At 59.6% G+C, this 95,683-nt stretch carries 89 protein-coding genes and 1 pseudogene (1 of these 90 cut by a window edge); 49 read left to right on the forward strand and 41 right to left on the reverse strand.

Annotated features, from left to right (window positions below; all coding sequences use genetic code 11):
* Positions 1-875, forward strand: partial view of a hypothetical protein gene (locus tag ACN0SY_RS16795; protein ID WP_417689157.1) — the 3' portion only. Its footprint begins 292 nt before the window's first position; 875 of the gene's 1,167 nt are visible here — the last part of the coding sequence; its start codon lies off the left edge, out of view; the stop codon is at positions 873-875.
* A 167-nt stretch (positions 876-1,042) separates the two neighbouring features.
* Here the strand turns inward: ACN0SY_RS16795 and ACN0SY_RS16800 are convergent, their stop codons facing one another.
* Positions 1,043-2,110, reverse strand: a complete 1,068-nt coding sequence (locus ACN0SY_RS16800) for a LacI family DNA-binding transcriptional regulator (protein WP_417689159.1) — start codon at positions 2,108-2,110, stop codon at positions 1,043-1,045.
* Positions 2,111-2,333: 223 nt separating this feature from the next.
* On the opposite strand from ACN0SY_RS16800, the gene ACN0SY_RS16805 reads away from it, so the two are divergent.
* The 7 genes from ACN0SY_RS16805 to ACN0SY_RS16835 all read left to right on the forward strand — a co-directional run bounded on the left by ACN0SY_RS16805 (position 2,334) and on the right by ACN0SY_RS16835 (position 11,148).
* Positions 2,334-4,136 (forward strand): IlvD/Edd family dehydratase, encoded by a 1,803-nt coding sequence (locus ACN0SY_RS16805; RefSeq protein ID WP_417689161.1) that lies wholly within the window; start codon positions 2,334-2,336, stop codon positions 4,134-4,136.
* Positions 4,137-4,202: 66 nt separating this feature from the next.
* Complete coding sequence (locus tag ACN0SY_RS16810; protein ID WP_417689163.1) at positions 4,203-5,348, forward strand: fumarylacetoacetate hydrolase family protein; 1,146 nt, start codon at positions 4,203-4,205, stop codon at positions 5,346-5,348.
* 120 nt (positions 5,349-5,468) lie between these two features.
* A complete protein-coding gene (locus tag ACN0SY_RS16815; RefSeq protein ID WP_417689165.1) occupies positions 5,469-6,602 on the forward strand; it encodes a sugar ABC transporter substrate-binding protein in 1,134 nt (377 codons plus the stop codon).
* A 72-nt stretch (positions 6,603-6,674) separates the two neighbouring features.
* A complete protein-coding gene (locus tag ACN0SY_RS16820) occupies positions 6,675-8,216 on the forward strand; it encodes a sugar ABC transporter ATP-binding protein (RefSeq protein ID WP_417689167.1) in 1,542 nt (513 codons plus the stop codon).
* On the forward strand, positions 8,213-9,262 hold the full coding sequence (locus tag ACN0SY_RS16825; RefSeq protein ID WP_417689169.1) for an ABC transporter permease: 1,050 nt from the start codon (positions 8,213-8,215) through the stop codon (positions 9,260-9,262). The genes ACN0SY_RS16820 and ACN0SY_RS16825 overlap by 4 nt, the downstream gene beginning before the upstream one ends.
* 10 nt (positions 9,263-9,272) lie before the next feature.
* Positions 9,273-10,232 carry an ABC transporter permease gene (locus ACN0SY_RS16830; RefSeq protein ID WP_417689171.1) on the forward strand — a complete coding sequence of 320 codons (960 nt, stop codon included), beginning with the start codon at positions 9,273-9,275 and terminating at the stop codon, positions 10,230-10,232.
* On the forward strand, positions 10,213-11,148 hold the full coding sequence (locus tag ACN0SY_RS16835; protein ID WP_417689173.1) for an SMP-30/gluconolactonase/LRE family protein: 936 nt from the start codon (positions 10,213-10,215) through the stop codon (positions 11,146-11,148). The genes ACN0SY_RS16830 and ACN0SY_RS16835 overlap by 20 nt, the downstream gene beginning before the upstream one ends.
* A 169-nt stretch (positions 11,149-11,317) precedes the next feature.
* Here ACN0SY_RS16835 and ACN0SY_RS16840 read toward each other — a convergent pair whose 3' ends face one another.
* Complete coding sequence (locus tag ACN0SY_RS16840) at positions 11,318-12,226, reverse strand: ABC transporter substrate-binding protein (RefSeq protein WP_417689175.1); 909 nt, start codon at positions 12,224-12,226, stop codon at positions 11,318-11,320.
* Positions 12,227-12,317: 91 nt separating this feature from the next.
* Between ACN0SY_RS16840 and ACN0SY_RS16845 the strand changes: the two genes are divergently transcribed.
* The 3 genes from ACN0SY_RS16845 to ACN0SY_RS16855 are packed head-to-tail and all read left to right on the forward strand — an operon-like array spanning position 12,318 to position 15,118.
* Complete coding sequence (locus tag ACN0SY_RS16845; protein ID WP_417689177.1) at positions 12,318-13,307, forward strand: FecCD family ABC transporter permease; 990 nt, start codon at positions 12,318-12,320, stop codon at positions 13,305-13,307.
* Positions 13,308-13,317: 10 nt separating this feature from the next.
* Positions 13,318-14,340 (forward strand): FecCD family ABC transporter permease, encoded by a 1,023-nt coding sequence (locus ACN0SY_RS16850; RefSeq protein WP_417689179.1) that lies wholly within the window; start codon positions 13,318-13,320, stop codon positions 14,338-14,340.
* Entirely contained in the window at positions 14,333-15,118 is a 786-nt protein-coding gene (locus tag ACN0SY_RS16855; protein ID WP_417689181.1) for an ABC transporter ATP-binding protein, read from the forward strand. Before ACN0SY_RS16850 ends, ACN0SY_RS16855 begins: the two co-directional genes overlap by 8 nt.
* 70 nt (positions 15,119-15,188) lie before the next feature.
* Here the strand turns inward: ACN0SY_RS16855 and ACN0SY_RS16860 are convergent, their stop codons facing one another.
* Complete coding sequence (locus ACN0SY_RS16860; protein WP_417689333.1) at positions 15,189-15,395, reverse strand: hypothetical protein; 207 nt, start codon at positions 15,393-15,395, stop codon at positions 15,189-15,191.
* 349 nt (positions 15,396-15,744) lie between these two features.
* Between ACN0SY_RS16860 and ACN0SY_RS16865 the strand changes: the two genes are divergently transcribed.
* On the forward strand, positions 15,745-17,094 hold the full coding sequence (locus tag ACN0SY_RS16865) for a glutamine synthetase family protein (protein ID WP_417689183.1): 1,350 nt from the start codon (positions 15,745-15,747) through the stop codon (positions 17,092-17,094).
* Complete coding sequence (locus ACN0SY_RS16870) at positions 17,094-18,392, forward strand: NAD(P)/FAD-dependent oxidoreductase (protein ID WP_417689185.1); 1,299 nt, start codon at positions 17,094-17,096, stop codon at positions 18,390-18,392. The genes ACN0SY_RS16865 and ACN0SY_RS16870 overlap by 1 nt, the downstream gene beginning before the upstream one ends.
* 97 nt (positions 18,393-18,489) lie before the next feature.
* Here ACN0SY_RS16870 and ACN0SY_RS16875 read toward each other — a convergent pair whose 3' ends face one another.
* Positions 18,490-20,775 (reverse strand): Orn/Lys/Arg decarboxylase N-terminal domain-containing protein, encoded by a 2,286-nt coding sequence (locus ACN0SY_RS16875; RefSeq protein WP_417689187.1) that lies wholly within the window; start codon positions 20,773-20,775, stop codon positions 18,490-18,492.
* A 382-nt stretch (positions 20,776-21,157) separates the two neighbouring features.
* Here ACN0SY_RS16875 and ACN0SY_RS16880 point away from each other — a divergent pair, with 382 nt between their 5' ends.
* The 4 genes from ACN0SY_RS16880 to ACN0SY_RS16895 all read left to right on the forward strand — a co-directional run bounded on the left by ACN0SY_RS16880 (position 21,158) and on the right by ACN0SY_RS16895 (position 25,018).
* Positions 21,158-21,505 (forward strand): cupin domain-containing protein, encoded by a 348-nt coding sequence (locus tag ACN0SY_RS16880; RefSeq protein WP_417689335.1) that lies wholly within the window; start codon positions 21,158-21,160, stop codon positions 21,503-21,505.
* Between the two features lie 171 nt (positions 21,506-21,676).
* On the forward strand, positions 21,677-21,805 hold the full coding sequence (locus ACN0SY_RS16885) for a hypothetical protein (RefSeq protein WP_417689189.1): 129 nt from the start codon (positions 21,677-21,679) through the stop codon (positions 21,803-21,805).
* Positions 21,806-21,897: 92 nt separating this feature from the next.
* A complete protein-coding gene (locus tag ACN0SY_RS16890) occupies positions 21,898-24,249 on the forward strand; it encodes a Lon protease family protein (RefSeq protein WP_417689191.1) in 2,352 nt (783 codons plus the stop codon).
* Positions 24,250-24,253: 4 nt separating this feature from the next.
* Positions 24,254-25,018 (forward strand): hypothetical protein, encoded by a 765-nt coding sequence (locus ACN0SY_RS16895; protein ID WP_417689193.1) that lies wholly within the window; start codon positions 24,254-24,256, stop codon positions 25,016-25,018.
* Positions 25,019-25,053: 35 nt separating this feature from the next.
* Here ACN0SY_RS16895 and ACN0SY_RS16900 read toward each other — a convergent pair whose 3' ends face one another.
* The 7 genes from ACN0SY_RS16900 to ACN0SY_RS16930 all read right to left on the reverse strand — a co-directional run bounded on the left by ACN0SY_RS16900 (position 25,054) and on the right by ACN0SY_RS16930 (position 32,277).
* Positions 25,054-26,439, reverse strand: a complete 1,386-nt coding sequence (locus tag ACN0SY_RS16900; protein WP_417689195.1) for an FGGY-family carbohydrate kinase — start codon at positions 26,437-26,439, stop codon at positions 25,054-25,056.
* A gap of 5 nt (positions 26,440-26,444) precedes the next feature.
* The gene (gene rhaM, locus ACN0SY_RS16905) at positions 26,445-26,759 is read right to left on the reverse strand and encodes an L-rhamnose mutarotase (protein WP_417689197.1); all 315 of its coding nucleotides are present in this window, start codon (positions 26,757-26,759) and stop codon (positions 26,445-26,447) included.
* Positions 26,760-26,763: 4 nt separating this feature from the next.
* Positions 26,764-27,783 (reverse strand): ABC transporter permease, encoded by a 1,020-nt coding sequence (locus ACN0SY_RS16910; RefSeq protein ID WP_417689199.1) that lies wholly within the window; start codon positions 27,781-27,783, stop codon positions 26,764-26,766.
* Positions 27,780-28,763, reverse strand: coding sequence for an ABC transporter permease (locus ACN0SY_RS16915; protein ID WP_417689201.1), 984 nt, complete (start codon positions 28,761-28,763; stop codon positions 27,780-27,782). The genes ACN0SY_RS16910 and ACN0SY_RS16915 overlap by 4 nt, the downstream gene beginning before the upstream one ends.
* Positions 28,760-30,313 carry a sugar ABC transporter ATP-binding protein gene (locus tag ACN0SY_RS16920; protein ID WP_417689203.1) on the reverse strand — a complete coding sequence of 518 codons (1,554 nt, stop codon included), beginning with the start codon at positions 30,311-30,313 and terminating at the stop codon, positions 28,760-28,762. The genes ACN0SY_RS16915 and ACN0SY_RS16920 overlap by 4 nt, the downstream gene beginning before the upstream one ends.
* A gap of 108 nt (positions 30,314-30,421) precedes the next feature.
* Entirely contained in the window at positions 30,422-31,414 is a 993-nt protein-coding gene (gene rhaS, locus ACN0SY_RS16925) for a rhamnose ABC transporter substrate-binding protein (protein ID WP_417689205.1), read from the reverse strand.
* A 56-nt stretch (positions 31,415-31,470) separates the two neighbouring features.
* Positions 31,471-32,277, reverse strand: coding sequence for a DeoR/GlpR family DNA-binding transcription regulator (locus ACN0SY_RS16930; protein ID WP_417689207.1), 807 nt, complete (start codon positions 32,275-32,277; stop codon positions 31,471-31,473).
* 185 nt (positions 32,278-32,462) lie between these two features.
* Between ACN0SY_RS16930 and ACN0SY_RS16935 the strand changes: the two genes are divergently transcribed.
* The 3 genes from ACN0SY_RS16935 (at position 32,463) to ACN0SY_RS16945 (ending at position 37,650) form a co-directional block, all read left to right on the forward strand.
* The gene (locus ACN0SY_RS16935; protein WP_417689209.1) at positions 32,463-34,565 is read left to right on the forward strand and encodes a bifunctional rhamnulose-1-phosphate aldolase/short-chain dehydrogenase; all 2,103 of its coding nucleotides are present in this window, start codon (positions 32,463-32,465) and stop codon (positions 34,563-34,565) included.
* A gap of 11 nt (positions 34,566-34,576) precedes the next feature.
* Positions 34,577-35,863 carry an L-rhamnose catabolism isomerase gene (rhaI, locus tag ACN0SY_RS16940; protein WP_417689211.1) on the forward strand — a complete coding sequence of 429 codons (1,287 nt, stop codon included), beginning with the start codon at positions 34,577-34,579 and terminating at the stop codon, positions 35,861-35,863.
* 164 nt (positions 35,864-36,027) lie between these two features.
* The gene (locus tag ACN0SY_RS16945; RefSeq protein ID WP_417689213.1) at positions 36,028-37,650 is read left to right on the forward strand and encodes an AMP-binding protein; all 1,623 of its coding nucleotides are present in this window, start codon (positions 36,028-36,030) and stop codon (positions 37,648-37,650) included.
* Between the two features lie 141 nt (positions 37,651-37,791).
* On the opposite strand, the gene ACN0SY_RS16950 is transcribed toward ACN0SY_RS16945, so the two are convergent.
* From ACN0SY_RS16950 to soxX, 7 genes are all read right to left on the reverse strand, one after another.
* Positions 37,792-38,904 (reverse strand): c-type cytochrome, encoded by a 1,113-nt coding sequence (locus ACN0SY_RS16950; RefSeq protein WP_417689215.1) that lies wholly within the window; start codon positions 38,902-38,904, stop codon positions 37,792-37,794.
* Complete coding sequence (soxC, locus tag ACN0SY_RS16955; RefSeq protein WP_417689217.1) at positions 38,888-40,192, reverse strand: sulfite dehydrogenase; 1,305 nt, start codon at positions 40,190-40,192, stop codon at positions 38,888-38,890. The genes ACN0SY_RS16950 and soxC overlap by 17 nt, the downstream gene beginning before the upstream one ends.
* Before the next feature lie 62 nt (positions 40,193-40,254).
* Positions 40,255-41,949 (reverse strand): thiosulfohydrolase SoxB, encoded by a 1,695-nt coding sequence (soxB, locus tag ACN0SY_RS16960; protein ID WP_417689219.1) that lies wholly within the window; start codon positions 41,947-41,949, stop codon positions 40,255-40,257.
* A 182-nt stretch (positions 41,950-42,131) separates the two neighbouring features.
* Positions 42,132-42,986, reverse strand: a complete 855-nt coding sequence (gene soxA, locus ACN0SY_RS16965) for a sulfur oxidation c-type cytochrome SoxA (protein ID WP_417689337.1) — start codon at positions 42,984-42,986, stop codon at positions 42,132-42,134.
* 57 nt (positions 42,987-43,043) lie between these two features.
* A complete protein-coding gene (gene soxZ, locus ACN0SY_RS16970) occupies positions 43,044-43,370 on the reverse strand; it encodes a thiosulfate oxidation carrier complex protein SoxZ (protein ID WP_417689221.1) in 327 nt (108 codons plus the stop codon).
* A gap of 23 nt (positions 43,371-43,393) precedes the next feature.
* On the reverse strand, positions 43,394-43,843 hold the full coding sequence (soxY, locus tag ACN0SY_RS16975) for a thiosulfate oxidation carrier protein SoxY (protein ID WP_417689223.1): 450 nt from the start codon (positions 43,841-43,843) through the stop codon (positions 43,394-43,396).
* A 24-nt stretch (positions 43,844-43,867) separates the two neighbouring features.
* Complete coding sequence (gene soxX, locus ACN0SY_RS16980) at positions 43,868-44,329, reverse strand: sulfur oxidation c-type cytochrome SoxX (RefSeq protein WP_417689225.1); 462 nt, start codon at positions 44,327-44,329, stop codon at positions 43,868-43,870.
* Between the two features lie 429 nt (positions 44,330-44,758).
* Between soxX and ACN0SY_RS16985 the strand changes: the two genes are divergently transcribed.
* The 3 genes from ACN0SY_RS16985 to ACN0SY_RS16995 all read left to right on the forward strand — a co-directional run bounded on the left by ACN0SY_RS16985 (position 44,759) and on the right by ACN0SY_RS16995 (position 46,818).
* Positions 44,759-45,124: a transcriptional regulator gene (locus tag ACN0SY_RS16985; RefSeq protein WP_417689227.1), complete on the forward strand. Its 366-nt coding sequence runs from the start codon at positions 44,759-44,761 to the stop codon at positions 45,122-45,124.
* 115 nt (positions 45,125-45,239) lie between these two features.
* The gene (locus ACN0SY_RS16990) at positions 45,240-45,590 is read left to right on the forward strand and encodes an ArsR/SmtB family transcription factor (RefSeq protein ID WP_417689229.1); all 351 of its coding nucleotides are present in this window, start codon (positions 45,240-45,242) and stop codon (positions 45,588-45,590) included.
* Positions 45,591-45,711: 121 nt separating this feature from the next.
* Entirely contained in the window at positions 45,712-46,818 is a 1,107-nt protein-coding gene (locus tag ACN0SY_RS16995; RefSeq protein ID WP_417689231.1) for a YeeE/YedE family protein, read from the forward strand.
* A gap of 25 nt (positions 46,819-46,843) precedes the next feature.
* Here the strand turns inward: ACN0SY_RS16995 and ACN0SY_RS17000 are convergent, their stop codons facing one another.
* Positions 46,844-47,815: an MBL fold metallo-hydrolase gene (locus ACN0SY_RS17000; RefSeq protein ID WP_417689233.1), complete on the reverse strand. Its 972-nt coding sequence runs from the start codon at positions 47,813-47,815 to the stop codon at positions 46,844-46,846.
* Positions 47,816-47,961: 146 nt separating this feature from the next.
* Here ACN0SY_RS17000 and ACN0SY_RS17005 point away from each other — a divergent pair, with 146 nt between their 5' ends.
* The gene (locus ACN0SY_RS17005; RefSeq protein ID WP_417689235.1) at positions 47,962-49,002 is read left to right on the forward strand and encodes a YeeE/YedE family protein; all 1,041 of its coding nucleotides are present in this window, start codon (positions 47,962-47,964) and stop codon (positions 49,000-49,002) included.
* Positions 49,003-49,033: 31 nt separating this feature from the next.
* On the opposite strand, the gene ACN0SY_RS17010 is transcribed toward ACN0SY_RS17005, so the two are convergent.
* Positions 49,034-49,495 (reverse strand): Lrp/AsnC family transcriptional regulator, encoded by a 462-nt coding sequence (locus ACN0SY_RS17010; RefSeq protein ID WP_417689237.1) that lies wholly within the window; start codon positions 49,493-49,495, stop codon positions 49,034-49,036.
* Between the two features lie 109 nt (positions 49,496-49,604).
* On the opposite strand from ACN0SY_RS17010, the gene ACN0SY_RS17015 reads away from it, so the two are divergent.
* Both ACN0SY_RS17015 and ACN0SY_RS17020 read left to right on the forward strand, forming a co-directional pair.
* Positions 49,605-51,074 carry an aminotransferase class V-fold PLP-dependent enzyme gene (locus ACN0SY_RS17015; RefSeq protein WP_417689239.1) on the forward strand — a complete coding sequence of 490 codons (1,470 nt, stop codon included), beginning with the start codon at positions 49,605-49,607 and terminating at the stop codon, positions 51,072-51,074.
* Positions 51,074-51,856, forward strand: coding sequence for a class II glutamine amidotransferase (locus tag ACN0SY_RS17020; protein WP_417689241.1), 783 nt, complete (start codon positions 51,074-51,076; stop codon positions 51,854-51,856). The genes ACN0SY_RS17015 and ACN0SY_RS17020 overlap by 1 nt, the downstream gene beginning before the upstream one ends.
* A gap of 10 nt (positions 51,857-51,866) precedes the next feature.
* On the opposite strand, the gene ACN0SY_RS17025 is transcribed toward ACN0SY_RS17020, so the two are convergent.
* Entirely contained in the window at positions 51,867-52,790 is a 924-nt protein-coding gene (locus tag ACN0SY_RS17025) for an AraC family transcriptional regulator (protein WP_417689243.1), read from the reverse strand.
* A gap of 213 nt (positions 52,791-53,003) precedes the next feature.
* On the opposite strand from ACN0SY_RS17025, the gene ACN0SY_RS17030 reads away from it, so the two are divergent.
* From ACN0SY_RS17030 to ACN0SY_RS17055, 6 genes are all read left to right on the forward strand, one after another.
* Entirely contained in the window at positions 53,004-53,930 is a 927-nt protein-coding gene (locus ACN0SY_RS17030; RefSeq protein ID WP_417689245.1) for a carbohydrate ABC transporter permease, read from the forward strand.
* A 3-nt stretch (positions 53,931-53,933) separates the two neighbouring features.
* On the forward strand, positions 53,934-54,863 hold the full coding sequence (locus tag ACN0SY_RS17035) for a carbohydrate ABC transporter permease (protein ID WP_417689247.1): 930 nt from the start codon (positions 53,934-53,936) through the stop codon (positions 54,861-54,863).
* A gap of 2 nt (positions 54,864-54,865) precedes the next feature.
* On the forward strand, positions 54,866-55,996 hold the full coding sequence (locus tag ACN0SY_RS17040) for an ABC transporter ATP-binding protein (protein ID WP_417689249.1): 1,131 nt from the start codon (positions 54,866-54,868) through the stop codon (positions 55,994-55,996).
* A 33-nt stretch (positions 55,997-56,029) separates the two neighbouring features.
* A complete protein-coding gene (locus ACN0SY_RS17045) occupies positions 56,030-57,295 on the forward strand; it encodes an ABC transporter substrate-binding protein (RefSeq protein WP_417689250.1) in 1,266 nt (421 codons plus the stop codon).
* A gap of 75 nt (positions 57,296-57,370) precedes the next feature.
* Positions 57,371-58,897, forward strand: coding sequence for a glycoside hydrolase family 28 protein (locus ACN0SY_RS17050; protein WP_417689252.1), 1,527 nt, complete (start codon positions 57,371-57,373; stop codon positions 58,895-58,897).
* The gene (locus ACN0SY_RS17055) at positions 58,894-60,018 is read left to right on the forward strand and encodes a glycoside hydrolase family 88/105 protein (protein WP_417689254.1); all 1,125 of its coding nucleotides are present in this window, start codon (positions 58,894-58,896) and stop codon (positions 60,016-60,018) included. The genes ACN0SY_RS17050 and ACN0SY_RS17055 overlap by 4 nt, the downstream gene beginning before the upstream one ends.
* Positions 60,019-60,076: 58 nt before the next feature.
* Here the strand turns inward: ACN0SY_RS17055 and ACN0SY_RS17060 are convergent, their stop codons facing one another.
* The 5 genes from ACN0SY_RS17060 to phhA all read right to left on the reverse strand — a co-directional run bounded on the left by ACN0SY_RS17060 (position 60,077) and on the right by phhA (position 64,241).
* Positions 60,077-61,360: an O-acetylhomoserine aminocarboxypropyltransferase gene (locus ACN0SY_RS17060; RefSeq protein ID WP_417689256.1), complete on the reverse strand. Its 1,284-nt coding sequence runs from the start codon at positions 61,358-61,360 to the stop codon at positions 60,077-60,079.
* 195 nt (positions 61,361-61,555) lie between these two features.
* The gene (locus ACN0SY_RS17065; RefSeq protein ID WP_417689258.1) at positions 61,556-62,086 is read right to left on the reverse strand and encodes a CoA-binding protein; all 531 of its coding nucleotides are present in this window, start codon (positions 62,084-62,086) and stop codon (positions 61,556-61,558) included.
* A 10-nt stretch (positions 62,087-62,096) separates the two neighbouring features.
* Positions 62,097-62,918 carry an enoyl-CoA hydratase gene (locus tag ACN0SY_RS17070; RefSeq protein ID WP_417689260.1) on the reverse strand — a complete coding sequence of 274 codons (822 nt, stop codon included), beginning with the start codon at positions 62,916-62,918 and terminating at the stop codon, positions 62,097-62,099.
* Between the two features lie 182 nt (positions 62,919-63,100).
* Entirely contained in the window at positions 63,101-63,445 is a 345-nt protein-coding gene (locus tag ACN0SY_RS17075; protein WP_417689262.1) for a 4a-hydroxytetrahydrobiopterin dehydratase, read from the reverse strand.
* Position 63,446: 1 nt separating this feature from the next.
* Positions 63,447-64,241 (reverse strand): phenylalanine 4-monooxygenase, encoded by a 795-nt coding sequence (phhA, locus tag ACN0SY_RS17080; RefSeq protein WP_417689264.1) that lies wholly within the window; start codon positions 64,239-64,241, stop codon positions 63,447-63,449.
* A gap of 126 nt (positions 64,242-64,367) precedes the next feature.
* Here phhA and ACN0SY_RS17085 point away from each other — a divergent pair, with 126 nt between their 5' ends.
* The gene (locus ACN0SY_RS17085) at positions 64,368-64,829 is read left to right on the forward strand and encodes an Lrp/AsnC family transcriptional regulator (RefSeq protein ID WP_417689266.1); all 462 of its coding nucleotides are present in this window, start codon (positions 64,368-64,370) and stop codon (positions 64,827-64,829) included.
* A 125-nt stretch (positions 64,830-64,954) separates the two neighbouring features.
* Complete coding sequence (locus ACN0SY_RS17090; RefSeq protein ID WP_417689268.1) at positions 64,955-65,386, forward strand: PaaI family thioesterase; 432 nt, start codon at positions 64,955-64,957, stop codon at positions 65,384-65,386.
* Between the two features lie 53 nt (positions 65,387-65,439).
* Here ACN0SY_RS17090 and ACN0SY_RS17095 read toward each other — a convergent pair whose 3' ends face one another.
* A complete protein-coding gene (locus ACN0SY_RS17095; RefSeq protein ID WP_417689270.1) occupies positions 65,440-65,775 on the reverse strand; it encodes a hypothetical protein in 336 nt (111 codons plus the stop codon).
* 549 nt (positions 65,776-66,324) lie between these two features.
* Between ACN0SY_RS17095 and rplM the strand changes: the two genes are divergently transcribed.
* The 3 genes from rplM to ACN0SY_RS17110 all read left to right on the forward strand — a co-directional run bounded on the left by rplM (position 66,325) and on the right by ACN0SY_RS17110 (position 68,008).
* Entirely contained in the window at positions 66,325-66,792 is a 468-nt protein-coding gene (rplM, locus tag ACN0SY_RS17100) for a 50S ribosomal protein L13 (protein ID WP_417689272.1), read from the forward strand.
* A 2-nt stretch (positions 66,793-66,794) separates the two neighbouring features.
* On the forward strand, positions 66,795-67,271 hold the full coding sequence (gene rpsI / locus ACN0SY_RS17105) for a 30S ribosomal protein S9 (RefSeq protein WP_417689274.1): 477 nt from the start codon (positions 66,795-66,797) through the stop codon (positions 67,269-67,271).
* A 113-nt stretch (positions 67,272-67,384) separates the two neighbouring features.
* Positions 67,385-68,008, forward strand: coding sequence for an FMN-binding negative transcriptional regulator (locus tag ACN0SY_RS17110; RefSeq protein WP_417689276.1), 624 nt, complete (start codon positions 67,385-67,387; stop codon positions 68,006-68,008).
* A 46-nt stretch (positions 68,009-68,054) separates the two neighbouring features.
* Here ACN0SY_RS17110 and guaD read toward each other — a convergent pair whose 3' ends face one another.
* Entirely contained in the window at positions 68,055-69,374 is a 1,320-nt protein-coding gene (guaD, locus tag ACN0SY_RS17115; RefSeq protein WP_417689278.1) for a guanine deaminase, read from the reverse strand.
* 168 nt (positions 69,375-69,542) lie between these two features.
* On the opposite strand from guaD, the gene speB reads away from it, so the two are divergent.
* On the forward strand, positions 69,543-70,499 hold the full coding sequence (gene speB, locus ACN0SY_RS17120; RefSeq protein ID WP_417689280.1) for an agmatinase: 957 nt from the start codon (positions 69,543-69,545) through the stop codon (positions 70,497-70,499).
* A gap of 120 nt (positions 70,500-70,619) precedes the next feature.
* Positions 70,620-72,332 carry a sulfatase-like hydrolase/transferase gene (locus ACN0SY_RS17125; protein ID WP_417689282.1) on the forward strand — a complete coding sequence of 571 codons (1,713 nt, stop codon included), beginning with the start codon at positions 70,620-70,622 and terminating at the stop codon, positions 72,330-72,332.
* A gap of 28 nt (positions 72,333-72,360) precedes the next feature.
* Here ACN0SY_RS17125 and ACN0SY_RS17130 read toward each other — a convergent pair whose 3' ends face one another.
* Together ACN0SY_RS17130 and ACN0SY_RS17135 are read right to left on the reverse strand one after the other, a co-directional pair.
* Positions 72,361-72,873 carry a DUF6653 family protein gene (locus ACN0SY_RS17130; protein ID WP_417689284.1) on the reverse strand — a complete coding sequence of 171 codons (513 nt, stop codon included), beginning with the start codon at positions 72,871-72,873 and terminating at the stop codon, positions 72,361-72,363.
* Positions 72,874-73,053: 180 nt separating this feature from the next.
* Positions 73,054-74,859, reverse strand: a complete 1,806-nt coding sequence (locus ACN0SY_RS17135) for a PHA/PHB synthase family protein (RefSeq protein WP_417689286.1) — start codon at positions 74,857-74,859, stop codon at positions 73,054-73,056.
* 351 nt (positions 74,860-75,210) lie between these two features.
* Between ACN0SY_RS17135 and ACN0SY_RS17140 the strand changes: the two genes are divergently transcribed.
* The 9 genes from ACN0SY_RS17140 (at position 75,211) to ACN0SY_RS17180 (ending at position 84,775) form a co-directional block, all read left to right on the forward strand.
* On the forward strand, positions 75,211-75,624 hold the full coding sequence (locus ACN0SY_RS17140) for a hypothetical protein (RefSeq protein ID WP_417689288.1): 414 nt from the start codon (positions 75,211-75,213) through the stop codon (positions 75,622-75,624).
* A 125-nt stretch (positions 75,625-75,749) separates the two neighbouring features.
* Positions 75,750-76,967 (forward strand): LL-diaminopimelate aminotransferase, encoded by a 1,218-nt coding sequence (locus tag ACN0SY_RS17145; protein WP_417689290.1) that lies wholly within the window; start codon positions 75,750-75,752, stop codon positions 76,965-76,967.
* A 26-nt stretch (positions 76,968-76,993) separates the two neighbouring features.
* Positions 76,994-78,319, forward strand: coding sequence for a homoserine dehydrogenase (locus ACN0SY_RS17150; RefSeq protein ID WP_417689292.1), 1,326 nt, complete (start codon positions 76,994-76,996; stop codon positions 78,317-78,319).
* Positions 78,320-78,394: 75 nt separating this feature from the next.
* Positions 78,395-79,390, forward strand: coding sequence for a class II fructose-bisphosphatase (gene glpX / locus ACN0SY_RS17155; protein ID WP_417689294.1), 996 nt, complete (start codon positions 78,395-78,397; stop codon positions 79,388-79,390).
* Between the two features lie 52 nt (positions 79,391-79,442).
* Positions 79,443-81,263 carry a single-stranded-DNA-specific exonuclease RecJ gene (gene recJ, locus ACN0SY_RS17160; protein ID WP_417689296.1) on the forward strand — a complete coding sequence of 607 codons (1,821 nt, stop codon included), beginning with the start codon at positions 79,443-79,445 and terminating at the stop codon, positions 81,261-81,263.
* 91 nt (positions 81,264-81,354) lie between these two features.
* On the forward strand, positions 81,355-81,555 hold the full coding sequence (locus tag ACN0SY_RS17165; protein ID WP_417689297.1) for a hypothetical protein: 201 nt from the start codon (positions 81,355-81,357) through the stop codon (positions 81,553-81,555).
* A 121-nt stretch (positions 81,556-81,676) separates the two neighbouring features.
* Positions 81,677-82,564 carry a nitrilase-related carbon-nitrogen hydrolase gene (locus ACN0SY_RS17170; protein WP_417689299.1) on the forward strand — a complete coding sequence of 296 codons (888 nt, stop codon included), beginning with the start codon at positions 81,677-81,679 and terminating at the stop codon, positions 82,562-82,564.
* Between the two features lie 165 nt (positions 82,565-82,729).
* Positions 82,730-83,158, forward strand: a complete 429-nt coding sequence (locus ACN0SY_RS17175; RefSeq protein ID WP_417689301.1) for an NUDIX hydrolase — start codon at positions 82,730-82,732, stop codon at positions 83,156-83,158.
* Between the two features lie 123 nt (positions 83,159-83,281).
* Entirely contained in the window at positions 83,282-84,775 is a 1,494-nt protein-coding gene (locus ACN0SY_RS17180; RefSeq protein ID WP_417689303.1) for an inorganic phosphate transporter, read from the forward strand.
* Between the two features lie 81 nt (positions 84,776-84,856).
* On the opposite strand, the gene ACN0SY_RS17185 is transcribed toward ACN0SY_RS17180, so the two are convergent.
* From ACN0SY_RS17185 to ACN0SY_RS17235, 11 genes are all read right to left on the reverse strand, one after another.
* Positions 84,857-85,699 carry a substrate-binding domain-containing protein gene (locus ACN0SY_RS17185; protein ID WP_417689305.1) on the reverse strand — a complete coding sequence of 281 codons (843 nt, stop codon included), beginning with the start codon at positions 85,697-85,699 and terminating at the stop codon, positions 84,857-84,859.
* A gap of 32 nt (positions 85,700-85,731) precedes the next feature.
* Positions 85,732-86,496, reverse strand: coding sequence for an ATP-binding cassette domain-containing protein (locus tag ACN0SY_RS17190; RefSeq protein ID WP_417689307.1), 765 nt, complete (start codon positions 86,494-86,496; stop codon positions 85,732-85,734).
* Complete coding sequence (locus ACN0SY_RS17195; protein WP_417689309.1) at positions 86,489-87,196, reverse strand: ABC transporter permease; 708 nt, start codon at positions 87,194-87,196, stop codon at positions 86,489-86,491. Before ACN0SY_RS17195 ends, ACN0SY_RS17190 begins: the two co-directional genes overlap by 8 nt.
* 240 nt (positions 87,197-87,436) lie before the next feature.
* Positions 87,437-88,144: an endonuclease/exonuclease/phosphatase family protein gene (locus ACN0SY_RS17200; RefSeq protein ID WP_417689311.1), complete on the reverse strand. Its 708-nt coding sequence runs from the start codon at positions 88,142-88,144 to the stop codon at positions 87,437-87,439.
* A 120-nt stretch (positions 88,145-88,264) separates the two neighbouring features.
* Complete coding sequence (locus tag ACN0SY_RS17205; protein WP_417689313.1) at positions 88,265-89,629, reverse strand: HD-GYP domain-containing protein; 1,365 nt, start codon at positions 89,627-89,629, stop codon at positions 88,265-88,267.
* A gap of 88 nt (positions 89,630-89,717) precedes the next feature.
* Positions 89,718-90,293, reverse strand: coding sequence for a sarcosine oxidase subunit gamma (locus ACN0SY_RS17210; protein WP_417689315.1), 576 nt, complete (start codon positions 90,291-90,293; stop codon positions 89,718-89,720).
* Entirely contained in the window at positions 90,286-93,288 is a 3,003-nt protein-coding gene (locus ACN0SY_RS17215) for a sarcosine oxidase subunit alpha family protein (protein ID WP_417689317.1), read from the reverse strand. Before ACN0SY_RS17215 ends, ACN0SY_RS17210 begins: the two co-directional genes overlap by 8 nt.
* Entirely contained in the window at positions 93,285-93,590 is a 306-nt protein-coding gene (locus tag ACN0SY_RS17220; RefSeq protein WP_417689319.1) for a sarcosine oxidase subunit delta, read from the reverse strand. The genes ACN0SY_RS17215 and ACN0SY_RS17220 overlap by 4 nt, the downstream gene beginning before the upstream one ends.
* A gap of 8 nt (positions 93,591-93,598) precedes the next feature.
* Positions 93,599-93,955 carry a cupin domain-containing protein gene (locus ACN0SY_RS17225; RefSeq protein ID WP_417689321.1) on the reverse strand — a complete coding sequence of 119 codons (357 nt, stop codon included), beginning with the start codon at positions 93,953-93,955 and terminating at the stop codon, positions 93,599-93,601.
* A 7-nt stretch (positions 93,956-93,962) separates the two neighbouring features.
* Complete coding sequence (locus ACN0SY_RS17230) at positions 93,963-95,216, reverse strand: sarcosine oxidase subunit beta family protein (RefSeq protein ID WP_417689323.1); 1,254 nt, start codon at positions 95,214-95,216, stop codon at positions 93,963-93,965.
* 30 nt (positions 95,217-95,246) lie between these two features.
* Positions 95,247-95,423 (reverse strand): hypothetical protein, encoded by a 177-nt coding sequence (locus tag ACN0SY_RS17235; RefSeq protein WP_417689325.1) that lies wholly within the window; start codon positions 95,421-95,423, stop codon positions 95,247-95,249.
* Positions 95,424-95,542: 119 nt separating this feature from the next.
* Between ACN0SY_RS17235 and ACN0SY_RS17240 the strand changes: the two are divergent.
* Positions 95,543-95,683: pseudogene (locus ACN0SY_RS17240) on the forward strand (S-(hydroxymethyl)glutathione dehydrogenase); the annotation flags it as partial.

Raw genomic sequence — 95,683 nt, forward strand, 5'->3', positions numbered from 1 at the left:
TCACCATCGGGCCCGTTACGCACCGCCTCACGCTTGTCAGTGCAAGTGGGGGACGCGAGGTTCTTGATGTGCAGGCCGATCCGGTGACCATACAGGCTGCGCCGTTTCCGGCGATCACCGCCCCTCTGGCCGCGCGAGTGTTGACGGTGGAAGATCACCTGTCGGCGTCGCCAGGGAATTTGCGCGACGGCGAAACCCTAGTCCGGACGGTCACCCTGCGGGCTGATGACACCCTCGCTCATCTTTTGCCTGCACGTCCCGCAATCCGGCAGCCCTGGCTGATTACCTTCACGGCGCCGGAGGTGCGTGAAACCAAGCCTACGCCCTCCGGCCCGGAGACAACTGTCATCTGGGAATGGCATTTGCGCCCGAAAACCGGAGAGCCCGGTGTACTGCCACCGATCACGATACCCTGGTTCGATACAGTCTCCCGCGAGATGAGAACAGCCGAAATTCCGGCAATACCCTTCGGCTATGCGAGTTTTTCTGCAAACCGATCAGGGGTTGATGGGCCGCCAATGTCACTGGTTCATGGACTGATCGCGGCTTTCGCTGCCGGACTGTTGACGGGGCTATTGGTGGTTTTCTCTGCTCTCACAAGGCGTAAGGGGAGGGACATCATTCAGGTCGTGAAACGGCTCTCACCGTTTGATCCCACCCGTCGCGCCTTGAGAAGATCCGTGAGACAAACCGATCTGTTCGTGCTTCGCTCTGCTGCGCAAGACTATCTTTCAAGACGTCAAGCTCTGGGCCTTAAGGTTCCCGAAGGGGCGACGACCGAGCTGGATCGTGCGATCTACGCAAAATCGTCCGGGTCGCAATCATTCGATCCGGAGCGGTTTCTGAGAGATCTTCTCGACCGGAGACGAAGATGATTTAAGCCGAGGAGGATAGGTCCTGTTGCCTCGGTCGATCTGTAACAAATGTATAGCGGAAATACCTTAGTTAAGTCAAAGCGTTGGTCGTGACGAGCAATACAGGTTTCTGACCTGCTGGATGGCAAACGACGCTAGGTGAGGGTGGACCGAGGAGGGCGCTTTGGTCAGCCCTCCAGAGCGCCAAGGTCGACAATAGGTTCAAACACGATGCATTGCGACGGCAGGGGAGCCGGGGCGGTAATTCGTTCCAGCAGAAGCGATGCCGCAGTCGATCCAATTGCTACCCTGTCCGTGATGGAGGTTGCGATTTTCCCCGGGAAGCTCCGAGCGATATCCATGCCGTTGAAGCCGACCAGCGCCAGTCTGTCCGGAACGGCGATATTCGCATCGATGCAATGGCAAAGGGCTCCTGCCGCGATGTCATCATTGGAGAAGTAGATGCAATCGAGGTCAGGCGCTGTCTCGAGGGCCTGGGCAGCAAGTGTGCGTCCAATTGAGACCGAAGATACCTCATTGTCCAGGAACTCGCATTTCAACGGGAGGCCGGCTTCTGCGAGCGCCCGAAGAAACCCGGCGTGGCGCTTTGCCGCCCTGAAATCGCGCTCCAGGTTACAGCCGATGAACCCGAAGCTCTTTCGGCCCTTGGCAATCAGCGTCCTGGTCATGTCGTAGCTGGCTTTCTCGTGAGAAAAGCCAACTGCAGAATCGATGAACTCCCCATCCGTATCCATGATCTGAACGAGCGGTATTTCTGCTTGTTTCAAGATAAGTCTGGTGTGATCCGGGAAATTGGTGCCGGTGACAATCATACCGGCGGGGCGCCAGGAGAGGATGTTCTTGACGACCTCGTGTTCCTTTTCCGGGTCATAGTCAGTGACGCCGAACACTGGCTGGAAGCCTTTCCCCTCAAGAGCTTGGGTGATCCCGCTCATGACGTGGGCGAAGACGACGTTGGTCAAATTAGGAATAACGACGCCAATGAGATTTGATCGCGGCTTGGTCAGCGACGCAGCCAGATGGTTTCCGACGTAGCCTATTTCCCGTGCGGCTTGCCTGACCTTCTGAATGTTGGCTTCAGATACGTCACTCGCGCCGCGCAGTCCCCGCGACGCGGTCATGGTGCTCACTCCGGCGGCCGTGGCAACGTCTTTCAATGTAACTCTTTTTTTCAATGCAATTCGCCTTGTCGCTGCACGGGCTCGACTCAGGGTCGGCTGCGGTTCCGCAGACACTAGTGGAGAGTGACCGGGATTTCAAAGCAGTCTCCCCAGTTGACCATTGCATCATGATTCAGTAAAGGTATCGATACCGGTATCGATACCAGTCTTGGTAATGATTGCGATGCTGAGCAGACGAAGGACCGTCTGCAGCATGCAGACAGGACCAGGACTCCAAGGACCGGCAGCCGATTGTGGTGCTTGCTGTTTACTTGCGTGACGTTTGGGGGAGGGAAGTTTGACCAAGGTCCGAAAAAATCCGGATCATTTGAGGTCGCGTCAGTGGTTTGACAATCCTGACGACCCGGAAATGACAGCTCTTTATCTGGAAAAATACATCAATTTCGGTCTGACCTGGGAAGAGCTTCGCTCCAAGAAGCCGATTATCGGCATTGCTCAAACCGGGAGCGATTTGAGCCCCTGCAATCGCCATCATCTGGAGCTCACGAAGCGGGTACGGGACGGCATTACCGCAGCTGGCGGCACGCCGCTTGAAATACCGGTTCACCCGATCCAGGAAACCGGAAAAAGACCGACGGCAATGCTCGACCGAAACCTGACGTATCTGGGTTTGGTGGAGGCGCTCTACGGTTATCCAATCGATGCCGTCGTATTGAATATTGGCTGCGACAAGACAACACCTGCACTTTTGATGGCCGCTGCAACCGTCGACATCCCGGCCATTGCACTGTCCGTCGGCCCGATGTTGAACGGCTGGCTCAATGGCCAGCGGACCGGGTCCGGCACCATCGTCTGGAAAGCGCGGCAGTTGCTGGCTGCCGGCGAGATCAACGAGGACCAGTTTCTGGAGATGGCGGCGGCGTCGGTACCCTCTGTCGGCTATTGCAACACGATGGGAACGGCGAGCACGATGAATTCGCTCGCAGAAGCCCTTGGGATGCAGCTTCCCGGATCCGCGGCAATCCCGGCGCCGTTGCGCGAACGGGGTCAGATTTCCTACCAGACTGGCCGGCGCATCGTCGAGATGGTCTGGGAGGATCTCAAGCCGTCCGACATCATGACGAAGGGGGCATTCCTCAATGCGATTGCCGTGTGTTCAGCGCTCGGGGGCTCTACAAACGCGCCGATCCATTTGAATGCAATCGCGCGTCACATTGGCGTCGACCTGACAAATGATGACTGGCAGGCAAACGGGTATGAGATTCCCTTGCTGGTCAATCTCCAGCCGGCAGGCGAGTACCTGTCCGAAGACTTCTTCCGCGCAGGCGGTGTTCCGGCGGTGGCCGGAAGCCTCCTTGATGCGGGGCTGGTTCCGGATCCCATGGCTGTTGGCTGCAACGGCAACAGTTTCGATGCCAATTACCGCGGTACATCCAGCAAGAACGAAGACGTTATCCGCCCGGTCACGAGACCGCTGAAGGCAAAGGCCGGATTTCTCAACCTCAAGGGCAATCTGTTCAACAGCGCGATCATGAAGACCAGCGTTGTGACCAGTGATTTTCACAAGACCTATTTCGAGAACCCGGAAGATCCCGAGGCCTTTGAGGGAGACGTACTGGTGTTTGATGGGCCGGAAGACTTCCATAAGCGCATCGACGACCCGGAACTCAAGGCTTCCGTCAATACAATTCTCGTGATGCGGGGCGCCGGACCCATTGGTTACCCCGGCGGGGCAGAAGTCGTGAACATGCGCCCACCGGCCTATCTGATCCGTCAGGGCATCAATGCGCTGCCCTGTATCGGCGACGGCCGTCAATCCGGCACATCCGGTTCGCCGTCCATCCTGAATGCCTCGCCAGAAGCTGCGGCCGGCGGCGGCCTGGCGATTCTTCAGGATGGCGATCGCATCAGGATCGATCTGAAGAATGGCACGGTGAACGTGCTGCTCGGCGACGAAGAGCTGCAAAGACGCCATGAAAGTTTGCGGCAGGCAGGCGGCTACAAGCGTCCTGAAAACGGAACGCCCTGGCAAAAGATCTTCCGTGAAAACGTGTCCCAGTTCGAAGACGGGATGGTCCTGGAAGGTGCCACTGAGTTCAGGGCGGTCGGCTGTGGGCCGGTTCCCAGAAACAACCACTGATCCGCAGCTTGCACGATCGATGCGGTGAACAAGACGCAGCGAACAAACGATTCAAAAGGAAGTGAAGTGACTGATTTGGGTCTGGAAGCCAACGGATTGTACATCGGGCGCGTTTGGAACGCAGCCGTGCAGGGGCCTTCGGTCGTTACTGTTCGCGATGGCCAGTTCGTTGACATCACATCGAAAAGCGCGCCGACAGTGAGAGATGTCCTGGAGCGAGACGATGCTGCCGAATATGTACGTGGTGCCGCCGGGACAGCAATCGGGACGCATGAAGAGATTGCCGGTGCTCCTGCCGCGGACCTTGGGCGCACGCATTTGCTGGCGCCATGCGATCTACAGGCGATCAAAGCCTGCGGGGTGACCTTCGCGCGCTCCATGGTCGAGCGCGTCATCGAGGAGAAGGCAGCGGGGGATCCGGATCGCGCCCAGTCAATCCGGGAACGGGTAGGTGCGGCGATCGGAGATAGCCTGCGCAATATCAAGGCAGGGTCCCCGGAAGCGCAGAAAGTGAAGGAAACGCTGATCGCGGAAGGCTTGTGGAGCCAGTATCTGGAAGTCGGTATCGGCCCGGACGCGGAGGTTTTCTCCAAGGCCCAGACCCTGTCGTCGGTCGGAAGTGGTGCGGCAGTCGGACTGCACCCGATCTCTAGCTGGAACAACCCGGAACCTGAAGTCGTGCTGGCGGTCAGCTCCACGGGCAAGATCAAGGGGGCAACCCTCGGCAACGACGTTAACCTGCGGGACGTGGAGGGGCGGTCTGCGCTTCTGCTTTCCAAGGCCAAGGACAACAATGGGTCCTGTGCGATCGGGCCGATGATCCGCCTCTTCGATGACAGCTACTCCCTGGATGACGTTCGCTCGGCGGAGCTGACGCTCGTTGTCGAGGGCGGGGATGGATTTGTGCTGCGAGGCGGCAGCTCGATGAAGGAGATCAGTCGCGATCCTGCAGATCTGGTGGGCCAGGTGATCGGGAGGCACCACCAATATCCGGACGGTTTCATGCTGTTCCTCGGCACGCTTTTCGCGCCGACCGAGGACCGCGATGAGCCGGGGCAGGGGTTTACGCACAAGCTCGGCGACAAGGTGACGATCTCATCGGACAGGCTTGGCGTCCTGACCAATGAGGTCCGGCTTTCGACAGAGTGTCCGGAATGGACATTCGGTGTGTCTCACCTGATGCGGAATTTGGCAGCCCGACAGCTCATTTGAGCTTGGGACAACAGCCGGATGCGAGCTGGAAGAGGACATTACTTTGGGGAGCAGGGAGGAGCTGCCCCCGGAAAGATCGCAGGAAAGCGATCAACAAACGGGAGACCGTAGGAGGAGACTATGATTAGAAAATCAGTACTGACCATGTCTGCAGCTGCCTTGGCGCTGAGCTGTTCGCTGGCGATTGCAGGACCCAATGTCGTTGAAGGTCCTGGAGCCGATCCATCGTGCTTCGCACCATGGTCTCAAGACACCAAGTTCATGCAGTGGGAGGGCCGGGAAGGTCCGTTCCGGATCGCTGTCGTGAATGGCTTCGTTGGCAACGGCTGGCGCATTCAAATGATCAAGACCGCCAAGGCGTTTGCCGAAGATCCAGCGATCAAGGACAAGATTTCCGAACTCAAGGTGATCTCGACCGGAACGGATGCTGCCGTGCAGCTCGGCGCGATCGAAGACTTCATCAACCAGGGCTACGATGCGATCGTGACCATCGCGGTTTCGCCAGATGGCTTTGATCGCGTGATCCGTCTTGCCGACCGAAATGACGTGGTGCTCGTGCCGTTCGATAACGTCCTCGATACGGACAAGGTCATGCAGGTCAACGAAGACCAGATCGCAATGGGCCGCATGTACGCCTCTCACGTGCTTAGCGAATTGAAGAAGGACGGCAAGACGTCCGGAAAGCTTCTCGAAGTCCGTGGTCTGGCCGGCAACTCGGTTGACCGTGACCGCTCCATCGGCATCCACCAGGTTCTGGATGAGTCCGGCGGCGAGTGGGAAGTTGTCTCGGTCGTCGGCAACTGGGATGACGGCACGGCACAGAAAGTCGTTTCCGACGCGATCGCGGTTCACGGCCAGTTCGATGGTGTTGTCGCTCAAGGCGGCACCAATGGTGTGGTACAGGCCCTGATCGACACCGAGCATGCGATGGTGCCGATTTCCGGTGAATCCGAAAACGGATACCGCAAGGCGCTGGCGAAATACTCCGATGCCGGGCTTAGAGGCATTTCCATCGGTCAGTCCCCGGGGCTCGTCGCGATCTCAATGAAAGCCGCGGTCTCCGCGCTCGAAGGCAACGTCATGCCGCAGCTCATCTCTGTGCCGCTGCCGGTCGCGACCTATGATGAGCTCGAAGATGGGGTGAACTACTGGAGCGATCTTCCGGACAATTTCTTCACCGTGAACGAGTTCCCGCCCTGCGGCGTCAACATCTCCGGTCCGTCGATCATGGCGCAGACCGAAGCTGACAACTGATCGCAGCGGATCACCAACACCATTGCTGTCCCACCACCCTGTGTGGTGGGACAGTTCTTGCGGGAATTTGAAATGGCAGAAGAAACGCCAATCATAAGACTGTCAGGCGTCTCCAAGAATTTTGGCGAGACAAAAGCGCTTCAGAATGTCGACTTTTCGTGCCGTGCGGGCTCGATCCATGCGGTGCTGGGGGAAAACGGCGCAGGGAAATCGACCCTCATCAAGATCATGTCAGGGGTGTTGCCGGCGACGCGCGGTGAGATTCACGTTGCGGGCAAGAAGGTTCATTTTTCCAGCCCGACCGAAGCATCCGATGCCGGCATCGTCTGCATCTTTCAGGAACTGTCCCTGGTTCCGGATTTGAGCGTCGCCGACAATATTTCCATCGCGTCGCCCCCCAGGAGGTGGGGCATGATCGACAGAAAAAGGCAGCGTCAGCGCGCCGAGGAACTGCTCGCGCGAATTCAATGCGAAGACGTCGATCCTTATGCGCTCGTCCGCGATCTTTCGCTGTCCAGAAGACAAATGGTCGAGATCGCAAAGGCACTCGGAAAAAACCCGAAAGTTCTGATCCTGGATGAAGCGACGTCGGCTCTGACCAGTCACGATGTGGAAACGATCTACGGGCTTCTCGGCGATCTGAAATCGGACGGTGTCGCCAGTATCTTTATTTCCCACCGCATGCATGAGGTCGATCGCCTGTGCGACACCCTGTCGGTGTTCCGCAATGGCCAGCATATCGAGACCTTTGCCAAGGGGGAGCGGTCGGATCCGGAAATTGTCCGCCTGATGATCGGCCGGGATGTTACCTCGCAGTATCCTGAAAAGCGGCCGCCACAGGCGCGGAATGAGCAACTCAGCGTCGAAAACCTGAGCTGGGAAAACCGGCTGAAGAAGGTCAACCTGAAACTCGGAAAAGGCGAGATCCTCGGTCTCGGCGGCCTGGACGGGCAGGGGCAAAAGGAACTTCTGCTGGCGCTTTTCGGTGTCCTTCGCGGGGTCGAGGGCGAAATCAGATGCAAGGGCGAGGAGCGAATTCCGGTTTCGCCTCATCAGGCAAAATCATCTCCCATGAACATTGCATTGGTGCCGGAGGACCGGAAGACGGAAGGTTTGATGCTGCCAATGTCGATCGCGGACAATCTTCTGATTGCCAGTTTGCAGAATGTCCAGATTGGGCCGTTCCTGTCGCCTGCAAAGGAGAAGTCGGTCGTTGAGGCCGGAATCCGGGACCTTCAAATCAAGGTCGGGTCTGCGGATGATGCGGTATCCACCTTGTCTGGCGGGAACCAGCAAAAGGTCGTGATCGCAAAATGGCTGATGACCGATCCGGACATCATTCTGCTCAACGATCCGACCCGAGGAATTGATGTCGGCACTAAGCAGGAAATCTACCGTCTGCTTCAGGACCTGGCCGAGCAGGGCAAGGCAATCCTCCTGTATTCGACCGACTACGCCGAACTCATCGGTTGCTGCGACAGGGTGGCGGTCATGTACGACGGCCAGATAGTCGCCGAGCTCGAAGGCGACCGGATCACCGAAGAGGCAATCGTCAGTGCATCCCTCAACATCAACACGGGTGCTGAAATCCATTCACAGGGTGCGCAGGCATGACTTTCGATAAATCGCGGCTCGGGATGTTTGTACGGCAGAATACCGCCCTGATCGCCGCTGTTACCATTCTGGCCCTTCTGTGGTGCATCTACAATTTGCTGCACCCCAAGGGGTTCTCGTCTGCGGTGCTGATTCAGAACTCGAACGAGAGCGTTGCCATCGTTTTCGTTGCCATGGCGCAGACGATTCCGGTGCTCCTGGGGGGACTTGATCTGTCCGTCGGTGCGGTCATGACACTCGCAAACTGTATTGCGTCCGAGCTTCTTTTCGGGTCGCCATTGCAGATCGCGTTTGGCGTCGTCCTGACCTTGGTTATTGGCGCCGGATTCGGGCTCATGAACGGGATGATTATCGTCTACGGCCGGCTTCAACCGATCATAGCAACCCTGGCGACCGGGTCGGTTGCCATAGGTCTGGCGTTGTTCATTCGACCGCTCCCGGGAGGGGAAGTGGACGACGACCTGAGCTGGGCGCTGACGAATGATCTTTATGAGCTGGTTGCCACCTATGGCTGGTGGAACCCGGATGCCGCCTGGTTTGCTCCATTCGCTCCGGTGCCTGTGCCGCTTCTGATCATGGTCATCATTGCCTTTGGCGTCTGGATTCCCTTCAAGCGCACGGTCCTTGGCCGGACGGTTTACGCAATCGGGTCTGCTGAAGGTGCCGCATTCATGTCAGGGCTACCGATCGACCGCGCGAAGCTTGCAGCCTTTACTCTGGCGGGTTTCTTCGCGGCTTGCGGCGGGCTTTACCTTGCCATTCAGACGTCTTCGGGCAATGCCGATATTACGCAGGCCGGTTCCTACACGCTGAACTCGATCGCGGCGGTTGTCCTGGGCGGAACGTCGTTGCTGGGTGGAATTGGCGGAGCCATCGGATCGCTCGTAGGCGCTCTGTTACTGCGCATGATGGCGTTCTACTTCCGGATCCTGTCGATCGATCCGCTGCTTCAACCACTCATTGAAGGCATGGTTTTGCTGGGGGCTGTCAGCCTGAGTGCACTGAGAACCATCTCCGTCAAGAACCGTCTCTCGCTCTTCCGGTAGGTGCTGCATCATGTTCTCGTTCATTTCGAACCTTAAAACCGAAGACAAGCCCATCCTGATTGCGGCGTCCTTCATCCTTGTCATATTGGCGGTGGGCACGGGCTATACCCTGGCCACTCAGGGCACAGTCCCGCTTCTGTCGGCGACCTATCTTCTGCAGCAGCTTCAAACCGGCGCATTTCTGGGCATCGTTGCTGCCGGGATGATGATCGTGATCCTGCTCGGAAACATCGACCTGTCGGTTCCCTGGACCATGACGGCGGCTGCCATGATGGCTGCGACCGTTGGCGGGGAACTGGCCGTACCGGCGGGTCTGGCGGTCGGTCTTGCCGTCGGGTTGCTCAACGGCTTCGGGGTGGCATTCCTTCGCATACCGTCAATGATCTTCACCCTTGGGGTGGACAGTGTAATGCGCGGTCTGATGGTGGCTCATACCGGCGGTTTCGCTCCTGCGGACCAGGCAACGGATTTCATGCGGTTCCTGGCATCAGGCAAATTGGTCGGCATCCCGGTCGCCATCTTCATCTGGGGCATCGTGTCCGTCGTGATTGCCGTCGGCCTCAAGCGAACTGCGTTCGGCCGTGAAATCTACGCGACCGGCAACAAGGAAGCCGCCGCATTTTTGTCCGGCGTCAAGACGCGGCGCGTGATCGTCGGCTCATTCATCATTTCGGGGCTGTGTTCCGGGCTCGCCGGCGTCCTGCTTGCCGGCTACTCCGCCAAGGCCTATCAGGGAATGGGCAATCCCTTCCTGCTGCCGGCAATCGCTGCCGTCGTGATTGGTGGAACACGCATTCTTGGCGGTCAGGGACGGTATCTGGGAACGCTCGTCGGCGTCATTCTGATCGTGCTTTTGAACTCGGTCTTGTCCATCATGCAAATGCCGGAAGCCGGACGTCAGGTCATCTACGGGTCGGTCATTGTCGGCATGCTGCTGGTCTACGGGCGGAATGCCAAGGTATCGGCGTAGGGAGGGGATCGTGTCTGATTTGTATGAGTTGCATGAACCCGGCTTTGCGAAGCTGGTGCATCAAAATGAGAAGCTTGAGCGGATCTGGACAGGCGGCCGCTGGTGCGAAGGTCCTGCTTGGTTTCCCGCCGGCAAATACGCGATCTGGTCGGACATTCCCAATGACCGCGTCATGCGGTGGGATGCAACGGATGGATCAGTCTCGGAGTTCATGCGGCCGGCCTTCAATCAGAATGGCCATACGGTCGATCTCGAGGGGCGGTTGGTTTCCTGCGAGCATCAGGGCAGGTGTGTCAGCCGGATCGAACATGACGGATCGAGAACCATTCTTGCAGACGCATTCGATGGCAAGCGGCTCAATTCGCCGAACGATGTTGTCGTGAAATCCGATGGCTCGATCTGGTTCACCGATCCGACTTATGGCATCGATAGCGATTACGAAGGCGACGCTGCGGCTTCCGAGATCAATGCCAGCAATGTTTACCGGATCGGTCCGGACGGAGAGGTGAAATGTGTCGTCACCGATCTGGTGCAGCCGAATGGGCTGGCGTTCTCAGGCGACGAAGAGCTGCTCTATGTTGCCGACACCGGCTTCACCCACGATCCGGCGTGTACCCCGAAGATCTGCGCCTATCCGGTGTCGGGTGATGGCGCTCGGGTGGGAGCGGGGCGCTTGATCACCACAAGTGACGCGGGGCTGTTCGATGGTTTCCGGCTGGATGCCGAGGGGCGCATCTGGACGTCAGCCGGCGATGGCGTGCACTGCTACGATGCAAACGGCACATTGCTCGGCAAGATCCTCGTTCCGGAAGTCGTCGCCAATCTGTGTTTCATCGGTCCGAAGCTCAATCGCCTTCTGATCTGCGCCACGACCTCTGTTTACTCGATTCACGTGAACGCCAGGGGCCTACGCTGAAACAGCCGGGGTGGGTGAAGTGGTAGAGCAGGCACGGTATCCGCAAGGCGCTTGCCAGTTGCTCCCGGTCGCTCACCATCGTGAATGGTGAGGGTTTTCCAGACGCCAGCCGTTGCAACTCATGGGCGATAGCAGAGGGCCGGCATCTGGTTGCTTGCGGGCGAACTGGCTACTTCACTCCGTATATTCCGGCGATGTCGTCAAGCATCAGCCGCGCGGCGATGATACCGCCGGCGGTGTTCCAGATGGCATCACTGACCTTGTGGAGCTTGCCTGCCTTCACGGCAGAAAGAGACTGCCAGAGCGGATCTGCGAGAACCTCGTCCTCGAGAGACCGGCCCTTGCCGTCTCCGGTGTCGTAGGTGAAATAGAAGATCCGGTCGCCATCCATTTGCGGAATGCTTTCCTTGCCAGTGCGAATGGCAAATTCCTCGACATTCTGGTTTGCGGGACGCTTGAAGCCGATATCCTTCAACAGAACGCCGGAAAAGCTGTCGAGCTGGTAGATGCGGATCTGCCCGGGAACGAAGCGTATGACGGAGACCTCTTCATCGAGCGACGAACCAAGCTTGTCGCGAAGGGACGCGACCGCGTCATCATAGGCACTGATCGCCTCGTTGGCTTCAGTGTCCTTGCCGAGTGCTTCCGCATATAGACGGAAGTTTATCTTCCAGTCGCCGCGAAGTTCCTTGGACATGACGGTCGGTGCGATCGCGGACAGCTGGGAATGGATCTTCTCATGGCGCTGCTTGTTCGCGAGGATGAGGTCAGGCTCAAGCGCGGCGACCATCTCCAGGTTGACCGCGCTTTCCTTTCCCACCGGCTCGGCCCCTTCCATTGCGTCGGAAATATGATCCCACCAGGGCGAGCCGTTCCAGGAGTTCACCGCACCGACCGGGGTCACGCCGAGCGCCAGCAGGGCTTCGGTGCCCTCGTTGGTCAGGACGACGACCCGCTTCGGCTGATCCGGAACGCTCACGGTGCCCATGCTGCCCGTTACATCCCGCGCCAGGGCGGCGCCTCCTGCGAGCATGGCAACAAGGGGCAGTGCTCCCAGAACTTTCAAGAACACCTTCATTAGAACTCCTCCAAATTATGAGAATTTGCCTCAAGAATTAAACGGGTGTATCTGACGAATCCAATTTGTTTGTCAATCGGGAGTTTGCTGCGTGACGCGTAGAGTTGCGGGCCTCGGGATTCTGCTCTGCGTGGTGTTGGTCTTCAGCCTTCATGCAGGCCTGACCTTCTATTCGACAGGAACCGTCCTGGCTGCATTGACGGGAGAGGGCGGACCGGACGCGCTTATCATCAAGACATTGCGCCTGCCCCGGACCCTGATCGGCCTCATCGCAGGCGCGTCGCTGGGGCTTGCCGGACTGTTGATGCAATATGTCACCCGCAATCCGCTTGCCGAGCCGGGACTGCTCGGGGTCAATGCCGGTGCGGCGCTGTCTGTGACGCTCGGGATCTATTTTTTCGGCTTCGGCGGCCTGGGCAGCATTGGCGTCCTCGCGATCCTAGGTGCTTTCGGCACGACGGCGCTGGTTTTCTATCTTTCTGCGGTAGCAGGCGGCGTCGGGAAACCGGCGACAACCCTGCTGGCGGGCTTCACCATTGCGGCTCTGCTGGGGTCATTGACACAGACGCTTCTGCTGGTTGACGAGACCGCTCTGGAAACGCTGCTTTTCTGGATTTCAGGCAGTTTCGCCGACCGGCCCCTGAACTTGCTTCTTCTCGGAATGCCGATGCTGGCAATTGGCGTTGTCGGAGCGTTTGCTCTGGCGACAAGCCTGGATGTGCTCCGGATGGATGACAGCAGTGCCCAAGCCGTTGGCGTCAACGTCGGTACGGTCCGTCTGGTGGCGCTGTTCCTTACTGCGCTCCTTGCTGCCGGGTCGGTGGCCATGGCTGGGCCCGTACTCTTCCTCGGACTTGCAGCGCCCCATCTGGCGCGACTTCTGTCAGGCGACAGCCAACCCTCTGCTGGCGGACTGATCGTCCTGACGATGTTGATCGGGGGGCTCATTTCGGTGAGTGCCGACATTCTCGCCCGGGTTATCGTCGCACCGGGAGAGGCGCCCATGAGTGCGGTTCTTGCCATCATCGGCGTGCCTCTCTTGATCCACCTGCTGCGGAAAAAAGAGGGCGCTGCCCAATGAGAGCGGCGTCATGAATCCTGCCTTGTCGCCAATGTCGCGCATATTGCCGCTCGTCCTGTGCCTGACTGCCCTTCTGGTGATCGCAATCGGGATTGGCTCGAGCTTCATGCCACCCGAGCGGGTTCTGGCGGCGCTCTTGGGAGAGGGAGCGCGCATTGATGGCGTGATCGTCTGGACCTTGCGGTTGCCGCGCGTTCTCTTGGCGGTTCTGGCAGGGGCGGCGTTTGCCCTTTCGGGTGCGTTGCTGCAACGTGTCGCGCGCAATCCGATGGCCTCGCCATCTGTCCTTGGCATCACCGATGGTGCGGCCGTCGGCGTCGTCTCGTTCCTTTGGCTGTTTTCCGATCAGGCGAACAACCTGCTGGTGTCGATTGCCTGGCAGCCGGTGAGCGCGGTGGCCGGTGCAGCGCTATTCGGTTTGCTTGTGATGCTCCTGGCCGCTTCTGACACAAACGGCAACAAGCCACTGAAGATCATTCTCTACGGCATTGCCCTTGCCGTGCTCGCCAAGGCCGTGGTGACGCTTCTGATCATCGTCGGACCGGTATACCGGGCGAGCGAGGCACTTACCTGGCTCACGGGTTCGGTCGGCACAGCCCATTGGAACGACGTCCTTACTCTCTCGGCAGGGCTTTGCGCCGTTATCCCCATCCTGGTATATCAGCGACTTGCCACCGGCCAGTTGGCACTGGATCCGCAAAGCGCCCGCACGACCGGTCTGGCCCTCGTTCGGTCCCAAGCGGCTCTGCTTTTGGTTGCCGTGCTGCTGACGGCGCTGGCCGCCGCACATGTAGGTGCCATCGGATTCGTCGGTCTTGTCGCGCCACATGCCGCACGCATGCTGCATGGCCAGTTCCGTCCCGGATACCTGACCTCAACGGCCCTTACGGGGAGCCTGATCGTGCTCGGTGCCGATACGCTTGCCAGAACGATTGCCGCGCCTCTCGAATTGCCGGCCGGGGCGCTCACTTCGCTCGTTGGAGCGCCTGTATTCCTTTATCTTCTCGTGAAAGGTCGGCGCTACCATGCGTGATGCTCTTGCCCGTCTGAATGACGTTACCGTCAAGTACGACGGTACGGTCGCAATCGACGATATTTCCCTTGAATTGCCCGATAGCAAGATCATTGCCTTTTGCGGTCCCAATGGCAGCGGCAAGTCGACCGCGCTGAGGGTGATGCGGGGTCTTCATGATCCGTCCGGCGGAGAGGTGGAGATCGCGGGCAAGCCCTTGGCGGCGTGGAGTGCGAAGGAACTGGCCCGGCAGGTGGCGATGCTGTCGCAAACGCCCAATGCGCCTTCCGACCTGACAGTGACGGACCTTGTGAGAATGGGGCGGTTTGCGCACCGTGGACCGTTGTCGGGCTTTTCGCAGGAGGATGCGCAAGCGTGCCGTACGGCACTCGAAGTCACGGAAATGCATGACCTGCGAGACCGGACGCTTGCGCAGCTGTCCGGCGGGCAGATGCAGCGTGCCTGGGTCGCGATGACGCTGGCGCAGGATGCGCCGCGCATATTTTTGGACGAGCCCACCAATCATCTCGACATCGCCCACGCTTTTGAACTTCTTGATCTGATCGGACGTCTGAAGACCGAAAGACAGCGGAGCTTCGTAATCGTCCTGCACGACCTCAACATGGCCATGCGCTATGCGGATCACGTGGTGCTGTTCAAGGATGGCAAGGTAACTGCCTGCGGGCCCACGGTAGATGTTCTCACCGCACAGACTATTTCCCGGGTCTTCGGTGTGCGCTGCAAACTCCTGGACGTCGCGGAGCTGGAGAAACCGGTAATCGTGTCCTGGGGAAATTGACGTCCGGGCCGAACCTGCTGGTGACAGGGCCTCTTGGGCGGGAGGCCCTGCAAATCGCTCAAGCTCTTGTTCAGGCGCCGGCGAACTTAACGGTCACGCCGCGCTGCCGAAAGTAGGCCTGCATAAGCTTGCGGCCCGAACGGTTGTTCTGAACCAGCTTCGTGGGGTCGAAGACGGCCTCTTTCACACCTTCGCGCTTCAAGGCAGCCTTCAGAGCTGCAATATGAAGGTCGATGTCTTCGTTATCCGCCTGAAGGGAGTCATAGACGCGGTTCATTGCGTCTTCTACGGTCAGTTCGCTCAATGGTGTAATCCCGATGTTGTTTGGCTGGCGCTTAGCACATTTCGCGGCCGGATACCAAAGACTGTTGAAAGGGACGTGATCGTCTTATCGGGCACGCGGAAGGCCGTGCCACAGACATCACGAGCTTTCGAACATGCGAGCGCGGAGTGTAAGGAACCGTGGTTCGGTTCAACCGGAACAGCGGAAATCGTGTCCGCAATCTGATTTCTGAAGCTAACCCGGTATTGCGCTCATTTTCGGCTCTTAATGGGTTTGACAGATCGTCAAAACAGATAGCAAGTCAGGAGCAGGGGGCGGAGTGGCCCCAAGGAGAGGCGTTGCAGTGTCGGTCGATAATCTGAATAGCTGGCTGCTGGAGCGGCCGGAAATCGAAACCGTGTTTGCCTGTGTCTGTGACCTGAACGGGACCATGCGCGGCAAGCGGTTACCGGTAGAGCAGGCGGCCAAGATCCTTGGCGGTGGACTGCGCATGCCGTTGTCGATCCTCAATGTCGACATCTGGGGTGAGGACATCGAAAACAACGAGCTGGTGTTCGAGACGGGCGATGCAGATGGCATCTGCGACTTCACCGGACATCCCATCGTTCTTATCAACTGGACCAATCGCCCGTCCGCTCTTGCGATGCTGTGGATGCGAGAGGAGAACGGAACTCCGTTTTCCGGAGACCCTCGCCGTGCGCTGGCGCATGTCGTGGATCGGTACAAGAAGCTCGGAATGACCCCGGTCGTCGCGACCGAACTGGAGTTCTATCTCTACGACCCGAGCGGCACCCAGCCGCTCCCGCCGTGTTCTCCGACGACCGGCAAGAGGCTCGATTCCGATGGCGCTCTGTCGCTGGACGACCTGCAGCATTTCGACGAGTTCCTGGATGAGGTCTATGATGCCTGCGCCGAGCAGGGCATCCCGGCCGATGCGGCCATTTCGGAGAACGGCGCAGGGCAGTTCGAGATCAACATGATGCATGTTGACGATGCCCTGAAAGCCGCAGACGACGCCGTCCTGTTCAAGCGGCTGGTCCGGGGTATTGCCCGCAAGCATGGCTTTGCCGCCACGTTCATGGCCAAGCCCTACGGCGACCGTTCGGGTAGCGGGTTTCACGTTCATTTCTCGCTGCAGAACGAGGCGGGAGAAAACCTGTTCGACAATGGCGGCGAGGAAGGAACGCCGCTCATGCTGAATGCGGTTGCGGGGCTGCTCGCGACGATGCAGGAAAATACCCTGACATTCGCTCCTCATGAGAACTCTTACCGCCGCCTGCTTCCGGGGGCACATGCTCCTACCAGCGTCGCCTGGGGGTACGAAAACCGCACGGCGGCAATCCGCATCCCCGGCGGCAGTCCCAAGGCCCGGCGGATCGAACACCGTGTTGCAGGGGCCGACGCCAATCCCTATCTCGTCCTCTCGAGCATCCTTGGCGGAGCGCTCATAGGTATAGAGCGGGATATGCAGCCCGTTTCTCCGATCGCCGGCGATGCCTACGCCATGAAGCTGGATCACCTGCCGCTCGACTGGGCAACGGCGATCGAGGCGTTCCGAAAGGGACAGATGGTCACCGAAATCTACTCGAGGCGTCTGCAGACCATGCTTGTTGAAAGCAAGATCCAGGAGCTGCAGCGGTTTGCCCGGCAGGTGACCGATTTTGAATATGATACCTATCTAGAGGTCGTCTGATGTTCGCAGCAAACGGGGGCACACCCCACACGACAAGTTATTATGCCGCCAGCGCGAATCCATCCCCCGAGCGTCCCCCGCTGAAAGGGGACCAGACCATCGACGTCTGTATCGTCGGAGCGGGCTATAGCGGGCTGTCCACCGGACTGCATCTGGCCGAAAAGGGCTACAAGGTCGCAATCATAGAGGCCGCGCAGGTCGGCTGGGGTGCATCGGGGCGCAACGGCGGGCAGCTGGTCAACGGCCTGAACGCAAGCCTTCAGACGATCAAGAAGCGATACGGTGCGGATACCGCCAACTTCGTCGCCGGACTTGTCCAGGAAGGCGGGGAGATCATCCGCGAGCGCATCAGGACCTATGACATCCAGTGCGACCTGAAGGAAGGGAATGTCTTTACCGCATTTACAGACGCCCACATGCGGGAACTGGAAGAACGCCTGAACCTGTGGGCCAGCTATGGCATCAAGAACCAGGAGATGCTGGACAAGGCAGAGCTGCGCCGGCATGTGAACTCCGACGTTTATGTCGGAGGCGTGATCGATCATTCCGGTGGCCACATTCATCCGCTCAACCTTGCGCTGGGCGAAGCGGCGGCGTTCGAGAAGCTGGGCGGGGTGATCTATGAGAACTCGCCGGTAACCAGTGTCGACACGGAAGCGGCACAGCCGGTGGTAAGAACCGCAAGCGGCTCAATTACATGCAAGACGCTTGTCCTTTGCGGCAACGCCTATCTCGGTCATGTCGTGCCTGCGCTTGAAAGCCGCGTTATGCCGGTGTCGACACAGATCCTGGCTACCGAACCTCTCGGTGAAGGCCGGGCCCACGACCTGATGCCGACCGATGTCTGTGTCGAGGACGTGCGCTACATCCTGGACTACTATCGACTGTCGGCGGACAAGCGCATGCTGTTCGGTGGTGGGCTCGTCTATGGCGGAACCGATCCCAGCGACATCAAGGCCAAGCTGCTGCCCAACATGCACAAGGTTTTCCCGCAGCTCAAAGGCGTGAAGATCGACTACGCCTGGAGCGGGAATTTTGCACTTTCCTTCTCCCGCGTCCCGCAGATGGGCCGGCTGGGCAACAACACCTACTTTGCCCATGGCTATAGCGGTCACGGGGTGACCGGCTCGCATACCTTCGGTCGCATTCTGGCCGAAGCCATCAATGGCGACCGCAGCCGCTTCGACGTCTTCGAAAAGGTGCCCTGGTTTCCGTTCCCCGGCGGTCGGATGTTCCGCGTGCCCTATTCGGTGGTCGGCTCCTGGTGGTACGCCCTGCGCGACAGGCTGGGTGTGTGACCGCGGTCTTCCGCGTCGCGGGCGCAGCGCGCAAAGCCTAACAAAAGAAACGGGCGCCATTTGGCGCCCGTTTTTCGTTTTTGGAGGAACTGCCTGCCTACTTCGCGACGCAGTCCGCAAAGAACTGCGGCTCGCCGTTCGGGCCCTTTTCAACCACCAGCCCGTGGATGTCGGTTTCGAAACCGGGGCATTCCCGGGCAAATTCGCGGTTGAACCGCAGGTAGTCCACAATCTTGGCGTTGAAGACTTCGCCCGGGATCAGCAGCGGGATGCCCGGCGGGTAGGGCGTAACCAGCGAGGTGGTGATGCGGCCTTCGAGGTCGTCGATGGCGACACGCTCGGTCTTACGCTTGGCGATATGGGCGTAAGCGTCAGACGGGGTCATCGCCGGGTGGTGATCGGACAGGTAGATTTCCGTCGACAGGCGCGCCACGTCGTATTTCGCGTACAGCTTGTGCACGTGCTGGCAGAGGTCCTTCAGGCCCATGCGTTCATAGCGCGTTTGCTTGGCGCAGAATTCCGGCATGACCCGCCACAACGGCTGGTTCTTGTCGTAGTCGTCCTTGAACTGCTGCAGCGCGGCCAGCAGCGTGTTCCAGCGGCCCTTGGTGATGCCGATGGTGAACATGATGAAGAACGAGTAGAGCCCGGTCTTCTCCACCACCACTCCGTGCTCGGCCAGGTATTTCGACACGATCGAGGCCGGGATGCCGTCGTCCGAGAAATAGCCGTCGATGTCGAGACCGGGGGTGATGATGGTCGCCTTGATCGGGTCGAGCATGTTGAACCCGCGCGCCATGTCGCCAAAGCCGTGCCAGGCGTCCTCGCCGCTGCTTTCGACGCCGTCCGCGTCGGTCTTTTTCAGCTCCCAGTCCTTGGCGCGGCCGATGCCCTCTTCTGCGAGGCTGTCCGGCCCCCAGACCTGGAACCACCAGTCGTTGCCGAATTCGTTGTCGACCTTGCGCATGGCGCGGCGGAAGTCGAGCGCCTCCTGCAGGCTTTCCTCGACCAAGGCGGTGCCGCCCGGCGGTTCCATCATCGCGGCCGCCACGTCGCAGGACGCAATGATCGAATACTGCGGCGAGGTCGAGGTGTGCATCAGGTAGGCCTCGTTGAAGAGGTGCCGGTCGAGCTTCGTTTCCTTGGCGTCCTTGACCAGCACGTGGCTGGCCTGGGAAATGCCTGCCAGCAACTTGTGCACGGACTGGGTGACATAGGTCACGGATTTCTCGGATCGCTCGCGCTTGTGCCCGATGGCGTGATAGGTGCCGTAGAACGGGTGAAAGGCCGCGTGCGGAAGCCAGGCTTCGTCGAAGTGCAGGTTCTCGATCCAGCCGTCCAGGGCGCCCTTGATGACCTCTGTGTTGTAGAGCACCCCGTCGTAGGTCGACTGGGTGACGGTCATGATGCGGGGCTTGACGGTCTCGGCGTCGACGCCTTCGAGCAGCGGGTTCTCGCGGATCTTGGCCTTGATCGCCTCGGGCTCGAATTCACTGCGTTGGATCGGGCCGATGATGCCCCAGTGGTTGCGCGTCGGTTTCAGGAAGACCGGGATCGCGCCGGTCATGATGATCGAATGCAGGATCGACTTATGGCAGTTGCGGTCGACGACGACGACGTCTCCGGGGGCCACGGTGTGATGCCAGACCATCTTGTTGCTGGTTGAGGTGCCGTTGGTGACGAAAAAACAGTGATCCGCGTTGAAGATGCGCGCGGCGTTCTTTTCGGACGCGCCGATGGCGCCGTTGTGATCCAGCAGCTGGCCAAGTTCCTCGACCGCGTTGCAGACGTCGGCGCGCAACATGTTCTCGCCGTAGAACTGGTGGTACATCTGGCCGATGGGGGATTTCAAAAAGGCGACGCCGCCCGAGTGACCGGGACAGTGCCAAGAATAGGAGCCGTCCTCGGCGTAGTCCATCAGTTCCTTGAAGAAGGGCGGCTGAATGTATTCGAGGTAGGATTTTGCCTCGCGGATGATGTGGCGGGCGACGAATTCCGGAGTGTCCTCGAACATGTGGATGAAGCCGTGCAGCTCGCGCAGGATGTCGTTGGGCAGGTGGCGGCTGGTTTTCGTCTCGCCGTGCAGGAAGATCGGCACATCGGCGTTCTTCCAGCGCACTTCCTCGATGAAGGAACGCAGGTTTTCTACAGCCGGGTCAAGGTCCTCGCCGGGAGTGAATTCCTCGTCGTCGATCGACAGAAGGAAGGCTGAGGCGCGGCTCTGCTGCTGGGCGAACTGGCTGAGGTCGCCATAGGAGGTCACGCCGAGGACTTCGAAGCCCTCGGTCTCGATCGCCTGGGCCAAGGCGCGGATGCCGAGGCCGGAGGTGTTCTCGGAACGGAAGTCCTCGTCGATGATCACGATGGGGAAGCGAAATTTCATGGACTTGTCCTAGCAGGAAACCGGTGGTTCTTGTGTCCTCGGCAGACGGCGCGTGTTTTGACGCGTCAGGCCCCTAGTGAGGCTACCGTTCGAAACTGAAGGTCTGAAGTGCATGTCTTACAAGACGTCCGCGCCGGCTTATAGAGCAACTTTCTCCAATTACCGATTTTACAGTCTTCAAGACCAACATTTTTATGGCTTACCTCGCAAGCAAGGCGTTGGGTTATGATCTGGAGCCGGCGTCAGCATAACACGCCATGTTGCCGGTTCGCCGCCTCCCGAACTTCAATGGCGCCACTGGCATTTCCGAGGGTGTCGTGTAACCGTTTTGCTTCTGAATTTGGTCGTTGTATGACGCCATTCGGCCTATCCAAGGAAAGACATCGTGACCGAAAAGTTTCTGCGCCTCTCCAAGAGCGCTGCCGAGCCGGAAAATGACCGTCCTGCAGCCGATCGTCTGGTCTCGGGAAACCCTGAGTTCACCACGTGGAATGCGGAAGAGCGCGATGGCCTGTATTGCGGCACCTGGCGCTCAACGCCGGGAAAATGGCTTATCCGCTACGATGAGTGGGAATATTGCCGTATCCTGGAGGGGCACTCGATCATAACCGAGGACGACGGCAACGAGCATCATCTGTACGCCGGAGACAGTTTCATCCTGCGCCCTGGTTTCTCCGGCACATGGGAGGTCGTTGAGACGACCACAAAGGAATACGTCATTCGGCTTTGAATTTGGCTGATGGACCCGCGGAGCTTTGACGATCTCCCGGCCGCAATGTAGCGCCAGAGATCTCGGTTCCCGTTGACCTGCGTCAAGGTCAATCGGCTTCCGCTCGCCCAGTCTCGGACACAGGACGGTTCCGCTGTCCGGCATTGGTCAACGACTGGGAGGATCATGATCATGCCGTTCGAGCCAATCAGACAACGCCGCCGGGAAGCAGAGCGCGCGAATTTGCGCGACTGCGATGCCGTCTCCCGAACCTTCAGCTGGGATGAGGCGAGGGGGCTTCTGGACGGGATGACGCAGTGAGGATCAGCAAACAGAAAAGGTCGGGACCCGGTAAAACGAAATGCCCGCCAGCGCTGGCAACGAAGGATCTTTATCGTTCGGCTGATTTGTCATTGCTGGATTTCAAGACCACCAGTGACCTTGAACCCCTTGAGGATCTGATCGGGCAACGCAGGGCAAGTGATGCCATAGACGTTGCTGTTTCCATTCCGAATGTGGGTTTCAACCTCTTTGTTCTCGGAGCATCCGGGCGCTTGGCGCGTGATGCCGTTACGGCGACGCTGAAGACCTCGGCGACCAAGCGCCCCAGACCACACGACTGGATCTACGTCAACAATTTCGCCGACCCTTCGAAGCCGGTTGCCATCGCCCTGCCGCCGGGCAGAGCACCCGCGTTCCGCGACTGCATGGAAGAGCTTGTCGACGATCTGACGGTTGCGCTGCCTGCTGTGTTCCAGAGCGAGGAGTACCAGGCGCAAGTCGGTGCGATCAATGACCGCTTCCAGAAGATCCAGGGCGAGGCTTTCTCCGATCTGCAGAAACAGGCGGTCGACAAAAGCGTTGTCCTTTTGCGGACCCCCATGGGGTTCGCGCTGGTGCCTTCCAAGGATGGCAAGGTCGTGCCTCCGGACGAGTTCAATTCCCTGCCGGAGAAGGAACGCGTCAAGGTCCAGAAGGCGATCGGAGACCTTGAGGGAGAACTTGAGCGTCTTGTCCGCCAGATACCCCGGTGGGAGAAGGAACGGCGCGAGGAGATAAGAAAGCTCAACAGCAAGACATCGCAGGCAACGGTCGACCCGGAGATCAACGAGGTCATTGCCGAGTATGACGACCTGCCCAGCGTGATTGAATACCTGGAAGATGTGCGCGCCGACCTGGTCGATAACGTCGCAATCTTCATCCTGAGAGGGGATGATAGCGTCCCAGTTATTGAGGACGTTACCGAGAGCGCCTTCGATCGCTACAGGGTGAACCTGTTTGTCACACAGGCAGAAACGGATGAAAGTGCGCCGGTTGTCGAGGAGTTCCATCCCACGATCAGCAACCTGACCGGGCGGATCGAGCACATCGCCAGTCAGGGCGTACTTGCGACTAACTTCCACCTGATCAAACCGGGGGCACTGCACAGGGCCAATGGCGGTTACCTGTTGATCGACGCTCGCGACATATTGAGCGAAGCATTCAGTTGGTCGGCGCTGAAACGGGCATTGAGAAGCCGGACGATCCAGATCGAGGACCTCAACCGTCTCATTGGGCTGTCCAGCACGACCTCACTGGAACCGGCGCCGATCCCTCTGGACCTGAAGGTCGTCTTGTTCGGGGACCGGTTCACCTACTATCTGCTTTCGCTCTATGACCCTGAGCTCAAGGAACATTTCAAGGTTCTGGCGGATTTCGAGGAGGCCATGGAGCGCACGCCTAAGAGCGAAGCGCTCATGGCGCGCGCCATCGGATCGACGCTGAGGCGGGAAGGTCTGTTGCCGCTTGACAGGGATGGTGTCGGCCTGGTGATCGAACATGCCGCCCGGACGATCGGGCATTCGGGAAAGATGAGCCTGTCTGCCGATGATGTCCGGGACCTTCTGGCAGAGGCCAACCACTATGCAGCGGCATCGGGTCGAAAGGTCATTTCCAAGTCGAATATCAAAAAGGCACTCGATCAGCGCATCGAACGTGCTGCGCGCGTCCGCGACCTTCTTCAGGAGCAGATCCTCCAGAATATTGCGCTGGTCGACACCACTGGAGACCAGGTCGGCCAGATCAATGGCCTCAGCGTTCTGGAAGTCGCCGGCACCGCTTTTGGTCGCCCGACAAGGATCACCTGCCGCGTCCGTAGCGGGGCAGGCAAGGTTGTGGACATTGAACGCGAAGTCGAGCTTGGCGGTCCGATCCATTCCAAGGGCGTGCTGATCCTGTCCGGGTTCCTGGCCGGCCGTTTTGCCCTCGATGTTCCAATGTCGCTCCACGCCAGCCTGGTGTTCGAACAGTCCTATTCCGGCGTGGAGGGCGACAGCGCATCCTCGGCCGAGCTCTATGCCCTCCTGTCTGCCTTGGCGGAGGTTCCGATCCGGCAGGATGTGGCCGTCACGGGATCGGTGAACCAGCACGGCGCTGTCCAGGCAATTGGCGGGGTGAATGAAAAGATCGAGGGCTATTTCGATATCTGCAAGGCACGGGGACTGACCGGAAGCCAGGCTGTTCTCATCCCCGCTTCCAACGTGCAACATCTGATGCTGCGCTCCGACGTCGTCGAAGCCTGCAGGAAGGGGAAGTTTGCAGTCTATCCCGTCGCCACCATCGACGAGGGACTGGCGCTCATGACTGGCCTTCCCGCCGGCGAGCGCGGGGCCGATGGAACCTATCCCGAGGGCACAGTCTATCGCCGGGTGGAAGAGCGGTTGAAGGCCTTTGCCGATATTCGTCGCAGCTTCGGCAAGCAGGGCGAGGCGGGAGGCGAGGGGTGAGAATATGGCACCGATCAGCTTTTCACGGGCAGTCTTGAGTTTTCACAACAGCGCGTTCAGCGAAGGAATGGTCCGTCAGGCCGCGGAATTCGCCAGCCTTTTCAAACTCACCTTGCACGGTCTCTTCATCGAAGACCCGATGATGGCCGGAGCCACGCAATGGACCGGTCTGCGCGAATTCAACCTTCTCGATCGAAGATGGCAGGCATATGCCGGCAGTGCCGTCCCCGCGGACCTGCAGATGTCGGAGGCAAGAGCCCGGAAACTCATCGAGCGAGCAGCGCGCGGGCAAAGGATCACCAGCGGCTTTGAAGTTGTCCGCGCAAACGTTGCGGCGGCCGTTTCCGGCGCGTCCGCGGCAGACGATATCATTCTTGTTTGCGAACCCGAAAACCCGATTGAACGCATCGCCTATGGTTTCCGCCAGATGCTTGATGCAGCGGTCAGGTCGCCGTCGGCGATGCTTTGGCTTCCGCGCAAGATTGCGGGGGGCGGTCGGCCGATCCTGTTGATCGACGACGGTGACAGTGCGGTGGCCGAAGCTATCAGAGGGATCATTGGAGAACCGCTTGAAATTTTTCGACGGGCCGATGAGGAGATCAGTCATCCCATTTCAGGGGCGCCCCTGCGATACGGTGGACCGCCCTGCCTTGTGGTGATGACCTGTCCCTTGAAAGCTGCTCTTAAGCGGGAAGATATGGTCGAGTTTCTTCAGACCTGGAAGGCGCCGGTTCTGCTCCTCCCCGGAGCTGCGTCGAGAGCTGGATAGACGTTTCAGGCGGATCGCGTCGGTGGGGTTTTGGGTCAAGACTTCAGAGCGTTAAGCCATGCGTGTGAGTAGCCGGACATGGCTGGGTCCGGAACATTGCGTCGTTGGACGGAATCGGGATCCCTGGACGTTTCTCGTTTATCACCAAGGGCCAACAAGGCGGCGCCGATGCTTGTTCCCGTGACGGAGCCGTTGGCGGCCTCGACGGGACGTCCGGTCGCGGTTTCAAGCATGTCCAGATAGAGGCGGTTCTGGGCAAAAGGCCCTTCGACGACAACCGGTCCATCAGCTCCCGTCATTCGAAGGCATTCGTTCGTCACGAGGGCCAGATAGAAGGACAGCGCGACGAAACGCTCGCCATCGGTCAGATCCGCTTCGTCAACGCTCCAGCGCGCCTTTCGGCCTTGAAAAGGGCCGGAACGTGGATCGACAGCGGGGAAGAGCATGATCTGCCGCTCCAGGACCTTGGCAACGTCGCTGTCGGTAAAATCCCGTCCGTGGCCTTCCAGAACCATGTCGAATTCGCGCCCACCCATGAAACGTGCGGACGGCACCGGCTGGCCAAAGGCGTCGACGTTGATCAGGGTGTCGCGCGCCGGGTCGAGCTCAACCTTCCTGCCGCCGATGGACAGGGCAATTACCCAGGTGCCGGTGGAGATCACCGAGAAGGGCGCGTTCCGCCGGATCAGGTGCGGATAAAGGGACGCGTTGGAGTCGTGGATGCCGCATGCAACGGGAAGGCCTTCCGGCAAACCGGTTGCCATGCTGATCTCGGGCAGCAGCGCGCCGAGACAGTCGCCGGCGAGTTTTACCGGTGCCATCTTGTCCGTCAGCCCGAGCGTTTCCACCAGTGAGGAATAGGTTTTTGCGGCCGGGTTCCAGAGATCCGTGTGGCATCCAAGGGACGTGACTTCATTCGCAAGACTTCCGGTCAGACGGTAGGACCAATATTGCGGATAGGTCAGGACAGTGGCTAGCCGGTCTTCAAGCCCGATGTCGGTTTTGAGCTGCCAGAACAACTGGGCTCCGGCATTCAACCCCATGCCAAGACGCGGAGACCCGGTCTCTAAAAAGGGCGGGCGGATGGAATCATAGTCGTTCGCCAGATCATCCGGACCTTCGAACTCGTAATCGAGCATGGGGGCGGCGAGGTTGCCGCCTTCTGTCAGGAGGACGAGAGATGCGCCGTGGGTCGTCACAGAAATGGCGTCGATGCCGTGCTCCTGATGGAGGTCGCGCAAGGCCTTCAGAATGAAGGTCCAATGGCCATCGAGGTCGTAATGCGGATAGGGCGGGCCTTTAAGGACAGTGTTCGGGCGTTTCAGGACGCCGATTTCCCGCTGGTCATCCAGATCGACCACGGCGACCTTGGCGTTGGTCTTGCCGATGTCGATGACGCCGACATGCTTTATCCGGTCCATCAGGCTCAGTCCATGTGGAAGACGGTTTCAAGCGGCGTGGCGACCGGCTCGTTGCCGGGCCTTGTCTCCATGATATCCGCCATATGCGCCCACCATTTCTGCATCACCGGATGCTTCGGCAGGTCGTCCATATGGTGATTGTCGTCGCGCCACAGAACACCGAAGAGGATGTTCGTCTCCCGGTCCAGATGGATTGAATAATCCCGGATGCCGGCCTCTTTGAGAAGCGTCACAAGGTCCGGCCAGATTTCGTCGTGGCGTTTGCGGTATTCCGCTTCCATGCTCGGATTGAGCTTCATTTTGAAGGCGAATTTTTCCATCGGGTCACACCTTCCGTTTTGCCATCAGCTGGCGGGCGACCCGCGGCAGGGCGATGACGGCGATGAGCAGCAGACCGATGAAGATCGACATGACGATGCCCGGCACGTTCAGAAGGCCGAAGCCGAAGGTGACCATGCCCATGACGAAGGCGGCGATTATGACGCCGGGAATGGTCCCGGAACCGCCGAGAATGTTGATGCCGCCGAGCACCACCATGGTGACCACCTCCAGTTCCCAGCCGAATGCAATCGAGGGCCGCGTCGCGCCAAGTCGCGATGTCAGGCAGATGGCGGCGACGCCCGACATGAGACCGGTCAGAAGGAAGAGCGCGAACTTCACCTGTGGAACCCGAATGCCGGAGAAAAGCGCCCCTGTCGGGTTGTTGCCGATTGCATAGACCGCGCGGCCGAAATTGGTGCGATGGAGGATGACGGCAAAGACCAGCGCGGTCAGCGCAAAGAGCACGAGCTCGAAGGAGATAACCCACCAGACGTAACCCTGGCCGAAGAAGGCAAAATCTGACGGGTAGCCCGTGTAGGCCTTGTCGCCGAGCACAATGTAGGAGATGCCCCGGAACAGGCTCATCGTGCCGATCGTTACGACAATGGAGGGCAGGCCGATGCCGGTCACCAGAAAACCGTTGAAGGCCCCGCAGGCAAGTCCCACTGCAAGGCCGACGAGGATCAGCGTTGGCGTGTCCGCGCCCAACTGAACCGCAAATCCCATGGCGGTCGAGGCAAGGGCAATAATCGAGGCGACGGAAAGATCGATCTCGCCGGAAATGATCAGGAGCGCCATCGCGAAGGCGATCATCGCCTTTTCGGTGAAGTTGAATGTCGCGTCGGATAGGTTCCACGGATCGAGGAAATACGGCGAGGCGAAACTGTTGAGCGTGAAGACGGCGACGGCAACGCACAGAAGCAGCAGTTCCCAGCTGGCGGCAAACCGTTGCAGCGGCGACCTCAGGCGATCGGGAAGCTGGCGGCCCTGAACAGGCTGCTCGTTCGGTGTGGCAAGGCTCATAGCGCATGCTCCGCTTTTTTCAGGATCACCCGGCCCTTGGTCCGGTTGGATGTTGCGTTGAAGGCAACGGCGATAATGATCGCGGTTCCGGATATGGCGAGTTGCCAGAAGGGCGAGATGTTGATCACCGGCAAAGCATTCTTGACGATGCCGAGGAACAGAGCGCCGAGGAGAGCGCCACCGACGGAGCCGATGCCCCCGGCAATCGAAATGCCGCCGATGACACAGGCCGCGACGACCTCCAGTTCGAAGCCACCGGCAATGTCCACATAGGCGACAGCATAGCGGGCAACCCAGAGATAGCCGGTCATGCCCGCCAGAGCGCCGGAGATGACGAAGGCCGCGCATTGGGTCAGTCCGACATTGATGCCGGTATAGACGGCGGCGTGCGGGTTGCCGCCGACGGCATAAAAGGCCCGTCCGAGCGGGGTGCGGCTGATCAGGACCACAAATGCCAGAACTGTCAGAATGGCGATCCACGACAATACCGGCAGCCCGAGGATGACTTCGCGTGGGAAAGCCTTGAAGCTGTCACTCATCTCGTGAGCGTTGATCCAGGCACCATCCGAAATCAGGAAAATGATCCCGCGATAGATGGTCATGGTGCCGAGGGTCACGACGATGGGCGGAATGTCGAGCTTCCAGACAAGAAGGCCGTTGACGAGACCCATCAGCGCACCGAGGGCGATGGCGAGCGCGAGAATGAGCGGAATGGGCAGATCGGGCGCAATCGTGTTGAGCATCGCGACGACCATGCCGGTCAGGGCCAGGTTTGCGGCGACGGACAGGTCGATGCAACGGGTGAGGATCACGGCCATCTGGCCGAGAGCCAGAATGATCAGCGGTGCCGTGTCGTTGAAGACATTCGCCAGATTGGCAGGAGCGACGAAGGCCGGGAAACGGGTCGCGATTGCCAGCGTCAGGACGAGGATCGCGGCACCGAGGATGGCTTCGCGGGATTTCATGAATGACTTGGTCATGAGCGGACCTCCGAGATGCCGGCGGCAGCACGCACAAGGTTTTCAGGTGTCAGGCCGTCGCCCTCGAATTCGGCGGCGATGCGGCCTTCGCGCATGACGATGACGCGATCCGACATGCCGAGAACTTCCGGGATTTCCGAGGAGACCATGATGACGGCAAGACCTTCGGCGGCAAGCTCAGCCATGAATTCGTGAACCGCGGCCTTGGATCCGATGTCGATGCCCTTGGTCGGCTCATCCAGAATGATCACGCGCGGTTTGGTCGCCAGCCACTTGGCGATCACTACCTTCTGCTGGTTGCCACCCGAAAGCTCGCCAATGTCCTGATCGAGCGCGGCGGCGCGAAGGTCCAGACGCTGGGTGTATTCCCGGGCGAGCTTGAACTCTTCCGCCAGTCTCAAGAACCCGTTCCGCGATGTTGAGCTGAGCGAGGGAAGGGTGGCGTTCTGGAAGATCGGCAGGCCCTTGATGGCGCCCTGCTTGCCGCGGTCCTCCGGCACATAGACGATGCCATGCCGGATCGCTTCGTTCGGGGTGCGGATAACCGCTACCTTGTCCTCTATCCGGATCGCGCCTTTTGACGGTTTAGTGATACCAAAGAGCGCCTGCATGAACTCGCTACGACCCGCGCCGACGAGACCGTAGAAACCGAGGATCTCGCCTTCGCGCAGGGAAAAGCCGATATCCTCGAACTCGGTTGGATGGGCGTATCCCGCAACCTTTAGAACTTCCTTGCCAAGATGTGGGTCGCGCTTTGGGAACACCTGATCGACCGAGCGGCCAACCATCATGCGAACGAGATCCTGCTCACTGACGTCGGCGATCTTGCCCGCGCCGATCATTTCCCCGTCGCGGAACACCGTGAAACGGTCGGCGATGCGGAAAATCTCGTCGAACTTGTGGCTGATGAAGAGGATCGCCTTGCCTTCTGCTTTCAACCGGTCAACCAGCTCATAGGTCTCCTCGATCTCCTTGTGGGAGAGAGAGGCGGTCGGCTCATCCATGATGACGATCTTGGCGTCGATGGAGAGCGCCCGTGCAATCGCGACGAGATGCTTGTTGGCGATGCCAAGGTCCTTGAGGGTCGCATGAGGATCGATCCTTGCGCCGATCCGGTCCAGCAGGGATTGTGCCTTGCGGATCATTTCCTTCCGGTCGATCAGGCCGAAACGGGTGCGGGGGGCATGGCCGATGAAGATGTTTTCGGCGACCGACAGGTCGTCGAACAGAACCGTTTCCTGGTGAATGGCCGTGACACCGGCATCACCGGCCGCCTGGGCAGTCGGAAACGCAAGTGCAGTGCCGTCAATCGTGATCTCGCCTTCATCTGGCTGATAGATACCGGTCAGGATCTTGACGATGGTGGACTTGCCGGCGCCATTTTCGCCAACCAAGGCAGTGACTTGCCCGGGATAGAGGTCCAGGGCCACATCGGAAAGAGCCTTGACGCCCGGGAATGATTTCGAGATCCCCTTGAGGGAGAGGACGGGGGGCACTTGTGCGGCCGATTGAGGATGCACGTCCCCGATGCCCTGCGAATTCGCAAGCATGGCTTGGTCCCGGTCTTTAATAGCAGATTTCAGTTTGGAACGGCCCGGCGCCAAGAACAAGCGCCGGGCCGGGATCATGTGACGGGACAGTGTCCCGAAATCGACGGCTTAGAAGATGTCCTTGAAGGCGTCGATGTTGGAGCTGTCGTAGACGAACGGATCGGCCATGGCGCCTTCGTTGTTGTCGTTCAGCGTAAGGGTGCCCATGCGGCCCATGGCGATTTCTGCGCCCGGCTTTGCTTCGGCCTTGCCGGTGGCAAGGTTATAGGCCAGCACGGTTGCGGAATATCCGAGGTCGATCGGGTTCCAGATTGCGAAGGACTTGGAAGCGCCGGACTTGATGTGACCAGCCATTTCAGACGGCAGTCCGAGACCCGTGACATTGATCTCGCCAGCCTTCTCGGCGTCGGTCACGGCCTGGGCCGCAGCGACGATGCCGACGGAGGTCGGTGCGATGATCGCCTTGAGGTTCGGGTAGGTCTGCATCAGGCCCTGGGCTTCGCGGTAGGACTTGTCGGCAAGGTCATCGCCATAGACGGTCGCCACGACGTTGATGCCCGGGTAGTTACCCTTCACCTTGTTCATTTCCTCGATCCAGATGTTCTGGTTCGTGGCGGTCGCGGAGGCGGACAGGACAGCAACGTCACCACCGTCAGGCAGATGATCGGCTGCCAGCTTGATGATCATGTTGCCGATCAGCGGGTTCGACGACGGGTTCAGGTGGAGCTGACGGCCCTCGGGAGCGACACCAGAGTCCCAGGAAACCACGGTGATGCCTCTGTCCATCGCCTTCTTGAGAGCCGGAACCAGAGCGTCCTGGTCGTTGGCAGAGATGGCGATCGCATCGACCTTCTGGGCGATCAGGGCGTTGATTACCTCGATCTGCCCTTCGGCAGTGGTGTCGGTCGGGCCGGTGTAGATGACTTCTACATCGCCCAGTTCCTTCGCAGCTTCCTCAGCGCCTTTCGCGGCAGCTTCAAAGAAGCCGATGCCGAGTGCCTTGACCACAAGGGCGATGCGCTTGGTCTCGGCCTGGGCCGGAGACGTCATCGCAATCGCCGCAACGGCGGTGGCAGCCAGAAGTGATTTCAGCAGTTTCATGTCCTTCCTCCCTGAATGTCTGCCGTGCCTTTTCCCGGCTTGGGCAGACCGTTTGGCTAACCGGATGAGGTTGCCTTGTTCTGCGCAGAACTTGCCTGCGCCACAATCAGTTCCACTCCTGCCTGATCCAGCATCTGGGCTGCACTGTCGGGAATTCCGTCGTCGGTGATGACTTTGGAGATCCGTTCCAGCGGACACAGGATCAGACTTGAGCGGGACTTGAATTTCGAACTGTCGGCCAGCACCACCAGTTCATCGGCCTGGCCGATCAGCTTCTGCTCGGCCTGGATCAAAAGGGGATCGGCTTCCATCAGACCGAGCGGGCCAAGCCCTTGCGCACCCATGAACATGCGCTTTGCGTAGAAGTTGCGCGTCACGTCATTGTCGAAGGGGCTCAGAATGATGTTCTGCTCGCGGTAGATCGCACCACCCGACAGCATGATTGTGTTCTTCGAGTGCTTGAGCAGGTGCTCGGCAATCGGGAACGAGTTCGTGAAGACCTGCATGCGCTTGCTGGCGAGCGGGTGGACCATCTGGAAAGTGGTCGTGCCACCGTTGATGATGATCGCATCGCCGTCGTCGCAGAGTTCCACGGCAGCGCGGGCAATGGCCCGCTTCTGCTGACTGTTCATGGTCTCGTTGACGCTGAAGGGGCGACCGGCAAGACCGACGAACTGCGGCGGATGGATGGATTCGGCGCCGCCGCGCACCCGGCGCAGCTTCTTCTGCACATGCAGTGTCGCGATGTCCCGGCGGATCGTCGCTTCCGAGGAATCGGTCAGGGCCACCAGTTCGGAAACCGTCACAACCGGACGTTCCTGAACAGCGGACAATATGATCCGGTGCCGTTCCTTCTCGTGCATTTCATTCCTCCCGTTATCAAAAAGTTTCCATCACTAACGAGCATTGTCAATCAAAAAACGTCATAAATGATTTATATGCGGTGCAATATGATTGAATTTGATTGTTTTTGATTGACATCGCCGAGTGATCCGGCAAGGGTTTACCAAAATGTCCGAGTGCTGACAGGCATGTCTGGGAGGAAAAAATGTTGAATACCGCCGCCGGATCCCGGCTCCAGAACCTTTGGGACGATCAGAAGGCATCGTCCATGAGCGAATCCGAGCTGCTGCTCTATCGCTCCAACCTTCTGGGATCCGACAAGCGCATCACCAACTACGGCGGCGGCAACACGTCGGCCAAAGTTCTCGAGAAGGATCCGCTCTCGGGAAATGCGGTAGAGGTTCTTTGGGTCAAGGGCTCGGGCGGGGATGTCGGAACCATCAAGATGGATGGTTTTGCAACGCTTTACATGGAAAAGCTGAATGCCTTGAAGGGGGTGTACCGGGGCGTCGAGTTTGAAGACGAAATGGTGGGCTACCTGCCGCATTGTACCTTCAACCTCAATCCTCGCGCGGCTTCCATCGACACGCCGCTGCATGCCTATGTCCCGAAGCGCCATGTCGATCACATGCACCCGGACGCAATCATTGCCATCGCCGCAGCCGCCGACAGCAAGGCTCTGACACAGGAAATTTTCGGTGCCGACATCGGTTGGCTGCCATGGAAGCGCCCGGGCTATGAGCTGGGCCTGTGGCTGGAGAAATTCTGTCTGGAAAACCCTGACGCGCGCGGTGTCGTTCTGGAGAGCCACGGCCTCTTCACTTGGGCCGACGATGCCAAGGCCTGTTACGAAACCACAGTCGAGATCATCAACAAGGCGATCGCGTGGTTTGAAACCAAGACCGCCGGAAAGGCGGCTTTTGGCGGCTCGAAGTGCCATGCCATGTCACCGGCCGAGCGCCGTGATGTCGCAGCCCGGCTGATGCCGGCGATCCGCGGCATGGTCAGCGGCAAGCAGCACATGGTCGGTCATTTCGATGACAGCGACGCGGTGCTGGAGTTCGTCTGTTCCAATGACATGGAAGCTTTGGCTGCGCTTGGAACAAGCTGCCCGGATCATTTCCTGCGCACCAAGATCCGGCCGCTGGTCGTTGATTTCGATCCGCAGAAGCCGGATGTTGATGGGACCCTGGCGGGTCTGGCCGACGCAGTCGCAGCCTACCGGGACGACTATGCCGCCTACTATGAGCGCTGCAAGCGAGCGGACAGCCCGGCGCTGCGCGATCCCAACGCAGTCGTCTATCTTATTCCGGGCGTCGGAATGGTCACCTTTGCGAAGGACAAGGCGACAGCGCGCATTTCGGGCGAGTTCTATACCAACGCCATCAACGTCATGCGCGGCGCGTCGAGCGTTTCGACCTATTGCGGCCTGCCGGAGCAGGAAGCCTTCGACATCGAGTACTGGCTTCTTGAGGAGGCCAAGCTTCAACGCATGCCGAAGCCGAAAAGCCTGGCGGGCAAGGTCGCTCTGGTTACCGGCGGGGCAGGGGGTATCGGCTCGGCGACAGCGGAACGGTTCCTGCGTGAAGGCGCCTGCGTGGTGCTTGCCGATATCGACGCCGAGGCCTTGAAAGCTGCCGGCGACAATCTCGCGGGACGGTATTCCACCGACGTGGTCCGGACCGTCAGCATGGATGTGACCAGCGAAGAGGCGGTTGCAGCGTCTTTTGCCGGCGCAGCGCTGGAATTCGGCGGTGTCGACATCCTGGTCTCAAACGCGGGGATCGCGTCCTCGGCTCCGGTCGAGGAGACGACGCTGGCGCTGTGGAACAAGAACATGTCGATCCTGTCGACCGGCTATTTCCTCGTCTCGCGCGAAGCCTTTGGCGTCATGAAGGCGCAAGGACTTGGTGGGTCGATCATCTTCATCGGGTCCAAGAACGGTCTTGCTGCCTCTCCGGGCGCAAGTGCCTACTGCACGGCCAAGGCTTCGGAACTGCATCTGGCCCGTTGTCTGGCGCTTGAAGGTGCGCCGGACGGTATCCGTGTCAATGTGGTCAATCCGGACGCGGTCCTGCGTGGATCAAAGATCTGGTCCGGCGACTGGCTCAAGGAACGGGCGGAAGCCTACGGCAAGGACACGTCCGAACTGGAAGAGCACTATCGCCAGCGTTCGCTCCTGAAGCGCTCCGTTCTGCCTGAGGATATTGCCGAGGCGACCTATTTCTTTGCCTCCGAGCTTTCTGCAAAATCGACAGGCAACATCATCAATGTGGATGCTGGCAACGTTCAGGCCTTCACGCGCTAAGGGAGCATTTCATGACCATGATTGAGACGTCCCTGATCGCAGGGGAAAACGAAGCGCGTCTGTCGGACCTCAAGCGAGACTATCAGACGCTTGGCGAGAAGCTCGACCGTCGCGGCATTGCCATTGACGCGGTCAAGCGCAAGGTTGCGGCTTATGGCGTTGCCGTTCCGTCCTGGGGCGTTGGCACGGGGGGAACACGGTTTGCGCGGTTTCCGGGAGCCGGTGAGCCGCGGGGCATTTTCGACAAGCTGGAAGACTGTGCCGTCATCAACGAGTTGACGCGCGCCACCCCCAATGTCTCGCTGCATATTCCGTGGGACAAGGCCGATCCGGCAGTTCTGAAAGGAAAAGCCGAAGAGCTTGGACTTGGCTTTGACGCCATGAACTCCAACACCTTCCAGGACCAGGCCGGTCAGGCGCACTCCTACAAATTCGGCTCGCTGACCCACACGGATGCGGCAACGCGTCAGCAGGCGATCGATCACAACATCGAATGCATCGAGCTCGGCAAAGCCATCGGCTCCAAGGCGCTGACGATCTGGATCGGCGACGGTTCCAACTTTCCGGGTCAGACGAATTTCACCAGGCAATTCGAGCGCTACCTCCAGAGTGCCAAGGCGATCTATGCTCAAATTCCGGCAGACTGGCGGCTCTTTACCGAGCACAAGATGTACGAGCCGGCGTTTTATTCCACGGTCGTTCAGGACTGGGGCACCAACTACATGATCGCGCAGGAGCTGGGCGAGAAGGCCTATTGCCTTGTCGATCTCGGTCACCATGCTCCGAACGTGAACATCGAGATGATCGTTGCCCGGCTGATCCAGTTCGGCAAGCTCGGCGGCTTCCACTTCAACGACAGCAAATACGGTGATGATGATCTCGATACGGGTTCGATCGATCCCTATCGTCTGTTCCTGGTCTTCAACGAGCTTGTCGATGCGGAAGTGCGGAATGTGGCGGGGTTCGATCCGGCGCATATGCTCGACCAGTCGCACAATGTCACCGATCCGATTGAAAGCCTGATGGTCAGTGCCATGGAAGTCCAACGGGCCTATGCTCAGGCGCTTCTGGTGGATCGGGTCGCGCTTGACGGATATCAGAATGATAACGATCCATTGATGGCAACGGCCACGCTGAAGGCCGCCTTCCGCACCGATGTGGAGCCGATCCTTGCCATGGCCCGTCTTGAGGCCGGAGGAGCGATTGACCCGGTTGGTGCATACCGTGCGTCCGGTTACCGGAAAAAGGTTGCGCAGATCCGTCCGGAAGCCTCGGGAGCTGGCGGCGGCATCGTCTGACACTGCCGGGCTCGTCCGCCATTTCCCTGGCGGACGGGAACTCTCGCCCGCGGCCCGATTGCCAATCGGCCCCGCATGATGGCACCCTCATCACCATAAGGCGTCTGTTTCATTCCGGGGAGGGAATGAGCCACGTAGCGTGACGCGAGGGAGGAGGAGCAACCATGCGTTTGCCTGATCGGGTGGAGCCCAATGCCGCCAATGGGGTTCCGCTGACGCCACTGGCGCTTCTGGAGCGGTCCTTGCGGGTCGTACCAGATCGACCCGCCATTATCTGGCGCGAGCGAACCTGGACATATAGCGATTTCGGACAGCTCGTTCGGCGCATGGCCGGGTTTCTCGAACACCAGGGAATCGGGCCGGGTGACACGGTGTCGATCATTTCGGTCAACCGGCCGGAACTTCTGGTGGCGCATTTTGCCGTTCCGATGGTCGGCGCAGTTCTCAATACGATCAACACCCGGCTCGATGTCGAGACGATCGGCTACATTCTCGACCACTGCAGTGCGCAGCTGTTGTTGACCGATACAGCGTCCGTTCAGCTCGCCGAGGCCGCTGCGGGCGACAGGGTTCGCGTCTGTGGCATCGGGCCGGAGACCGGAGCCGCGAGCGGCCTGTTTCTCGACCTGTTTGACCGAACACAGCCGGAGGCGGAGTTCGGCCTGGTCGAGCGCGTCCTCTCCGAATGGCAGCCGATCAGCATCAATTATACCTCGGGCACGACCGGCAAGCCGAAAGGTGTCATCTATCACCATCGCGGCGCCTATCTGAACGCACTCAACAACATCATGAGCATCGGCCTTGACCGGTCGTCGGTCAACTTGTGGACCTTGCCGATGTTCCACTGCAACGGCTGGAGCCAAACGTGGGCGGTCGCCGCGGCTGGAGGATGCAACGTTTGCATCGAAGGGGTCGATCCGGCCGTCATCCTGCGCGCGCTGTCCGAAACCGGTGTGACCCACATGTCCTGTGCGCCGGTGGTGCTTTACATGCTCCTTGACCACGCCGACCGGACGGGTGGCTTCAGCCCGAAAGGGCGGGTGACGGTGACCACCGGCGGCGCAGCGCCGACAGCGTCCCTGATCGAGCGCATGGATGCCATGGGCTTCGAGCTATTGCATCTCTACGGCTTGACCGAGAGCTATGGCCCTGTCAGCGGGATGCTGGGCGATGCTGAAGTTTCCGAGCGACCTGCTGCAGAGCGGGCTGCCTATTTTGCGCGTCAGGGACATAGCCTGCCAACCGGCGCTCGGATTTCGGTCGTTGGGCCCGATGGCAGGGCTGTCGCCGAAGATGCGGCAGAGCTCGGCGAGATCGTCATTTCCGGGCCGACACTGATGGGTGGGTACCATGCCGACGATGTCGCCAATGCGACGGCCTTTGCCGATGGCGTATTCCATACCGGCGATCTTGCGGTCGTCCATCCGGACGGAGCCATGGAAATCCGGGACAGGGCCAAGGACATCATCATTTCCGGAGGCGAAAACATCTCGTCGCTTGAGGTCGAAAGCGCCCTTCACAAGCATCCAGCGGTGCTGCTGGCAGCCGTCGTCGCTGCCCCGCATCTTAAGTGGGGCGAGACGCCCTGGGCTTTTGTCGAGCTGAGCGACGCACTTGATGCAACTCCAAGCGAGGACGACCTGATCGCGTTCTGCCGCGAGCACCTGGCCGGCTTCAAGGTGCCAAGGCGGATTGTCTTCCAGGCCCTGCCCAAGACGGCGACGGGCAAAATCCAGAAATTCGCGCTGAGGCACGAGGTTCAGCAATTGCTCGGGGATGAAGGGTAGGAGGGCCGGCGGCGCGTCTCTTTGCAGTGAGCCAGAAAGCAAAAAAAGCCGGTCCCCTTCTAAAAGAGGACCGGCTCTAAGGTGAGGCCGAATGGCCCGAGCGAGCACAGCCAGTTACCTTCCACAGTGCTCTTCTGGGGGTCAGTCCACGGCGCCAGCTCCCTGGTTTTCGCCGTCGTCGCTATCCGGTGTCACGTCGAGAATACGGGCTCGCATGGTGATCTTGACCGGTTCAGCGGTACACTCGCTCATGCAGGGCTCCTGCTTCTCCGCGTAGACCGGTTCTTCGTAGCGGTCGTCATCGATAAAGTTTTCTTCATTCGGCAGGCGCACCGAGGTGAAGTTCTCGTTCGACAGCTCGAAATCCTCGTCTTCGACAATATCGTTCAGATACAGGAGGTATGCAGTGATCGCGTAGACCTCGTCGTCTGACAGCGACCGTGCATTGCCGAACGGCATGGCACGGCGGACGTAGTCATAGACGGTCGAAAGATAGGGCCAGTAAGAGCCGATGGTCTTTTCCGGGCGATCTTCCGTGAGTGTGTCGTGACCTCCGGCGAGCACCGGCCAGCGACCGACGCCTTCACCGAAGTCGCCGTGGCACATCGCGCATTGTTCTGCAAAGATCGGTTCGCCTTGGGCGACCGTGCCCGAGCCGACCGGTAGGCCAGTGCCGTCCGGACGAACGTCAATGTCCCATGCTGCGACTTCTTCCGGCAGAGCGACACGGCCGATGCCGTAAACCCCGCCGTCACGCGTGTTGGAGACCGGCTGTGCGCTAGGTTCTGCAACTGCCGTTTCGACCGGTGGATCCGCAGGCGCTTCCGCGGGAGCTTCGGCCTTGTCTTCAGTTGCTGCACCTGCGGAGAACGTCTCGAGATAGGCGATGATGTTCTCGAGATCGGCCTCCTTGCGCAGACCTGCGAAGGACATCTTGGTACCCTTGATCATGTCCTTCGGCTTGGTCAGGAAGGTGGTGAGGGTTTCCTCATTCCAGGCAAGACCTTCGGCGCCGGCCTCAGCCATGGCATTCGAGTACTTGAAGCCCTCGAGCTCTCCCGCCTTGCGGCCGAAAATGTCATTCAAATGCGGGCCGACCTTGTTTTTTGCGCCATCGCCTACAGCGTGGCAGGCGGCACACTTCTTGAACACCTTCTCCCCGGCGGCCGCGTCTCCTGCCTGAGCGGAGGAAGCGATGAGAGGGGCTGCGGCGAGGACCGCGGCCACGGGGAGGAGCTTAAGCAACTTCGACATTTTCAACCGTCCCGTCTGTTTTGACATGCCAGGTCTGGATGCCGTTGTTGTGATAGATCGAGTTCTCGCCGCGAGCAGCGCGCAACTCGTCCTTGGTCGGCTGGTAATACCCATGCTCGTCCATTGCCCGGGACTGGAGCAGCAGATCTGATCCGTCCCACTCAATGTCGAGATAGAATCGGTGCAGCGATTTGGTGAGGCTTGGCCCATCCAAACGCGCCGTTTTCCAGTTGCGGCCGCCGTCCAGGGAAACATCGACGCGCGTGATGCGGCCGTTGCCGGACCAGGCGAGGCCGGAAATCACCGTCTGGCCCTTGCCGTGGGTGATCGGGGCCTGCGGGCTGGGGGAGGTGATGACCGACTTCGGGTCCATGACCCAGGTGAAGCGGCGTGCCTTTCCGCCTTCGAGAAGGTCGGTGTACTTGGACGTTTCCTCACGGTGATGCCACGGCTGATCGCCCACTTCCAGGCGGCGCAGCCACTTGACCCACATATTGCCTTCCCAGCCGGGAACGACGAGACGGAGCGGATATCCCTGTTCGGGGCGAAGTGCTTCGCCGTTCATCTTCCACGCGACCAAGCAGTCGTCGAGGGCCTTTTCGATCGGGATCGAGCGGGTCATGTGCGATGCGTCGCCGCCTTCCGGAAGGACCCACTTGCCGTTGGTCTTGACACCTGCTTCCTCAAGAAGCGTCTTCAGCTTGACGCCGGTGTACATGACGTTGTGGATCATGCCGTGGGTAAACTGGCAGCCGTTGAGCTGGGAGCCGCGCCATTCCATGCCGCCGTTTGCGGCGCATTCGAGGAAGTAGACGTGATTCTCGCGCGGGAAGCGCTTCAGGTCTTCCATGGTGAAGACCAGCGGCGTATCTACGAGGCCGTTGATCATCAGGCGATGGTCGGCCGGATTGATCTGCGCAACGCCGCCGTGATGGCGCTCGAAGCAGATGCCGTTCGGCGTGATGATGCCGTCCAGCTCGTGCAGCGGGGTGAAGTTGATCGAAGCCACGGCGTCGGCGGTCAGCCACGGAACGTTGCGACGCACGACATGCGCTTCGAACTCGGACGGCAGGCCATACGGGGCTTCATCAACACCGGCACCGAGATAGCGGTTCCAGTCCTGGACCTCGGTGATCAGCGGATCGCCGCCGGCCAGGGCGGAGCCTGTCAGGGCACCGGCACTAACCGCAGCGCCTCCGCCGGCAAGTCCGGCCTTCAGAAGCGAGCGACGGCTCAGGTTGACGCCGGTTTCCTTGGGGGGCTGTCCCGAAACCTTCGAGTTACTCATGTCTTTTCCTCGGGATTGGCGTGTGGGGGATTGGCGTTTCTTGTTGTCGATGGGGCAATGGATCAGATGATCACTTTGACGGACTGATTGTCCGGAAGCTTCACTGTCGGGTTCTTCGACAGATGGCTCTCGACGACGTCCCAGATTGCCGGACCTTCGGTGTCTTCATTGACTGAGGCCCAGCCGGCAACCGTGTATTCCTTAGTCGGATCAATGGTTTCGCCGGTCTCCAGAAGTGTCATGTTGGTGATGCGCGAACCGATGTCCTTGGACGGATCGATCGTGTATCCCATGCCGCCGACGCGAACCATGTCACCGCCCTGCTGGTAGTAGGGATCAGGGTTGAACAGGTTGTCGGCAACGTCCTCAAGGATGTCCTTGAGCATCTGCCCGTTCATGGCCGAGCGGTAGGCCGCCGGGTAGGTCATCGCACAGGCGTTATGCAGGTCCTCGACGGTGATGTCCTGGCCGGGCAAAAGGCTGGTTCCCCAGCGGAAGCCGGGCGACAGGGAGATCTGTGCGTCCCGTTCTTCCAAAAGGGCCTGACAGATGAGGTCGTCGAACGTGCCGTTGAAGTTGCCACGACGGTAGAGGAGACTTTCCGTCGTGCCGATCTTGCGGGCGAGTTCCGAAGCGTGGGGTGCCCGGACCTCATCAATCAGCGCCGCCATGTCCGCATCCGGTGTGATGATGTCGGAGAACACCGGAATGAGACGATAGCTATAGCCAGCCAGTGCGCCATCCTTCACGTCGAGATCCAGACGGGAGACGAACTTGCCGTTGGAGCCGGACGCGATCACCAGCGTGTTGTTGACGATGACCGGCTCAGGCAGGGCATCGTGCGTGTGGCCCGTCAGGATGACATCGATGCCATCAACACGGGAAGCGAGCTTGCGGTCCACGTCGAAGCCGTTATGGGAGAGAAGCACAACAAGCTCGGCGCCTTCAGCGCGGGCTTCCTCGACGTGGGCCGCAATATCTTCCTCGCGGATGCCGAATGACCAGCCAGGGATCATCCAGCGCGGGTTTGCGATGGGGGTGTATGGAAAGGCCTGGCCGATGACCGCGATCTTTGTTCCGCCGCGCTCGAACATCTTCCAGGGTTCAAAGGCCGGTTCGTCCCATTCATTGTCGTAAATGTTGGACCCGAGGAATGCGAAGGGCAGGGACTCGATAACTTCCTTCACCCGGTCGGTGCCATAGGTGAATTCCCAGTGGCCCGTCATTGCATCCGGCTCAAGGGCGTTCATGACCGTGATCATGTCCTGACCCTGGGTCATATTCGCCGTGTAGCTTCCCTGCCAGGTGTCGCCGCCGTCCAGCAGCAGGCAGTTGTCGCTGCCGCGCTCGGCGCGGATGCGCTTGATGATGGTGGCGACGCGATCGAGCCCACCCATGCGGCCATAGGTCTTGGCAAGCGACACGAAGTCCTCGGAGGTGAGGGCATAGGCGTCGGGCGTTCCGGGCTGGATGTCATACAGCTTGAGGAAGTCGGCTCCGGTCACGTGAGGAGGTTTGCCGGACACTTCCCCGATGCCGAGGTTGATCGACGGCTCGCGGAAATAAAGAGGTTTGAGCTGGGCGTGAATGTCGGTGATGTGAACCAGCGTCACATTGCCCTTGGGCTCCATCGCCAGAAGCGTCTCCTCACTCAGGCCTTGTTGCGCCATGAGTTTCGACCAACTGCCTGCCATGCCCGAACCGAGCAGTGCACTTGTGGCAGTCGCGGCCATCAGGAACTCGCGTCGTGAAAACATTCTTACCTCCAGCTCATCGGTGCGTTGTGTTGTTTCGTTTCGGCCCAATCCGGGCAAAGTTCGACCATTGACGCACGAACATACGTGCACCGGACTTGGATCACCGATGATATTAAAGCTTTGGGACGTTTCACCCGTCCCGGGTCAAGTGGTGCGGCGGACAGGTCCGCCGCACCGGAGCGTTACTGGCGTACCGCCGGCGTTTCGACCGAAAGGCCGGTGCCGCGCCAGGTGACGTAGACTTCGAGAGCCATCAGCTCATCGGAAAAGGCCGCCGGGAACTCGGCGCGGGTGTCGCGAATACAGCCGCGGAAGCGGTTGTGCAGGGACACCATGGATGCCTGCTTCAGGCGGTAGGTCGGGAACCCGTTGACGTTGCCCTGGCTGAGGTGGTCGGCACGGATGTAGTAGCCGTTGTAATCTTCATGACAGGTGGCACAGGAAAGGTTCAGCTGCCCGGTACGGGTGTAGTACTTTTCCTTGCCTTTCTCCCACCAATCCTGCATCTCGCCCTGAGACAGGTCGATCTTGACCGGCATGCCGATCGACTTGTGCTTGATGAAGGTCGTCAGTGCCTTCTGGTCGCCTGCATCGAACTTGTAGGGCTTCGCTTCCATGTTCTTTTCACGGCAAGCGTTGATCTGAAGTTCGATGTTGAACGGCTTGTTGGCTTCCGCATTCCACTTGGGATAGCTCGCGCCGACGCCCTTGAGGAATTCGTCACCGTCACCGTGACACGATGCGCAGGACTTGCCTGCGTTGCCTTCGGCGGTGTTCCAGATCTCCTCGCCGCGTTCGACGTAGAGCATGGCCGGGTTCTGGAAGCTGTCGGCCTCCATCTCCCGGGTCTCGTCCGTGCGATAATGCCATCCGGAGATCACCTCATCGAGGGGATGTCCTTCCGGCGCCGCGGTGCGGGTCACCATTTCCAGTTCCCCGTCGATAACAAGCTTCTCGTCCACCGGACCGCCGGCGAGGGCAACGGTGCCCGCGCCTGCAATCATGAGGCCTGCGAGAGTTGCAGCAGTCTTAATCATCTTGGCCAAATCGTCTCCTCCCGATTTGAATGAATTGAAGAAACAGCATCCGTGCCATTACTGGACGGTGAGCTTCTTTTCTTCCGTGTAGACGCTGCCGTCGTCGTCCACCCAAGTGAACTTGAACGTGCCGCTCTCTTCGACCTTGGCACTGAACTCCAGGTAGGGGTTCGCGGAAACGGCCGGATCCATGTCACAGGAAAAGACCAGCTGTCCGTTGTACTCGCAGGTGAACTTGTTGATGATCTGGCGCGGGACCAGATTGCCTTCCTTGTCCTTGCGCTGACCAGACTCCATCGGATGGCTGATAAGCGTCTTGAGGACAACGACTTCGCCCTTTGAGGCGCTTTTCGGGACTTTGACGCGCGGTTTCGCTGCTGCCATTTTTCTTTATCCTTCTAGCCTGATCAGCCGCCGCAGCCGCCGATGGTGACCTTGACTTCCTTCTTGTCCATGAACGTCGTGCCGTCGCTCATCTTTGCGACTGCGATGACGTTCTGGGTCTTGGCAAGACGGATGCGGGTCTTTGCGGAAGCTTCGCCACTCATTGCGGTGAAGTGGAAGGTTGCAACTGCCGGGTTCGGGTTGCCTTCCGCCAGAATGATGACGGACTCGACATAGTTGTCTGCGGTCATCGGGCTTTCGACGCTGACCGCGACCGGAACGGTGTTGCCGTTTTCCGCGATCTCCGGTGCATCGAGACTGATCTTGCCAGCAGCCGGCATCGCGCCGCCCGCAAAGGCTTTGATTGCTTCTTCGGTCTCAGCTGCTGCCGCAAAGGCGAGCTTGCCACCGAAGGTGATGAATGCTGCGGCGCCTGCCGTAAGGCCGAGCGCTTCGCGTCTGGTAAGGGTCATCCCTTCCTCCTTGGGTCTTATTTCTTATTCGGTCAGGGTCGTCAGGTAGGCGACGACGTCTTCCACGTCTTGAGCCGACAGGATGGTCTTGCCGGCATGTTCTTCTGCAACGTCCTTGCCGACATTGAGTGTGTAGAAGCCCGGCATGATTGTCTGTTCGCCAAACACCTGCTTGCTGTCCACGATGATCGCGCGCAGTTGCTCCGGGGTCCAGCGCTCTGCAACACCATCCAGGGGTGGGCCGACCTCTCCGTGGAACAGCTGGTTGTTCAGATCGCTGTTTGCGTGACAGGCAAGGCAGTTGCCCTTCTTGCGGTCCGCAAAGGTTTCACGCCCGACCGTTGCATCGCCTGCAGTGCCCGTCAGGGACGCTGCAACTGCCATGTCGTCGATCTTCACGTTTTCCGGCGTGATCGTTTCGGCAATTGCCGAACCGGCAAACAGCGTACAAGCTGCAGCCAGAGTTATTTTGAAGCCTTTTTTCATCGCGTCGGCTTTCCTCCTCTCCAAGATTGTTCCTTCAATCAGGAGCAATCCATCACCGGTCACAGGTGTGCACCGGCATCCTCCTCGATTTGAAAGATATGATTTTTTGAATGTGTTGCCAATAGGTCTTTTTGCGTGACTTGGAAACTTTTCGCATGGCACGGGCGCACATGCGCATTGGGTTGGAGCCCGGAGATTACATAATTTACTGGAAAACATCAGCAATTTTTCTTGCGCCATGCAGCTTCCTCCCTGGTGCTCCCAGTCGTTCAGAGGTTGCGAAAATCACTGGGTCAGCATTCAGGGATGGCTTGTTTGCCTGCACCGGCACCAGAATCGCTGGCTCATGACGTTTGCGTGACCGGCCAACTGTCGGTTTGAAACATGCATTTTCTAATATATATTATTCGAAACGAAAGGGGGCGCACAGTGCGCAGACGTTTCTTTGCTTTTTGGCTGGCGCTTGGCTTTGCGTCCTTCGGGAGCAGTGTGCAGGCCGCGGAACTTGTCATGCTGGAGCAGGGCGGGTGCGTCTGGTGCGAGCGCTGGAACCAGGAAATAGGTGTTGCCTATGACAAGACCGAAGAAGGTCGAAAGGCACCGTTGCGCAGGGTCGATATCCATCAGAAATGGCCTGACGACTTGACCGGGGTGAGGCCAGAACGGGTCACGCCAACCTTCATTCTGGTTGAAAAAGGGCAGGAGATAGCAAGGCTGCGCGGATATCCGGGTGAACACTTCTTCTACCCGATGCTAACCGAAATGCTCGGCAAGCTGCCGTCTGCTACGAACTGACTGCAACCAGGGCGCGTCGAACGTGGCGCAACCGCTCACGGGGTTTCACAGTATCCAAAACTGGTGTAAGGCCCCTATCCGGGAAATGACGCAAATCAGACTGGGCTTTTGAGAGATGAACCTTCCGGTCCTTGAAAACGGAATTGATCCGAAGGACTTCGACGTCCTGGTGGAGCAGGCACGCAAGGCGAGCGACCTTCTCAAGGCGCTGTCCCATGAAGTTCGTCTGTTGATCCTCTGCCTGCTGGCCGAAGGCGAGAAGTCGGTTTCCGAGCTTGAAGAAATTCTGACCATGCCACAGGCGGCGGTGTCTCAGCAGCTTGCCCGTCTGCGTAACGATGGTCTCGTCATTTCCCGTCGCGACGGCCGCCTGATCTATTACAGTCTGGTCGAAGGAGAGATTGGCACGATCATCGCGTCTCTCTATGATTTGTTCTGTAAGGACGTTCGCTCAAGCGACAGTTGAGCCCGTTCCACTGCATGCCTTGCCTGGTAGCCCTCGATGCATCGCAGGCCGGAACGTGGGGATGGAGCGTGTCCATTCGCGCCGTTCAGGCGGCTCGATTGCTTTGGGAGGAGCAAGTCAGATGAGCGACATCGACCCCCTTATGATCCTGCCGGTGCTAGGCATTGCCGCAGGCTGCGTCCTTGGATTTGCTGCCCGGGTAAACCGGTTCTGTACCTTGTCATCGCTGGAACGCTACTGGTACGCGGGCGATGCAAGTGGCCTGCGGACCTGGGTTCTGGCAGCGGCCGTTGCGCTGGCCGGAACGCAAACCCTGGCGTTTGCCGGCTACGCCGACATTTCCCGATCGTTTTATCTGGCTCCGATCCTGCCCTGGAGCGGGGCGATCATCGGAGGTCTGATTTTCGGTATCGGCATGGCCTTTGTCGGGACCTGCGGATTTGGCGCCGTTATCCGACTGGGCGGGGGAAGCCTGAGGGCACTCATCGTTCTGATCGTTCTGGGTTTGTCGGCACTTGCCGCACAGCGTGGCCTGATTGCCCAGCTCCGTGTTCTGATTGTTGACGACCTGGCGCTGGATATGTCCTTTGCCGGCGATCAGTCTCTCGGAAGTGTCCTGTCTTATCTTGTCGGCTTGGAGGTTGGCGGCGCGGCCGCCGTCACCGTGCTGGCGGTCATGCTGCTGTGGGTGTTCCGGGACAAGGCCTACCGGCGAAAGGGTTGGGATATTCTGACTGCGGTCTCGATCGGTGCCGTGATCGTCGCCGGCTGGGCGGCAACGACATGGGTCTCACGGATGGCTCTGGAGCCTGTTCAGATTGAGGCTGGGTCCTTCGTGGTGCCCGTCGGCGACACGATTCTGCGGTTTGTGACGTACACAGGGACCCTGCCGGACTACGGTGTTGGCCTTATCGCGGGCACACTGATCGGGGCGATAGCCGGTGCCATCTGGAAGAAGGACAGCCGCTGGGAGGCTTGTGACGATGCGCGGGAACTGTCGCGCCATCTGATTGGCGCCTTCCTCATGGGTGTCGGTGGAGTCTTTGCCATGGGTTGCACGATCGGGCAGGGCGTTACGGGGCTGTCGACCCTCGCGCTCAACGTGCCCCTGACAATGCTCTCGATGGCATTTGGTGCCCGGATCGGGCTCGGCTACCTTCTGGAAGGATCGTTTCTTGCCGCGTTCCGGCGGAACGATGCCGGCTCGTCCGGACAGGCGGCCGAGTAGGCTCTGCCCGGACGTCTCGTTTGCCTCAGCTCTCGGCCACGAACCGGTAAGCGGTTCCGTCTCTCTCGGCGCGGCCGATGCCGGGGTTGGGCAGGTGATAGCCGATGATGCGGCTCTGGTCATTTGCAAGCCGGTCCAGCAGGCTCTTGCGTGTCTGCGCGCCTTTTTCCCGGTCCTGGTCCGAGCCCGAATGCCACTCCGGGCGTTCGAACGATATGACGGCATTGGAGATCGCGTCGCCAAGAACGAGCAGGCTCTCGCTACCGTCGTGGATCATGTAGGACGTGTGGCCGGGCGTATGGCCCGATGTATCTAGCGCCTCGACCCCCGGGAACACTTCCTGACCCGGGTTGATCATCTCGACCTGGTCGGAAATCGCCTCGAAGCGGGATTGTGCGCCGACGACGAAGCTCTTGCGTTCCTCGGGCATGTTGGCCAGCGTATCGTCGGCCATCCAGTAGTCCCACTCCGCCTGGGGGACCAGGTACCGGGCCTCGGAGAAGACCGGGTCATCGAACTCGTCTAGAACACCCCAAAGATGGTCGGGATGGGCATGGGTGAAGATCACGTCGGTGATGTCGGACGGATCGACGCCGGCTTCCTCAAGCCCGCTCAAGAGTTCTCCGGCCGTCGGCTGGAAGTTGGATCCAGATCCGACATCGAAGAGGGCGATCCTGTCACCGCGGCGCAGAAGGGTGACGTTGCAGTCAGGTGTCAGCATTGTCGTGCTGAGCCCGTGCGGTTCCATCAGTGCGGCGATTTCAGCTTCCGTTTGCTCCGGCAGGATGAAGTTCATCGGCAGGCCAAGATTGCCGTCCGAGAACACCTGCACCTCGCCGTCTGAAAGGCTGATCGGATTGGCCCATAGCGGACGAATGCCAAACCCGGCCATTGCCCCGGCTGCGAGAGCGCCTGCGCCTGTGAGCAGCGTGCGGCGCGACAGGGACGACGCATTCGAGGACCTCGATCCCTGACGGGCTTTGGGAACTGACCGCATTATTTCCTCCACATATGCAATTTTTTGAATTTATCTCCTGTTCCTTGAGAAACGTCAATGCGCAAACGGGCCGCGGGGGCGGAGATGCGCCGATCTCAGCCTTGCAATGCGGTTCCCGGCAAGGCGGACATAAGGGGAGCAGACCTATGAACCTGAGTTTCTTGCTGGACCGGTTTTCGGAAAATGCGGTGCTCGTTGCCGGCGGACTTACTGTTGGTGTGATCTTTGGCGCTTTTGCCCAGCAAAGCCGGTTTTGTCTTCGGGCGGCATCCCTTGAATTTGCCCATGGCCGCTTCGGAGCAAGGCTCTCGGTTTGGCTGTTTTCCTTTTCAACTGCACTGCTGGTGACTCAGGGGCTTAGGATGGCAGGCTTCCTGGAGACCCAGGAGGCGCGGCAACTGGCCTCTCCGCAAAGTCTCTCGGGTGCGGCGATCGGTGGGCTGATGTTCGGGGCCGGGATGGTACTGGCACGTGGGTGTGCAAGCCGTCTTCTGGTGCTGTCGGCCACTGGGAACCTCCGGGCGCTCCTTTCCGGACTGGTGTTCGCGGTCATGGCACAGGCAAGCCTGCGCGGGATCCTCCAACCATTCCGCGGTTGGATCGCAGGTTGGTGGACCACGGCCGACATCGGCGGCAACGACCTGATTGCTCTGACCGGCTTTTCTGAAGCTGCCGCGATTGCGTTCGGTGCCTTGTGGTTCACTGCCGGACTGGTCATTGCCGTCTATGCCAAGGCGCCGAAATGGCAGATGGTCGCTGCCGGCCTGGCCGGTCTGGCGATCCCGTTCGCTTGGTGGTTCACCTACTCGTTGTCGCTTCATGCTTTCGACCCGGTTCAGGTTGAAGCAGTAACGTTCACAGGGCCTTCTGCGGATACCTTGATGCTGTTTCTCTCTCCACCGGGGAGCTATGCCGACTTCGATATCGGGTTGGTTCCTGGAGTATTCCTGGGATCTTTCCTGGCCGCTCTGCTCACGCGTGAACTGCAGCTTCAAGGGTTCGAGGGCGGGCGCTCCATGGCGCGGTACATGACCGGCGCGGCACTCATGGGCTTCGGCGGCATGCTGGCTGGCGGCTGTGCGGTGGGAGCCGGGGTCAGCGGCGCCTCCATCTTTGCTGTGACGGCCTGGATCACGCTCACCTGCATCTGGATCTCAGCTGCCGTCACCGACCGCCTGCTTGACTGAAGGCGGTTGCTGGACCGCCACATCGCAGCTTTCAGAGCGGCAAGTCGCGGGAATCGGCGATGGCTTCCATGGTCATGTAGGAGGTGACGGTCTCCAGATCGATCTTGTCGATCAGCTTCTGGTAGATCCGGTCGAAGGCATTCATGTCTTCGGCCATGATCTTCAGCATGTAGTCGTAGTCACCGGCGACCCGATAGAAATCGATCACGTTGGGGATCGACAGCACCTCCTTGCGGAACAATTCCAGCCAATCCCTGGAGTGATGCCGGGTACGGATCATGACAAAGATCGTCAGGTTCAGGTCGAGGTCGACCGGGTCGAGGCGAATCGTATGTCCCTTGATCAGGCCACTTTCCGCGATGGTCTTGAGGCGTCGCCAGCACGCGTTTTGCGAGAGTCCGACCTTCTCGGCGATTTCCCTCTGTGACATGCGGCTATCTTGCTGCAGGCATTTAAGGATCTTTCGATCAATCTTGTCGAGTTTCTGTATCATGTTCGTTCATATGACACAAAATTAACGCAGTGGCGATAAACTCTGGTGAGGAAATCACACCGATCTCCATCTTAGGCTCTTCCCGTAATTCGGATGTCGGGGTGCCAACATGTCAGGTAAACAAATCGCCATGCCGCTCGAGGCATTTCGTGCATCGTTGCAAGCACCGGACCTGGTCGAAAGACTGCAGCGCGGACTGATCGGGGATGGCAAAGTCATTGAGGGGCCCTTCGGCCCCAAACGCCTGATCTATGCAGACTACGTTGCTTCGGGCCGGGCTCTTCGCCAGATCGAGGACTTCGTTCTGGAAGAGGTCCTTCCGTACTATGCCAACAGTCATACCCAGGCGTCCTTCTGCGGCAGCTACATGACCCGGCTGCGCGAGTCCGCTCGTGCGGAGATTGCGCGCATTTGCGGGGCGGACGGCCGGTTCGCAACCATTTTCAGCGGGTCCGGCGCAACCTCCGGACTGAACCGGCTGGTCCATCTTCTGGGTGTCACTGATGCCACAAAGCTTGGCGAGAGGCCTCTGGTCGTCATCGGTCCCTATGAGCACCATTCCAATATCCTGCCATGGCGCGAAAGCGGCGCAGAAGTTGTCGAGATCCGCGAAACTGCCTGCGGCGGTCCCGATCTCGATGAACTCTCGAGGGTTCTGATCGAGGCGGGCCCAAACCGTCTCAAGGTCGGCGCATTCTCCATGATGTCCAACGTGACCGGTATCGTCACCGACGCCGATTCCGTAACCCGTGTCCTGAAGCAACATGGCGCCCTGGCGGTCTGGGACTGCGCCGGCAGCGGGCCCTACCTGCCGACCGACATGCGTCCGGGTTCCGATGCGGAAAAGGATGCCATGGTCATTTCGAGCCACAAGTTCCTGGGCGGGCCCGGCGCGTCCGGCATTCTGCTTGTACGCAAGGCCGCAGTCCGGCGCGACTTGCCCGTTTTTCCCGGTGGCGGAACGGTTCGTTTCGTGTCGCCATGGGGGCGTGACTACTCCGGTGACCTGGCAACACGCGAGGAAGCAGGAACGCCCAATGTGGTCGGCGATATTCGCGCAGCGCTCTGCTTTCTGGTCAAGGAAGCCATCGGCCAGAAGTTCATGGACCTGAGGCATGAAGAGCTGCGCCAGAAGGCTTTGGCGGTCTGGGGCAACAACCCGGCCATCGAGATCATGGGTAATGACCATGCTGAACGCAGGATTCCTGTGTTCTCGCTGCGTGTACGAGATCTTGAGAAGGGCGGCTATGTCCATCAGCAACTCGTCACGCGCATGCTGTCGGATGTTCATGGCATTCAGGCGCGCGGCGGATGCGCCTGCGCGGGCCCGTATGCCCATCGTTTGCTTGGCTACGACAAGGACACCTCCGAACGCCTTCGCAATGCCATTCTGTCCGGCCAAGAAATCGAAAAACCCGGTTGGACCCGTCTCAACCTCTCAGTTCTGATGAGTGAGGAAAAGGTGAACACCATTATCGACGCGGTAGATCAACTCGCCCGCAATCCCCATCCCGTGTGCGATGCCTATGACTGCGATACCTCGACAGCACGTTTCAACGTTCGCCATGAGGCTGCCTGATGTGCCGGTGGATCGCATGGAGCGGTGCTCCGAAATTTCTTGAGGAGCTGATTTGCGCGCCTGAGCATTCGCTCATTCATCAGAGCCGCAACGCGTTCTTCTGCAAGACTCAGGTGAATGCCGACGGCTTCGGCATCGCCTGGTACGGCAACCGGCAAGAGCCCTGCATCTACAAGGACGTGCGTCCCGCATGGGCGGATTCCAATCTGACCCAACTGGCCCATCACGTCAGTTCGCCGCTGTTCCTTGCGCACATCCGGGCCTCGACAGGAACGTCGACCAACCATGACAACTGCCATCCCTTCAGCTATCGGCGCTGGAGTTTCATGCACAACGGCCAGGTTGGAGGCTATGAGAACGTCCGCAAGAAGATGGACACGATGATCCCGGACCATCTCTACCGCCACCGCAAGGGCGCGACCGACAGCGAGGCCCTGTTCCTCATCGCGTTGGGCTACGGTTTGGAACAGGATCCTGTTGGTGCAATGGTCCGGACGGTCGAGGAAATCGAAGCCATGGCCCGCGCCGAGGGCGGATTGCCACACATGCGCCTGTCGGCTGCATGGTCCGACGGCACCCGGATCTTTGCCGCGCGTTACGCATCCGACGAGCAGGCCCCCAGTCTCTACTACCGGACGTTTGCCGACGGAACCCTCATCGTCTCCGAGCCGCTGGATGAGGCAGCCGGCTGCTGGGTCGAAGTGCCGTCATCGACCATCGTCATGGTCGCCGACGGACGTGTCCATCAGTATCCGTTCCAGCGGCAGATCGCAGCGGAGTAGAGCTCGAGCGCTATAATGGCGTCACGTCGCGGAACACCGGATAGTGCACCTGACCGTCTTCCTCGCCGCGAGGGAAGGCGCCGTCACGGTTCTGCCGGACGCTGTCGACATAGCCGCGCGGGCTCGTTCCGATGTGCCGTTTGAACATGCGCGAGAAATAATAGACGTCCTGGTAGCCGACTTCGGCTGCGCTCTCGCTGACGCTCCGCCCTGATTCCAGGAAATGCATGGCCCGCTCCATACGCTTGAATTCCTGATACTTGCGCGGCGTCCAGCCGATCCGGCGGCGAAACTCGCGCTGGAAATAGTCCGGATTATAGGGCGCGGCCTCGACCACGCTGTCCGCGAGCCCGGCCCTGAGCGGATCAGCACTGATCTGGGTCGCTGCCAGCATCACCGACAGGGCGAGGGCATCTCCCTTGCCCATGATCGTCTCGTCATGTTGCCGCCACGCGACAAACGCGTCATCGATGTAGGAAATCAAAAGGAACATGAACAGGTGGTGCTGGGTCAGCGTCGTCGAGGTCGCCGGTGCTGACTGGCGATAGAAGTGGACGAGCGGTTCCAGCACTTTCCAGCGGGACAGGCGAACCTTCCCGGACAGATCCATCTGGTCCACCAGGTTGTGCTGATTGAAGATCGTCAGGGAGAAGTGCTGCGCTATGCCTGTGTAGGGCTCTGGTTGCGGGTTCCATCCCCTGAAGCGCTGGCCGCGGCGGATCAGGAGCGAATCTCCGGGTGTCAGGCTGATCTCCTTGCCGTCGATCAGGTACCGCCCTTCGCCCTCAAGGCAGATCAGAAGATCATCGACCTTGTTGGTCTTGTCGATAAACCAGCTTTGTGAATGTTGCATGCGTATGGTGGAACGGGTCAGGCTCAGATTGAGCGCTTGCGCCGGAATGCCAGCCAGAATGCTACCTTCGATTTCGTCCATCTTTTTGTCCGAAATTGTGAATTTCATGAAGGCTAGTTCACGGGCATAAACAACGCAACACAGTGCGATCCAGTTCAGGATCGCCGGGAGGAGGCGACACAACGACCTTTCTGGAGCTCGGCTCCGGAATGAAGGATGCTTGGTCGCGACGAAGATAAATGTACAAAACCGAAAACCGCTTGATCGGCGATATCCGGTGCCCGGGAGGGGTACATGGGTAGCGCTGCAGGACATAGGGCCGCCGTCACGGACGGGCAGGCCGGCGAGGGGCGCCTTCTCGGTCTGGGGTATCTTGCTCCCTATATCGCGGGGCTTTTGGCCTTCACCGCGATCCCGTTCCTGGCGTCGCTCTACCTGAGCTTCACCGACTACAATCTCATGAGTTCTCCGCGCTGGGCTGGGCTCGACAACTACATCGACTTGTTCACCCGCGACCGGACGTTCCGCAAGTCGCTCAGCGTAACCCTGATCTATGTATTCACGACAGTGCCGCTGAAGCTCGCCTTCGCGCTCTTCATCGCCTACATCCTGAACTACCGTCTGGCCTTCATCAATTTTTTCCGCACAGCGTACTACGTGCCGTCGATCCTTGGCGGCTCGATCGCGATCGCGGTGTTGTGGCGCTACATCTTTGCCGATGCGGGGCTTGTGAACATGATGCTGACCGGACTCGGCTTCGAGGCAGTCAACTGGTTCGGAGATCCGCAGAACGCCCTGTTCACGATCACGCTCCTGCGCATGTGGCAGTTCGGTTCGGCCATGGTCATCTTCCTGGCGGCGCTGCAGTCGATAGACAAGTCGCTCTACGAAGCGGCTGCCATTGATGGGGCGAACAAGCTCCACACTTTCGTCTTCATCACGCTGCCGCTGATCACGCCCGTGATCTTCTTCAACCTGATCATGCAGATGGTCCAGGCATTCCAGGAGTTCAACGGCCCTTACATCATTACCGAGGGCGGCCCGCTGAAATCCACTTACCTGCTGCCGCTCTACATCTACGACGAAGCCTTCAAGAAGTTCGACATGGGCTATGCCTCCGCGATCGCCTGGGTGCTGTTCGTCATCATCATGGTGCTCACCGTGGTCGCCTTCTGGTCGTCCAAGAAGTGGGTCTACTACGCGGGCGACAAGAGGAGCTGAGCCATGGATGCACGCACGCCCTTGTCGGAGGTCGATAACTCCGAAACCGATGATGTCGCTTTCGAAGCCTCCCGCGCCTATGCGGCGCGTCAGGCGCGACAGGACCGGATTTCTGCCGCCATTCGCTACACGCTTCTGGTGGTGGTCGGCTTCGTGATGCTCTACCCGCTGATCTGGCTGATCGGTGCCTCCCTGAAGACGAACTCCGAGATCTTCGCCAATCCCGGTTTCATTCCGACAGACCCGACATTCGATGGCTATATTCACGGCTGGAAAACGTCGACACCCTACAGCTTCGGGCATTTCTTCTGGAACACGTTCCTGATCATCCTGCCGAAGACCATAGGGACAGCAATCTCGTGCACCGCGGTGGCCTACGGTTTTGCGCGCTTCGAATTCCCCGGGAAGAAGTTTCTGTTTGCCACGCTGATCGCAACCCTGCTTCTGCCGAACGTGGTGACCCGTATCCCGCAGTATCTCCTGTTCCGGGATCTTGGCTGGCTGGACTCTTTCCTGCCGCTCTGGGTGCCATCGGCCCTGGCTGGAGACGCCTTCTTCGTCTTCATGCTGGTCCAGTTCCTGCGCGCCATTCCCCGCGACATGGAGGAGGCCGCCCGTGTCGACGGCGCCAACAGCCTGCAGACCTTGGTCTTTATCGTCGTGCCGATGCTGGCGCCCGCGCTGATCTCCGTCTGCCTGTTCCAGTTCATGTGGACCATGAACGACTTCCTTGGGCCCCTGATCTACATATCGTCGGTCGACAAGTATCCAATCAGCCTTGCGCTGAAACTGTCGATCGACACGACCGAGGCCTTCGAGTGGAACCGCATTCTCGCCATGTCGGTTCTGGCCCTCGCGCCCGCGCTGATCGTTTTCTTCATGGCCCAGAAATACTTCATCGAGGGCATCTCAACCGGCGGGGTTAAGGGATAACCATGGCACGCTTGCAACTGAGAAACCTGGAAAAGGTCTACGGCAACAGCTTCAAGGCGGTGCACGGCATCGATCTGGATGTCGAAGAGGGCGAGTTCATGGTGCTCGTCGGCCCCTCCGGCTGCGCCAAGTCCACGACCCTGCGCATGATTGCGGGCCTTGAGAGCATCAGCGGCGGCGAAGTGCGGATCGGCGATCGCGTGGTGAATGCTCTGCCCCCCGGCAAGCGCGGCATAGCCATGGTATTCCAGAACTATGCGCTCTATCCGCACATGAAGGTCCGCTCGAACCTGTCCTTCGGCCTTCGCATTCAGAACATGCCGAAGGCGGAGAGGGACGCGGCGACCCAGGAAGTCGCGCGGATCCTGGAGATCGAGGAATTGCTCGACCGTTTGCCCAAGGAGCTTTCCGGCGGCCAGGCGCAGCGCGTGGCGCTGGGCCGGGCGCTGATCAAGAAGCCGGAGGTCTTTCTCTTCGACGAGCCGCTTTCAAACCTCGATGCGAAGCTGCGTGCATCCATGCGGGTACGGATTACATCCCTGCATCGCCGCCTGAAGCAGGAAGGCAAACCGGCAACGGTTGTCTATGTCACACATGACCAGACGGAAGCGATGACCATGGGGGATCGGATCTGCGTCATGAAGGATGGGCGTATCATGCAGGTCGCCGACCCAAAGACACTCTACACGCAACCGGCAAATCTCTTCGTTGCAGGTTTCATCGGCTCGCCGGAAATGAACCTCATGGAAGGGCGGGTGGAAAACCCGTCCGACCCCGTGTTCAGCCTCGGTGGTCAGAGTGTCCGTCTTGGCCGCGAGCTCGGCAGTCGCCTGGGCGCAAATGCCGCCTTGAATGCAACGGTCGGTGTGCGGCCGCAGCATTTCGATGTCGTCGCAAATGATGCGGAAAGCGGGCTCTCCGGACGGATTACACACGTCGAGTTCATGGGGCACGAAGTCTACGTTTATGTGGACCTTGGCGATGCGCAGGTCATCGCCGTGGTCAGCGCGGAAGCCTATGAGGCGATGGACATGAGCGCCGGCCAAATTCGCCTGCAGCCCAACGCTGCGGCCGTCCATGTTTTCGATACCATTAGCGGGGACAATGTTTCCCTCGCGCGATGTGCAGCTTGATCACCTTTCGGGTTCAAATGGGAGGAAACTGAAATGACTGGCAAGTTTCTTACGAGTGTTGCAGCTGGTGCGCTGATGTTCACATCATCGGTCGCCGGTGCGGCCGAGTTGAGAATGTCCTGGTGGGGCGGCGATAGCCGTCACGCCGCGACGCAGGAAGCCTTGAAGGTCTGTGGCGAGAAATACGGCCATAGCATCAAACCGGAGTATACCGGCTGGTCCGGACATCTGGAAAAGGTCACGACCCAGATCGCGGGCGGCACGGAAGCCGACATCATGCAGATCAACTGGCCGTGGCTGCCGCTGTTTTCTGCGACGGGCGAAGGCTTTGCGGACCTCAACCAGTTCTCCGGCACGATCGACCTGAGCAACTGGAGCTCGGATCAGCTGGCGTCGACCACGGTTTCCGGGAAGCTGAACGGTCTTCCGCTATCGACAACCGGGCGGACGTTCTTCTTCAACAAGACGACTTTCGACAAGGCCGGCATTGCTGTGCCGCAGACCTGGGACGATCTTTTTGCGGCCGGTGCGACGCTGAAGGAAAAGCTTGGCGCTGACTATTACCCGATGAATGCGATCAAGGAGACAGCGGCTCTGCTCGTATCGCTTTATGCGACACAGCAGACCGGCAAGGATCTCGTCGATCCGGAGACCAACCGCGTCGCGTGGACGCCAGAGGAGCTGGCCGCCGCTATCGACTTCTATGGCAAGATGGTCGCTGAGGGCGTGGTCATGTCCCAGAAGGACGTCGCGGCCGCGGGCAACGTCCGCCTCTACGAAAATCCGCAGTGGTGGGATGGCCGCATCGCCGGCTCCTACGAATGGGATTCCACATTCTTCAAGTATTCCGACCCGCTTCAGGAAGGCCAGGAACTTGTTCCGGTCAAGCTGCTGAAGACAGATGGTGCCAAAACCGAGGGCGTCTATCGCAAGCCGTCCATGATGTTCTCGATCTCCAGGAACTCACAGAACCAGGAGGCTGCCGCTCAGATCCTCAACTGTCTCTTGAACGAGCCGGAAGGGATTGCGGCCCTTGGCACGACCCGTGGCTTGCCGGCCAGCAAGGCGGCCGCCATGCAATTGAACGACGCGGGTGACATTCGCGCCGAGCTGGCTACGGCCAATGCGATCATCATGGCGGGAACAGGCCCGACCGTATCGCCGCTGAACGAGCACCCGGAAGTGCGCGGTATCTTCCTCGATACGCTCGAGGAATATGCCTACGACATGATCAATTCCAGGGATGCCGCGGAGCGGATCATCGAGGAGATCAACGAAACGCTCGCCGAGTTCGGTTGATCCACACCTGATGCAGGTTGCCCGGTAGGTGCCGGGCAACCTTGCACTCAAGACATTCCATCTACGGTTTTTCCGATGACGCTCAACGATCTTCGTTTAAGCGCGGTGTCCGCGCGCGCGGTTTCCGTCGTTTTTGCCGCCGAGGGCGGCAAGTACCGCTTGCCTGAGCCTGTTTCCTGGAGCCTCTGGAGCGAGGGAGAGTTGCTGAGGGAAGGTGTAACTTTGCAATCGGTCCTGACCCTCACCGGTCTGGGCCCGTCGCAAAGTTATACCCTCAAGAGCGAAGGCGGGCATTACCTCGATTTCCATACGCGGAACTGTAGCGGGCTCGTCGATCTGGTCGATTGCGGGGCGGATCCTTCAGGTGCCGACAATTCGCGAGCCTTTGAGCTTGCCATCTCGATGGTTGGTCACGGCGGCACCTTGCGGGTTCCGGCAGGGCGCTGGCGCACCGGTCCGGTGTTTCTGAAGTCGGACATGACCTTGCTGCTCGAACAGGGCGCTGTGATCGAGGCCAATGGCATGCGCGAAACCTGGCCGAAGCTTGAGGCCCGTGATTGCAACGGCCAAGTGATCGGATCCTGGGAGGGCCTTCCGGATCGTTGTTATGCTGCCGTGGTGACTGCAATCGGAGCGTCCAATCTTGTCATCGAAGGCGCGGGCACCATCGACGGCGGCGGAGATCGGTCCGATTGGTGGCAGTGGCCGAAGGAGACCCGTGATGGAGCGCGGCGTGCCCGCACCCTTCATCTTATCGGGTGCACGAACGTTACCTTGATGGGCTTAACGGTTCGCAACTCGCCGTCCTGGACCGTTCATCCCTATCGCTGCAGGGACCTGACGGCCTCCGACCTCACGATCGTCAATCCGCCGGACAGTCCGAATACGGACGGGTTTAATCCGGAAAGCTGCGAGAATGTCCTCATGGAAGGCATTTTCTTTTCCGTCGGCGACGATTGCATCGCGATCAAGGCGGGGAAGCGGGGAGATGGTGCCAACGATCACCTGACACCTACCCGGAACGTCGTCATTCGGCATTGTCGAATGGAACGTGGTCACGGCGGTGTCGTCATGGGGTCCGAGATGAGCGGGGGCATTCATGACGTTACCGTTGAGGATTGCGAGATGGAGGCGACAGATCGCGGTATCCGGATCAAGACCCGGCGCGGACGCGGAGGTGCGGTTTCGGGACTGCGTGTCAGGCGGGTCGACATGGATGGAGTCCATGCGGCACTAACGGCAAATGCCTTCTATTTCTGCGATGCGGATGGCCACGACGACTGGGTACAGGACCGGGCGGCCGCTGAGGTCTGCGAAACCACGCCGTCGATTTCCGACATCGATATCGAAGATGTTGCCATCAGGCGCCTGTCGGTGGTGGCCGGAGCGTTTCTTGGATTGCCCGAGGCCCCGATCAACGGGGTTCGGTTGAGAAACCTGAGCGTCGAGTTCGATCCGGAGGCCGAGCCCGCGGTTCCGCTGATGGCTGATCATGTTCGTACCATGCGTCATGAGCTGCTCGTTGCCGAACACGCCGATATCACCTGCGAGGGCGCGAACGGTGAACCGGGCCTTGCCATTGCAAAGGGAGTTTCCCTATGACACCGCTGGAGTATTTCGATGCCTATGCCCATGGATACCAACCCTACAAATCGGGTGCCTGGTGCTACGAGGACGGTCTGATCTATCGGGGTCTGGTACTTCTCCATCAGGCGACGGGCGACCAACGATTTCTCGAGCATTGCTTGCGCCTGATCAACGATCAGATCGCTCCGGACGGCAGTCTGAAGGGGTATCGCCAGAGCGAATACAACATCGACAATGTCATGGCTGGACGCAGTCTTTTCTATCTGGGGGAGACCACCGGTGATGGACGGTATATGCGGGCTGCGGATCGGCTAGCTGCACAGCTCGCCAGTCACCCGAGAACCACGACCGGAAATTACTGGCACAAGAAGATCTACGAGCACCAGGTGTGGCTCGACGGCCTTTACATGGGGCTTCCATTCCAGATCGATTACGGGCGACGCACCGATGATCAAGCGCTCGTCACGGATGCCCTTGAACAGATCTCGCGTGCGCTCGACCTCACTTCAACCAAGGATGGGCTCTATGTCCATGGCTATGACGAGGCGCGAGCGCAGCAGTGGGCGGATCCTGAAACCGGCAAGTCTCCGGCCTGCTGGGCGCGGGCTCTCGGCTGGCTCGCCATGGCTCTCGTTGATGCGATTGCTTTGGCCAGTGCCGATGACGCAGAGGCATTTGGACTTGTCTCGAGGACCCAGGCGCTCTTCGAGCGTGTTGCCGAGCTGCAGGGCGAAGACAGCAAGTGGCTGCAGGTGATCGACAGGCCCGATCTTGAGGGGAATTATCCCGAGAGTTCGGCCAGCGTCATGTTTGCCTACGCATTTTTGAAGGCCGGTCGGATCGGGATCTGGGCGCCGGGAAGGGTACTTGGCGATGCTGCCCTGCAGGCCCTCTATGATACGGCGATGTCGAAGTGCGAGGACGGGGTGTCCCGTTTCGAGGACATCTGCCATGTGGCCGGACTTGGCGGCTTCTCCGGTGTCTATCGCGACGGCTCTCCGGAATACTATCTCACGGAAGATATTGTCGCAGACGATTCAAAGGGAGTCGGGCCACTGATGATGGCTCATTCGGAAAGGATGTTGTTCAGGGGAGCTGATGGCGCAAGCGAAGGCAGCATGAAAGCAGCGGAATAGATCCGCGTTGAAAAAGCCCGCCGTCTCTGGCGGGCTTTTCCGTTTTCAGATCCAACTCTCAGAGCGCGTTCAATGCCTGGTCGAGATCGGCGATGATGTCTTCGGCATCTTCCAGGCCGACCGAAATCCGGACGACCTCCGGTCCCGCACCAGCAGCGGTCTTCTGCTCATCGGAGAGCTGACGGTGCGTGGTCGAAGCGGGGTGGATGATCAGTGAGCGCGTGTCGCCGATATTTGCCAGATGCGAGAAGAGTTGCACGTTGGAGACCAGCGAAACGCCGGCGTCATAGCCGCCTTCAACGCCGAAGGTGAACACGGCGCCGCCGCCCTTGGGCAGGTACTTCTGCTGGTTGGCGTGATACTTGTCATCCGGCAGGGCCGAATAGGACACCCAGGAAACCTTTGGATGTGCCGAGAGATGCAGGGCCACCTTCTTGGCATTGTCCGAATGGCGTTGCATGCGCAGCGGCAGCGTCTCGATTCCGGTCAGGATCATGAAGGCGTTGAACGGCGAGATGGCCGGGCCGAGGTCGCGCAGTCCGAGCACGCGGCAGGCAATGGCAAATGCGAAATTGCCGAAGGTCTCGTGCAGGACCATGCCCTGATACTCCGGGCGGGGCTCGGACAAGAGCGGATAGCGGCCATCGGCCGACCAGTCGAAAGATCCGCCATCGACGATGATGCCACCCATGGAATTGCCGTGCCCGCCCATGAACTTGGTCAGGGAGTGCAGGACGATGTCGGCGCCATGTTCGATCGGCCGGCAGAGGTATGGCGTGGCCATCGTGTTGTCGACGACGAGCGGGACGCCCTTGGCCTTTGCGATGGCCGCAATGCCCTGGATATCCACGACGACGCCACCGGGGTTTGCCAGGCTTTCGATAAAGATCGCCTTGGTGTTTTCGTCGATGGCGTTCTCGAAGGTCGAGAGATCATCCGGGTTGGCCCATTTCACGTTCCAGCCGAAACTCTTGAACGAGTGGTTGAGCTGGTTGATCGAGCCGCCGTAGAGCTTGTTTGCCGCAACGATGTTGTCGCCGGGTTGCATCATGGTGTGAAAGCACAGGAGCTGGGCAGAATGGCCCGAGGCTGTTGCGAGTGCCGCGGTACCGCCTTCAAGAGCCGCAACACGCTCCTCCAGTACAGCGGTCGTCGGGTTGGTGATGCGGGTGTAGATGTTGCCGAAGGCCTGAAGCCCAAAGAGCGAGGCGGCGTGGTCGACGTCGTCAAAAACGAAAGACGTTGTCTGATAGATCGGCGTCGCGCGTGCACCCGTTGCTGGATCAGGTTGTGCGCCGGCGTGAATCGCCAGTGTCGAAAATCCCGGTATTCCTTCGCTCATCAGAGGCTCCTCCCACGTGACTTTTGCGCATAGTGGCGGAAGGGCATACGCACGTCAAAGAGTTGAATTCTGTTTCGTTTTCAACTTCTTGAATTAACGTTCTGAATCAGTTCGTTAGAGAAAGGAATAATGTTCACGACAGTGCCCGGGAGCGCGGTTTGACGAGCACCATGATCTATTGATTTTGCCGTTGCGTCAGGACTTGTCGGACGGTCGCAATCCCCGATGCTGAAAACCGCCCTTCATTGCTGGGCGACGCGATGAAATCGTGCGCGAGTTGACGCCGGCCCAGCCAATCTCGCCGGAAAGTCTGCCATACTCGATCTTGGGGCAACGGTTCATGACCACCTTGATGCCGACGTCCTCCGCCTTGCGCGCGGCCTCGTCGTTGCGAACGGTCAGCTGCATCCAGATCACCTTTGGCCGCATCGAACTTGCCAGAATGTCGTCGACGATGAGGGCAGCAGCGGCGGAATTGCGGAAGATGTCGATCATGTCCGGCGTTTCGGGCAGGTCATGCAGGGCGGCATGAACCGGCTGGCCGAGGATTTCCTTGCCCGCATGTCCCGGGTTGATCGGCCAGACGTCATAGCCCTTCGACAGCATGTACTTCATCACGAAGTAGGACGGGCGGACGGAATTCGGACTGGCGCCGACCATCGCGATGGTCTTCACCTCACCGAGGATCCCCTTGATGTAGGTGTCGGAATAGGCGTCGTGGTCCATCAGGTGCGCCTCAGCTGTCCGTCCATTCCGGCGTCCGCTTCTGCAGAAAGGCGCTGATGCCTTCCTCGGCGTCGCGGGCCATCATGTTCTCGACCATGACATTGGCAGCGAAGTCGTAAGCTTCGGAGAGCGGCATCTCGAGCTGGCGGTAGAAGGCCTCCTTGCCGACCTTCAGCGTATGGGCGGATTTCGACGCAATGGCGGAGGCGTATTTCTGTACGACCTGATCGAGGTAGTCGCGCGGTACGATGCGGTTGATCAGGCCGAACTCCTTCGCAGTTGATGCGTCGATGCTCTCGCCAGTCAGCAGCATTTCCATGGCCTGCTTCGGCGCGACATTACGGGACAGGGCGACCATCGGGGTCGAACAGAACAGGCCGATATTGACGCCAGGCGTACAGAAGGTTGCCGTGTCGACGGCCATGGCAAGGTCGCAGGAGGCAACAAGCTGGCAGCCGGCGGCGGTGGCAACGCCGGTCACAACGGCGATCACGGGCTTGGGCAGGCGGACGATCTGCTGCATCAGTTCAGAGCACTGGCGCATGATGGCTTCGTAGGTGGCCTTGCCGCCGTCCGCTTCGGCGCGTGCCGCGGTCAGTTCCTTGAGATCATGTCCGGCGCAGAAGACCTTACCTTCGGCGCCGAGCAGGACGACCCTGATCTCCGGATCCGCTGCGGCTTTGGAAAGCTCCGCTGACAGCGCGCTCATCATCTCACGGGAGAGGGCGTTCATCTTCTCCGGGCGCTGCATCACGATCCGGTAGACGCCCTCATGCAGCAGTGTGCCCAGAATCGGCTTGTCTTGCGGGGCGAGCGTGGCGGTGTCGGACATGGGGCTTCCTCGATCTTCGGCGTCAATCTTGGCCCTTGGGGGCGTGACGAGACATACAGTCTCGGGCGCCCAAGCTCCAAGCCGAAATTCGACCAAGGGCCGGTTTCGCCCTGCCGGGGCCGCTTTGCGCTGACAGGGAAGGCAAGCTGACTTGCCGGGTCAGCGACATATGCTTCGGAGTGCTAGTCGACCATCTTGTCCAGCTTTGCGGCGCAAATGAAGTCGTTGACGGTCAGGCCGCCCAGCTCATGGGAGGTGTAGCTGATGGTGCAGTACCCCCAGCCGAAACTGACATCCGGGTGATGACCTTCCTTGTCAGCCAGGAACGCTGCGAGGTTGGCGGTGTAGACCGCCTTGGCAAAGCCCTTGAACCTGAAGGTGCGGCTGATTTCCGTTGCCTCTGCGTTGAGTGTCCAGTCGTCATGCAGAATGCTCATGCGCGCGGTGGCGGTTTCCCGGTTCAGAGTGCCGCCGATCCCCTGGCAGGGTTCGCAGGTCTGCTGGGCAAGGTCTGTTTCGGTGGTCATGTCAGGCGCTTTCGTCAATCGGGTAGAGGGGGGTGAAGAGGCCGAGTTCCTGGGCTCGCCGGATATCTGCAACAAGGTCGCGTTCGGCTGCGGCGAAGAGATCGTCGACATTCTCCAGTACATAGTACAGCGGCTGGTGGATATCGATGCGGTAGGGCGTGCGCAGAATGTCGATCACGTTGAACGGCCGACGCTCGACACCTTCGCCGTGGACGCTGTGGGGCAGCTCGGTTGGAGACGAGGCGAGCCCCGATCCGAGCGACTTATAGACCCCGTCGATCTTGGTCAGCCCGAACTCGATGGTGAACCAGTAGAGCCGGATCAGCCAGGAATAGTCCTTCGCATTCAGTTTCTGGCCCGCGCGCCCGATTGCCTGCGAGAAATCGGCAAAGCGCGGGTCGGTGAGCATCGGCGTATGGCCGAAGATCTCGTGGAAAATGTCCGGCTCCTTGATGTAGTCAAAATCCTTGCGGCTGCGGATGAAGGAGGCCGCCGGGAAGGTGCGCTCCGCCAGCATGTTGTAGAAGCGGCCAAAGCCGATCAGGGCAGGGACAGGTTCGACCTTCCATCCTGTGTGGCGCCCCAGAATCTCGGAAACTTCCGCGCATTGGGGGACACGGTCGGCAGGCAGGGCGAGCTTGTCAAACCCGGCCAGATAGTCTGGCGCCGCCATTTCGCGGATGCCGGGTTCCTGCCTTGCATACAGATCCCGCCAGACACCGTTCTCCTCTTCGGTATAGGCGATCCGTCCATCCGGACCGGGGATCTTGGCAGTATATGCGCTTGTCTTTGCCATGCTGAGTTCCTCCTCGCTGACAAAGATAGGTTCCTTTCCGCGGTTTTATCGTTCTATCTTTTCGCCATTCGGTGCATTGTTGAAAACAAATGATGACATGATACGATTTTGGGAGATATTTTGCCGATGGAGATCGACAGCCAGGACAGGAAGCTGCTGGCGTTGCTGCAGAAGGACGGCCGTGCAAGCGCGAAGGATCTGGCGGAGCAGGCCGGAATGTCCGTGTCTCCGTGCTGGCGCCGGATCAGGCGGCTGGAAGAGGCTGGCGTCATCGAGAAATATGCGGCGATCCTGAACCCGCGAGAGCTCGGCTTTCACGCCATGGCCTATGTCCACGTGTCCCTGATGAACCACGGGCCCGAGACCATCGCTGCCTTCGATCACATGGTTCAGACCGAGGACCGCGTGATCGAGTGCTGTTCGATCACCGGGGATGCCGACTATGTCATGAAGGTCGTAGTCCGGGATCCTGAGGACCTGGAAGCCTTCATGATGAAAAAGCTGCTGGGGCCTGGATTGGTGCGGGCGTCCCGCACCAACTTCGTTCTCAGAACTGCCAAATCCGGGCCATCCATGCCGCTCGGATGACTGGATGCTTTCTGGCCATTGCCACCTTGCGCTTCGAACAAGTTGACGTTTAGGTGAGCTGAACGCCTAAACAGTCATGGATGTCTATGGCTTGTGGTCATCGGAACTTACCGGGGAGAGACAATATGCCAGCGCCAGTGATGACCGTGGAGGAGTTGTCGCAATTCCTCGACGCGGAGTTTCCGCAAATCCATGCGGGCGGGCGTGCCTACTTCGTGGAAAGCGTTGCTCCGGGCGAGGCCGTCGTGCGGCTGAAGGCGACCGACTCGCACCTGCGGCCTGGCGGCACCGTGTCCGGTCCCTCGATGATGGCATTGGCGGATCTGGCGGCCTATGTGGCTATCCTGGCCCATATCGGCCCGGTCGCACTTGCGGTCACCACCAACCTCAACATCAATTTCCTCAGAAAACCGGAACCCGGCGATCTGTTGTGTACCTGTCGGATCCTGAAGCTCGGCAAGCGTCTGGCCGTTGTCGAGTGCGGCATCGCGGGTGAGGGCGAGGAGGGCTTCGTCGCTCATGCAACCGCCACCTATTCCGTGCCCCCCAGGAGCTGAGGGGCGCGGAAGATGGTTGTTTGCTGGGAGAAGGTTGCCCGGCTGCGGCAGCGTCACACCTTGTGAGTGTGGTGGAACAGACCGGTGAGAGCCTTGAACAGCAGTGCTGCGGCAAAGCCGGAAGCCAAAAGAGTGCCGGTTGCGATCGTCCAATCTCCCAGCAGTCCGAAGGGAAGCGCCGAGGATGCCGTGAACATTCCGATAACCAGCGCCACGATAGCGCCGGTCAGGAAGACGCAGAGCGACATGGGAACGATGTCTCCATTCATCCAGCGCGGGAGCGCGGTGGATTTATAGAGCGCAGCAAGGCCGAAATAGAGCAGAATGGTGAGGGCAAAGCCCCCGCCGATTGCCAGAAGGGCACTGTAGGATGTGAGAGCGGAAACCATTTTCGAGGGATCCTGGGCGCATGAGCCCGCCACGCGACAAGCTCTCGCGCGAAGCTGCTGACTTGTTTGGGGCGACGTTTCCCCTTTGCTTTCGACCTCGGCGAAGTTCATCCGGATCGATTTGATGTCGCTTGTTTGTGCCGGGAAAATAGCCTGTCAGCATCCTTATTGTCTCAGTGCAGCAGGGCTTTCCGCAAGGGGATGCGTTGGTTCACGGCATAAATATATTTCACCGTGGGAGGTCGATTCCGTCATGAATTTGCCGGAATTCAGGCGGCTGGCAGATGGGTTGTGCGTTGGCGCAGAGATCCTGAAGCTTCAAAACAGTCGAAGAGCGAACGAGAAGCGATCGAAATTATGCGGTAATATAATACCGTTTTTATAAGTCATTGTTTTTGTTGGCTTTTATCTAACTTCATCCGAATAAACGTGCTTGACCGGTATTTTGCGCTGGCTTATAAGCTGCTTCGACGAATTCAGGCGTCGCGGACAGTCTCTCAACGGACCAGTCGGGCACCTTTGTTTCAAGACAAGAAACGGATCAAACACATGAAGACCTTCTCTGCCAAGCCGGCTGAGGTCGAGAAAAAGTGGATCTTGATCGACGCTGAAGGCATGGTCGTGGGCCGTCTGGCTGCCTACATCGCCAACCATCTGCGCGGCAAGCATCTGCCGACCTACACGCCCCACGTCGATTGCGGTGACAACATTGTCGTCATCAACGCCGACAAGGTGGTCCTGACCGGCCGCAAGTACGAAAACAAGAAGTACTACTGGCACACCGGCCACCCGGGCGGCATCAAGGAGCGCACCGCACGTGCAATCCTGGAAGGCCGTTTCCCGGAGCGCATCCTGGAAAAGGCCGTGCAGCGCATGATGCCGGGCGGTCCGCTGTCCAACAAGCAGCTCAAGAACCTGCGTATCTACGCTGGCGCCGAGCATCCGCATGAAGCTCAGTCGCCGGAACTGGTCGACGTCAAGAGCCTCAATGACAAGAACGACGGCAAGAGGGCATAACGATGGCTGAGCTGCAATCCCTGGAAGAACTGGGTGGCGCTGTCGATACCGCCGCTCCCGAAGCTCCGGTGCATGTCCAGAAGCTGGACGCACAGGGTCGCGCATACGCAACCGGCAAGCGTAAGGACGCCATCGCACGCGTCTGGGTCAAGCCGGGCTCCGGTAAGATCATCGTCAACAAGAAGGACATGACCGAGTACTTCGCTCGTCCGGTTCTTCAGATGGTCCTGCGTCAGCCGCTCGTCCTGACCGACCGTGCAAGCCAGTTCGACATCATCGCGACTGTCGTTGGTGGTGGTCTTTCCGGCCAGGCCGGTGCCGTTCGTCACGGCATCTCCAAGGCTCTGACCCACTACGAGCCGGAACTGCGCGGCATCCTGAAGAAGAACGGCTTCCTGACCCGCGACAGCCGTGTTGTTGAACGTAAGAAGTTCGGTCGCGCCAAGGCTCGCCGCTCCTTCCAGTTCTCCAAGCGTTGATCCGGTCAAACCGATCGAATGCAAATTCTGGAAAGGGCCCGCAGCGCGGGCCCTTTTCTTTTGTGGTAACGCAATCCGGTTGCCGAGCGCTACCGATCCGGGGGAGGCCGTAGATGTATACGCCCGAGATGTTTGTTGAAACCGATCCGTCTGAAGTTGCCGGACTCATAGAGGCGCATCCGCTTGCCGTCATCGTGACGAACGGCTCAGACGGGCTTGTAGCCAACCACATTCCTGTCCTTTCCCATGGCGACGACAGGCTGATCGGACATATCGCGCTGGCCAACGACATGCACCGCACGGTGGAGGAGGGGACCGAAATCCTGCTCATCTTCCGCGGCGAAGACGCCTATATCTCGCCGAACTGGTACCTGAGCAAGAAGACCAATCCGAGCCACGTTCCGACCTGGAACTATCAGGTCGTCCATGTCTATGGCCGGATATCCTTCCAGCATGACGAGAAATCCAAGCGCGCTGTTGTTGGACGCCTGACCAAGCGCTTCGAAACGGAAACGAATGGCGACGCGGGTTGGAAAATGTCCGACGCCCCACGCGACTACATGGAGATGATGCTGTCAAATATCGTCGCCTTCGAGATCGAGATCACGAGGATGCTCGGAAAGTCGAAGCTGAGTCAGAACAGACAGTTGCCGGATTTCCTGAATGTCGCATCTGAACTCGATGCCCGGGGAGCAGGCGATCTTTCAGAGCGGATGAAGCGGTTCGAGCGCGACTGACTAGGCCGGAAAGAAGAGCATGGCGCCTGAAACAAACGTGGCCATGTCACGAAGCGCCGATAGTCACCTTCTGCGCTTCCCCAGCTACATAGGTTTCCACGATTGCGCGGTCGTCGCCGAGGGTCTGAAGGACGAAGAGTTCATCGCTGAGGCTGGTCGCGGTTTCCATGCGAAGGCACATGGGCAGCGTAGCACGGGCGTCGAGAACGATCAGATCCGCCTCCGTACCTGCGTTGAGGTTGCCGATCTTGTCTTCAAGTGAAAGTGCTTCGGCATTTCCAAGCGTTGCCCAGAAGAAGGTCTGCAGCGGATGCAGGCGCTGGCGCTGCAGCTGCAGGACCTTGTAGCCCTCGTCCAGCGTGCTCAGCATGGAATAGCTGGTGCCGCCGCCGATGTCGGTGGCAATACCCATGCGCACACCTGAGGCCTGAAGATCCGCCCGGTTGAACAATCCGCTGCCGAGGAACAGGTTCGAGGTCGGGCAGAAAACCGCCACCGATGCGGTCTCCTGCATGACCGCCTTTTCTCGTTCGGTCATGTGGATGCAGTGGCCAAGCAGGGTGCGCGGGCCGAGCAGGCCGAAATCCTCGTAAACGCCAAGATAATCCTTCGCCTGCGGGTAGAGTTCTCGCGTATACGCGATCTCGTTGTGATTCTCGTTGATATGTGTCTGGAGATGGCAGTCCGGGTGCTCCTTCAGGAGCGCTCCGGCGGCTTCCAGCTGTTCTGGCGTCGACGTGATGGCAAAACGGGGGGTGATGACGTAGTTGGCGCGGCCGCGGCCGTTCCATTTGGCAAGCAGCGCCTTGCTGTCGTCGTAGGAGCTTTGCGCCGTGTCGCAGAGCGCTTCCGGCGCGCCTCGGTCCATCATGGTCTTGCCGCCGAGCATGCGCATCCCGCGCCGTTCGGCCTCGCTGAAATAGGCCTCAACGGAATTGGGATGGCTTGAACAATAGGCGACGGCAGTTGTCGTGCCGTTTGAGATCAGGAGATCGTAGAAGCCTTTGGCGATGCGTTCGCCATGGGCGCGATCTGCAAATCTTTGCTCGGCCGGGAAGGTGTAGTCGTTCAGCCAGTCCAGAAGCTGATCGGCCCAGGAGGCGATGACCTGAACCTGAGGAAAATGAAGGTGGGTGTCGATGAAGCCCGCGGTGATCAGATGCGGCCTGTGATCGGTCTCGACCGTTCCGGCAGGGGCCATCGTCTTGATTGCGGCATAATCGCCTCGCGCGGCAATCAAACCGTCTTCGATCAGCAGTGCACCGTCCTCGATATAGTCGAAGGCGTCGTGATCCTCTGGTCCTTGCGGTTCGGCATTGAACGACAGGATGCGCCCGCGCAGCAGCTTTGCGTGTTGCTCGATCATCTCAACTCCTGTCCCGGCACCGATGGCCCTTTGTCATGACACAAACCTGCGCGTTCTATTCCCGGCGGGCGGAATGCGCAATGGGTATGACCATATCCGCAAACTCCCCTTGAGCGGGTGCGGAAGGTGGAGTACCGAGGAGCAAACCCAGTTCCTTGGATGGCCCTGATGACCGCTGAAAGACCACGCCCAACCGACAATGCCGTGTTCGGAAACTCGCTCAAGGGCGGCTCACATGAACCGACCTATGGCGGTGTACTGTCCTTCATGCGGCGTCGGTATACGCGCGATCTGACTGGAGTCGACCTGGCAGTCTGGGGCATTCCGTTCGATGCGTCGGTCTCAAACCGTCCGGGTGCGCGCTTCGGTCCGCAAGGGGTCCGCCGTGCCTCGGCAATCTTTGATGGCGATCCGCAATATCCTTTCGCCGCAGACCCTTACGCGGCACTATCGGTTGTCGACTACGGCGACTGTTCGTTCGATTATGGACGGAATGCCGATATTCCCGGCTGCATTGAGACGCAGGCACGGGAGATCCTCGATCAGGGCGTCCATCTCTTCTCAATCGGCGGCGATCACTTCGTCACCTATCCACTGCTGAAGGCGCATGTCGCAAAGCATGGGCCGCTGGCGCTGGTTCAGTTCGACGCGCATCAGGATACCTGGGACGACCAGGGCGATCGGATCGACCATGGAACCTTCGTCGGGCGCGCCGTGCGCGAGGGTCTGATCGATCCGGAGAAGTCGATCCAGATCGGCATTCGCACCCATGCGCCGGAAACCTGCGGCCTCGAGATCCTGACCGGTGAAGACGTTGAGCAGCTTGGCGTCAACGGTGTTGTTGAGCTCATCACTGACCGGGTCGGTGAGGCGAAGGCCTATATGACGTTCGACATCGACTGTCTCGACCCCGCCTTTGCGCCTGGCACAGGGACGCCGGTGGCAGGAGGCCTTTCAAGCCGGGAGGCGTTGATGATCCTGCGCCGGCTAGGCGAACTCGATTTTGTCGGCGGGGATGTCGTCGAGGTCGCGCCAGCCTACGACCATGCCGATATCACGTCGATCGCAGGCGCAACCGTCGCCCAGCATTACATCGGACTGCTTGCGGAAAAGGTTTCGAATTAAGGTAAATAAACACTTTAAGTTGTGCTTGCCCGGACCGTCCGCCTTTATTGGGGCGTAATCGGGGGCAAGGCATCGCGGCATTCTGGTGCAATTTCCCCTCCGTAGTGACGGGGTTTTTCAATGCGTTTTCTAGCGAAGGTGTTAACCGACAAACGTTTTGTCGTGCTTGTTTTAGCATTGGGAGCGATCGGAATTGGTGTTGCCGAGCGGAACCTGCCAACACTGCCGATGGCTTACTGCATCGCATTGGCCATGATCGCGTTTGTTACAGTTTTGACCGCGCGCCTGATCACTTCAATTTATGTGAGCCTGTCTTTGCTGGCTCTTATTGCTTTCGTGTCCTATGCCAAGATGAAATGGATGTCGATCGCACCGAATATAGTCGACATTTATTATTTCGCGATGAACCCGGGAACACTGGCCTTCCTCGCTGACAGCTTCCTACCTTATGTTATTGCGGCGGCCTTACTGTTGCTCATGACCTTGATCGGAGCTCTGTTCGTCGGTCGACACGAGCCCGGTTCGAGGCGGAACCGTCGTGCAGCCTTTGCTGCGTTTCCTGTTGCAGTCGGCCTGGTTCTTGCTGTGCAGCCCAAGGACTTCCACGGGATCGCTGACTTGATGCGGTTCCGATATGTCACGTCAGTTTTCACGTCTATGAAATATCTGGCTCATTTGGGCGATGATGTCCCGCTGCTCGACAGATTGAGCGATGCTGACGCGTCGCGTGTCGTCCAGACGTCAGATGCGCAGATATGCCGCAACGAGGATGCCAAACCGGACATCGTTGTCGTACAGGCAGAATCCGTTGTGCCACCTGAAGTCCTCTTTGAAGATGGCGGTCCTGGCGTCTTGAAGGGAAGGTTCAGTGGCGCCGATTCAGTCTTGCGGCCGTTGAACGTTGAGACGTTTTCCGGTGGAACATGGGTGACGACCGCGGGGTTTGCGACAAGCCTCCCGATTTCCGATCTGGGGTGGCTCAAGAGCTATTCGAACTTCATCCTCGAAGATCGGGTCGAGCATACCTTGGCCAAAACACTTGCAGATTGCGGATACCACACCGTTTACCTGTCTCCGCTGCCATACTCCTTCGTAAACGAGGGGCCGTTTATCGAGTCTATTGGGTTTGAGACATTTCTCGACCAGCACGCGATCGGGGCGCCGTCGACGCATGAAGCTGACGCGTTCTATTACGAGCGTGCCCTCGACTACATCAAGCGCCATCGGGAAAGCGACGGCCGTCCTGTATTCGTTGTAATTCTGACAATGTCGGCCCATTCGCCATGGGACTACCGGATGGCTCCCGAGATGGTTTTCGATGGTGAACCATTCTCCGAAGATACTTCGTTGAACGAATACTTCCGACGCCTCGCCATCAGCCGAAGAGACATAGAGAACTTCCGGTCGGAACTTAAGAAAAAGCCGAACGGGCGGCCCGTCATGATGCTTGAGTTCGGGGATCACCAACCGGGCATCACGCTGCCGCACTGGACAAAGACTGAAGGTCCGGAAGCTTTGGCCAACCCTAACTCCGGCGCATATCTGACCTACTTTCAGTTCCTGTCAGCAGGTGCCGAATTCAAGGCTTCCGTTCCGACTTTCGAGAAGCTCGATATTCAATATCTGGCGCCGACCCTGCTTGAGGTCGCGGGCTTGCCGCTCGATCCGATCCAGACGGATCTGCGCAATATGAGAGACCTGTGTGGCGGGCGGTTTTCTTCCTGCGGTATCCAGGGACGGGTCGAGGCTCACTTCCAGTGCCGTGGCGAACAATCGCTGTGCGGGTATCGAGCGATCGGACAGGCCGAGGACCTCCGCCTGAGCTCCTACTAAAAAGCGAACCAACTGAGACTCTGCCGGATCAGGCGCTTTGGGCCTTGCGGGTATTGTCATTATCCGGGGCGACGGACCAGAACCGGTAGAGCGGGTGGGCGTTGCGCATCTGCTCGTAGAGCCGGACCATGCGATCGAGGAAGACAAGCTTGCCGGCGTAAGTGACGATCAGGCCGGGGACTGCAATGAGAAGCTCGTTGCTGATGGAGCCGTAGACCGTCGCGATGAAGCCGACGCCGGTCACCAGCGAGAGCGTCATGGCAGTGCGCGAGTCCTCTCCGGGGATTGGCACCGCGCTTCGATTTAGCCAGATTCTTTCGCCGAGAGTCGCCTTCGAAGCCCAGCTTTCCATGGTTTTCGGTGGCGGGAACAGGCGCGGATTGACCCATAGCCATGCACAGACGGCAAATGTTGCCCCAATCGCAAGCCATGCGCCGTACCAGGCATGGCTCCAGATCGCCAGGGCGAGCAGCGGCAGGGTGGCCATGCGTGTATAGACACTCCAGGGCGATGCGTGTCGCTGCCATGTCGAAGCATCCATTCCCAGTGCCTTGAGCTGGCCAGCTGGCATAGGCGAGATATGGGGCCGGGGACGGCGTATTTGATGGACCTTGGTCACGGCTCGATCAGGCTTTCACACTCTCGGTTCTCATGGGAGAACACTAGCGCAATTCCATCTGCGGCCTCAAGCGCATGCCTTCAATAGGGTTGTCCAAGTGTATCACGCACGCGTCGTGACGTATGACCCGGGCGCGTCGCCGAGGATCTTCATGCGGTAGGCACCGGGTTTGCGTGCCTTGACCAGGTCTCCATCCTGCTCGCGAATCCAGGCATCCCAATGTGGCCACCATGAACCCGGGTTTTCCGTGGCCTTCTCCAGCCAGTCGGTCAGTTCGCCGCGCGGCTTGCCGCCGGTCCAGTACTGGTACTTGTTGCGGCTCGGGTGATTGACGACGCCTGCAATGTGCCCGGATCCGGACAAGACGTATTCAACCGGCCCGCCAAAGCATCCCGATCCAAGGAAGACCGATTGGGGGGGCGCGATGTGATCTTCACGGGTGGCAAGATTGTAGACCGGGATCTTCACCTTGGAGAGGTCCAGGCGGACATTGTCGATGACCATCTTCCCCTTGGCGAGATTGTTTTCCAGATAGCAATTGCGCAGGTAGAACGAATGGTTCGCCGCGGGCATGCGCGTACTGTCGGAGTTCCAGTAGAGAAGGTCGAAGGGGAAGGGGTCCTTGCCCTTCAGGTAGTTGTTGATCACGTAGGACCAGATCAGGTCGTTGGACCGGAGCATGTTGAAGGCGGAGGCCATCTTGGAGCCGTCGAGATAGCCCGTCTCGGCCATCTTCTTCTCCAGAAGCGAGATCTGTTCTTCGTCGACAAAAACCTTCAGGTCGCCCGCGTGAGTGAAATCGACCTGCGTGGTGAAGAAGGTTGCCGAGGCGATGCGCTTGTCGCCCTTGGCGGCCATGTACGCCAGCGTGACCGCGAGCAGCGTTCCGCCCACGCAATAGCCGATCGCGTTGACCTCTTCCTGACGGGTAGCGCGCTTGATGACATCCAGCGTGTTGAGGATGCCTTCCTTCATGTAGTGCTCGAAGCTTTTCTGGGCCTGGCGCTTGTCCGGATTGACCCAGGAGATCACGAAGACCGTGTGTCCCTGGTCAACAGCCCACTTGATGAAGGATTTTTCCGGCGTCAGGTCGAGAATGTAGAACTTGTTGATCCAGGGCGGAACGATCAGGAGAGGGCGCTTGAGCACTTCTGTCGTTGTCGGCTCGTATTGCAGGACCTGGCAGACGTCATTTTCCGCAATGACCTTGCCTGGGGTCAGTCCAAGGTTCTTGCCGAGGGCGAACTTGCTCAGGTCCGTCTGGCGGATCTTCACGTCGCCATGCCCGGCCTTGATGTCCTCGACCAGGTGCTGCATTCCCTTCACCAGGTTCGCGCCATTGCTTTCCACCGTCAGGCGCAACAGTTCCGGATTGGTCAGCAGGAAATTGGACGGCGACAGGGCATTGGAAATCTGGGTGACGTAGAATTCCGCCTTGTGGCGGGTGTGCTCGTCGAGGCCGTTGGCCTCATGAACCAGTTCCTCCGCCCACCGGCTGGTGATCAGGTACAGCTGCTTGATGAAATCGAAGAACTGGTTGTCGTTCCAGTCCGGGTCGGCAAAGCGGTTGTCGCGCGGAGCGGCCTGGGCCGCAGGCGAGACAGTTTCCCCCATCATGCGCTTCAGCGACGAGTTCCACAGGTCCATGTAACCAGTCATCAGACGGCTCTGTGCTTCCACGGCCCGTTGAGGGTCTGAAACCCAGTATTCGCCGACCTGCGCGAGCGTCTTGATGACGTTGGTCAGCTCATCGGTTCCGTCCTGCTTGATCTCACCCTTTTCACGCGGTTCCAGATAGGCTGCCAGCGCCTTGCCTGCATTTTCCAGTGTCTTGGCCAGATTTTGGGCAAATGCTTCCGGATTGTTGATGATGTATTGCAATACGGGGTGCTGGCGGTCGTCGGCCATCTGTAGAGGTTTCCTCCGGAATTGGTCTTGTTGTCCGGTCGCTGATGAAAGTTTGACGCGTTTCACGTAGCAATTACAAGGCCGTTTTTGACGATGCCTGTCATTGCGGCCGGTCAAAGGCCGGTCATTAGTTGATGCTGGTGCCTATTGTCATATTGCAGTGGGATTATGACAGGCTTGCCGCAGGGGGATTGACGGCCACAATCTTTTTTATTTTCAGGGGACTGCAGATTGCTTTCCTCGGCGGGCGATGGAGCGTATTAAGGTCCCCTGCGTCAGATAGACCTGCATATTGGAATAAACTTTTCGAATGCCGCCACGTACGGACACATCTTTTAGAAGTTTTTCGGAATGATACGTTTCAGCTTCCCTCCCTTTCGCTCATTGGGCTTCCTTGGGCTTGTCTGGCTCGGTGGATGTGCTCTGGGGCCGGAAAGCTCACTTATCGATGCATTCGAGGCGCCACAGGCGGCCGATGCCGCCGTTTCGAGCGACGGCGCTGCCCCACCGGGAGGCGGTTTAGGTGCAGCGGACGAGGCAGGTGCGCTGTCTTCTGAAAACATCGCCTCTTCTCGCGATCCGGGAATCATGGACGAGCAGCAACGGCTGAAGACGCTTGCCTACATGCAGGAACTGGCCAAATCCCGCCAGTCCGGTATCGTTCTGCGCCAGCAGACGAGCGTGTCGGCGCTCGAGGAATTGCGCCTTGGACACGGTCAGGCGGCTCTGGACGAGATCGAAAATACGAGCAGCTCCGAAAATTAGGTGTCTTTACACCCAAAGACTGGTGCGCAATCCAAAAGGTGCTGTTAAAAGGGCGCATCTGTCGGGCTGCCAAGACCCCGTCAGCATCTGCATTTGTCTAGTCGAAAGTCGTGAGGACCTGCGCTATGGAGGAATTTCACAAGACACGGCGCCTGCCGCCATATGTCTTCGAACAAGTGAATCGTCTGAAGGCAAAGGCGCGAGCGGCGGGTGCGGACATCATCGATCTTGGCATGGGCAACCCGGACCTGCCGACACCGAAGCATATCGTCGAAAAGCTGACCGAAGTCGTTCAGGATCCGCGTAGCCATCGCTATTCCGCCTCCAAGGGCATTCAGGGCCTGCGCAAGGCCCAGGCTTCCTACTATGGCCGCCGCTTCGGCGTGAAGCTGAACCCGGATACCCAGGTTGTTGCCACCCTGGGCTCCAAGGAAGGCTTCGCCAACATGGCGCAGGCAATCACGGCGCCCGGCGACGTTGTCCTTAGCCCGAACCCGTCCTATCCGATCCACACGTTCGGCTTCCTGATGGCGGGTGCTGCGATCCGTTCAATCCCTGCTGAGCCGGGTCCGGATTTCTTTCATGCGCTTGAGCGTGCGGTGATCCATTCCGTGCCCAAGCCGCTTGCCATCATCCTGTGCTATCCGGCGAACCCGACCGCATATTGCGCCGACATCGAGTTCTACAAGGATGTCGTGGCCTTTGCCCGCAAGCACGAGATCTTCATCCTGTCGGATCTTGCGTACTCCGAAATCTATTTCGGTGATACGCCTCCGCCTTCAGTTCTCGAGGTTCCGGGGGCTATTGACGTGACCGCCGAGTTCACGTCCCTGTCCAAGACCTTCTCCATGCCGGGGTGGCGTATGGGTTTTGCGGTGGGCAACGAGCGCCTTATCGCAGCCCTGGCACGGGTCAAGTCCTACCTCGACTACGGCGCGTTTACACCGATTCAGGTGGCGGCGACGGCGGCCCTCAACGGACCGGACGACTGCATCGCCGAAACTCGCGCCATCTACAAGAAGCGCCGGGACGTGGTGATCGACGCCTTCGGCCGCGCCGGCTGGCAGATCCCGGCTCCCGACGCCAGCATGTTCATCTGGGCGCCGATTCCCGAAAAATTCCGGCCGCTTGGCAGTCTTGAGTTCTCCAAGCTGCTGCTGGAGAAGGCCGAAGTTGCCGTCGCACCTGGTATCGGTTTCGGGGAATATGGCGATGACTTTGTGCGCATCGGTCTCGTGGAGAACGAGCAACGCCTTCGTCAGGCCGGTCGCAACGTTCGCCGTTTCCTTGAAACAGCTGACGAAACCTTGCACAACGTGGTCCCGCTCGGGGCCTCTCGCTAAGAACTGACAACTGGAATCCACTACATATGGCAAATGCTTTGAGACTTGGGGTTGCCGGCCTTGGGACCGTTGGGGCCTCCGTGGTCAACCTCATCGCCAAGCATGGAAACTCAATTGCCCGCAAGAGCGGCCGTGGCGTGACCGTTACGGCCGTGAGCGCGCGCGACAAGTCGCGGGACCGTGGCTGCGACCTTACTGGGATGACATGGTTCACCGATCCGGTTGAGATGGCCAAAAGCGACGCCATTGATGTGTTCATCGAGTTGATCGGTGGCGACAACGGCGCGGCGGAGACGAGTGTTCGTGCCGCGCTCTCCTCCGGCAAACATGTGGTTACCGCGAACAAGGCACTTCTTGCCAAGCATGGCGTCGAGCTTGCCAGACTGGCCGAGGACAACGGTGTCTGTCTCAACTACGAAGCTGCGGTTGCCGGCGGCATCCCGATCGTGAAGACGCTTCGGGAAAGCATGTCGGGCAACGAGATTTCCCGCGTCTACGGAATTCTCAACGGCACCTGCAACTACATCCTGACCCGGATGGAGGACGAAGGGATTTCCTTCGAGGACTGCCTCGCCGATGCGCAGCGACTGGGATACGCAGAGGCCGATCCGACCTTCGATATCGAAGGCAATGACACCGCGCACAAGCTGGCCATCCTGACCAGCCTTGCTTTCGGTACCAAGATCGCGGCTGACGATATCTATCTGGAAGGGATCACCTCGATCACGACCGCCGACATCGAGGCGGCTGACGAGTTGGGGTATCGCATCAAGCTTCTGGGCGTCGCGCAGCGGACCGAGACCGGTATCGAGCAGCGTGTCCATCCGACCATGGTGCCCAAGTCTTCTGCAATCGCGCGGATCGATGGCGTACTCAACGCGGTTGCTGTCGATGGTGACTTTGTCGGCGAGATCGTCCTCGTCGGACCGGGCGCGGGCGGTAACGCGACCGCATCGTCCGTGGTCGCCGATGTCGCGGATATCGCCCGCGGCGATGAGACCCCGGTGCTCGCCATGCCCGCTGCCGATCTGGCTGACTACAAGCGCGCGCGCATGCGTCTGCATGAAGGCGGCTACTACATTCGCCTGTCGGTCATTGACCGTCCGGGCGCCTTTGCGGAGATTGCAAGGTGCATGGCGGACGCGGATATTTCGCTGGAGTCGATCGTTCAGCGGCGCCGCGCGAAAGCTGGCGCCGAAACCGGCAAGCCTGAGGCATCGCAGCCTCAGCCTGTCATACTCATCACGTATGAGACAACCGAAGTGGCCGTTCGCGAGGCTCTGGAAGCAATCGCATCCAAGGGCGTCATATCCGGAAAGCCGCAGATGATCCGGATTGAAAAACTGGCCTGACAAGGGGGCCTTTGTCCCGCGGGTGGAAGCTCGCACACGCAACGTGTAAAAGGCCGGGAGAAATTGGAGAACTTTATGTCAAAGAATGACGCTTCCGCTGCGAGCGGTCTCGACCGTATTCTGACGCTGGAACTGGCGCGTGTTGCAGAGCGCGCCGCCGTTTCCGCCGCCCGCCTGCGTGGTCATGGCGATGAAATGGCCGCTGATCAGGCCGCCGTGGACGCCATGCGCCGGGAGCTGAACCGTCTGCCGATCGATGGCACCGTCGTGATCGGCGAAGGCGAGCGCGACGAAGCGCCGATGCTCTACATCGGCGAAAACGTCGGCACCAAGCAGGGTCCGAAGGTCGACATCGCGCTCGATCCGCTGGAAGGCACCACGATCTGCGCCAAGAACCTGCCGAACTCCCTTGCGGTCATCGCCATGGCTCCGGAAGGCGATCTGTTGAATGCCCCCGACAGCTACATGGACAAGATTGCAATTGGTCCGGGTTACCCGGCTGGGCTGATCGATCTCGATGCGCCGATCGCCGAGAATATTGCAGCCGTCGCCAAGGAAAAGGGCGTCAAGGTCCACGAGATCACAGCTTGCGTTCTCGACCGTCCGCGCCATGCCCGGCTGATCGAAGACATCCGCGCAACCGGCGCCGCGATCCGCCTCATCGGCGATGGCGACGTTGCCGGCGTCATCCACACGACCGACTGGGAAGAAACCGGAATCGACATCTATGCCGGCATCGGCGGCGCGCCGGAAGGCGTGCTTGCAGCAGCTGCTCTTCGCTGCATTGGTGGCCAGATGCAGTCCCGTCTCGTAATCACTCGCGACGAGCAGGTCGAGCGCGCCCATCGCATGGGTATCGATGACATCAAGAAGAAGTACACCCTTGAGGAAATGGCTGGCCCGGACGTCCTGTTCGCCGCAACCGGCGTGACCGACGGCAACCTTCTGCAGGGCGTGCGCTTCGGGCGGAACCATATCACCACCCATACGGTGGTCATGCGGTCCTCGACCGGTACCGTTCGGTACATCAAGGCCCAGCACCACCAGCTGGAAAAGTTCCACCTCGACTGAGGATGAATGAGCCAATGTTGGGGACCTGTGACCCGACACTGCGGAGAAGATCATGAACGGCCCGAACGATGACAATGGTTCGGGCCGTCTCGTTCTGGGCGTCGCCCGCTCCGCGAATGACAATGCCTGGCGCGAACGCCTGAGCTCGTCCGAAGCGCTGAACGCCATGACGATCGCACAGCGCAGTGGCCTGCCCGACGTGCTTGCGCGGGTCATGGCAGCACGTGGGGTCGCACCCGACCATGCCGAAGAGTTCCTTGCGCCTTCGCTCAAGAACCTGATGCCGGACCCCTCGCGCCTCGTCGCCATGGACCAGGCTGTGGCCCGGGTCGCGGATGCCGTTCAGCGCGGTACGCGGATCGCGATCTTTGGTGATTATGACGTAGACGGGGCGACGTCTTCTGCTGTCCTGGCCCGGTACCTGCGCTGGATGGGACTGGATCCGGTCATCCACATCCCGGACCGGATCATCGAAGGATATGGCCCGAACGGGCCTGCCATCGAAGCTCTGAAACAGGGCGGGGCGGGGCTGCTTGTGACGGTCGATTGCGGCAGCACTTCCTTCGAGGCTTTTGACGTAGCGGCCAGGCTCGGTCTCGATGTCGTTGTTCTCGATCACCACCAGGTCGGCGAGACGCTTCCACCGGTCGAGGCGCTGGTCAATCCGAACCGGCAGGACGACCTGTCAGGGCAGGGGCATCTGGCAGCTGTCGGCGTCACGTTCCTTTTCCTGGTTGGCTTGAACCGCGAGTTGCGGAGCCGGGGCTTCTTCAATGGCCGTCAGGCGCCCGACCTGATGCTGTTGCTTGATCTGGTTGCCCTTGGAACTGTTTGCGATGTGGTGCCGCTCAAGGGCCTTAACCGTGCCTATGTGACGCGGGGGCTTGCCGTCATGCATCAGCGACTGAATCCGGGCCTTTCGGGTCTGGCCGACGTCGCCCGGGTCGCGGGGAAACCTGCGCCATATCATCTCGGTTTCCTTTTGGGGCCGCGCATCAATGCGGGTGGACGGATCGGGGATGCGGCGCTCGGGGCACGGCTCCTGACCTGTGATGATGCCAGCGAGGCCAGGGCGATTGCCGAGCGGCTCGATCAGCTCAATTCCGAGCGTCAGGCCATGGAGGCGGTGATGCTCGAACAGGCCGATGCTCAGGCGGCTCTGTCAATGGAAGCCCAGGAGCCGTCGGTCCTGATCACGGGCTCGGAAGACTGGCATCCTGGCATTGTCGGCCTGATCGCCTCGCGCCTGAAGGAGGCCCACAAGCGGCCGGCGTTTGCGATTGCTTATGACGGCGATGGCAAGGGAACCGGCTCTGGACGGTCCATCTCGGGCGTCGACCTTGGCCGGGCCGTCCGCAAGGCCGTCGATCTTGGATTGCTGGAAAAGGGCGGGGGCCATGCCATGGCGGCCGGGCTTACCGTCATGCGTGATAAGGCAGACGACCTCGCCGCTTACTTCAACGAGGAGCTGGCGACAGAAGTCGACCAGGCGTCGGCTCATCGGGATCTCAAGATCGACGCCGCGCTGACGGCGACGGGCGCGACGCTTGAGCTGATGGAGATGCTGGAGCGGGCCGGGCCCTATGGAGCCGGTCATTCCGAGCCGGTTTTCGCCTTTCCGGCCCATAGGATCTCTTTCGCCGATGTCGTCGGGAATGGACATGTGCGCGCGAGCATCGCCGCGCCGGACGGTACGGCGCTCAAGGCCATATGCTTCAAGGCTGAAGATCGGCCTCATGGCCAGATGCTCCTGAGCAGGCGGGGCAGCAACGTCCATGTCGCAGGAACATTGTCGATCGATACTTGGCAGGGAACGCCGAAAGTGCAGCTGCGTATTCTCGATGTTGCCGACCCGCAGAAGGTGCGTCTGTAGCGGAGCATTTTCGCCTCTTAACACGCGTTAACCATATCGAAAGCCCTTGGCGTCAATCTGGTCTCAGGTGAAGGAATCGCCGGGGGGCACCATGAACGCTCAGGACGAGCTCAAGCAGCTATTCTCCGAAATCGACGTCAGGACTGATCGCGCACTCGCCGGGATACGCCAGGTTCGCGGCGGGGCGAAGGTCAGGCGGTTGCGTCCGTCTCTGCTCCTGTCGGCCTGTCAGATCGGCTTCATCTCGTCTCTCCTTTTCATGGTCGCTGAACTGCTGCGCCGCGGCGCCTGATCTGCATGTGATCGCAAGGGGCTTCCAGGGCCTTTTCGGACGAAGGACTTGCGTCTAATCTTGGGTCTCTTCCCTTACGTGCAGGCCTTGAGCCTGCTTTTTCTTGTCGAGACCGGTCCAGATGTCTGAATATCCAATAGCGCTCTGCGCGCTCAATCTCGGCTTTGCACCCCGTAGCGTTGCAGACCTTGCATCTCATGTCGAAGAGCGTCTTGCCCGTGCGAGGGACGAAGGCGCTCGCCTGCTGATGCTGCCGGAATATGCCATTGAGGCCTGCCTCGCGTTCAAGCCTGATGGCCTGAAGCCGACGGAAGAAATTGCATTCATGGCGAAGGCGGGCGCGCAGCTCGTGGAGGCAACGCGGGGATTGGCCGAAAAATACGGTGTCTCGCTTTTGCTGGGATCGATGCCGACGCAGACGGATCGTGGATTTGCGAATACGGCGATCCTTCAGTGTGCGGATGGGCGGGAGATCCGTCAGGACAAGCTGTCGCTGACACCAGGCGAAATGGACGCTGAAAGCTGGACCCTCAAGGGCGGCGATCAGCTCGGGATCTTCGAGCTCGATGGTCTGCGCATGGCCATCCTCATATGCCTTGATGTGGAAATGCCTTCGCTGTCATGCCTTCTGGCCAAAGAAAAGATCGACCTGCTGCTCGTTCCGTCGATGACGGAAATGCTCTCCGGTTATCACCGCGTTTTCGACTGCGCCAAGGCACGGGCCGTCGAACTGATGACCTGTGTTGCCGTGTGCGGCACAGTCGGCGCAACGACGGGTACCACGCAGATGGAAACAAATGTTTCCGGAGCAGCACTCTTCGTTCCTTGTGAGGAAGAGCTCGGGTTTACCGGGGTCGCCGCCTCGATTGCAGCGACGGATGGCGCCATGGGCGAGGAACCGTTCCTTGTCGTGCCGGTGCCGGTTGATGTTGCTCGCAAGCTCCGCGCCGGTGGCGCCGAGGTCTGGCCAGGGGCATGGTCTGCCGATCATGTCACTGTTGTCCGGTAAGGCGTTCACGGATTCATGAATGCGCACTTTGTGCGCATTTGACTGGACATTTGACGCTCGCAGCATATATCGAGAAACTAGAACCTTCACAGAATCACTGGCTAAATGTCTTCACTCGACTTCTCTTCGGCGGTTTCACGACCGTCCTTTCGCGATCTGATAAACATGTTCCGTCCGCCTGCAAGATTGCAGATCGCGGCACTGTGTTATCGCGTTGAGGAGGGCGAGCTGCAGGTTCTGCTGGTGACGTCCAGGTCGTCGCGGCGCTGGATCCTGCCGAAAGGCTGGCCGATGATGAAGCGCAAGGCCCACAAGACTGCGGTCATCGAGGCCTACGAGGAGGCTGGTGTCGTCGGCAAGGCTTCGAAGAAGCCATATGACCGTTTCATGTCCCACAAGGGCGTACGGGCCGGTTTCAAGGTACGTACGGAGGTGCTCGTCTATCTGATTCAGGCCGAAAAACAGACGGACGATTATCCGGAAGCCGGCCAGCGCGAGATCCGCTGGCTGGCGGTGGATAAAGCCATCGAGCAGGCAGATGAAGCGGGTCTGGCGCGCGTATTACGCCGTTTTAAAGATGAGATGGCTAAATAAATTGCCTCATCGGTAGCCTTGGCAATTGACCTTTTCCTGAGATCCTTTATCGCCGGACAGTGAAATTCTGTCGTTTCGGCTTGAAACGGCGTTTCGTCATCTAGGATCCGGAAAACCGAACACATGAGCAGCTACAAGAAGCCGACCCTCGACAAGGATCTGGACAAGCTCAGCTATATGGAGGAAGCCGCTGGCAGCCTCGGCCGGGGGCTTGTTGCTCCCGGGCTTGCCCTTCTGTTCATCGCTCTTTGCGCCGTTCTGGCGGGAGCCTATATGCTCGACGCCCCCGGCGGGGTCGTCATCGTGGCCGCAGCGGCAATCGGCGCCTACATGGCACTGAACATCGGTGCCAACGATGTTGCCAACAACGTGGGCCCAGCCGTGGGATCGCGGGCGATGACCCTCGTCAGCGCACTGATCATTGCGGCCGTCTTTGAAAGTGCGGGCGCACTGATTGCCGGTGGCGACGTCGTCGGCACGATTTCCAAGGGCATCATCGATCCGTCCTACGTGTCTGATCCGACCGTCTTCACCGCCGCAATGATGGCAGCGCTCGTTGCCTCGGCGCTCTGGATCAACCTGGCCACCTGGGTCGGCGCTCCGGTCTCGACGACGCACTCGATCGTCGGGGGTGTCATGGGAGCGGGGATTGCCGCAGCCGGATTGTCGGCGGTCAATTGGGTCACCATGGGCAGCATTGCGGCCAGCTGGGTCATCTCGCCGGTGCTGGGCGGTGTCATTGCCGCCTTCTTCCTTGCCATCATCAAGACCTTCATCATCTACCAGGATGACAAGATTGCGGCAGCACGCCGCTGGGTTCCGATCCTGATCGCCATCATGGCAGGCGCCTTTGCCGCCTACCTTGCAATGAAGGGGCTGAAGAAGCTGATCAAGATCGACCTGACGACGGCGCTCATGATTGGTGCCGGCACGGCTGTCGTTGCCTGGGCGATCACCAAGCCCCTGATCAAGAAACAGTCGGAAGGTCTGGAAAACCGCAACCAGTCACTGCGCAAGCTGTTCGGACTGCCGCTGGTCTGTTCTGCCGCGCTCCTGTCCTTCGCTCATGGTGCGAACGATGTTGCAAATGCCGTCGGCCCGCTGGCCGCGATCGTTCACACGGCTGCAATAGGTGAAGTCGCGTCGAAGGTGACGATCCCGCTCTGGGTCATGGCAGTCGGCGCACTGGGCATCTCTTTTGGTCTTCTGTTGTTCGGGCCGAAGCTCATTCACATGGTCGGCCAGCAGATCACGAAGCTCAACCCGATGCGCGCCTATTGTGTCGCCCTGTCGGCAGCGATCACGGTCATCATTGCCTCCTGGCTCGGCTTGCCGGTCAGCTCGACGCACATCGCCGTCGGCGCAGTCTTCGGCGTCGGCTTCTTCCGGGAGTGGTATACCGAACGCTCGAACCGTCGCATGGACTTCGTGAACAAGCGTCATGAAGACATGACGAAGAAGGTTCGCCCCGTGCGCAACCGCGAGGAGCAGGCGCGGCGTAAGCTGGTCCGCCGTGCTCACTTCATGACCATCGTGGCGGCATGGATCGTGACGGTTCCCGCTGCGGCGGTCCTGTCCGGCGTTCTTTTCTTCGCACTCATCCACGTGATCGGCTGATCCGGGGCGAAGACCTGGAAATTCAAAAGGCGGGTCGTTGCGGACCCGCCTTTTTCATGACCTCGAGAGGTATTCTCGTTGTCAGTTCGAGACGCTCGACTTGGCGTTGGGGAAGAACAGCTGTTCGCCGTTGACCTTGAAGCCCGCGATAGCCTTCTGGCCTTCGTCACCGGTCAGCCAGTCGATGAAAGCCTGTCCGGCCTCGGCCTTGACCGAGGCATGCTTTTCCGGATTCACGAGAATGACGCCGTACTGGTTGAAGAGGCGGTCGTCGCCCTGTGTCAGGACCTCAAGGTCGCCCTTGTTCTGGAAAGCGAGCCAGGTGGCTCGGTCAGAGATCGTGTAGGCGCCCATGCCGGCAGCAGCATTCAATGTCGCTCCCATGCCGGAGCCGGTTTCCCGGTACCAGGCGCCTGATGCCTTGCCCGGATCAACCTCGGCCATCAGCCAGAGGGATTTTTCCTTCTTGTGGGTGCCGCTGTCGTCGCCGCGAGAAGCGAAAAGGGCTTCGCTCGAAGCGATTTTCGCCAATGCTGCCGGGGCATCGGTCATGCCCTTGATGCCAGCGGGATCGTTCTTCGGGCCGACAACGACGAAGTCGTTATACATGACGTCGAAGCGTTCGACGCCGAACCCGTCTGCAACGAACTTCTCTTCCGAGGGCTTGGCATGCACGAGAAGCACGTCGCCGTCGCCGTTTGCAGCATTCTTCAGGGCTTGCCCCGTGCCGACCGCCACTACGCGAACCTCGATTCCGGTCTTCTCCTGAAACTTCGGAAGAATGTCGTCCAGAAGACCCGAGTTCTGGGTTGATGTGGTGGACTGAACAATGATGAAGTCCTCGGCGGTGGCCGGTGCGATCATTGCTCCGGCTGTAAGGCCGAGCGAGACGGCGCCTGCCATCAATGTCCGGATGAAGCTCATTTTTTTCTCCCTAGGATGTGACTGCCCTGATTTCAGATCAGGATGTCTCCGGCCAGATAAGCCCTTGCGGCGTTCGAGCTCGGATGATCGAAAAAGGTTTCTGCGGGTGTGTGTTCTGCAACCTTGCCGGCATGAAGGAACACGACTTCTTCGGCAAGCCGGCGAGCCTGGTGCGGATCGTGGGTGATCATGATCACCTTCACGCCGCGGTCGCGAGCGTGCATGATGGATCGCTCGATGGCGAGCGTAGACGCGGGGTCGAGGTTTGCGGTGGGCTCGTCCAGCATGAGCACCTTCGGCTGCAGGATCAGCGCCCGGGCCAGCGCTAGACGCTGCTGCTCGCCTCCGGAAAGCACACGTGCCGGCCGATGCGCAAAGTCCGTCAAGCCGGCCGCCTCCAACGCCTCATCGAGTGCGGCCTTGCGGTTCGAAATCTTTCGAAGTCCCAGTGCAAAGGCAAGGTTCGCACGGACCGATCGGCGCAACAGCACGGGCTTCTGGAAAACCAGGGCCTGTTGTTTTCGGACCTGTTTTCCCGGTGTGTCGCCGGACCAAAGCACCTCCCCGAATGTCGGTGCCAACAGTCCGTGAAGAAGGCGCAGGAAAACGCTCTTGCCGGCGCCATTCGGCCCCATGAGAACGGTAAGTGCGTCTGTTTGAAGCGATAGGTCGACCCCATTCAGGATGGGGGTCCCGCCGCTCTTGAATGCCAGGTGGCGGACTGTCAAAGGCATTGGTGAGGCTGTCGGTTTTGCGGTGGCGGCCTTGGCCGACTGGAAATTGATGAGTTCAGGCATGGGCGGCGCTCCGGTCCAGCCCCTTGGCGAAGGAAACGGCCCCATTCACAAAAAGGGCGATCAGGAGCAGGACCATTCCGAGCGCCAGTGCCAGCGCGAGCTCTCCACGCGAGGTTTCCAGGGCAATAGCCGTGGTCATGACCCGGGTGACGTGGTTGATATTGCCTCCGACGATCATAACAGCCCCGACTTCCGCGATCGCACGGCCGAAGCCAGCCAGAAGAACCGTGATGAGGGAATAGCGGGCATCCCAGATGAGCGTCACGATTGCCTGATGCCAGGGAACGACCAGCGAGCGGAAGGTTTCAGCATATTCCTTGTTGAGGTCGGCGATGGTCTGGCGTGTGAGGGCAACGATGATTGGCGTGATCAGGATCGCCTGGGCGATGATCATCGCGGTCGGTGTGTAGAGCAATTGCAGGACGCCGAGGGGGCCCGCATTCGACAACAGCATATACACGGTCAGGCCGACAACCACCGGCGGCAAGCCCATCAGTGCGTTTGACAGGACGACCATCGCGTTTCTGCCCGGGAACGAGACCACCGCCAGAAGAGCCCCGACGGGCAGGCCAATGGCAGCAGAAATCGCAAGCGCAGTAGCTGTCACGCGCACAGACAAGGATACGATCTCCGCGAGGGCTGGATCCCCACTGACGAGCAGTTGACCTGCCAGTGCGAAGGAAGATGCGAAATCCTGCATTAAGTGCCGAACTTTCCTTAAATTGTCTATTTCATACTAGGATAGCGCGAAAAGGACGCGAAATCCAAGTGTGATTTTCCCTTCCGACAGGAGTGGCTCAAAGGCAAAGCAGGCATCCATCGGCGGCCATTCGTGGCGGTCTGCAGTTTCGAATTTTCAAAGAGAAACTATGCGAGCGATCTATACGCTCGCGCTGGGGGCGAGCGCGACGAGCATGATGTGCGCTCGTATCCGCTGTCCTCAGGAGGCTGCGGCCGATAGGGAGAGTTCGGCCCACACCGGCAGATGGTCGGATGCAACTCTGGCCGTCGCCGACTGATGGACACCGGTTGCGCGGACGGTGAACTCCGGGCTTGTCACTATCCGGTCGAGGCTTGCCAGGGGAAGGGGCGAGGGGAAGCTTCGTCCGGGCGTCGTCACTTCAAAATGGGGATTGAACATCTTGAGGCTCTGCGCCGTGTCGCGCCATTCGTTCAGGTCGCCAACCAGAACGGTGGGAAGGTCGTAGGGGTGGCCATGAAGCTGGGCCATGACAGAAGCGATCTGGCGCTTCCTGAAGGTCGCGACGACGCTCAGATGCATCGCGGCGAGCCTGATCAGCCGGCCATCGATCTTGAGTTCTGCCGTGACGGCCCCGCGCGGTTCCAGGGCCGGCAGCTCCAACCGCTTGAAATCATGGATGGCAATGTGGCGGCGTACAAGAATCGCGTTGCCGTGCCAGCCGATGCTAGCTTCGCGGATCGCGAGCGGAACCACCTTGTAGTCGGTGTATTCGGCAATGAGGCGGGGGTCGAGGGTGGTTTCCCTGGGGCCGAAACGCTTGTCTGCCTCCTGCAGGGCCAGAACGTCGCAGTTCATCTCGTTTATGACAGAGATGGTGCGTTCGGGCCGCCGGCGGGCATCGATCCCAATCGATTTCTGAATGTTGTAGGAACCTATCTTCACCATTGGCAGATCATCTCAGCCTTCAAAGTGCCCGACAACATGTCCTGAAAATCGCGACATTCCGGGACAGCATGTCTTGATATTCCCATTGATTTCGTCCCAGTGGCGGTCAGGTGCATGGCTTCAGGCGACGAGTTCCCAATTCAGCCTGGAAAGCCCGTTTTTCAAGGCATCGAGGCATCGCCCGTCGATGGCACTGCCGACATCGTCCTCCAGAATCTTGAACGCGGCGTGAACCGGCAATGCGGTCCGGTACGGTCGGTCGGCGGTGAGCGCGTCGAAGATGTCGGCGACCGTTACAATGCGTGTTTCCATGGATATCTGATCACCTTTCAGGCCGTCGGGGTAACCTTTGCCGTCGAGGCGCTCATGATGTCCTCGCGCGACCGGAAGCAGGCCCTCGAACGCTTTGACCTTCGAGAGGATCTGCGACGAGTAAACGGTGTGCAGCCGAATCTGTTCCCATTCGGCCGGATCGAGACGTCCTGGCTTGTCGAGGATCTGGTTGCTGACGCCGAGTTTGCCGATATCGTGCAGAAGGGCAGCTCGTTTCAGGATTTGCCGGTCCGCATCGCTATATCCCAGTTCCGAGGCAATGACATCGGTATAGAGCGTGACCCGCTCGCTGTGCCCTGCAGTGAAAGGGCTCTTGGAGTCGATAACGAGGGCGAAGCCGGCCGCGATATCATCCAATTGATCGTCATTGACTGGACGAATATCGCGTCCTGGAGGCAGGTCGTGAACCCGCGCCTCGATGTCCGGTGAGGAAAGGGCAGACCAGAAATCCGGCTTTCCCGCTGCCGCTTCAAAGGCAGCTACGACCCGTGGCGAAAACCATGAGCCGGAGCGGTCCCGGATTTCGCGCAGTGCTGCCTCGGCTCCGGAGTTCAGGTGAAAAACATCGGTTACCTGGGCGAGCAATGCTATCTGGGATTGGACCGGGATGTTCCCGCCGGTCAGGCCTTGCGGTTTGCCACCGCCATCCCAATGCTCGTCGAGGCTTCTGATGCCGTCGCAGATGTTTGCCCCAAAGCCCATGCGCGCCGCTATGTCGGCGCCGCGCTGACAGCGCGTGTCGATCAGTTCCGATGCGATTTCCGAACCGTTTTGCAGGATGTTGATGATCGCGCGGAAGCGTTCCGCCAGACCGGCCTTCAACCCTGTATGGGTCATGACGAACCGGAGGGCCTGGGACAGGCTGCCGTTGATCAGCTTGAAGTCGTGCTTGAACGTGATGTCATCGGTCAGATACAGCTCGCAAATTCGAGCCGCATTGCTGGAGCAGCCGAGATCCTTCAACAGAGTGGTGAAGTAGATGTCGCTGATCAGCGATGCGTCCAGTCCGAGCTCCGTGCCGACACGGACACCGATCCAGCAGCTGCGAACGCAGTGCCCTCTCGGCTGTCCCTCGGTCATGTCGAGTGCGTGACTCAGCGCTCCGATGAGTTCTGCAAGGTGAAGGTTTGACAGATTTTCGCCAGCGCGCATTGCCTATCCGATCTCGAGTTGGATCGGAATGTGCAGCAGAAGTCTGAATAATACGTATTTTTCCTGATGTTGTTTATGGTCCGCAGCCTCAGTCTGCCTGCAGTTCCTGCGCGGCTTCCTTCAAGAGACCTTCGACATAGTCCATGAACGAGCCCCAGGCCTCCACGACAAAACTGTCGGGACCGATCCGCCACAACATGACCGGGGTTTTATGGAAGACGGTTCGTGTCACCGTTCCGTGAGGAAACGCATCATTGTGCAGGTCGATCGGGATGCCGGAGTTCAATAGCCATCCAGCCCTGTTGCCCGTAATCAAAAGAGCCTCCTGCCGGTGTGTGATGTCCACAAGCGAGCAGGGCAGGCCTGCAAGATCTTTCTCCAGCTGCGCATACAGGCTCTCGGCTTGGTCTTCAGGTGCCAGCAGAAGCCACTCGTCCGGGCCCAGCCATAGTGCGACACGGTTTTCCTTTGCTGTGTGGGATAGAGGGTCCTGGGGAAGGGATATCCCGAAACTCTTGCCTGCGACGGCCTGCGCTTGCGTGCGGCCGCGGAAGGAAAACCGCGCCACTGGCGCAGCTCTGAGCAGCGATAAAGGCCCAAGAGACAACAGAGGTTCTTGCGCGGCATCGGGAACGTAGAGCGTTGTCACGAGATCATCAGCCATTGAGCCGCTCTCCTTTCGGGTCGAGGAAAACGGGCGCAGTGACTTCAACCGCAATCGCTCCCCCTGGCATGGGGACGTGCAGGGTCTGGCCTGTAAGGCTGCGTCCGTCCTTGACGAGGGCAAGCGCGATGGAGCGGCCGAGCGCCGAGGAGTGATAGGCCGAGGTCACATGGCCGTCGGCGGGCGTTCCCGCAGCAGGGTCCGCGGACCGGGTAACCTGCGCTCCTTCCTCAAGAACCGTTTCCGGATCGGCCGTGAGAAGGCCGACAAGCTGTTTACGGCCCGTGGCGACAAGATCCGGTCGCATCAGGCCACGCTTTCCGACGAAGTCCGGCTTGTTCTTGCCGATGGCCCAGGTCATGTCCAGATCGTCGGGGGTGACGGTGCCGTCCGTCTCCTGGCCGACGATGACATAACCCTTTTCGGCGCGCAGGACATGCATGGTCTCGGTACCGTAGGCGCAGCCTCCGAGTTTCTCGACTTCATGGGCCAGCGTCTGCCATGCCATCTCGCCATGGCGGCGGGGGACGTTGATCTCGAAGCCAACTTCGCCTGTGAATGAAATACGGAACAGGCGGCAAGGAACGCCGCAGATCGTTCCGGTAGCGACGCTCATGTGCGGAAAGGCATCTGGCGACAAGTCGATGCCTTGCACGAAGGGGGCAATGACTTCGCGGGCAAGGGGGCCTTGAACGGCCGCAACCGCATACTGCTCCGTGGTTGATGTGATCCAGACATCGAGATCGGGCCACTCGGTCTGCAGGTAGTCTTCCATGGTGGCGAAGACATGGGCCGCTCCGCCGGTTGTTGTCGTGACATGGAAGCGGTCGTCGGCAAGCCGTCCCACTACGCCGTCATCGATGATGAAACCCGCTTCGTTCAGCATCAATCCATAACGGCAACGCCCGACGCCGAGCTTCTTCCACGGATTGGTATACATGCGTTCGAGGAACTCGGCAGCGTCAGCGCCGACCACTTCGATCTTGCCGAGGGTAGAAGCGTCGAACAGGCCGACCTTTTCACGCACGAGCCTGCATTCGCGGGCCACTGCTGAATGCATGTCCTCGCCGGTACGTGGGAAATACCATGCCCGTTTCCACTGGCCGACATCCTCGAAGACGGCATCCTGGTCGAGCGCCCATTGATGCGACGGGGTCTTGCGGACCGGATCGAAGAAATCACCACGTGATTGACCTGCAAAGGTGCCGAAAGTCGTTGGCGTGAACGGTTGACGGAACGTGGTCAGGCCAACGGCGGGGATAGGCTTTCCGAGGCTTTCCGCCGCGATCGCAAGTGCATTCATGTTCGACAGACGGCCCTGATCGGTGGCCATGCCGGTCGTGGTGTAACGCTTGATGTGCTCGATGGAATGCATGCCCTCGCGCACGGCGAGGATTACGTCCTTCGCCGTGACGTCGTTCTGATAGTCGACGAAGGCCTTGAGCCGAGAGGCGTCACGGTCGTGAGGCAGGGCGCCGAGCGTTCCACCGCATCCGGCATCTCCGCCGCTCGCGATTGAATATGTGATCTTTGCAGATTGTCCCGTTGCGGCTTTGGCTGCCTCTTCGCCGGCAGCATATCCGTCGGCCAGTACCGCGGACAAGCCATAGAGGCCCTTGCAGCTGCCTGCCGAACGCTCGTTCTGGACATGTGCGCCGGGCAGGAAGGCTCCGGCCTTCTCGTCCCAGACAACCTTTCCACGCGACTGGGAATAGAGACTGACGGTCGGTGTCCAACCTCCGGACATGAGAACGGCGTCGCAGCTGACTTCCCCGGCGCCAGTGACCGGGCCGGCCGGAGAAATGCGCCCGAGCAGCGCCTTTGACACCCGCGTGCGGCCACCCGTACCGGTCACGCAGCAGCCGAGCTCAACCCGAATGCCGCGGGCCTCGGCCACTGCCTTCAGGGCCTCGGACACATCCTTCCGCATATCGGCGATTGCGGTGATACGTGTACCGGAATCGGCCAGATCGAATGCTGCCTGCCACGCGGTGTCGCAGGCGGAGGTCACGAGAACCTCGTTGCCGACCTTGACGCCATAGCGGTTGAGATAGGTCCGGCCTGCCGATGCGGTCATGATCCCGGGACGATCGTTCTCCGGGAAAACCATCGGCCGTTCGATGGCGCCTGCTGCAATCACGACCTCTTTGGCCCGTACCTGCCAGAGGCGTTCGCGCGGCAGCTTCGGGTCGGGGTCGCTGAGGTGATCGGTGATGCGTTCGGCAAGGGCAACGAAGTTCTGGGCAAAATAGCCGAAAGCCGTGGTTCTGGTCAGAAGCGTGACGTTGTCCATGGCCTGAAGGCTGCGGACCGTATCCTCCACCCAGTCTGCAGGTGCCTTGCCGTCAATTGCGGCCGAGGTTTCGCTCAGGAGCGAGCCGCCGAATTCGGCCTGTTCATCGCATAGGATCACCCGTGCACCCGTCTCGGCGGCTGCCATGGCCGCTGCAAGACCCGCGGGACCCGAGCCGACGACGAGCACGTCGCAATGGGCATAGAGTTGGGCGTAGCGGTCATGATCGGCTTGAACCGGCGGCTTGCCGAGCCCGGCTGCAGCGCGGATCACCGGCTCGTAAACCCGGTCCCAGAAGGCACGGGGCCACATGAACGTCTTGTAGTAGAAACCGGCGGGGAATAGCGGCGACAGGAAGTCGTTGACCGCGCCGATGTCGAAGCCGAGCGAGGGGAAACGGTTCTGGCTGATTGCCTGAAGCCCGTCATAGACCTCGACTTGGGTGGCTCTCAGATTCGGCGTCTGGTCACCCTTGCGATAGACGCCGACGAGGGCGTTCGGCTCCTCGGAGCCGGCCGTCAGGATGCCGCGCGGACGATGGTACTTGAAGGAGCGGCCGACAAGATGAACGCCATTTGCAAGCAACGCCGAGGCAAGCGTGTCGCCCTCATAGGCGTTAAAGGTCTGCCCGTCGAAGCTGAACTCAAGCGGACGGTCCCTGTAGATGCGCCCGCTGCTGTCGGTGCGGAACGGCTGCTTCATGACCGGATCTCCCGGGCAAGGGCTTCCATGTCCGGCTTCGGTTCGCCCGCCTTGTAGACACAGACGAACTTGTCGCTGAGGGTGTCGCGGACGGCATTGAAGAACCGGCCGCAGCCGTGAATGTGGCGCCAGCGCTCGGCGTAAAGGCCCTTCGGGTTTTCGCGCAGATACAGGAACTCCATCCATTGCTCGTCTGTCTGGGAGGAGGGATCTGCTGGACGCGCGATATGAGCTTCCCCGCGGCAGACAAACTCCAGCTCGGGCCGTTCTGTTTCGCAGTAGGGGCAGTGGATTAGCAACATTGTCGGCCTCAGATCCTGGTCTTTACAGCAGCAGTCTCGGGAACGCCCGTATTCGGTGTCCCTGCAGGCTCGATCAGCAGCAGATGCGTTTCGACCTCGGCTTTCGGGCAGTGCTCTACCCCCTTGGGAACCACGTAGAGCTCGCCAGGGCCAAGAGTGACATCGCCGTCCCGCATCTGGATGGTCAACTTGCCCGACACGACAAAGAAAAAGTCGTCCGTATCGGGATGTGAATGCCAGGTGAACTCGCCCTGCACCTTTACGACCATCAGGTCGTGACCATTAAAGCCGCCGATGATTTTCGGCGCCCACGTGTCTGAGACCTTGGACAGGCGTTCCGCCAGATTTATCGCTTGCTGTGTCATGGATCACCTAGTGTGCTACGGCAGCCGCAGCCGCTTCGTCGATCAGGCGGCCGGTTCGGAACCGGTCGAGAGAGAAGGGCGCGTTGATGGGATGGGGTTCGTCTTTCGCGATCGTATGGGCAAAGACATGCCCCGAACCGGGGGTTGCCTTGAAGCCGCCAGTGCCCCAGCCGCAATTGACATAAAGCCCCGGGATCGGCGTCTTGCCTATGATCGGCGAGCGATCCGGCGTGTTGTCGACGATACCACCCCAGTTTCGAAGCATGCGCATACGCCGGAACATCGGGAACAGCTCGCAGATGGCATCGATGGTGTGGGTGGTGATCTGGATGCCGCCGGTCTGGCTGTAGGAGACGTACTGGTCGGTGCCTGCGCCGATCACCAGTTCGCCCTTGTCCGACTGCGAGATATAGGCGTGGATCGTGTTGGACATGACGACACAAGGAAATGCCGGTTTTACCGGCTCCGAAACAAGAGCCTGAAGCGGGTTCGATTCGAGCGGCATGCGCAGGCCGATCATCTCCATCAGGACCGATGTGTGACCGGCCGCAACGACACCGACCTTCTTCGCCTTGATAAAACCCTTCGCCGTTTCAACGCCTTCGACAGAGCCGTCAGGCTTGCGACGGATACCGGTGACGGCGCAATTCTGGATTATGTCGACACCGAGCCTGTCGGCACCGCGTGCATAGCCCCACGCGACCGCATCATGTCGGGCCGTGCCGCCGACCCGCTGAAGGGCTGCGCCGACCACCGGGTAGCGGATGTTCTTCTCGATGTTCAGCGGCGGGCAGTATTCCTTTGCCTCTTCCGCGCTCAGCCACTCGTTCTGTACTCCGGCCACCCGGTTGGCATGGATGTGCCGCTTGAAGACCTGCACATCGTGCACTGTATGAGCCAGCATCATGACGCCGCGAGCCGAATACATGACGTTGTAGTTCAGTTCCTGGGACAGGTCCTGCCACAGATTGACGGCGTGATTGTAGAGCGCGGCGCTTTCTTCCCAGAGGTAGTTGGAACGCACGATTGTCGTGTTGCGGCCCGTGTTGCCACCGCCGAGCCAGCCCTTCTCTACGACCGCGACATTCTTCAGGCCATGTTCCCTGGCGAGGTAATAAGCGGTTGCCAGTCCATGGCCGCCGGCGCCGACGATGACGATATCGTATTCGGATTTGGGTTCGGGGGCCCGCCATTGGCGGCCCCAGTTCTGGTGAGCGTTGAAGGCGTTCTTTGCCAGCTCCAGAAACGAAAAACGCGTCACGGCCAATGGCTCCATCGGGTCGGGACCTGGTCAGGTCAAATCAGTCTCGTCAAAGGCGTAGCGTGGACCGCCGGAGCGGACAAGTGCCCGACACCTTAGCATCAGCATCATCCGCGGGAACAGGTTGATGGCCTTGGTGGTTTCAGTCGTGCGGTTGTTCGAAAACGACATGTTTTGGCGGTTCTCGATCAGTCTTCCGGATTTCATCGAAAGATTCGATGGGGATCATGGAGATGATCCGGTTCCCTCACTTGATCCGCTCGGATATCAGCGCCATCATCGTTATTTTTCATCAGGCGTTGGGATAGTCCCGGGGAGGTTGAGCCATGAGAACACGCGCAGCTGTAGCTATTGGTGCGGGCAAGCCTTTGGAAGTGATGGAGGTGAATCTCGAGGGTCCGAAGGCTTTCGAGGTTCTTGTCGAGATCAAGGCGACGGGGATTTGCCACACGGATGAGTTCACGCTG

The sequence above is a fragment of the Roseibium sp. genome (assembly GCF_048261595.1).
Classification (GTDB): Bacteria; Pseudomonadota; Alphaproteobacteria; order Rhizobiales; family Stappiaceae; genus Roseibium.

What these genes read in the sequence shown, in the direction of transcription:
- rhaS (WP_417689205.1), bottom strand. Translation starts at nt 31,414, where the DNA reads ATGAAACTGCTGAAATCACTTCTGGCTGCCACCGCCGTTGCGGCGATT.
- ACN0SY_RS16875 (WP_417689187.1), bottom strand. Translation starts at nt 20,775, where the DNA reads ATGAAATTTCGCTTCCCCATCGTGATCATCGACGAGGACTTCCGTTCC.
- ACN0SY_RS16935 (WP_417689209.1), top strand. Translation starts at nt 32,463, where the DNA reads ATGTTGAATACCGCCGCCGGATCCCGGCTCCAGAACCTTTGGGACGAT.
- ACN0SY_RS17220 (WP_417689319.1), bottom strand. Translation starts at nt 93,590, where the DNA reads ATGTTGCTAATCCACTGCCCCTACTGCGAAACAGAACGGCCCGAGCTG.
- ACN0SY_RS17045 (WP_417689250.1), top strand. Translation starts at nt 56,030, where the DNA reads ATGACTGGCAAGTTTCTTACGAGTGTTGCAGCTGGTGCGCTGATGTTC.
- rhaI (WP_417689211.1), top strand. Translation starts at nt 34,577, where the DNA reads ATGACCATGATTGAGACGTCCCTGATCGCAGGGGAAAACGAAGCGCGT.
- ACN0SY_RS17145 (WP_417689290.1), top strand. Translation starts at nt 75,750, where the DNA reads ATGGAGGAATTTCACAAGACACGGCGCCTGCCGCCATATGTCTTCGAA.
- rpsI (WP_417689274.1), top strand. Translation starts at nt 66,795, where the DNA reads ATGGCTGAGCTGCAATCCCTGGAAGAACTGGGTGGCGCTGTCGATACC.
- ACN0SY_RS17085 (WP_417689266.1), top strand. Translation starts at nt 64,368, where the DNA reads ATGGAGATCGACAGCCAGGACAGGAAGCTGCTGGCGTTGCTGCAGAAG.
- ACN0SY_RS17225 (WP_417689321.1), bottom strand. Translation starts at nt 93,955, where the DNA reads ATGACACAGCAAGCGATAAATCTGGCGGAACGCCTGTCCAAGGTCTCA.
- ACN0SY_RS17090 (WP_417689268.1), top strand. Translation starts at nt 64,955, where the DNA reads ATGCCAGCGCCAGTGATGACCGTGGAGGAGTTGTCGCAATTCCTCGAC.
- ACN0SY_RS17210 (WP_417689315.1), bottom strand. Translation starts at nt 90,293, where the DNA reads ATGGCTGATGATCTCGTGACAACGCTCTACGTTCCCGATGCCGCGCAA.
- soxX (WP_417689225.1), bottom strand. Translation starts at nt 44,329, where the DNA reads ATGAAAAAAGGCTTCAAAATAACTCTGGCTGCAGCTTGTACGCTGTTT.
- ACN0SY_RS16995 (WP_417689231.1), top strand. Translation starts at nt 45,712, where the DNA reads ATGAGCGACATCGACCCCCTTATGATCCTGCCGGTGCTAGGCATTGCC.
- ACN0SY_RS17060 (WP_417689256.1), bottom strand. Translation starts at nt 61,360, where the DNA reads ATGAGCGAAGGAATACCGGGATTTTCGACACTGGCGATTCACGCCGGC.
- ACN0SY_RS16835 (WP_417689173.1), top strand. Translation starts at nt 10,213, where the DNA reads ATGCCAAGGTATCGGCGTAGGGAGGGGATCGTGTCTGATTTGTATGAG.
- guaD (WP_417689278.1), bottom strand. Translation starts at nt 69,374, where the DNA reads ATGATCGAGCAACACGCAAAGCTGCTGCGCGGGCGCATCCTGTCGTTC.
- recJ (WP_417689296.1), top strand. Translation starts at nt 79,443, where the DNA reads ATGAACGGCCCGAACGATGACAATGGTTCGGGCCGTCTCGTTCTGGGC.
- ACN0SY_RS17175 (WP_417689301.1), top strand. Translation starts at nt 82,730, where the DNA reads ATGTTCCGTCCGCCTGCAAGATTGCAGATCGCGGCACTGTGTTATCGC.
- ACN0SY_RS16850 (WP_417689179.1), top strand. Translation starts at nt 13,318, where the DNA reads ATGAATCCTGCCTTGTCGCCAATGTCGCGCATATTGCCGCTCGTCCTG.
- ACN0SY_RS17200 (WP_417689311.1), bottom strand. Translation starts at nt 88,144, where the DNA reads ATGGTGAAGATAGGTTCCTACAACATTCAGAAATCGATTGGGATCGAT.
- ACN0SY_RS16920 (WP_417689203.1), bottom strand. Translation starts at nt 30,313, where the DNA reads ATGCTTGCGAATTCGCAGGGCATCGGGGACGTGCATCCTCAATCGGCC.
- ACN0SY_RS17195 (WP_417689309.1), bottom strand. Translation starts at nt 87,196, where the DNA reads ATGCAGGATTTCGCATCTTCCTTCGCACTGGCAGGTCAACTGCTCGTC.
- ACN0SY_RS17140 (WP_417689288.1), top strand. Translation starts at nt 75,211, where the DNA reads ATGATACGTTTCAGCTTCCCTCCCTTTCGCTCATTGGGCTTCCTTGGG.
- ACN0SY_RS17030 (WP_417689245.1), top strand. Translation starts at nt 53,004, where the DNA reads ATGGGTAGCGCTGCAGGACATAGGGCCGCCGTCACGGACGGGCAGGCC.
- ACN0SY_RS17190 (WP_417689307.1), bottom strand. Translation starts at nt 86,496, where the DNA reads ATGCCTGAACTCATCAATTTCCAGTCGGCCAAGGCCGCCACCGCAAAA.
- ACN0SY_RS17010 (WP_417689237.1), bottom strand. Translation starts at nt 49,495, where the DNA reads ATGATACAGAAACTCGACAAGATTGATCGAAAGATCCTTAAATGCCTG.
- ACN0SY_RS16820 (WP_417689167.1), top strand. Translation starts at nt 6,675, where the DNA reads ATGGCAGAAGAAACGCCAATCATAAGACTGTCAGGCGTCTCCAAGAAT.
- ACN0SY_RS17075 (WP_417689262.1), bottom strand. Translation starts at nt 63,445, where the DNA reads ATGACCACCGAAACAGACCTTGCCCAGCAGACCTGCGAACCCTGCCAG.
- ACN0SY_RS16840 (WP_417689175.1), bottom strand. Translation starts at nt 12,226, where the DNA reads ATGAAGGTGTTCTTGAAAGTTCTGGGAGCACTGCCCCTTGTTGCCATG.
- ACN0SY_RS17055 (WP_417689254.1), top strand. Translation starts at nt 58,894, where the DNA reads ATGACACCGCTGGAGTATTTCGATGCCTATGCCCATGGATACCAACCC.
- ACN0SY_RS17130 (WP_417689284.1), bottom strand. Translation starts at nt 72,873, where the DNA reads ATGGATGCTTCGACATGGCAGCGACACGCATCGCCCTGGAGTGTCTAT.
- ACN0SY_RS17150 (WP_417689292.1), top strand. Translation starts at nt 76,994, where the DNA reads ATGGCAAATGCTTTGAGACTTGGGGTTGCCGGCCTTGGGACCGTTGGG.
- ACN0SY_RS17125 (WP_417689282.1), top strand. Translation starts at nt 70,620, where the DNA reads ATGCGTTTTCTAGCGAAGGTGTTAACCGACAAACGTTTTGTCGTGCTT.
- ACN0SY_RS16815 (WP_417689165.1), top strand. Translation starts at nt 5,469, where the DNA reads ATGATTAGAAAATCAGTACTGACCATGTCTGCAGCTGCCTTGGCGCTG.
- soxY (WP_417689223.1), bottom strand. Translation starts at nt 43,843, where the DNA reads ATGACCCTTACCAGACGCGAAGCGCTCGGCCTTACGGCAGGCGCCGCA.
- ACN0SY_RS17000 (WP_417689233.1), bottom strand. Translation starts at nt 47,815, where the DNA reads ATGCGGTCAGTTCCCAAAGCCCGTCAGGGATCGAGGTCCTCGAATGCG.
- ACN0SY_RS16870 (WP_417689185.1), top strand. Translation starts at nt 17,094, where the DNA reads ATGTTCGCAGCAAACGGGGGCACACCCCACACGACAAGTTATTATGCC.
- ACN0SY_RS17205 (WP_417689313.1), bottom strand. Translation starts at nt 89,629, where the DNA reads ATGCGCGCTGGCGAAAATCTGTCAAACCTTCACCTTGCAGAACTCATC.
- ACN0SY_RS16950 (WP_417689215.1), bottom strand. Translation starts at nt 38,904, where the DNA reads ATGTCGAAGTTGCTTAAGCTCCTCCCCGTGGCCGCGGTCCTCGCCGCA.
- ACN0SY_RS17025 (WP_417689243.1), bottom strand. Translation starts at nt 52,790, where the DNA reads ATGGACGAAATCGAAGGTAGCATTCTGGCTGGCATTCCGGCGCAAGCG.
- ACN0SY_RS17070 (WP_417689260.1), bottom strand. Translation starts at nt 62,918, where the DNA reads ATGTCCGACACCGCCACGCTCGCCCCGCAAGACAAGCCGATTCTGGGC.
- ACN0SY_RS17065 (WP_417689258.1), bottom strand. Translation starts at nt 62,086, where the DNA reads ATGGACCACGACGCCTATTCCGACACCTACATCAAGGGGATCCTCGGT.
- ACN0SY_RS16825 (WP_417689169.1), top strand. Translation starts at nt 8,213, where the DNA reads ATGACTTTCGATAAATCGCGGCTCGGGATGTTTGTACGGCAGAATACC.
- ACN0SY_RS17095 (WP_417689270.1), bottom strand. Translation starts at nt 65,775, where the DNA reads ATGGTTTCCGCTCTCACATCCTACAGTGCCCTTCTGGCAATCGGCGGG.
- ACN0SY_RS16855 (WP_417689181.1), top strand. Translation starts at nt 14,333, where the DNA reads ATGCGTGATGCTCTTGCCCGTCTGAATGACGTTACCGTCAAGTACGAC.
- glpX (WP_417689294.1), top strand. Translation starts at nt 78,395, where the DNA reads ATGTCAAAGAATGACGCTTCCGCTGCGAGCGGTCTCGACCGTATTCTG.
- soxA (WP_417689337.1), bottom strand. Translation starts at nt 42,986, where the DNA reads ATGATTAAGACTGCTGCAACTCTCGCAGGCCTCATGATTGCAGGCGCG.
- ACN0SY_RS17035 (WP_417689247.1), top strand. Translation starts at nt 53,934, where the DNA reads ATGGATGCACGCACGCCCTTGTCGGAGGTCGATAACTCCGAAACCGAT.
- ACN0SY_RS16930 (WP_417689207.1), bottom strand. Translation starts at nt 32,277, where the DNA reads ATGCACGAGAAGGAACGGCACCGGATCATATTGTCCGCTGTTCAGGAA.
- ACN0SY_RS16990 (WP_417689229.1), top strand. Translation starts at nt 45,240, where the DNA reads ATGAACCTTCCGGTCCTTGAAAACGGAATTGATCCGAAGGACTTCGAC.
- ACN0SY_RS17185 (WP_417689305.1), bottom strand. Translation starts at nt 85,699, where the DNA reads ATGAGCTTCATCCGGACATTGATGGCAGGCGCCGTCTCGCTCGGCCTT.
- ACN0SY_RS17040 (WP_417689249.1), top strand. Translation starts at nt 54,866, where the DNA reads ATGGCACGCTTGCAACTGAGAAACCTGGAAAAGGTCTACGGCAACAGC.
- phhA (WP_417689264.1), bottom strand. Translation starts at nt 64,241, where the DNA reads ATGGCAAAGACAAGCGCATATACTGCCAAGATCCCCGGTCCGGATGGA.
- ACN0SY_RS17110 (WP_417689276.1), top strand. Translation starts at nt 67,385, where the DNA reads ATGTATACGCCCGAGATGTTTGTTGAAACCGATCCGTCTGAAGTTGCC.
- ACN0SY_RS17135 (WP_417689286.1), bottom strand. Translation starts at nt 74,859, where the DNA reads ATGGCCGACGACCGCCAGCACCCCGTATTGCAATACATCATCAACAAT.
- soxC (WP_417689217.1), bottom strand. Translation starts at nt 40,192, where the DNA reads ATGAGTAACTCGAAGGTTTCGGGACAGCCCCCCAAGGAAACCGGCGTC.
- ACN0SY_RS17170 (WP_417689299.1), top strand. Translation starts at nt 81,677, where the DNA reads ATGTCTGAATATCCAATAGCGCTCTGCGCGCTCAATCTCGGCTTTGCA.
- ACN0SY_RS17015 (WP_417689239.1), top strand. Translation starts at nt 49,605, where the DNA reads ATGTCAGGTAAACAAATCGCCATGCCGCTCGAGGCATTTCGTGCATCG.
- ACN0SY_RS17050 (WP_417689252.1), top strand. Translation starts at nt 57,371, where the DNA reads ATGACGCTCAACGATCTTCGTTTAAGCGCGGTGTCCGCGCGCGCGGTT.
- ACN0SY_RS16900 (WP_417689195.1), bottom strand. Translation starts at nt 26,439, where the DNA reads ATGGACCGGATAAAGCATGTCGGCGTCATCGACATCGGCAAGACCAAC.
- ACN0SY_RS17165 (WP_417689297.1), top strand. Translation starts at nt 81,355, where the DNA reads ATGAACGCTCAGGACGAGCTCAAGCAGCTATTCTCCGAAATCGACGTC.
- soxZ (WP_417689221.1), bottom strand. Translation starts at nt 43,370, where the DNA reads ATGGCAGCAGCGAAACCGCGCGTCAAAGTCCCGAAAAGCGCCTCAAAG.
- ACN0SY_RS16910 (WP_417689199.1), bottom strand. Translation starts at nt 27,783, where the DNA reads ATGAGCCTTGCCACACCGAACGAGCAGCCTGTTCAGGGCCGCCAGCTT.
- ACN0SY_RS17180 (WP_417689303.1), top strand. Translation starts at nt 83,282, where the DNA reads ATGAGCAGCTACAAGAAGCCGACCCTCGACAAGGATCTGGACAAGCTC.
- ACN0SY_RS16860 (WP_417689333.1), bottom strand. Translation starts at nt 15,395, where the DNA reads ATGAACCGCGTCTATGACTCCCTTCAGGCGGATAACGAAGACATCGAC.
- ACN0SY_RS16945 (WP_417689213.1), top strand. Translation starts at nt 36,028, where the DNA reads ATGCGTTTGCCTGATCGGGTGGAGCCCAATGCCGCCAATGGGGTTCCG.
- ACN0SY_RS16895 (WP_417689193.1), top strand. Translation starts at nt 24,254, where the DNA reads ATGGCACCGATCAGCTTTTCACGGGCAGTCTTGAGTTTTCACAACAGC.
- rhaM (WP_417689197.1), bottom strand. Translation starts at nt 26,759, where the DNA reads ATGGAAAAATTCGCCTTCAAAATGAAGCTCAATCCGAGCATGGAAGCG.
- ACN0SY_RS16915 (WP_417689201.1), bottom strand. Translation starts at nt 28,763, where the DNA reads ATGACCAAGTCATTCATGAAATCCCGCGAAGCCATCCTCGGTGCCGCG.
- speB (WP_417689280.1), top strand. Translation starts at nt 69,543, where the DNA reads ATGACCGCTGAAAGACCACGCCCAACCGACAATGCCGTGTTCGGAAAC.
- ACN0SY_RS16885 (WP_417689189.1), top strand. Translation starts at nt 21,677, where the DNA reads ATGCCGTTCGAGCCAATCAGACAACGCCGCCGGGAAGCAGAGCGCGCG.
- soxB (WP_417689219.1), bottom strand. Translation starts at nt 41,949, where the DNA reads ATGTTTTCACGACGCGAGTTCCTGATGGCCGCGACTGCCACAAGTGCA.
- ACN0SY_RS17005 (WP_417689235.1), top strand. Translation starts at nt 47,962, where the DNA reads ATGAACCTGAGTTTCTTGCTGGACCGGTTTTCGGAAAATGCGGTGCTC.
- rplM (WP_417689272.1), top strand. Translation starts at nt 66,325, where the DNA reads ATGAAGACCTTCTCTGCCAAGCCGGCTGAGGTCGAGAAAAAGTGGATC.
- ACN0SY_RS17215 (WP_417689317.1), bottom strand. Translation starts at nt 93,288, where the DNA reads ATGAAGCAGCCGTTCCGCACCGACAGCAGCGGGCGCATCTACAGGGAC.
- ACN0SY_RS17235 (WP_417689325.1), bottom strand. Translation starts at nt 95,423, where the DNA reads ATGAAATCCGGAAGACTGATCGAGAACCGCCAAAACATGTCGTTTTCG.
- ACN0SY_RS17020 (WP_417689241.1), top strand. Translation starts at nt 51,074, where the DNA reads ATGTGCCGGTGGATCGCATGGAGCGGTGCTCCGAAATTTCTTGAGGAG.
- ACN0SY_RS16830 (WP_417689171.1), top strand. Translation starts at nt 9,273, where the DNA reads ATGTTCTCGTTCATTTCGAACCTTAAAACCGAAGACAAGCCCATCCTG.